Source organism: Arthrobacter pullicola (genome assembly GCF_014836875.1).
GTDB lineage: Bacteria > Actinomycetota > Actinomycetes > Actinomycetales > Micrococcaceae > Arthrobacter_B > Arthrobacter_B pullicola.
Genome location: NZ_JACSQC010000002.1, coordinates 1 through 115343, shown reverse-complemented (window position 1 = coordinate 115343; position 115343 = coordinate 1). Strand labels below are relative to the sequence as shown.

Here is a 115343-nt window from a genome sequence, read left to right as displayed (position 1 = left end):
CGGAGCCAGCCCTGGGAGTATGAGGGTGGCATTGCGCTGCGGCAGGTGACGACGCTCAGCCTGTCCTTCGACCACCGGCTGGTGGACGGGGCAGAAGCCTCACTGTTCCTGCGCGACATCGCAGACGTGCTGGCCGAACCGGCCATGGTGCTGGCGATGACCTAGCCGGACCCCGGAAAGCGGAAGGCCCGTTCCCACGCTAACCGTGGGAACGGGCCTTGTCCGCAGTGCTTCCGGCAGGCCTAGGCCAGCTCGAGTTCCAGTTCCCGGACCACGGCACCGCGGGCGTTGGCAAAGCTGCGCTCCTCGCCGATCATCTTGAAACCGTAGCGTTCCAGGATGCGGATGGAGCTGACGTTGTCTGCGACGGCGCGTGCCCGGACCGGACGCTCAGGGAATTCTTCGAGGAAGAGGCCCACGGCCGCCGTCGTAATGCCCTGTCCCCAGCGGGAGCGGTCGATCCAGTAGCTGATCTCCGGGACGTCGCCCTCGCGGTAGGCCAGGATGGATCCCACTACGTCGCCGTCGGCCACGATGGTGCGGACGGTAATCGAAGGATCGCTGAGGATTTGCTGCCAGTGGAGGTCGAAGACGCCCCGGTCTGACGGATTTTTGGCGGCGAAGGCGGCCATATGGTTGGCGCCCGGGTCCAGCTGATGGTTGAAGAATTCATCCAGATCGGCTGGAACAACGGCACGAAGCTCAATCACGGCAGGTCTTTCTGCTCGGGGTGTTTTGTCCAGCGTACTAGGCATTCAGTGCCGCCCACGCCATTCGTTCCAGCAGGGCACGGAGCCGCACTGTCTCCCTGGCGGTGGTTTTGCTGGTCAGGGTGTGGGATGTGGAGTTGATCAGGCCGAACACGGCCTGGGCGCGGTGGCGAAGCAGCGGCAGGCCGGAGTCGGGGTGCAGAGCGGAAATGGCGTCCACCCACACCTCGATGTACTGGCGCTGGAGCTGGCGGACCGTGCGCTCGTCCTCTTCCGGCAGGCTGGCCAGGTCCCGGTCCTGGACCCGGATCACGTTGGACTGGCGCAGAGCGAAGTCCACCTGGAATTCGATCAGTCCGGTCAGGGCGTCCTCGGCTGTGCCCGATTCGGCGACGACGGCGGTCCCGCCCTCCAGCAGATCCTTGCTCACGCCGATCAGCAGGGCGGCCAGCACCGCCGGCTTACCGCTGAAGTGGCGGTACACGGCCGGTCCGCTGACCCCGGCGGCCGCGCCGAGTTCTTCGATTGAGACACCGTTGTAGCCGCGCTCCGCGAACAGCGACGCAGCGGCGTCGAGCATGGCGGCACGGCGCGACGCCTTGGCCGCGCTGCGGCCGGTTGTGGTGCGCGGGGTGGTCTTGGTGACTTCCATGCCTGCCTTTCCGCGGTCCTGTATGGGCAACTCCTCCATTGTGGTGGACAGGTCAGTTAATAGCCACTAACCTAATTTGGGTTAGTGGTCATTAACCGGCGTCGGCACTGACGCAGGTTCCCACGCGGTGAAACCAAAGGAAGTCGATGGAGACCCTTGTTACCGGTGTGGATGCCGCCTCGGCGTCCTACGCAGCCAATGATTCGGCCCAGCGGATCCTCGCCGGGGAACTGCGCAAACTGCTCGCCGAAACCGCCCAGGGTGGTCCGGCCCGGTCGCGTGAACGTCACACCGGGCGGGGGAAACTGCTTCCCCGGGAACGGGTGGAAATGCTGCTCGACGACGGCAGCCCGTTCCTGGAGATCGCACCGCTGGCAGCCAACGGCATGTACGGGGACGAATGCCCGGGCGCAGGGCTGATCGCCGGAATCGGGCTGGTCCACGGCAGGCACGTGATGGTGCTGTCCAACGACGCCACGGTCAAAGGCGGAACCTACTACCCGCTGACGGTAAAAAAGCACCTTCGGGCGCAGGAAATTGCACTGGAGAACCGGCTGCCGTGTATTTACCTGGTGGATTCCGGCGGCGCCTTCCTGCCCCTGCAGGACGAGGTGTTCCCGGACCGGGAGCACTTCGGCCGGATCTTCTACAACCAGGCCCGCATGTCCGCCGCGAAAATCCCGCAGATCGCCGCCGTCCTGGGTTCCTGCACCGCAGGCGGTGCCTATGTCCCGGCCATGAGTGATGAAACCGTCATCGTCCGGAATCAGGGCACCATTTTCCTGGGCGGTCCGCCCCTGGTGAAGGCCGCGATCGGGGAAGTCGTCACCGCGGAGGAGCTCGGCGGCGGGGAACTGCACTCCCGGATTTCAGGGGTGACGGACCATCTGGCCGAAAACGACGCCCACGCCCTGGAAATCGTGCGCAACATCGCTGAGACCTTCCCGGCCCCGGAACGGGCCTGGAACCCGGAGCCCTCGGTGGAGCCCGCCGTCGATCCGGCAGGCCTCTACGGCGCCGTGCCCGCTGACCTGCAAACCCCCTACGACGTGCGGGAGATCATCGCCCGCCTCACGGACGGCAGCGAATTCCACGAGTTCAAAAAGGAATTCGGAACCACCCTGGTGACCGGCTTCGCCCGGCTGCACGGGCACCGGGTGGGAATCGTCGCGAACAACGGAGTCCTGTTCAGCGAATCCGCGCAGAAAGGCGCACACTTCATCGAACTCTGCGACCAGCGCGGCATCCCGCTGATCTTCCTGCAGAACATCTCCGGCTTTATGGTCGGCCGGGACTACGAGGCCGGGGGAATCGCCCGCCACGGCGCCAAGATGGTCACCGCCGTCGCTACCTGCCGGGTTCCGAAACTGACGGTGGTGGTCGGCGGGTCCTTCGGTGCGGGGAACTATTCGATGTGTGGACGGGCCTACTCGCCGCGGTTCCTGTGGATGTGGCCGGCCGCCCGGATCTCCGTGATGGGCGGAAACCAGGCCTCCGCCGTGCTGGCGACGGTGCGCCGGGACTCAGTGGAATCCCGGGGCGGGGAATGGAGCGCGGAGGAGGAGGAAGCCTTCCGCGAACCGATCCGGAAGGACTATGAGGCCCAGGGCAGCCCCTACTACTCCACGGCACGGCTCTGGGACGACGGGATCATCGACCCGCAGGACACCCGCACCGTCCTGGGCCTGGCCCTGGACGTCTGCGCCAATGCTCCGCTGCCCGCAACCTCCTTCGGCCTCTTCCGGATGTGACCCCGTGACTTTCGAAACCGTATTGGTGGCCAACCGCGGCGAAATCGCCTGCCGCATTCTCCGCACGCTGAAGCGGCTGGGGCTGCGGACCGTTGCCGTCTACAGCGACGACGACGCCGATGCCCGGCACGTGCGCGAAGCTGACACAGCCATCCGGCTGGGTCCGGCCGATCCGCGGCGGAGCTACCTTGACGCCGGCGCCGTGCTGGCCGCCTGCCGGCTCTCCGGCGCGCAGGCCGTGCACCCGGGCTACGGCTTCCTGAGCGAAAATTCCGCTTTTGCCCGCCTGCTGCAGGAGAACGGGATTACCTTCATCGGTCCCGGTGTGAAAGCGCTGGAGCTCATGGGGGACAAAATCCGGTCCAAGAACCATGTGGCCGGCTACGGCGTCCCGGTGATCCCCGGCGTCGCCGAACCCGGACTCACCGACGCGGACCTGACCGCGGCCGCCGGGCGGGTCGGCTATCCGCTGCTGATCAAACCTTCGGCCGGCGGCGGCGGGAAGGGCATGCAGGCGGTGAACACACCCGGCGGGCTCCCGGCTGCCCTGGCCTCCGCCCGCCGGATAGCAGCCTCGGCCTTCGGCGATGACACCCTCTTCCTGGAACGGCTGGTGCCCACCCCGCGCCACATCGAGGTGCAGGTCCTCGCGGACACCCACGGCAACGTGATCCATCTGGGCGAACGCGAGTGTTCGCTGCAGCGGCGGCACCAGAAGGTCATTGAGGAAGCACCGTCGGTCCTGCTCGATGAGGCCACCCGCGGCCGGATCGGAGCGGCCGCCTGCGAGGCTGCCCGCTCGGTGGAATACACCGGGGCTGGCACCGTGGAGTTCCTGGTCTCCGGAGAGACCCCGGATGAGTTCTTCTTTATGGAGATGAACACCCGGCTGCAGGTGGAACACCCGGTCACCGAAATGGTCACCGGTATCGACCTGGTCGAATGGCAGGTCCGCATCGCCGCCGGAGAGCAGCTCGGTTTGACCCAGGAGGATGTCCGGCTGACCGGCCACGCCGTGGAAGCCCGCGTGTATGCCGAAGACCCGGCCCAGGGATTCCTCCCCACCGCCGGGACGGTGCAGCTCCTGCACGAAGCTGCCGGGGACGGGGTGCGCACCGACTCCGGGCTGATCGAAGGCCAGCGGGTGTCCGCCAGCTACGACCCGATGCTGGCCAAGGTCATCGCCTGGGGGCCGGACCGGCGGCAGGCGCTGGCCCGGCTGGACGCGGCGCTCGCCGAAACGGTGATCCTGGGCATCGGCACCAACATCGAATACCTGCGGCTGCTGCTCGCCGATCCGGATGTCCAAGCGGGGAACCTGGACACCACGCTGATCGAGCGCCGGCTTCCGGACCTGCACTTCCAGGCACCGGACGACGTCGAACTGGCTGCCGCCGCCCTGTTCCGGCTCGCTGCGCTGCAGAACCACGGGCAGCCAGCCGGTTCTCCGTGGCAGCGGGCCGATGGCTGGCGCATCGGCGGAGCACGGCCGCTGACTGTCGCCGTGACCGCGGGCGGCACCCTGCACACGGTGGAGCTCACCGGCACCCCTGACGCAGCGGAAGTGCGCATCGACGGGACAGGGGCACGCGGCGCCGCCCTGCACGTGGACGGGAGCCGGGCACGGCTGGTGCTGGACGGCGTCGTCCATTCCCTCCGGTTCAGTGCCGCAGCGAACCCCGGCTCGGGCCCGCAGTCCGGGCCCGGTCAGGCGCTCTGGACCTCCAGGAACGGCTTTACCGCGGTCCTGGAGCTGCCGGACCGCAGGGAACGCCTGCGCGCGTCCCTGGCTTCGGCCGAACGGGCCGCAGGAGCCGCTGATCCCGTCCTGCGCTCGCCGATGCCCGGCACCGTTGTGAGCGTCGCCGTCGGGAACGGGGACACCGTTGAGGCAGGCCAGGCGCTGCTCAGCGTGGAAGCCATGAAGATGGAACATCAGCTCACCGCGCCTGTGGCCGGCACCGTGGCCATGACCCTGCGTCCCGGGGACCTGGTCAAAGCCGGGCAGGTACTGGCCACGGTTTCCCCCGCTGCTGCACCACCCCAGCCCCCAGCCCCGGTGGGCCTGGACCCGGCCGCGGAACCGCACACCTAACCGAAGGAGCAGGGCATGCCGGACTTTGAACTCAGTGAGGAACACCAGGCTCTATCGGACACGGTCCGGGAATTTGCCGACGAGGTGGTTGCCCCGGTTTCCGCCAGGCACGACGAGGAACACAGCTTCCCCTACAAGGTGGTGGCGCAGATGGGGGAGATGGGCCTGTTCGGCCTCCCGTTCCCCGAAGAATACGGCGGTATGGGCGGCGACTACTTTGCCCTGGCCCTGGCCCTGGAACAGCTGGCCCGGGTGGACCAGTCCGTGGCCATCACCCTGGAAGCCGGTGTCTCCCTCGGCGCCATGCCGATCTACCGCTTTGGCACCGAGGAGCAAAAGCAGCAGTGGCTGCCGGCGCTGGCTGAGGGCACCGCGCTCGCAGGCTTCGGACTCACCGAACGGGAGGCAGGCTCCGACGCCGGCGGCACCAAGACCACGGCCCGCCTCGAGGACGGGGAGTGGGTGATCAACGGCAGCAAGGAGTTCATCACCAACTCCGGCACGGACATCACCTCTCTGGTCACCGTCACCGCCGTCACCGGAACCTCCGAAGGGCCGGACGGAACCGTGCGCAAGCAGATCTCCACGATCATCGTCCCGTCCGGAACTCCCGGCTTCACGGTGGAGAAGGCGTACAACAAGGTGGGCTGGAACGCCTCGGACACGCATCCCCTCACCCTCGAGAATGTGCGGGTGCCGCAGGAGAACCTGCTGGGAGCCGAGGGCCGCGGATTCGCCAACTTCCTGCAGATCCTGGACGAGGGCCGGATCGCAATCGCGGCGCTGGCCACCGGTGCCGCACAGGGCTGCGTGGACGAGGCGCTGCGCTACGCGTCGGAACGCCACGCTTTCGGCGCACCCATCGGGAGCAATCAGTCGATCGCCTTCAAGATCGCGCGGATGCAGACCCGGGCCCACACTGCCCGGCTTGCCTACTACGACGCCGCGGCCCGGATGCTGGCCGGCAAACCGTTTAAGTCGCAGGCGGCCATGGCTAAGCTGGTCGCGGGAGAGGCCGCGATGGACAACGCACGGGATGCCACCCAGGTCTTTGGCGGCTACGGTTTCATCAACGAGTTCCCGGTGGCACGGCATTACCGCGACTCGAAGATCCTCGAAATCGGCGAAGGCACTTCCGAGGTTCAGTTGATGCTTATTGCCCGCGAGTTGGGGCTCTGAAGCGGAGAAGTTGGTCAACGGCGATTAACGAACGGACGGTTCCATGATTGACAAGACAGTGGCGACGCCGGCGGAGGCCGTAGCCGACATTCCCAGCGGCGTGTCCCTGGCCGTGGGGGGATTCGGGCTCTGCGGCATTCCCGCGGCCCTGATTGAGGCCCTGTACGACCAGGGCGCGGACCGGCTGGAAACGGTGTCCAACAACTGCGGCGTGGACGACTGGGGGCTCGGCCTGCTGCTGGCCGATCACCGGATCCGCCGCACGGTCAGCTCCTACGTGGGTGAGAACAAGGAATTCGCCCGGCAGTACCTGGCCGGCGAACTGGAGGTGGTCCTCACCCCGCAGGGGACCCTGGCCGAGAAACTGCGGGCCGGCGGTGCCGGGATTCCGGCGTTCTACACGAGCGCCGGCGTCGGGACCCAGGTCAGTGAAGGCGGACTGCCGCAGAAGTACGACGCCGAGGGCGGGGTAGCGCTGGCCTCGGAACCCAAGGAGGTCCGCGCCTTCCACGGCCGGGACTACGTGCTGGAAGAGTCCCTGACCCCGGATTTTGCCCTGGTTCATGCCTGGAAGGGTGACCGGCACGGAAACCTGGTGTTCCATGCCTCTGCCATGAACTTCAACCCGCTCTGTGCGATGGCCGGCAAAGTCACGATCGCCGAGGTGGAGGAACTGGTCGAAGCAGGCGAGCTGGATCCCGGAGAGATCCACGTGCCGGGCATCTTCGTCCAGCGCGTGGTCCACACGGGACCGGGGGAGAAACGGATCGAGAAGAAGACGGTTTCGGCACCCCGTACAGCAGACACTTCACGCGGCGCGGCCGGGAAAGGCCTGTAATGGCACTGACACGCAACGAACTCGCAGCCCGGGTGGCACAGGAACTTCGGAACGGGCAGTACGTGAACCTGGGCATCGGCATGCCCACGCTGATTCCCAACTACATCCCCGAGGGGGTGGAAGTGGTGCTGCATTCCGAAAACGGGATTCTTGGCGTCGGCCCGTATCCGGAGGAGTCCGCACTGGACCCGGACCTGATTAACGCCGGAAAGGAAACGGTGACCGTCAACCGGGGCGCGGCCTTCTTCGATTCCGCGGCGTCCTTCGGCATGATCCGCGGCGGGCACGTGGACGTCGCCGTGCTCGGCGCGATGGAGGTTGCTGCCAACGGGGACCTCGCCAACTGGATGGTCCCGGGAAAAATGGTCAAGGGGATGGGCGGGGCCATGGACCTGGTCTTTGGCGCCAAACGCGTGATCGTCATGATGGAGCACGTGGACCGCAGCGGCGCCCCGAAAATCGTCTCCGAATGCTCCCTGCCGCTGACCGGCCGGGGCTGCGTGGACCTGATCATCACCGACCTTGCCGTGATTGAAGTGGGACCGGAGTCGCTGGTGCTGCTGGAAACCGCACCCGGAGTCACCGTGGAGGACGTGGTGGCCGCCACCGGGGCGCCCCTGGAAGTGGCTCTCGGTGTCTGAGCCGGCGCGGCAGGCAGGGGATCCCGGTCCGGCAGCCCAGCCCGAAGGGGAGGAGCGCGTGGTTCTCCAGCGCGGCCTCTGGTACGAGGAACTCGAAACCGGAACGGTGTACGCGCACCGGCCCGGCCGGACCCTCACCGAAGCGGACAACGTCCTGTTCAGCACCCTGACCATGAATTCCCAGCCCCTGCACCTTGACGCGGCCTACAGTGCCGGGCAGCCCTTCGGCCAGCGCCTGGTGAACTCGATGCTCACTCTCGCCGTGATGGTCGGCCAATCCGTGGGGCAGCTCACCCAGGGCACCCTCGTGGCCCAGCTGGGACTGACGGACGTCGTCTTTCCCTACCCGCTCTTCCACGGGGACACCCTGTACTCGCAGACCCGGGTGGCCGCCAAACGGATGTCCGGCTCCCGCCCGGGACAGGGGATTGTGACCCTGGAGCACACCGGGCACAACCAGGATGGAACGGTGGTGGCCACCTTTACCCGGACAGCGCTGATGTGGACGGAATCCGGCGGCCAACAATCCCGGAACACACGCTGAACCGGATCCACCGCTAACTTCCCGGGTGCAGGCACCGGTAAGTTGGAGAAGCCTTGGAAGTCGAAGCCGCGTAAGGAGCACCCCGAAATGACCACCTTCCCCATGGGACCCGCCCTGCTGTTCTGCCCCGCGGACCGGCCGGACCGGTTTGCCAAGGCCGCCGAGCGGGCCGATGCCGTGATCCTGGACCTGGAAGACGCCGTCGCGCCGGAGGACAAGGAAAAGGCCCGCGAAAACCTGGCCGCGTCCGACCTTGATCCGGAGCGCACCATCGTCCGTGTCAACCCGGTGCACAGCACCTCCTTCCGGGCCGATCTGGAAGCGCTCGCAGTCACCGGATACCGCCACGTGATGGCGGCCAAAGCCGAGGACCCCGGGGAAATTGCCCACGCCCTGCGTCACTACCAGGTCATTGCACTGCTGGAAACCGCGCTCGGCGTGATCCGCGCCCCGGAAATCGCCCAGGCCAAGAACGTTGCGGCACTGATGTGGGGTGCCGAAGACCTGCTGGCTTCCCTGGGCGGTGAATCCAGCCGGACTACGCAGAGCAGTTACCGCGGGGTCGCCGTCCACGCCCGTTCCACGGTGCTGCTGGCAGCGGGAGCTTTCGGTAAGGGCGCGATCGACGCCATCTACGGGAACATTGCTGACACCGCCGGCCTGGAAGCGGAAGCGCGCGACGGCGCCGCGTCGGGTTTCGCGGCGAAGGCCTGCATTCATCCGGGACAGGTTGCCGCCGTACGGGCCGCCTACGCCCCCTCGGATGAGGAGAAGGCATATGCCCGCGACCTGCTTGCGGCGGCCCGGGGGCAGGGCGGGGTCTTCAGCTTCCGCGGCGAAATGATCGACGGCCCGCTCCTCCGGCAGGCAGAACAGACCCTGCGCCGGGCGGGCATCGTGAGCTAAGGTCCTGGCCTTCAGGCGGTGGATATCAGGGTTTCCGAAACCGGGAATCTTCAGTGTGTGACGTCCGTTACATACGTTATGCGCATAGTGATAGCTGGAGCCCACGGGCAGATTGCACGCGAACTCGGGCGCCTTCTGGTGGCCGCTGACAATGACGTAGCGGGCCTGATCCGCAATCCCGACCAGGTGCCGGACCTGGAGATGGACTCGGTGGCTCCGGTTGTCCTGGACCTGGAGAACAGCACCACGGAGGATGTCACGCAGGTCCTCACCGGGGCGGACCTCGCCGTTTTTGCGGCCGGAGCCGGTCCGGGAAGCAGCATTGCGCGCAAGGACAGCGTGGACCGCGGGGGAGCAGTCCTTTTCGCGGAGGCGGCGGAGCTTGCCGGGGTGGCGCGGCTGATCCAGATTTCCTCCATGGGGACGGACACGGTCCGCGGCGGACACCGCCCGGAAGGGCTCGCCGACGCCATGTATGCCTATCTCGTGGCCAAACTGGCAGCGGAAGAGGACCTGGAGGCGCGCGACGCCCTGGACTGGACCATTGTGCGGCCCGGGATGCTGACTAACGGTGAACCCGTTGGCCTGGTGGACCTGGCGGTCGATGTCCCGCAGAACACGATTCCCCGGCAGGATGTGGCTGCCGTGATCGCCGAGCTGGTCAGCAGCAGGCGCGGCGGCGGCCAGGTGCTGGAACTGGTGACGGGAACAGAGTCTATTCCCGATGCCGTCGCGGCGCTGCCCGTCGCTTTGTGAGCCGCAGCTCCAGGCGTAGAGCCGGACCGCGTGCGGGATACTTGGACCATGCAGAATCCTGATGCCTCCGATTCCCAGTTCCGTGCAGAAAACTCCGGCGCGCCAGCCCGCCTCGGGGGAGCCCCCGCAGCATCTCCGATCTGGGGTGCAGATGCCGGCGGCCCTGAATCCGTGCCCCGCCGTGTGGTGCTGCTTGGATCGACCGGTTCGATCGGAACCCAGGCCATCGACGTCGCCGACGGCGCACCCGACCGCTTCGACATCGTGGCTGTTGCCGCGGGAGGCGGCAACCTGGAGCTGCTGGCCCGGCAGGCAGTCCACACCCGGGCGGACGCCGTAGGCTGCGCCGCGGTGGACCTTCCCACCCTGAAGGCGGCGATTGAACAGGCCGCCGCGGAGGCATCGGTCACCGGCTATGATCCGGAACTTTTCGTGGGTGCCGGTGCCGCCACCGCCGTCGCCGCGTGGCCGGAAGCCGACGTCGTGCTCAACGGCATGACCGGATCGATCGGGCTGGAACCGACGCTCGCGGCGCTGGCCGCCGGGCACCTGCTGGCCCTGGCCAACAAGGAATCCCTGATCGTCGGCGGGGCCCTGGTCAAACAGGCCGCGCAGCCCGGCCAGCTGGTTCCGGTGGACTCCGAACACTCCGCCCTGGCCCAGGCGCTGCGCTCCGGTGCCCCGGAGGAAGTGGACCGTCTGGTGGTCACCGCCTCCGGCGGGCCCTTCCGCGGACGGAAGCGGGAGGAGCTGGCGGACGTCACGCCCGATCAGGCGCTGGCCCACCCCACCTGGAAAATGGGCCGGATGATCACCACCAACTCGGCAAGCATGGTCAACAAAGCCCTCGAGGTGATCGAAGCGCACCTGCTGTTCGACATTCCGCTGGAGCGGATCGACGTCGTGGTCCACCCCCAGTCAGTGGTGCACTCCATGGTGCAGTTCATTGATGGTTCCACCATTGCGCAGGCCTCGCCGCCGGACATGCGGCTGCCGATCGCCCTGGGGATGGGCTGGCCGCACCGGGTCGCGGGGGCCGCTGCGCCCTGCGACTGGACCAAGGCCGCGGAGTGGACCTTTGAACCCCTCGACGAGGATGCCTTCCCGGCAGTTCGCCTGGCAAAGGAAGCAGCTGCTTCCGGCGGAACCGGCATGGCCGTCTACAACGCAGCAAACGAGGAAGCCGTGGATGCCTTCCATGACGGACTCATTGGATTCACAGACATAGTTGATACGATCTCCGCCGTGCTGTCGGAGCACACCGACTCCGGCCCCCTGACCCTGGAATCGGTTCTGGCAGCTGAAAAATGGGCACGCTCCGCCGCCCGCGCCCGCTGCGGCAGGTAGCGAAGTCCGTTCTGATCCAAAGGAAGTCCGTTGAGCGTTTTACTCTTTATCCTGGGCGTGCTGTTCGTCGCAGCCGGCATTGCGGTGTCGATCGCGCTGCATGAGGTTGGCCACCTCGTGCCCGCCAAGGCTTTCAAGGTGCGTGTCACCCAGTACATGATCGGGTTTGGTCCCACGGTCTTCTCCCGGCGCCGCGGCGAGACGGAGTACGGCTTCAAGGCGCTGCCGCTGGGCGGATACGTGTCGATGGTGGGGATGTTCCCGCCCAATAAGGAAACGGAAGACGGCGGCGTCCGGCGCTCCAGCACCGGCATGTTCCAGCAGCTGGCCGTCGATGCCCGGCAGGCTGAATCCGACCGGCTGGAACCGGGGGATGAGGACCGCGTTTTCTACAAGCTGCCGGTGTGGAAACGGATCATCATCATGCTCGGCGGGCCGTTCATGAACCTGCTGATCGGCGTCGTCCTTTTTGCCGTCCTGCTGATGGGCTTCGGCACCGCCCAGAGCACCACCACCCTGGCCTCGGTCAGCGAGTGCGTGGTGACGGGCAGCCAGGCCGCAGCCGGACAGGCAGAGTGCACTGATGCCGACCCGGCGGCCCCGGCACACGAGGCGGGGCTGCTGCCCGGCGACACGATCACGGGCTTTGACGGTCAGCCGGTGGCAGGCTGGGCTGAGCTCTCGGAGCAGATCCGTGCGGCGGCCGGCCGCAGCGTCACCGTGACCTATGAGCGCGGCGGCGTGGAGGCTCAAGCCGTCATTACCCCGCTGCTCACCGAACGTCCCGTTACCAAAGATGACGGCACGGTGGTCCTGGATGAGAGCGGCAACCCGGTCACCCAGGAAGTCGGCTTCATCGGCGTCGGCTCGCAGACCGCCCTTGTGCGTCAGCCCGCCACCGAGGTGCTGCCCATGGTGGGGGAGAACCTGCAGGGAATTGCCGGCGTCGTTATCAATCTGCCCCAGCGGCTGGCCGACGTTGCGCAGGCCGCGTTCTCCTCGGAGGAGCGCGACCCCAACGGTCCCATGAGCGTTGTTGGTGTGGGCCGGATCGCGGGTGAGATCTCCTCAATGGAGGAAGCACCGGTCCAGAACCGGGTGGCTACCCTGATCGGGCTGGTGGGCAGCGTGAACCTGGCACTGTTCGTCTTCAACCTGATCCCGCTGCTCCCGCTCGACGGCGGTCATGTGGCCGGCGCGCTGTGGGAAGGGCTGCGGCGCCGGGTCGCCAAACTCTTCAAGCGCCCGGACCCCGGGCCCTTCGACATGGCGAAACTGCTGCCGGTGACCTACGCCGTTGCCGTGCTGCTGATGGGTATGGGTGCCCTGCTGATCTATGCCGACATCGTGAAGCCGGTCAGCCTCTTCTAACCCGCTGGTTTCAAATTAGATTGAAGCCCATTTAGGTTGTAATTCAATTTGCAAACGAATATGGTTTCACCATGTTCGTGATGACGATTGATCAGAAGGACAGCCGCAAAACCCCGGACCGGGTCCCCGGACTCCTTCGGCACCTCGCCGGCCTGGACCTTGAGCTGCCGTTCGAACGGACCGTGGGGGATGAAGTGCAGGCCGCGGCTTCCTCTGCGGCGGTGGTGGTTGATGCTGCCCTGCAGGTCCTCCGCCTCGGGGGGTGGTCGGTCGGGATCGGCGCGGGAGCCGTGGAACTTCCTTTCCCTGCGTCCTCCCGGGAGGCCGGGGGAGACGCGTTCATCGCGGCGCGCACCGCCGTCGAGCGGGCAAAGAAAACCGGAGACCGGCCCCCCCTCGCCGTCTCCGTGGTGGAGCCGGCGCCGGAACCCGGTGCCGCCGCTGCGGCCTCCGATGCCGAGGCCGTCCTGGTGCTGATCGCCCGGCTGGTCCGCGACCGCACGGAAGCGGAGTGGCGCATCCTGGAACACGTCGAACCCCTCAAATGGGGAGCGCAGACAGCGGCAGCACGTAAGCTCGGCATCAGCTCCCAGGCGGTCAGCAACGCCGTCCAGCGCGCCGGCTGGAATGAGGAATGGGCGGCCCGGCCCGCCGCGGCAGCCCTGTTGGAGCGGGTGGAACGGGTATTGGCCGGCGAAACGCCCTGAATTGTCTCCGGATCCGGTGAATCCGGGCCGGCCGGTGCCGGACGGTAGAGGAAAGCAGCTGCATGGAAGTCTTATGGATTGTGCTGGGGCTGGCAGTTGCTGCCTTCGGTGGATGGCCAGTGACGGCCGCCGTCCTTCGAGTCGCCCGGGCAGTTGAGGCGGCCCGTCCAGGCAGGGACCCCCGGTACGATCCGGCTGCCGATCAGGTGCACGAGCTGGCCGGGGGTGTGGCGCAGGAGCAGCATCAAGTGCTTCCGCCACTGCCGGCGCGGCCGCCGGCGCCGGCAGCGCCGGTGATCCTGCGCGGCGGGCTGGTCATCGGGTTCCTGGAGCGCCTGGCCGTCGCCACCGCCGTCCTGGCCGATGAACCCGTGGCGATCGCCTACGTGGTGGCCATCAAGGGGCTGGGCCGGTATGCCGAGCTTAAGGAAACCCCGGCAGCGGCCGAGCGCTTCATTATCGGCACCCTGACCTCCATGCTGTGGGCCGTGGGCGCTGCGGCAGCGGTCCGGGCGGCGCTGCTGCAGGGCTGAGATACCTTAGGGTGGAATCCATGAGTATCTTTGCCGTGGAATACGTGTACGACGCCGAATCAGCCCACCTGCGGGACCAGCACCGCCCCGCGCACCGTGAGTGGCTTGCCGCTCTGGTGGAGGAAGGCCGGGTCCTGGCCAGCGGACCGTTCAGCGATGGTGCCGGTGCCCTGCTGATCCTCACGGCCGAGGATGAAGAAGATCTCAACAGCCTGCTGAAGCAGGATCCCCTCGCTGTGGGCGGCGGAATTTCCGGCCTGAAGACCACCGAGTGGAAGCCTGTTACCGGAGCTTTCGCGCACCTGGCGTCCTAAGCCCAGAGTGATATTCCACCCTGCATCAGCGCGGGCAGCGCGGCCGGGTGGATAATAGGAACGGTGCGCTTACCCCGCACCGTTCACAGACCACATATTTGCCCCCGGGCACATGGAGGAAGTTTTGACCTCGGTCAACCTTGGAATGCCAGCAGCACCGCCGCCCGTCCTCGCTCCGAGGCGGAAGACCCGCCAAATCAAGGTGGGCTCCGTCGGCGTCGGGTCGGACTTCCCGATCAGTGTCCAGTCGATGACCACCACTCCGACCACCGACATCAACGCGACGCTGCAGCAGATCGCCGAACTGACGGCGTCGGGCTGTGACATTGTCCGCGTGGCGTGTCCCAGTGCCGACGACGCTGCGGCGCTGCCGATCATCGCCAAGAAGTCGCAGATCCCGGTGATTGCGGACATCCACTTCCAGCCGAAGTATGTGTATGCCGCGATCGAAGCCGGCTGCGCCGCCGTGCGCGTCAATCCCGGAAACATCCGCAAGTTCGATGACCAGGTCAAGCAGATCGCCAACGAGGCCAAGGCCGCCGGCGTTTCCATCCGCATCGGCGTCAACGCCGGTTCGCTGGACCCGCGCCTGATGGCGAAATACGGCAAGGCCACACCGGAAGCCCTGGTGGAATCTGCCGTCTGGGAAGCCTCCTTGTTCGAAGAGCATGACTTCCATGACTTCAAGATTTCCGTGAAGCACAATGACCCGGTTGTGATGGTCCGCGCTTACGAGCTGCTCGCCGAACGCGGCGACTGGCCCCTGCACCTGGGCGTCACCGAAGCCGGCCCCGCCTTCCAGGGGACGATCAAGTCCGCCACTGCCTTCGGGGCGCTGCTCTCCAAGGGGATCGGTGACACCATCCGCGTCTCGCTCTCGGCTCCGCCGGTGGAGGAAATCAAGGTTGGCAACCAGATCCTGCAGTCGCTGAACCTGCGCCCGCGGAAGCTGGAAATTGTCTCCTGCCCCTCCTGCGGCCGCGCCCAGGTGGATGTCTACACCCTGGCCGAGCAGGTCACCGCCGGACTGGAGGGTATGGAGGTTCCGCTGCGCGTTGCCGTCATGGGCTGCGTCGTCAATGGTCCCGGTGAAGCACGCGAGGCCGATCTGGGTGTAGCCTCCGGTAACGGCAAGGGCCAGATTTTTGTCAAGGGCGAAGTCATCAAGACCGTTCCCGAAGACCAGATTGTAGAGACCCTTATCGAAGAAGCGATGAGGATCGCGGAGGATATGGGGGAGGCCGATGGCGAAAATGCTGGCACGGGTGGCCCCATGGTTACAGTCGGCTAAAGCCGGCCCGGAGATCCGCAGTGGGCACCAATCGGGCACGCTGCGGATTCTGGCTGCCGCGGACACAGCGGCTTTAACGGAGCTCGCCGCCTCCGACCCGGTGGCGAACACCTTCCTGCTCTCCCACCTGGAAATCACCGGCACGGCCGCACCCACCTCGGCAGGTGCCCAGATTCTTGGCGTTTTCGACGGCGAGGATCTGGCGGCTGCCTGCTGGGCCGGCGTCAACGTGGTGCCTACGGGCGTGGATGCCGACACCGGCCCCGAGATAGGTGCCTACCTGGCCCGGACCGGGCGCCGATTCTCCTCCATCTTCGGTCCTGCCGAAGCAGTTCTCTCGCTGTGGTCCGAACTCCGGCATGCCTCGCCGCGTCCCTTCGACGTCCGCGGCGACCAGCCCCTGCTGGAGATTACCGGTCCGTCCGCGGTGCCTCCAGCTCCCGGCCTGCGCAAATCCCGCCCGGAGGACCTGGACCTCCTGCTGCCGGCCTGCACCGCCATGTTCGAGGAAGAAGTCGGTTACTCTCCGGTGTCCGGCGGGAGCCGGCATTACCGCCAGCGGGTGCTTTCGCTTATCAAGAACGGCCACTCGCTGGTGGAATTCGACGATTCCGGCCAGGTGATCTTCAAGGCCGAGCTGGGAACAGTTTCCAGCAATGCCGTCCAGGTGCAGGGCGTATGGATGAATCCTGCCTACCGCGGACGCGGCCTGAGCGCCGCCTACATGTCTGCCGTGGTGGACTTTGCCCAGGAACTGGCCCCCGTGACAAGCCTCTACGTGAACCATTACAACGCTCCGGCCCGGGCAGCCTACGAGAGCGTGGGGTTCACCCAAGTCGGAACGTTCGCCACGATCCTGTTCTGATTTCTTCATGACCCAGCCCACCTCCTAGGATGCCCAGTGTGCTTGCTTTTATGACAGGCGCCACATCAGCATCATCTGACCCCGGTAGTACCGGGGTGGAACACAATTGGGGGAAGAAATGAAGAAGTCCATGAAGACCGGTGCACTTTTAGTGGCCGGCGTTTTTGCGCTCTCGGGCTGCGGCAGCTCGAGTGAGGCCGCGGATTCCGGTTCGGCGGAGTCCTCGTCCTCGCCCACGCCTACCCTGGCGGTTGGTCAGGATCAATACACGGCCGATGAGCTCGAAGCGGCGCTCACCGCAGCCCAGAAAGCCATGGGATTCAGCGGGATTGTCGATAACGACGCCTCCGTGCGGTCCATGCTCGAAGCGGCTGGCTTTTTGTCGGTCACGGCCACACCCGCGCAGTGCGCCACTCTGGGCTCCTCCCTGTTTGATGAGACCATCACAACGGGAAATTCGGCGGCCATGGAAATGGAGGGCACGGACGCGTTGTTGCTGGTGAGCTACAAGGACGCCAGTGTCCCGGATGAGCGGGCCGAGATCGGTGAGCAGTTGGCCAGTGACTGTGCAGAGTTCGAGCTGGAAAACAAAGGAATGACCATTTCCGGTGCGGCGGAAGCCCTTGAAGTCTCCACAGAAGCGCCGAGCACGCAGGCATTCAGGACCACGATCACCCAACCCGGAGGGAAGGCCGAAATCGTACAGGTCCAGGCTCACTCCGGCACCGTGAGCTTGAGTGTCAGCATGTTCGATCCGGCAGATGCAGCGGCCGCCGTTGATGTGGCCGAGAAAACAATCAACGCCGCGCTGGCCGAACTCGCGAAAATGTAAGGCTTATCAGTCACGGGCGGGGCCGGACCTGCAGCGGCAGGCCCGGCCCCGGTTTGGTTGCCGGCCCGGCCTTGGCGACGCCGGGCGAAAAGCTGCTCTAGGTGCCTTGCAGCCGCTGTGGAACCGGATTGGCCTGCGGTCCCGGAACCGGACCCTCGATCGGCCCGGAGCGCCCCGCCATGTACCCCGCGAAAATCTGCACCAGCAGCTGTGCCGTCATAAAGCCGATCGAGGCCTGCCACCCTCCGGTGATTTCATGCAGGATGCCAACGATCAGAGGGCCGGGAATTGAGATCAGATATCCGACGCTTTGCGTAAATGCCGAAAGTTTGATGACGCCGACGCTGCTGCGCGATTTGATGCCGATCATGGTCAGGGCCAGGGAGAACGTGCAGGAAGAAATGCCCAGCAGCACCGCCCACACAAAAGACCCCGAGGCCGGGGAAATCCACAGTCCGATGTGGCCCAGCAAGCCACATACGCCCAGCACAATGACGATGGGACCTTGGTTCGGACGGCGCGCTGCCAGGTTAGGGATAACAAAGGCCAGCGGGATGGAAACCCCCATAACGATTGCCAGGAGCAAGCCGGCCGTGGCGTCACTGAGCCCATTGTCACTGAAGATTTTTGCCAGCCAGCCCATGCAGATGTAGGCAGCACTGGCCTGCAGGCCAAAGAATACGGCCAGCCACCACGACGTCGAACTCTGCCACGGATTGACCCGCGCTGACATGCGGACCGCCGTCGGCATCGGACCGGCCGGCTGAGTCGAGGGCCGCAATCTGCGCACGCCCATGTACGCGGCGGCCCAGACGCCGGCCGCCACCAGTGCGGGAAGAGCCCAGATGCCAAGTCCGAACCGCCAGTTGCCGCCGAACGCCTCATTGACCGGAACAGCCACCGCCGCAACAACCGCTGTCCCCAGGGACAACGTCGTCGTATAGAGTCCGGTGACCCTGCCGATGCGGTCAGGGAACCAGCGCTTGACCAGCACCGGCATCAGCACATTGCCCACGGCAATGCCGCTCAGGGCCACAGCGCTGAAGAACAGGAAGGCGGGGGTGCTCGGCGCAGCCGAGCGCAGGAGCAGTCCCAGGCCGATTGCCAGCATTGCACCGAGCACAATGACCTCGGGGCCGCGTTTCAGGGCGAGTTTCGGCGCAAGGGATCCGAACAGGGCAAAACAGGCGGCAGGGGCCGCAGTCAGCAGGCCCGCTGTCAAACCGCCCAGTTGCAGGTCCGCGATGACGCTGTCAAGCAAAGGCCCCAGCGAAGAAATGGCCGGCCTGAGGTTTACTGCAGCCAGCAGGATCCCCGTCAAAAGGACAGCTGGAAGCCATGGGGCAGGGTGAGGATTCTTGCGCATTCCACCGATCATATAATGATGGGATGAATCGCCCAGATCCCGCCGGCCTGCTGCCACAGCCCCGCCGTGAGTCCTTGGTTGAACAGGTCATTGAGCAGTTCCGCCACCGGATAACGCGCGGCGACTGGCCGGTGGGGCTTCGCATACCCACCGAACAAGCCCTTGTCGAACAGCTCGGCGTTGCCCGGAACACAGTGCGGGAAGCCGTGCGCGCGCTGGCGAACAACGGACTGCTGGATATTCGCCAGGGTTCCGGTACCTACGTCATCGCCACCAGTGAACTGGCGGGAGTAATGCAGCGGCGGTTTGCGCAGGATTCAACGGATGACGTCACCGAATTGCTGCGTGAGCTTGCCGCGAGCGGCGCCCGGCTCGCGGCGCAGCGCCGCACGGATGCCGATCTGGAGCGCCTCGACGTGCTGCTGGGCCAGCGCGATCAGGCCTGGGACTACGGTGACCTCGAAAACTATCTGGAAGCTGATGCGCAATTCCACCGGGCGATTGTTGCCGCCAGCCACAACGCCTCGCTCATCAGTTTGTACGCGGATCTCGACGAGGTTTGGCGCAGTATCCTGCGCCGGCGCATAGGCTCCATGCAGCCCGGAACCCGCCGGCCGCACGAGGACATTGTGCAGGCGATCCGCAGCCATGACGGAGCTGCTGCCGACTTCCACGCCCGCGCCGATCTCATGGGCGATTCCTAAGCCAGCCCAACTACACGGCACATATGGCGGCTTAACGGCCCTCACCCGTTGCCCGCTGTGCAGGTATGGCGGCCTTCCGCGGGAAAAAGCCGCCATACCTGCACAGCCACCGACCCTAACCACCGCCGAATCCGCCACACGCAGGCCGTGTCCGGGAACCCCGGGGCAAGCGGCTAGATTAGTAGGGAGAACTTCTTCCTTAGCGTGCAGCACGGCTGCAGAAACGGATTCCCAGCGTGGTCCTTCGACTTTCCACTCTTTTCCTGCGCACCCTGCGCGAAGACCCGGCGGACGCCGACGTCGCCAGCCACCGCCTCCTGGTCCGTGCCGGTTATATCCGCCGGGCTGCCCCGGGCATCTACTCGTGGCTCCCGCTGGGCCTGCGGGTGCTGGGCAAGGTTGAGACCATCATCCGCGAAGAAATGGCAGCGATCGGTGCCCAGGAAGTCCACTTCCCCGCGCTGCTTCCCCGCGAACCCTACGAAGCCAGCAACCGCTGGACTGAATATGGCGATAATCTCTTCCGCCTGCAGGACCGCAAGGGCGCGGACTACCTGCTGGCCCCGACCCATGAGGAAATGTTCACCCTCCTGGTCAAGGACCTGTACAGCTCCTACAAGGACCTGCCGGTCTCCCTGTTCCAGATCCAGAACAAGTACCGCGACGAAGCCCGTCCGCGGGCCGGGCTGCTCCGCGGCCGCGAGTTCATCATGAAGGACTCCTACTCCTTCGACATCGACGACGAAGGCCTGGAAGCGAGCTACCAGGCCCACCGCGGCGCCTACCTGCGCATCTTTGAGCGACTGGGGCTCGACGTCGTTGTGGTCTCCGCTGTTTCCGGTGCCATGGGCGGCTCCAAGAGCGAGGAATTCCTGCACCCGACCCCGGTCGGCGAGGACACCTTCGTGCGCTCCGCCGGCGGTTACGCGGCCAACGTCGAAGCGGTCACCACCGTGGCCCCGGCAGCCATCGACTACACGGACGCGCCTGCAGCCCAGGTCGTGGACACCCCCGACACCCCCACCATCGACACCCTGGTGGCCGACGTCAATGCACGCTTCCCGAAGGCCGCCGGCGAATGGACCGCCGCCGATACCCTCAAGAACGTGGTGCTCGCGGTTTCGCTGCCCACCGGCGAACGGCAGATCGTCGTCGTCGGCGTTCCCGGCGACCGGGCCGTGGACCTCAAGCGCATCGAAGCTAACATCGGCTCCCACCTGGAAATCTCCGGCGAACTGGGCGTCGAAGCCGCCACCGAGGATGACCTGAAGAAGCACACCGGCCTGGTCAAGGGCTACATTGGCCCGGGCCTGAGCCTGGACGACGCCGTGCTCGGCAGCGAAGCTGCTACCGGCCTGCTGTACCTGGTTGACCCGCGCGTGGTTTCCGGCACCAGCTGGATCACCGGCGCCAATGCGCCGGGCAAGCACGTGATCGGCCTGGTTGCCGGCCGCGACTTCACCTGGGACGGTGTCATCGAGGCCGTTGAGGTCCGCGAAGGCGACGAAGCCCCGGACGGCTCCGGCCCCCTGGAAGCCGCCCGCGGCATCGAAATGGGCCACATCTTCCAGCTCGGCCGCAAGTACGCCGAAGCCCTGGGCCTGAAGGTCCTGGATAAGAACGGCAAGCTCGCGACCGTGACCATGGGTTCCTACGGTGTGGGTGTCACCCGCGCGGTCGCAGCGCTGGCCGAATCCAACCGCGATGACAAGGGAATCATCTGGCCGCGCGCCGTCGCGCCGGCAGACGTCCACGTTGTAGCCACCGGCCGGGGCGAGGAAATCTTCGAAGCCGCAGCCACACTTTCCGAAGAACTTGAAGCCGCCGGACTGGAAGTCATCTATGACGACCGGCCCAAGGTCTCCCCGGGCGTGAAGTTCGGCGACGCCGAACTGATCGGCGTGCCCACCATTCTGGTGGTCGGCCGCGGACTCGCTGACGGCGTCGTCGAAATCAAGGACCGCGCCACGGGCGTTGCCGAGAATGTGCCCGTTGCCGAAGCCGTGGAGTACGTGCTCCGCGCTGCCCGGGCCTAAGCAGCCAGGTTGGTCTCCGGGCTCGAGGAGATAACGCTCGCCACCATCGCCTTGATTGTGGTGGCGGGCCTGGCAGCTGGCTGGGTCGACGCCGTTGTGGGCGGCGGCGGCCTGCTCCAGCTGCCGGCGCTTCTTCTCGTGCCCGGAATCGCCCCCGTCGAGGCCCTTGCCACCAACAAAATGGGCTCGATCTTCGGAACCACCACCAGCGCCGTCACCTACTACCGGCGCGCGCACCCGGACCTGAAGACCGCCCTGCCGATGGCCGGGGTGGCACTGGCCGCAAGCTTCGGGGGAGCGGTCCTCGCGGCGTCGCTGCCGGCATCGGTCTTCAAGCCCATCATTGTGGTGGCCTTGATCGTCGTCGCTGTCTTCACCGCCACCAAACCCACCGTCGGCGAACTGACCAAGCTGCGCCACACCGGCAACCGCCACTACTGGACAGCCGGAGCCATCGGCGGCGCCATCGGTTTCTACGACGGGCTGATCGGGCCCGGCACCGGGTCCTTCCTGATCATCGCGATGGTGACCCTGCTGGGCTACAACTTCCTGGCCGCCAGCGCCAAGGCCAAGATCGTGAACATGGCGACCAACATCGGCGCCCTGGCGTTCTTCCTGCCGCACGGCTCCCTGCTGTGGGGTATCGGCCTGATCCTGGGCATCGCCAATATGACCGGGGGCTACATCGGTGCACGCATGGCCGTGAAGCAGGGCAGCAAATTCATCCGGATCGTGTTCCTGGTGGTGGTCGGTGCGCTGATCATCAAGCTGGGCACAGACGTCTGGATGGAGAATTTCCAGGGCTAGTTTCCGCACCCCGGGTGCTGCCGCTAAAGCTGCCTACGCAGCCGGCAGGTCCTGCACGGACGGAAGCCCCGGATGGCTCCTCCCGGCCAGCGCGGCGGCAACCCACACGGACCGCTGGGCATCTCCTTGGAGACCGTCCCGAAGATAATCCAGGGCGTTCTCCACTTCACGCAGGATGCTCCATTCGCGTGCCGCCTGGGGATCCAGGCCGGCAGCGGTGCACAGCGCCGACAACCGGTCCTCCAGCGACCGGCGGGGCGCAGCCTCGTCCAGATCGTCCAGCCGGTTCCAGAGCATGGGCGCGACGGCGTACTCGGCCTCCCCGAACACCGCCTGCGGATCGATGGCGGCGAACTCTTCGGACCCATCAAGCCGGCGGAGGATATTGCCGTAGTGCAGGTCCGCGTGCACCAGCACATCCCGGCTGGACCGGCGGCCCACTGCGCCCCTCGTCTGGCACACCTCCAGTGCGGCCTCCAGCAGCCAGCGCTCGAAGGGGCGGCCCAACGCCTCCCAATCGGCCGGCAGCTCGTCGGAGAACTGCTCGGCCCGCTCCGCAACGGAGGGGATCGCAGCCCACTGCGGGTCATCGGTGCCCTGCAGGCTCAGGCGGCGGACCAGGCCGCCCCAGACCTCGACGGCGTCGTGCATCGGAACATCCATCAGCGTGCGCCCGGGGTCCAGGCGTTCGAGCAGCAAAGCTGTGCCGGACGCGTTCCGCTCGAGCAGCCGGACCGCCCCGTTGCCATCCCAAAGCTCCAGCGCCGCGGTTTCTGTCGCGGCCTCAGGGTGCGGGTACGGAAACTTCAACACCGCCGGAGTATCTCCGCCAGCGGCGATGACAGGCAGCACCAAAGCACCGTACCCGTGCCACGCGGTGGTCCCGGCAGCTGCATCCGGACGCATCCCGAAACCCTGAAGGCTCTCCTGGACCAGGGCCGGCAATCCATCCAGCCAGGCACGGCCTTCCCTCGTCCGCAGATAGCGCTGGCGCAGCGCTTCGGGTACGACGACGGCGGGAGCCATGAATTCCTCCTGGATTGGGATTTCCGGCCCTCAGGCCCAGTTGAGGGGCTTGGCGCTGATCCGCCGGAAGGCGGGGTCCAGCAAATGGTTTCGGCGGGTTCGGTCCGCCGGGCACCTGACCAGAGTAAAGGGGCCGGAAGGGGTCCAGCCAGCCCGGCAGGCTGGGTTTCGCATCAATGATCCCGGGAGCCTCGGGCTCGGGCTCGGCTCAGCCGTCCGCCCACGGCAGCGCCGCCGGTTCAGCGTCAAGGCCGGGTGACGCGGGGACCGTGTCTTCTCCGGTGTACAGCAGGCGGGAGGACTCCACGAGCCGGTCGATTGCCCACGAACGCACCGCACCGTCGCTGGATCCCACCAGATCGGCATACACGCCGGGGAACGCCGCTTCCATTCCAGCCAATGACCGGGCGGGAGATGCGAGGAATTCTGCCGACAGGGAATAGGCGGGAACCGGGCTTACTTCGGGAAGGCAGAGTGCAGGCAAGAGGCCGACGCCGCCGCGGCCGGCTTCAAGGTGTGCGGCACGGCGCTCGAGGAGCGCTTCACCCAGCACTGTTTCCCTCCCGCTGCTTTGCGCCTGGGCCACTTCATAGGCGTAGACGGCCCCATACTCGGCATCCAGTGCGGTCTGCAGGGCTTCGGCAGCACCGGGACGGTCGCGCAGCTCAGTGCGGGCAGAAGCATCGCCGCCGGTGGTGCAGCGGGCGGCGGCATCCTCGTCAAGAACCGGTGTCCACTGTGACTCTCCGGCAGCCTCCACCGGCACGCCCAGCACCTCACCGGCACGCTCAGCCAGCAGCAGCTGGGCGGTCCCCACGGAGGCCAGCAGCCGCGCAGTGCCATAGTCGGCCCGGCCGGCGGCTTCGAGGTTGGCCCGTGCCGCGGTCTCAACTGCCACGGGATAGGATCCTTCCCCGCCGCCGGGGGACTGCAGGGCCGCCTCGTGGGCCGCAGCCCCTCCGGGACTGGTTAGTAGCAGTGCCTGGTCTTTCAGGGTCTGCGCCTGAAGCCGCAGCTCACCGGCTGAAGCGCCGGTTCCGGCGGCAGCCAGGGCATCAGCCTCCGCCGCCAGGATCCGCACAGTGGCGAACGCCTCATTCAGGGCTTTCTCCGAGAACGTCCGCGGCCGGTCAGCCTCCGCACGGGTGCCCAGCGTGAGCCCAAAGCTGGCTATCACGCAGGCCAGGACGCCAAGCGCCAGCGCACGCCGCAGGGTGCCGGCCGCTGCAGCGGTCCGGGACGGCCGCGTGGCAGGAGACGTCGGAGAGGAGGGGGGCGTGTTCACAACATTCGATGATGTCACGAACCCGCTCCAGTTGCGGCCGTGACCCGGGCACCCTGGAAAGTCGGTAGGCTAGGAGATACAACATCATCTAGTGGGAGGCAACAATGGCGGTTCGGCCCAGCCCCAAAAAAGACACTTCGTCGGACTACCGCAAGAACGCTCAGCGCGCCGAGACCGCGGCAGAGACGCAGCGGCTGAAGGACTATCTTGCTCCCACCGTCACCGGGGAAGGCCTTTTCCTCGAGGACATCGAAATCAGGATTGCCGGCGTCCACCGCACGGTCCACGTCACCGTGGATCTCCCCGAAACTGAAACCGGCGGCGTCAGCCTGGACCGGATTGCGGACATTTCACGTGTCCTTTCGGATGCGATGGACCAGGACCCGCACGACGACGGCCGTCCCTACAGCCTTGAGGTTTCCTCGCCTGGAGTGTCGCGGCCGCTGACCGAGCCCCGGCACTGGCGGAGGAACATCGGCCGGATGGTATCGGTAACGCCGGTGAACGGCGACGCAGTCACCGGACGCCTGGTTGAGGCGGACGCGGAGGGAATCACGCTGGTTCCCGAACTGCCCGTCAAAAAAGGCATGAAGCCCAAACAGGGAGAGAAAACCCACCTGCCCTTTGGCGGTATCGCCAAGGGCCGGGTGGAAGTCGAATTCGCCCATCTTGAGGACGACCCGGCAGGCGAGGACGCCAACGGATTTGAAAGCACAGCCGAGGAGGCCTAAATGGATATTGATATGAGTGCGCTGCGGCTGCTTGAGGCGGAACGGGAAATCCCGTTGGACCTGCTGATCCCCACGATCGAACAGGCACTGCTGGTTGCCTACCACAAAACCACCGGTTCGCAGGATAAAGCCCGTGCCGAACTGGACCGCAAGAGCGGCCACGTCACGATCTGGGCCACCGAACTCGACGACGACGGCGAGGCCGTCGGAGAGTTCGATGACACTCCCGCCGGCTTCGGCCGGATTGCTGCCAGCACCGCCCGGCAGATCATCCTGCAGCGTCTGCGCGACGTGGAGGATGACAACATCCTGGGCGAGTTCAAGGGCCGCGAAGGCGAGCTGGTCTCCGGCCAGATCCAGCAGGGCAACAACCCGCACATGATTCAGGTGAACCTGGGCTCGGTTGAAGCACTGCTGCCGCCGACCGAGCAGGTCCCGGGGGAGAAGTACCTGCACGGTTCCCGCCTCCGCGCCTTCGTCGTCGACGTCCGCCGCGGATTCAAGGGCCCGTCGATCACACTGTCCCGCTCCCACCCCGGCCTGGTGCGCAAGCTCTTCGAACTGGAGGTCCCCGAGATCGCCGATGGTTCCGTGGAGATCGTCGCTCTGGCACGCGAAGCCGGCCACCGGACCAAGATCGCGGTCAAGGCGCATACCCCCGGCATCAATGCCAAGGGTGCCTGCATCGGTGAAATGGGCTCCCGTGTCCGCGCCGTGATGACGGAGCTGCATGACGAGAAAATCGATATCGTGGACTTCAGCGAGGATCCGGCGACATTCATCGCCAACGCCCTCTCGCCGTCGCGAGTCAACTCCGTCACCATCACCGATGAGGACGCACGCTCCGCCCGGGTAGTGGTGCCTGATTACCAGCTTTCCCTGGCGATCGGCAAGGAAGGGCAGAATGCCCGCCTCGCTGCGAAGCTGACCGGTTGGCGGATCGACATCGTTTCCGACGCCAAGTCTGCCTAAGTTCCCCCTCCGGAAGGCCGGATGAGGGCAAGAGAAAAGAAAAGCGGTAGAATGTTCATGGCCGGGTCACCGTCCGCCTTCCAGCAACCGCAGGAGCCCGTGGAATCGGTGCGGCCTGCGGCAGGATCCAGGCACGTTCCGCAACGCACGTGCATTGGCTGCAGGAAGAAGGATGACCAGGCTGCTCTGATGCGGCTGGCGCTGGATTCGAGGGACGGCATTCAAACCGTCCAGGTCGATGAAAGCCGCCGCATGTCTGGCCGGGGTGCCTGGTTGCATCCCGAGGCAGCATGCCTCGCAACCGCTGTGAAACGCCGGGCTTTCGGCCGAGCCTTCCGGGCTCAGGTTGATCCCTCGGGAGTGGAACGGTGGTTTGAGGCTCAAGAGGCGGGGCCCAACCCGGGGCCGCCTCGAAACCGTCCAACCTGAAAGCGGGTCTGAAATCTGATGGAAACCCGATGAGTACCCAGCGATGAGTACCCGACGATGAGTACTTTGTTGTGCTCTGTGATGGGCAACCCTGCACCTGCAGTGGAAGCCCGCAGTAAATAGACGGTTCGTGCCTGGCTCGGTGCGGACTGAGACAGGAGAAATGTGGCCAAGGTCCGCGTACACGAGCTCGCCAAAGAGCTCGGCATCACTTCGAAGGATGCAGTTGCAAAACTGCAGGAACTGGGCGAATTCGTCCGTTCGGCATCCTCGACAATCGAAGCACCCGTAGTCAAGAAACTTCGCGGGGCATTCCCCGACGCAGGCAAGCCTGCCGCCGGCAACTCCGGTGCCGAGAAATCCGCACCCCGTCCGGCAGCTCCGGCTCCGGCCGCGCCGGCAAAGCCCGCTGCGGAAGCTGCCCCGGCAGCTAACAAGCCCGCAGCACCGGCTCCAGCGGCGCCGGCTCCGGCAGCACCTGCTCCCGCAGCTCCGGCAGCGGCAGCACCTGCTCCGGCAGCCCCGGCGGCGGCAAAGCCCGCCGCGGAAGCTGCTCCGGCAGCCCCGGCACCCAAATCTGAGGAGAAGCCGGCAGCCCCGGCCGCTTCGGCTGATTCCTCCGCACCCCGTCCGGGTGCACCGCGGCCCGGAGCTTCCGGCCCGCGCCCCGGTAACAACCCCTTCGCAACCTCACAGGGCATGCCGCGTCCCCGCGGACGCGGCGAAGGTGAGCGCGGCCAGGGCGGTCCCCGTCCCGGCAATAATCCGTTCGCCCCGTCCCAGGGCATGCCCCGCCCCGGCCAGCGCCGTGATGAGACCGAGCGGACCGGTACGCCCGGTGCCGCAGGCCCGCGTCCGGCACCCGGTGCAGGCGGACCCCGTCCCGGCGCCCCGCGTCCCGGCGCACCGCGCCCCGGAGCTCCCCGTGCCGGTGCACCCCGCCCCGGCGGTACCTCCGGACCCCGGCCCACGCCGGGCATGATGCCCAACCGCACTGAGCGGCCCGCAGCCCCGGCACGTCCGGGTGCAGGCGGACCCCGCCGCGGACCCGGCGGTGCCCCCGGCACCGGCGGCGGCGCTCCCGTTGGCGGCGGCTTCGGCAAGGGCGGCCGCGGACGCGGCGGCACAGCCGGTGCTTTCGGCAAGGGCGGCGCAGGACGCGGCAAGCAGCGCAAGTCGAAGCGGGCAAAGCGGCAGGAACTGGAGCAGATGTCAGCTCCGTCGCTGGGCGGCGTTTCGGTGCCCCGCGGCGACGGCAACACCGTTGTCCGCCTGCGGCGCGGCGCGTCCATCACGGACTTCGCTGACAAGATTGAGGCAAACCCGGCAGCACTGGTCACCGTGCTGTTCCACCTCGGTGAAATGGCAACTGCCACCCAGTCGCTGGACGAAGAGACGTTCGGCGTTCTCGGTGAGGAACTGGGCTACAAGATCCAGGTCGTCTCGCCGGAAGACGAAGAGCGCGAGCTGCTTTCCAGCTTCGACATCGACTTCGAGGCCGAGCTGGAAGCCGAAGGCGATGACGAGCTGGAGGCACGTCCTCCGGTAGTCACCGTCATGGGCCACGTTGACCACGGTAAGACCCGCCTGCTCGACGCCATCCGCAACACCAAGGTTGTTGAAGGCGAAGCCGGCGGTATTACCCAGCACATCGGTGCCTACCAGATCGAATTTGAGCACGAGGGCACCGACCGTGCCATCACGTTCATCGATACCCCGGGCCACGAGGCGTTCACCGCCATGCGTGCCCGTGGTGCCAAGGTCACCGACATTGCGGTCCTGGTTGTCGCAGCGGACGACGGCGTTATGCCGCAGACCGTTGAAGCGCTCAACCACGCACAGGCAGCGAACGTGCCGATCGTGGTCGCCGTGAACAAGATCGATAAGGAAAGCGCCAACCCGGACAAGGTCCGCGGCCAGCTGACCGAATACGGCCTGGTTCCGGAAGAGTACGGCGGCGACACGATGTTCGTTGAGGTCTCTGCCCGCCAGCACCTGAACATCGATGCACTGCTTGAGGCTGTCCTGCTCACCGCGGACGCAGCCCTGGACATGCGCGCCAACCCGGACAAGGACGCTCGCGGCATCGCGATCGAAGCCAACCTGGACAAGGGCCGCGGCGCCGTCGCGACCGTCCTGGTGCAGTCCGGAACGCTGAAGGTCGGCGACACGATCGTGGCGGGAACGGCCCACGGCCGCGTCCGTGCCATGTTCGACGAGAACGGCGACAACCTCACCGAAGCCGGACCGTCGCGTCCGGTCCAGGTACTGGGTCTGTCGAACGTCCCGCGTGCCGGTGACACCTTCTTCGTGACCGACGACGAGCGCACCGCCCGCCAGATCGCTGAGAAGCGTGAAGCTGCGGACCGCAACGCCGCCCTGGCCAAGCGCCGCAAGCGCATCAGCCTGGAGGACTTCGACCAGGCTGTGGCCGATGGCAAGGTTGACACCCTCAACCTCATCCTCAAGGGCGACGTGTCCGGTGCCGTGGAAGCCCTGGAAGACTCCCTGCTCAAGATCGACGTCGGGGACGGCGTGCAGCTGCGCGTTATCCACCGCGGCGTTGGTGCCATCACGCAGAACGACGTCAACCTGGCGACCGTGGACAACGCGATCATCATCGGCTTCAACGTCAAGCCGGCCGAGCGTGTGGCCGACCTGGCCGAGCGCGAAGGCGTGGACATGCGCTTCTACTCCGTCATCTACGCAGCAATTGATGACATTGAGCTGGCCCTCAAGGGCATGCTCAAGCCGGAGTACGAGGAAGTTCAGCTCGGTACCGCCGAGGTCCGCGAAGTCTTCCGCTCCTCCAAGTTCGGCAACATTGCCGGCTCGATCGTGCGCTCCGGTGTTATCCGCCGAAACGCCAAGGCACGGGTTCTCCGCGACGGCAAGGTCATCGGTGACAACCTCACCGTTGACTCGCTCAAGCGGTTCAAGGACGACGCCACCGAGGTCCGCACGGACTTCGAGTGTGGTATCGGCCTGGGCTCGTTCAACGACGTCAAGGAAGGCGACATCATCGAGACTTTCGAGATGCGCGAGAAGCCGCGGGTCTAATTCCCGGCTGGGGCTGCCGGATTCCGGCAGCCCCGCTCCGGCTGCTTTTGGCAGCCCCCAACGCACGACGGCGCCGCCGGCCAGCCCGGCCGCCGTCGTAGCGGCACCCCAGACTTTATTGAAGGAGAGGCAATGGCAGATCCAGCACGCGCTGCGAAACTCGCTGACCGTATCAAGGTAGTGGTTGCCCAGGCACTCGAACGCCGGATCAAGGATCCGCGGCTGGGGTTTGTGACTATCACCGACGCCCGCGTCACGAATGACCTGCAGCATGCCACCGTTTACTACACCGTCTTCGGTGATGAGGCGCAGCAGGCCGACACCAAGGCAGCCCTGGATTCCGCACGCGGAATCCTGCGCTCGGAGGTCGGGAAGAACATCACCGTCCGGCTCACGCCCACCCTGGAGTTCGTTGCAGACGAAATCCCGGTCAACGCCAGCCACCTGGAAGAACTGATCCGGGAAGCCAAGAAGCGTGACGAGGAACTGGCGGCACTGAAGCAGGGTGCTGCCTACGCCGGCGAAGCTGACCCGTACCGCCGGGACGAAGAAGACGACGAAGAGGACCTGCAGGACGCTCCGGCTGAAGATTCGGACGCCCGCAGCTAATCCTGCCGCCGGCAGGCTCGACAGCCTGCCGGCATCGCGGACATGCAGCGCCGTAATCGCTGCGTTCGCGGCCGTTGCCCACCCAAACTTTTGGGTGGGCAACGGCCGTTTCGCGTTTAAGCACCGTGGTGCAATGAGCCCGGGAAGCCAAGCGGCTGGCGTGGGTACCCTGCACGGGTCCGGTTCCCGGGGTGTATCCCGCCCCCGGGGTTCGTCCCGTGGGTGCCACCTGGTGCCGGGTTTGCGGTCCCTGCGGGTGCCGTCCGGTGCCGGGCTGTTTGTTTGTGGGTTTTGCTCCGTTTTGGGACAAATCGACCGCCGGGGGACATTCCTGCCGTGGCGCCGCGCAGGAAAGTCCCCAACTGGCGGGGATGTCCCAGACCGGAGGAAAGTCAGGCGACGCGGTGTCCCTAACTGGCGGGGATGTCCCAGACCGGAGGAAAGTCAGGCGACGCGGTGTCCCAAACTGGCGGGGATGCTGAAACGCACCTGCGGGCAGCATGCCGGTGCCCACGCCAAACGCCCGGCTGGAAACTCCAACCGGGCGCAGGCCGTGACTTATGGTGCCGGTTCTGCTCCGGAATCCAAACCGCAGGTGCGGGAGGCTGGGGTGGCCCGGAGGGGTTCCGGTCAGTCGTTGTTTGGTTCGGCGGGTTCACCGTCCGGCTGCGCGAGCCCGTGCGGATCACCGCCTGCATTGAGCTGGATCCGGATGATCTTACCGTCGAAGACCGGTGGAGGGGCGTTCGGATCAACGGGGGCACCGGGTTCGGGGATGCCGCCCGGCGGAAGCGCGTCAACGCTGGCGTAGAGCGCGGAACCGCGAAGCTCCACGTCTGCCGGCCCGGTGACCTCGTACCACGGCTGCGGGGTGGACGTCCCGCGCGGAATTACCGAAATCCGGTTCGCGAACAGCTCGGCGACGAAGATGTCCCCGCGGCTGCTGACCGCAATGCCGGTGGGCGTGACGAGCCCGGTCGCCACCTGTTCCACGGATCCGCTGCGGGGGTTGATCCGGAAGACGGATCCAACTCCACCCGGAGCCCCGCCCGGAAGCGAGGTGACGTACAGCTGGCCGTCGCGTCCCATGGCCATGTCCGTGGGAACAGGCTCAGAGTAGTAGTCATGACCCACGGTGCAGGCGGGCAGCATGAGTTCCTGGGCGGATTCCGGGGTAATGGCGGTCGGCACCGGCGGCAGCACAGCAACCGTTGAGGTAGCGCCGGTGCGCTCCGATACCCGAAGGATGGCGTTCGCGCCGGCATCGGCAACCAGGATGCTGCCCCTGACCCGCATGGTGTCGTAGGGATGCGAGTCCATCATGCCGGTGTAGCTGGCAGGAATCTCCGGCGGGAGCTGGCTGAGGCACGCCGCATCCAGGTCCCGGAATCCGTAGGTGTTGACCTGGTCCGGATTTGCGCTCCGTTCATAGACGGCCAGATCGGTGATGGTGCGGATGTTGCCGTGCCGGTCCACTGACCGCAGCAGCGCGACGTTGTTCTCCGGAACCCCCAGACCCTCGCCGGTTGTCAGGGAGTAGTACGTGGTGCCGCCAACCCTGGACACAGCGTCGGAAATGTAGCCGGGAATCCCGGGGTCCAACGTGGTCAGGGCGCCGTCGTTGCCGATGCGGTTCACAGTGCCGGCAAACGTCTGAGCGACGTCGACGGACCGGTAGCTGCCAAGGGCAATCCGCAGCGGGGTGACCAGGCCGGTTGCCAGCGTGGTCACTTCACCTGCCACCGGCAGCGGTTCGGGCTGGTGCGGGTGGTGCCGGTTGTGCGCTGCCGCCGGCGGCGCGCCCGCAAGCCCTGCTATCAGGGCTCCGGCTGCTGCCAGCGGCAGCAGGGATGATGCTCGTTTCTTCAAGATGTCCTCCTCAGGGTGGGTGGAGCTGCGGGTCTGGTGGACCGGGGATGGTGCCGAAGGCGGGGGAGCTGGGACCGTGGGGAACAGTCCGCATCCCCCGCCTTCGGGGTTTGGGCTGCGGGATCAGCGGTGTGAGCGGATCCGCAGGTCAGCGGTCAGCGGAGTGTCTGCCGAATTGGGGCCGACATGGACCTGGACTGTGCCCGCAGGGGTGACCCAGCGGTCGGTGTTCACGTCCCAGTAGGAGAAGGCCTCGATATCCAGCGGAATCCGTACCCGGGTGCTTTCGCCTGGCTCGAGATCGACCTTGGTCCAGCCAGCGAGGGCCTTCGGAGCCATCTGGACGGGTGCGTTGGCATTGGCGCCGGCGTAGGCCTGGACTACCTCGCTGCCTGCCGCATCGCCGGTGTTGGTGATCCGCACCGAGGCCTGCAGCGGCTTGTTCCTGCAGGACTTACCCTTGTCCCAGCCGTGATGGTGCCCGTTGCCCTTGTCCCAGCCCCGCTTCCCTTGATGCAGCTGGGTTCCGATGGTGCCGTCTCCGGAAGCCGTGGCGTCAGCATCGGCCCCCGGTGTTTCGGCCTCACCTTCCAGCGCATCGAACTTCCCGCTCTGCCCGCCGGTGTTGTACACCTTGCAGGTGATGCGCAGGTCTGAGTAGTCGAAGCTGGTGTAGGAGAGTCCGTAGCCGAAGGGATAGGCCGGTTCGATGCCGAACTGCTGGTAGCCGCGGTAACCGACGAAGATGCCTTCGCTGTATTCGGCGTTGATTCCATCCACGCCCGGGTACTGCGCCGGGGTGCTGACCGGGGTCTGTTCCGCATTGACGGGCAGAGTAATCGGCAGCTTCCCGGAGGGATTAACGTCTCCAAACAAAACACTGGCGATGGCAGTTCCCTGGTTCTGGCCGGGGTACCAGCCGTGGATGACTCCGCCGACGGCGTCCTGCCAATCAACCAGCTCAACCACACCGCCCACCGTCATGACCACCACGGTGTTGGGGTTGGCTGCGCCGACCGCCCGGATCAGGTCCGCCTGCCAGTTCGGCAGTTCCAGGGTGCTGAGGTCTCCTCCTTCGGTGGAGTAGTCCCGGACCAGTACGACGGCGGCATCGGCATCCGCGGCCTGTGCGGCTGCGTTGGCGGCCTGCGGCAGAACGACGCCTTCCGGCGGGACCCACGCCAGCTTGAGCTGCGACTCGACCTGGTTCCAGGTGGAGCTGTTGTCGTAGATGTAGGTCAGTTCGATGGAATGGGTCGACCCGGCGGTGAACTCCAAGGGAACGGAGATGGTCTGGTTCTGCTGTGTTGCCGTCGGCGTGAAGAAGTCAGTCACATTGACTACCTCGGTTCCGTCGACGGTCAGCGTCGTCTTGCCGTTGGTGACGACCTGAAGTTCGTATGTCCCCGTGACCGGTGCGGTGAGCGTGGCGCTCCACCGTGCTGACATGTTGGTGTTCAGGTCCTGGGGAATGTCCGGGAAATGCGGTGAATTGGCGTTCAAAGAGGTGAAGGCGTAGAAGCCGGTGTTGAGGCCGACGTACGGTTCAACCCGGTCCAGGTACGGGCTGCCGGAGAAGTCCTGGTTCAGGAAGTACTCGGCAGACAGGCCGGTTCCCGCTGCGCCGCCGGCCGGCGTCATGAAGGAAGACGGAATGGGTGCTGCCCCGGGCAGCAGGGCGGCCGAGGTCACAGGATCGGTACCCGGCACATAGGTTACTTCCGTCCCAGTGTCCGCCAGCCTCTCCTGGATGCCGGCGAGCGGAGACGTTTCCGAGGTGGTGTTGGCGATGTGGGAGCTGCCGCCGCCCTGGACCACTTCGTCGGCGTCCGTGCCGATTACTGCAATGGAACCGAGGTCCTCGGACAGCGGCAGCACGTCGTCGTTCTTCAGCAGGACCATGCCCTGGGCTGCCGCTTCGGCCGACTGCGTGTTGTGCAGGGCTTCGTCAATGGGAAGCTGGTTGAGATCCCGGTCGAAGAGCCCCAGGCCGATCATTGGGCGAAGGATCCGCGTCACGGCGTCGTTGATCCGGTCAATGGACACTGTTCCCGCATTTACCGCATCAATCAGCGGCTGGCAGAACAGGCAGTCGCCCACCTGCCCCGGGGTGTAATTGCCCGGCTGGTCCTGGTCGAGGCCGGCATTGATTTCAAGGGTCTCGTGGGCAGCGTTGTAGTCACTCATCACGAAGCCCTGGAAACCGTACTGTTCCTTCAGGATCTGGTTGATCAGGAAATCGTTGCCGCAGGAGTACTCCCCGTTGACCTTGTTGAACCCGCACATCACGGATCCGGGATGCGTCCCGTTGATGATCTCGTCAAAGGGCCGGTTGTAGATTTCCTGCAGGGTGCGGTCATCCACCACCATGTTGGCGTCCTGGAGCCGGTTGTATTCCTGGGTGTAGACCGCCCAGTCCTGGATATTCCCAAGCAGGCCGCCGTACTCCTGGATGGTGCCGTTCCAGGCATTACCCATCGCGGACATCAGCAGCGGATCCTCGCCGAAGGACTCGAAGTTGCGGCCGTTCTGCGGTACCCGGGCAATGTTGACAGAGGGGGAGAGCACCGTGTTCATGCCCGTCCGGAAGGCCTCGTCGGCGGTGACCCCGGCGTGCAGATCTGCCACGTCCGCGTCCCAGGAGGCGGCAGCACTGATCGCCGAAGGCAGCAGGGTGGAGCGTCCGCCGTTGAACTCTGTTGAGCCCAGCCGGACGCCGTTGCGGCCGTCGGTCATGGTCAGGGCAGGAATACCGAGGCGTTCGATCGGCGCGTTGTAGAAGCCGTAATCGTTGTTGAGCTCGCCGTGGAGCATGTCCACTTTCTCGTCGAGCGTCATCTGGCCCAGGAGTGCGGCGGCACGTGCCGTTGCCGACTGATCGGTGTCCCAGTAGGAGACCTGGGGCTGGGCTTGATTGCCGCCGCGGTGGGCGTTGGCCGTAGCCGGTGCCACCAGCGTGAGCGCACAGACCACAGCCGCCAGGGTGCGGGCAGCATGCCGGCGCCGCTTGGGCGGAAGCGTACTTCGCGGGACAGGGGCACGGCCGCGCCGCATGCTGCCGTTCCGTAAGAGGCCGCGGTGGACCGTCTGAAATACTGCTGGCTTTATTCCCACGAGTGTCTCCTTCGCATTGGGTCTGCTCAATGCGAGACTCGTTCCGGCGCGGAACCCCAAACCGTTTCCCCAGCCGAAAAACAGTCCACAGACTAGGTACGCGGACGCCTCCTGTAAACGCGAAGTTGAGTGGAAGCTGTGCCGCTGCCGTGAAATACCTGAAAGCGGGCAGGTTGGAACGCCAAGGTGCGGTGAATGCAACGTGCCGCTATCGTGGCCCGCTAAGCGGCGGCAGGCAGCCGGCTGAGCCCTTCCACCAGCTCTTCCCTCCCGCCGCACAGGGCGATGCGGACCCAGCCTTCTCCAATGGACCCAAAGGCAGTCCCGGGCGCCAGGGCCACCTGGGACTCCGCGAGGAACCGCCGGGTCCACTCGCGGATGTTGCCGCCCGAAACTGAGGAGAGGTCCGCCCACAGATAGAAGGCGCCCTGTGCAGCCAGGAACGGAAGTCCTTTCTCCGCCAGCACTGCGCAAGCCGCATCCCGGTTGGCGCGGTAATGCGCAGCTGCCGTCTGCACGTAGTCCTGCGGCCCGGTAAGCGCCGCCAGCGCCGCATACTGCGACGGTGAAGCCACACAGGAGACAATCGACTCCATTACTGTGCTCATGCGCGCCTCCATCCCCGGCGGAGTGACCAGGGCGCCGATCCGCAGCCCGGTCAGGCCGTAGGTCTTGGACAGGGTATGGGAAACCACCACCAGCTCCCCGGTGCCGTCGAACTCCAGCGGACTCACATGCGGCACATCATAGGTAAACGCCTCATAGCACTCGTCGGAAAGGATCCACAGACCCCGGTGCCGGGCCAATTCGACGAGTCCGTGGGTGAGGTCGGCGCTCAAGACGGATCCGAGGGGATTGGAAGGTGAGTTCAGCAGCAGGACCCTGGTCCTGGGCGTGATCCTGGATTCGATCTCGGAAATCCTGGGCTGGAAACCGTCGGCCGGGTGGAGGGGATATTCCACCGGCACGGCGTGCAGCAGCCGGGCCGTCATTGCGAAGGTGGGATAGCCCGGGTTGGGCAGCAGGATTTCGTCACCGGCATCCAGCAGCAGGCTCATGGCCAGGTGCAGGCCCTGCTGGGCGCCGGCAGTAATAAACACCCGGGAAGGGTCGACTGTGCTGCCGGAGATCCGGGACACCCGGTCGGCAAACGCGGCGCGCAGGGGAGCGATGCCCGCGTTCGGTGTGTATCCCGTCTCGTCCCGGGACAGTGTTGCCTCCGCCGCTTCGAGAATATGGGCGGGCGTTGAAAACCCCGGCTCGCCGATGCTGAGGACCACCGCGTTGGGAACGGCCCAGGCGGCCTGGGTGATTTCGCGGATCTGATTAGGGTCAACGGTACGCACGTGAGCGGCAAGCTGTGGCATACCCGCATGCTACCGGCGGGGTGCCCGGTGCCGTCGGAGACACTGCGGGGAGTGATCCCCGCCGGGCCCGCGGCGCGAATGGCACCTGACCGGCGGATATACTGAAAGGCGTGAATTCCGGGCAGGTCCGTTCAGGACTGATAATTGTGGACAAACCGCAGGGCTGGACCAGCCACGATGTGGTCGGCCGTCTGCGCAGGCTGGCAGGAACCCGGAAAGTCGGCCACGCCGGCACCCTGGACCCCATGGCCACCGGCGTACTGGTGGTGGGCATCAATAAAGCCACCCGGCTGCTGACCTACATTGTGGGCACCTCCAAGACCTACGACGCCACCATCCGCCTGGGACAGTCCACCATCACTGACGACGCCGAGGGTGAAGTAACCTCGGAAACCATTGCCGCAGCGGTCACTGATGAAGAGATCATGGCCGCGGTCGCTGCCCTCACCGGCGATATCCTCCAGGTGCCAAGCAGCGTCAGCGCCATCAAGGTGGCAGGGGAACGCTCCTACGCCCGCGTCCGGGCCGGCGGCGAAGTGAACCTGCCAGCCAGGCCCGTCACAGTCTCCCGCTTCGAGGTCCATGACATCCGCCGGGAACACGGCGGCAAGCTGCGCGACGTCGACGTGACCGTTGAATGCTCATCCGGCACCTACATCCGGGCGCTGGCTCGCGACGTCGGGGCCGCCCTAGGTGTCGGCGGACACCTGACGGCACTGCGCCGCACTTCGGTGGGCCCCTACTCGGTGGAGCAGGCCTCCACGCTGGAGCAGCTGGCCGGGGACCTTGCCCTGCTGGAACTCAACGATGCGGCCCGGGCGCTCTTCCCGGTGCGTGAACTGAGCACTGAAGAGGCCGAGAACATTTCCCACGGCCGCCGGATCAGCGCCTCCGGCGTTCCGTCCGCGGACGGTGACCCGGTCCCGGTTGCTGCCTTCGCGCCCGACGGCGAGCTCATTGGGCTGCTGGCCGACAAAGCCGACACCGCCCGGGCGCTGCTGGTCTTCGCGCCCGGAAACGAAAGGGCCTAAGTGGTCGTCGATCCCCTGTACATCGTTGGCGCCATCGTGTGCCTGGTCTCCACCGTGCTCTGCGTCGGAGCAGCGGTCCGGAAACATGGACCCAATGACCTGACCATTCTTTCGGCGGCGGCCGTTGAACTGTTCCTCCTCGTCTATGCCGTGGCTGCCGTAATCCGCCAGTCCGGGGGAGAGACGCTCAACGGTCCGGCCTGGGAGTTCTGGGGTTACCTGCTGACCGCCGTCGTTATTCCCATCGGAGCTGTTTGGTGGTCCCTTATGGACCGCTCCCGGTGGAGCAACCTCGTTCTCGGTGCAGTCGGGATCACCGTATTTGTCATGTTGTTCCGGATGGAACAGATTTGGGACGGAGTGCCGCTGGCATGAAGAAACTGATCAAGCCGCAACCCGCCGGGGACGCCGCAGCTCCGGCAGCCCGCAACGCCGGTCCCGGCAGGCTGATCGTGGCCGTCTACGGTGTCTTTGCCCTCGCGGCATCGGCACGGGCTGCCTTCCAGATCGCGACCAAGTTCGGGGAAGCTCCGCTGGCCTACCTGCTCTCGGCCTTCGCCGCCGTCGTCTACATCGTGGCCACCGTCTCCCTGGCGCGTTCCGGGAGGACGTCCTATAGGGTTTCCGTAGCCGCTGTCAGCATCGAGCTGGCAGGCGTGCTCGCCGTCGGCCTCTTTGGCCTGCTGGACCCGGCCGCCCTGCCCGATGACACCGTCTGGTCGAACTTCGGCCAGGGTTACGGTTTTGTTCCGCTGCTGCTGCCGGTGATCGGACTGTGGTGGCTCTACCGGCACCGGAACCGCCCACCCGCCTAGCTGTACACCCAGCCGCGGCGGCGGGTTCTGGTCTCAATCCACACCGTGAGACGATGTGGAAAAGGTCCACGAATCCCATCAGGGGGCAGACACCATGACCATCCCATCGCCGGGACCGGCGGACAAAACACCTGAGGCTGAACAGCTTCCTCCCGCCGGGAACTCCGAAGCACGCGCAGGCAAGGCCGCCCGCCGCGCACGCGGCAGCAGCGCCGTGGCCGAACAGTCCCGCGGGAGCGGCGGGGCCAAGCCCTGGAAGAGCGCTGACGACTGGGGAGTGTTCCGGACGGTCGTCATCGCCGTCGGTGTCCTGATCGCCGGCATCGGCATCTATTACCTGGTGACGGGTACAGGGGGAGTGGCACAGACCAGCGGCGGAGCAGTCAACACCTCGCTGGAGAGCCAGTTCCGGTTCTTCTCCGCGATGATGGTGGGCGTCGGGGCCGCCTTCGTGGCCATTGCGGTCAAGTTCCAGTGGGCGAACATGCTCTGGCTGGTGTGCCTGATGGTGTTCCTGGGTGGAATTGGCCGGGTCCTGTCCTGGGCTTTTTCCGGAACGCCGCACTTCACCCTGATTATCCTGATGATCCTGGAACTGGCCTTCCCGCCGGCCCTGCTGGTCTGGCACCGCTTCATTTTGAAAACCAGTGAACTGCGGCGGGAAATCCACCACGCCAGCGGCAGCGGGGATACGTCCGCCGCGAACGGTGCGTAAAGACTTTTCGTTTCCGCCATAATGGATTAAGCCATCGCTCACAGCCGGTGCTGTGACGCGGGCACATTCATGGATGGACTTTTCCGCTGGTAAGGAGCTCGGGTGTATTACTGGAAAGACCTTGCGGAGGTGCCGTCCGACATTGGTCCGACAGTAGTCACAATCGGCAATTTCGACGGCGTGCACCTTGGCCATCAGCACGTGCTTTCCCGCCTGGTGAAAGCCGCCCGGGAGTACGACGCCGCAGCCGTGGCCGTGTCCTTCGACCCGCATCCGGCAGCTGTACACCGGCCGGAGAACGCCCCGGTGATGATTATGGGACCGGCGGACCGCACCGAAGCACTGGCCGCGACCGGCCTCGACGGGCTGCTGATGGTCCACTATGACCTGGAACTGGCTTCCCTGACGGCCGAGGAATTTGTCCGTAAGTTCCTCACCGACGGCCTGCATGCCGTGGCTGTGGTGCTGGGCCACGACGCCCGGTTTGGACGCGGCAACACCGGGGATCTCGACACAATGCGCGAACTCGGAGCGGAGCTGGGCTTCGAGGTCATCGCAGTGGACGACTTTGACGCCCTTCCGGAAGGACCTGAGGACAGCCGCGGGCGCCGCTGCTCATCCACCTGGATCCGTGAAGCACTGGCTGCGGGTGATGTGCGCACCGCCGCCAGGCTGCTCGGACGGACGCACCGCATGCGCGGCGTTGTGGTCCACGGTGCGGCACGCGGACGCGAACTGGGCTTCCCGACGGCGAATCTTGCGCCGGAGTCGACGGGCCTGATCCCGGCCGACGGAGTTTATGCCGGCTGGCTCGTCAGCGCTGATGGAACCCGCTGGCCCGCCGCCATCTCCGTGGGTTCCAACCCAACCTTCATCGGCGTGAGCCGGCAGGTTGAAGCCCATGTGATCGACCGCCCGGCTGAGGCCGTCGAAGACTTTGACCTCTACGGCCAGTGCGTGGGAGTGGAATTCGTGGAACGCCTCCGCGGCATGGTCGCGTACACCGGACCTGAGGCCCTGATCGAGCAGATGCGCCTGGACGTGGCCCGGACCAGGGATGTCCTTTCGACAGAAAGCCCTGCAGCCGGGTAAACTGGATGAAAATTCGGCTGCGGTCCGTGGCGGCTGAATTTCTTTGTGCCCGGCGTGGTTCACCGCGCGGGGTGCAGGGTTCCCGGCAGCGAAGTGCTGACTCGGGCCTCACGGCACAACTCTAGGAGTTACAGTGGCACTCGATCCCGCCGTCAAGCAGGCGATCATCAAGGAATTCGCACTCGCAGAAGGTGACACCGGATCCCCCGAGGTCCAGGTTGCCGTTCTGTCCCGTCGTATTTCCGACCTGACCGAGCACCTGAAGACCCACAAGCACGACCACCACACCCGCCGCGGCCTGATGGCCCTGGTTGGTCGTCGTCGCCGCATGCTGGGTTACCTGCGCGAGACCGACATCACCCGCTACCGCACGCTCATCGAGCGTCTCGGCCTGCGTCGATAGTTCTGTTTTGAGGGCGGTCTCTGCCCACGGGCAGGGCCGCCCTGCGCAGTTCAAAGCAGCACCGGCAGACATGGACACCGGGATTCTTCCGGAAGCGCACCTGCCAACCGCACTGCAGCAGCAAAACAGCAGAAACAGCAGTAAAACGCAGCACAGCAGTAAATAAGACAAATACAGGAGTCAGCCAGCATCGCAGCATTCGCGGTCCTCGGTAGTGGCCTACGGGAGAATCCGCCCGTGGACCTCGATCGAAGACCGGGTGTTGAACCCTCCGAACCGCCCCGCGGTTCGGGGGAATCATGGGACGATGCTGGGTGCCTCCGAACACTAAGAAACGGAGGTGGCTCTCTATGGAGGGTCCCGAAATTCAGTATTCAGAAGCCGTCATTGACAACGGTGTATTCGGTAAGCGCGTTATCCGCTTCGAAACCGGCCGCCTGGCCGCGCAGGCTGCAGGCGCAGCGATGGTCTACATCGATGAAGACACCGCGCTGCTCTCGGCAACCACTGCCGGCAAGTCCCCGCGCGAAGGTTTCGACTTCTTCCCGCTGACCGTGGACGTTGAAGAGCGTATGTACGCCGCCGGCCGCATCCCGGGCTCGTTCTTCCGACGCGAAGGCCGTCCGTCCACCGAAGCCATCCTGGCCTGCCGCCTGATGGACCGCCCGCTGCGCCCCGCCTTCGTCAAGGGCCTGCGCAACGAGGTCCAGATCGTGGTCACCGTGCTCGCGATCAACCCCGACGTGCTCTACGACGTGGTGGCCATCAACGCCTCCTCCATGTCCACGCAGCTCTCCGGCCTGCCGTTCTCCGGCCCGATCGGCGGCGTCCGCGTTGCCCTGGTGGACAACCAGTGGGTTGCCTTCCCGAAGCACTCCGAACTGGAGCGCGCAGTCTTCTCCATGGTGGTTGCCGGACGCATCGCCGGTGACGACGTCGCCATCATGATGGTCGAGGCTGAAGCCACCGACAACGCCTGGAACCTCATCAAGGAAGAGGGCGCCACCGCCCCGACCGAAGAGGTTGTAGCCGAGGGCCTGGAAGCCTCCAAGCCGTTCATCAAGGCCCTGTGCGACGCACAGGCAGACCTGGCCGCCCGCGCCGCCAAGCCGACCGTTGAGTTCCCGGTCTTCCTGGACTACCAGGACGATGCCTACGAGGCCGTTGAAGCCGCTGCCGCCGACAAGCTGGCACAGATCTTCTCCATCGCCGACAAGCAGGAGCGCGACGCAGCTTCCGACGCACTGAAGGACGAAGTCAAGGCTGAACTGGCCGGACGCTTCGAAGGCCGCGAGAATGAAATCTCCGCAGCTTTCCGTGCAGTTACCAAGCAGGTTGTGCGCCAGCGCATCCTCAAGGAGCAGGTCCGCATCGACGGCCGCGGCCTGACCGACATCCGCCAGCTCACCGCTGAGGTTGAGGTTCTGCCCCGCGTGCACGGTTCGGCTATCTTCGAGCGCGGCGAAACCCAGATCCTGGGTGTCACCACACTGAACATGCTCAAGATGGAACAGCAGATCGACTCGCTGTCGCCGGTAACGCGCAAGCGCTACATGCACAACTACAACTTCCCGCCGTACTCCACCGGTGAGACCGGCCGCGTGGGTTCGCCCAAGCGCCGCGAAATCGGCCACGGCGCCCTGGCAGAGCGTGCGCTCATGCCGGTGCTGCCGTCGCGTGAAGAATTCCCGTACGCCATCCGCCAGGTCTCCGAAGCCCTGAGCTCCAACGGCTCCACCTCGATGGGTTCGGTCTGCGCCTCGACGCTGTCCATGCTCAACGCCGGCGTGCCGCTGAAGGCTCCGGTTGCCGGTATCGCCATGGGCCTGGTCTCCGACCAGGTTGACGGCGAAACCCGCTACGCTGCCCTGACCGACATCCTCGGCGCCGAAGATGCCTTCGGCGACATGGACTTCAAGGTTGCCGGCACCTCCGAGTTCGTCACGGCTATCCAGCTGGACACCAAGCTCGACGGCATCCCCGCCTCGGTCCTGGCTGCCGCGTTGAAGCAGGCCCGCGAAGCCCGCCTGCACATCCTCGGTGTGATGGACGCTGCGATCGATACCCCGGACGAGCTCTCCGAGTTCGCCCCGCGGATCATCTCGGTGAAGATCCCCGTGGACAAGATCGGCGAGGTCATCGGCCCGAAGGGCAAGATGATCAACCAGATTCAGGAAGACACCGGCGCTGACATCTCCATCGAAGATGACGGTACCGTCCTGATCGGCGCCACGGACGGCACGTCCGCCGAGGCTGCCCGGGCTGCGGTCAACGCGATCGCCAACCCGATGGTTCCTGAACTGGGCGAGCGCTACCTGGGCACCGTTGTGAAGACCACCACCTTTGGTGCCTTCATCTCGCTGACCCCGGGCAAGGACGGCCTGCTGCACATCTCCGAGCTGCGCAAGCTCTCGGGCGGCAAGCGCGTCGACAATGTCGATGACGTTGTTTCCGTCGGCCAGAAGGTCCAGGTCGAAATCACCAAGATCGACGACCGCGGCAAGCTGTCGCTCTCGCCGGTGGTTGCTGATGACGACGCCGAAGGCGAAACGGCGACAGCAGAGTAGATGCCTGAAATCGTCAAGGACAACCGTTCCGAGGCCGGCTTTGCCGGCACCGGGACGGTTGTCCCGTTTCCCCTGACAACCAGGCCGGGCGATCCGGCCATCGAGATCGGCGACCCGGCGGGCGCCATTGTGCGCCGTTCCGTCCTGCCCGGCGGCGTCCGCGTGCTGACCGAGTCGATGCCCGGCCAGCGCAGTGCCACTATTGGCTTCTGGATCGGCGTGGGTTCCCGCGACGAAGCCGAAGGCCGCCACGGTTCCACCCATTTCCTTGAGCATCTGCTGTTCAAGGGAACGGAACGCCGCAGCGCCATGGACATCGCTTCCGCCTTTGACGAGGTGGGCGGCGAATCCAATGCGGCAACGGCAAAGGAAAGCACCTGCTACTACGCCCGTGTGCTGGACACCGATCTGCCGATGGCGATCGACGTCATCGCGGACATGGTGACCTCCGCCGTTCTCGATCCTGAGGAACTCGAGCAGGAACGCGACGTCATCCTTGAGGAAATCGCCATGGATGCCGACGACCCCGCGGACCTCTGCCACGAGAAATTCGCCGAGGCCGTGCTGGGCGACCATCCGCTGGGCCGGCCGATCGGGGGCACCCCGGAAGCCATCAAGGCCGTACCCCGGGAAGCTGTCCTGGAGCATTACCGGCGGCATTACCGTCCCGAGACGCTGGTGGTCACGGCTGCCGGCGGACTGGAGCACGAGATTGTGGTGTCGCTGGTGCTGGATGCGCTGAAGCGTGCCGGCTGGGAACTGGATGAGGGCGCACAGCCGGTTCAGCGCCGGGAGACCGTCCCGGCAACCATCACGGGAACCGGTGGCGTCCACGTCTACAACCGTCCCGTGGAGCAGGCCAACATTGTGATGGGCTGCCCGTCGCTGGTTGCCACGGACAGCCGCCGCTTCGCCATGAGTGTGCTCAACACGGTCCTGGGCGGGGGCATGTCCTCCCGGCTGTTCCAGGAGATCCGTGAAAAGCGCGGGCTGGTGTACTCCACATACTCGTTCTCGGCCTCCTACGCCGATGCCGGGTACTTCGGCATGTACGCCGGATGCTCACCGGCCAAGACGCGGCAGGTTATTGACCTGCTGGAGTCAGAGCTGGAGCGCCTGGCATCCGCCGGGCTGGAGTCCGGGGAGCTGGAGCGGGCCAAGGGCCAGATCTCCGGCGGCATGGTGCTGGGCATGGAGGACTCCGGTTCACGGATGTCCCGGCTCGGACGTGCCGAACTGGTCAGCGGTGAGTTCATCGACATTGAGGAATCCCTGGCCCGGATCCGGTCCGTAACCGCGGAGGAGGTCCAGGCCCTCGCCGTCGAACTGGCAGCAGCGCCGCGGACCATCACCGTCGTCGGTCCGTTTGAGTCGGCCGCTGAGCTCGGTTTCTAACCACGGTGCAAGCAGCAATGAGGTGGCTTTCCTCTTCGGGGAAGGCCACCTTTTGCTTTGCCCTGACCGGGCAGACGGCTTAGCCGCCGGCAAAGGGCGGCAGGATGTCAATGGTGTCGCCGGGTTCCAGCACCACCGACCGGTTGCGGGCCGCGACCTCATTGACCAGGAAAGTGCTCCGTCGGATGACGGTCTGGAGCACGGGCGTGCCCTCGGGAGCGTCCGGGTGCCTGGCAGCAAGTTTCTCCAGCAGCTCGCCAAGCTCCAGGCGGCCCAGATCGAGCGTTTCTTCTTCAAGTCCGGCGGCCGCTTTCGCGGCGCCGAAGTAGCGGATCAGCACTTAGCCACCTATCGCACTCATAGTTCTGTCGGGCTGCACATAGTCGGGTGCTCCGAGCCCGGCGTGGTCCATTCCATGGGCCTTGGGTTTGCCCCACATGGCTTCCTGCCAGCGGCGGGCGACGGCTGCGTCATCGGTGCCGCTGCGCAGCAGCTCCAGCAGGTCCGTCTCCTCATGTGAGAACAGACAGCTGCGCACCTTGCCTTCGGCGGTGATCCGGGTGCGGCGGCAATCGGCACAGAAAGGCTCCGTCACCGAAGCGATAATCCCGACCACGCCCGCTACGTCCTCCGGGGTGCTGCGGTGCCGAACCTGCCAGCGTTCGGCCGGAGCGCCGTCACGGTTCCGGGGATCGGGAGTCAGGACGAACTGCTCCTCCAGCAGCGTGCGGATCTCCGCAGCGGTGATCATGCCGTCCCTGGTCCAGCCGTGGTCGGCGTCGAGGGGCATCTGCTCAATAAAACGCAGTTCGAAGCCGTGATCCACGGCCCACCCCAGAAGGCGGGGAGCCTCGGCGTCGTTGATCCCGCGCATCAGTACGGCGTTGATCTTGATGAGCCCGAGCCCAACGCGGGCGGCTTCCTCCACACCGGCCAGGACCCGGTCCAGGAAAGGCCTGCGGGTGAGCTGCGCAAAAGTTCCGGGGTGCAGGGAGTCGAGTGAAACGTTGATCCGGGTCAGCCCGGCGTCCTTGAGCGGTTGGGCCTTCTTATCCAGGCCCAGTCCGTTGGTGGTCAGCGACACCGGCAGGTCCGGGTGGTTGGCGCGGATTCCGGCCACAATCTCCACCAGGTCGGCACGGACCAGCGGCTCGCCGCCGGTGAGGCGGAGTTCGCGGACTCCCAGGCCGTCAACGCCGATCCCCACGAGGCGGATAATCTCGGCGGCCGAAAGAACCTTGTCCTTGGGCAGCCAGTCCAGTCCGGCCGCCGGCATGCAGTAGGTGCAGCGCAGGTTGCATTTGTCGGTCAGCGACAGCCGCATGTCCGTGGCCCGGCGGCCGAAGCGGTCAACCAGCCCGTCAAGCTTCTCCGGGACTGCGTGCTCCGGCGGGGCTGCCTCCGGGGCTGATGCATCCGGGGTGCCCGGGAGCGGCCGCGGCGGCACAACGGCGGGCATACCCAGCGAAATTCCCATGCCTCGAGTGTAGGCCGTTTCACAGTCAGGCTCTAGGAAAGGGCACGCCGCCTCCGGCCACAGTCCCGGCTGTCATACTCAAATGAGTCCATAACCCGCGGAACGGCACGGAACCGTGCACAAACCCGAGAACCTGAAGGGAACAACAGTCATGCCGAGAACCTGGCCGTGGGCCGCGGCCGCGGGACTGGTGGCCGCGGGTATTGCCGTAGCTGCCGGAGAGCTGGCCGCCGCCGTGCTCAGCCCCTCCCTTTCACCGTTGACCGCCGTGGGCGCCGTGGTGGTCGACGCCGTTCCCGCGCCCGTGAAGGAATGGGCCATCGCCGTGTTCGGAACCGGGGACAAGCTCGCACTGCTCGCGGGGATGATCCTGGTCATTGCCGTTATTGGTGCTGCGTGCGGCCTGCTGGAAACGAAATCTTCGCCGTGGGGGTCGGCAGTCATCGCTGCGTTCGGCGCCGCGGGCGTGGCCGCAGCCCTTTCACGGGCGCAGTTTTCACCCCTGGCGCTGCTGCCGCCGGTCATCGCCGGGGCCGCGGGGGTGCTTATCCTGCGGGCGCTGGCCGCACGGATCCGCGGCTACCAGACGGCTCCGGCCGCCGAATCGGGGGCACGGCGGCGCGAGGTGCTGGTGGGTGTCGGCGGAGGCGCTGCCGTGGCTGCGGTGGCCGGAGGTCTGGCCGGGATCTCGCGAAGCTCCCAGGTGGCGGTCGAGGACCTGAGGGCGGGCGTGCAGCTGCCCGCGGCTGTACAGCCGGCCCTGGAAGTCCCGGCCGGCGCGGATCTTGGTGTCCCCGGGGTTGACCCCCTCATAACCCCGAATACGGACTTCTACCGGATCGACACGGCCCTGCGGGTTCCGCTGGTGGACCCGCGGACGTGGCGGCTGCGGGTGACGGGCATGGTGGAGAAGGAAATCGAGATCAGCTACGCCGATCTGCTGGCTAAGCCGCTCCAGGAAAGCTGGGTAACTCTTGCCTGTGTCTCCAATGAGGTGGGCGGATCCCTGATCGGCAATGCGCGGTGGCTTGGCTGGCCAGTCCGCAACCTCCTGGCCGCCGCAGGAGTCAGGGAGGGCGCCGATACGGTCCTGTCCACCAGCGAGGACGGGTGGACGGCAACCACCCCGCTGGAAGCCCTCACCGACGCCCGCGATGCTCTGCTGGCGGTCGGTATGAACGGTGAGCCGCTGCCGCCTGAACACGGTTTCCCGGTCCGGCTGGTTGTCCCCGGGCTCTACGGTTACGTCTCCGCGACCAAGTGGGTGACCGAACTGAAGGTCTCACGGTTCGCCGACGAAGCAGCATACTGGACCGACCGCGGCTGGTCCGAACGCGGTCCCATCAAGCTGTCCTCCCGGATTGATACCCCGGCGCGGAATGCGGCGGTCCCCGCCGGCACGCTCACGGTCGCCGGTGTGGCCTGGGCGCAGCACACCGGTATCAGCGGGGTCCAGGTGAAGGTCGACGACGGCGGCTGGCAGGACGCCAGTCTGGCGGCGGGCATCTCGGCGGACACCTGGCGGCAGTATTCCGCCCAGGTGGAGCTGACACCCGGGGAGCACACGATCAATGTGCGCGCCGCTGACGCCAACGGCAGCCTCCAGGATGAAACGATGCGGCCGGTCGTTCCCGACGGAGCAACCGGGCTGCACTCGATTAAGGTCACCGCGCGTTGAGCGCTCCGGCCCGGCCCGTCTGTGTCCGCCTGGTCTGTGCCGGCCTTGTCTGATCCCGGAGCAGGCTCGCCGGATGGGCTAAGGTCGGCCTGTGAAGAGTCTTGAAGGCACTGTTAACTTCCGTGATGTCGGCGGACTGCCGCTGGAGGGTGGAGGGAGTATTGCCTCCCGTGTCCTGTACCGCTCCGATGCGCTCAGTTCCCTGACACCCCATGGATTGGAAACCCTCGCCGGCTCCGGCATCGATGTCCTTGTTGACTTCCGCACTCCGGCCGAACGGCAGATGGCTCCGGACCGGCTCCCGGCCGGAACGCAGTTGCGCACCCTTGAGCTGCCATTGTTCGAGGGCGCGTTCACCGGCGCCGCGCAGGAGGAAATGCAGCGCGCGAACCTGGCCGGTGATCCGGCGGCGGCGGGCCGCGCGGTGCAGGCAGCGATCGCCCAGCTGCCAACCCTGGGACAGTTGTATACCGGCATGCTGCAGGACGGTGTGTCGGTGTTCGCTGCGGTGGCCCGGGTCGTAGCCGCTGGCAACGGTTCTGCGGCACTGCTGCACTGCACGGCGGGCAAGGACCGCACCGGGGTTGCCGCCGCGCTCCTGCTTGAAGCTGCCGGCGCGGAAAGGGACGGCATAGTGGCCGACTATCAGCTCAGCGAACGCAACCTGGCGGGGGAGTGGTCGGATCGGATGCTGGGCATGATCGCCGGTATGGGAGTGCCACTGAATGAGGAGATCATCACGCTGGTCACCCGTTCGCCCGCCGACGCCATCAGTGCCGCCCTCGACTGGGTCGGGGCAAACCACGGCGGAGCTGCGGGGTACCTCCGGGCCGGAGGCCTGTCCGAAGCGGAACTGGTGCAGCTGCGGCAACGGCTGCGCCGGCCGGCGGAACGGCCCTAAGCCTGCAGGAGTGCGGGAACGGGCCCGCAGACGGAAAAATGCATAGAATTCGTCTCAGCGTGCCCGCGGAAGGTGCACCCGGCCGAGGAGGAACGTGAGCAGCACAGGTACCCGCACCCGGACCGTGGGCGAGCATCGCCAACAGGTCCAGGACCTCCTGGCCGGCTGGCTGGCCGAGGTCCCGGTCCGCACTGAGACCCTCGGGCTGGAGCAGGCCGCCGGACGCGTCCTCGCCGGAAACGTCCGGGCCCCGCGCAGCCTCCCGCCTTTCGACAACTCGCAGATGGACGGCTATGCCGTCCGCGCGTCCGATCTCACCGCAGTCCCCTCGCCGGCCTCAGTTCAGGCAGACACAGTCCAGGCAGACACAGTTCAGCTGCTGGTTGCTGAGCCGATTCCTGCCGGTACAGCCGCTCCCGCACTGGCACCTGGAACCGCCGCCCCGATCATGACCGGCGCCATGCTGCCTGCCGGGGCGGACGCCGTCATCCCCATCGAGCGGGCGGTGCCCGATTCCTTCTATCCGGCCACGGAACACAGCGGAGCCACTGTGGCCCTCCCGGCCGGAATCGCGGCCGGGCAGTTCGTCCGCCCGGCGGGCAGTGACATTGCCGAAGGAAGGGTGGCACTGGCCGCGGGGACCCGGCTCGGAGCTGCCCACCTGGGGCTGTTGGCCGGCCTGGGGCTGGACTCCGTTACGGTCCGGGGCCGCTTCCGGGTGCTGCTGCTGAGCACGGGAGATGAGGTGGTGGAACCAGGAAAGCCGCTCGCCCCCGGGCAGATCCACGACGCCAACACCACGCTGCTGTCCGTAAGCCTGCGTGAGGCCGGCGCCGAAGTGACTCATTCCCGCATCGTCGCGGACCGCCCGGGACTTTTCCTGGAGCAGCTTCGGGACGATCTCCGGGGCCATCCCGCCGATCTGGTCCTGACCTCCGGCGGCATCAGCAAGGGCGCCTACGAAGTGGTCCGGCAGGCCCTGAGCGCCGGCGGTGCCGAGTTCCTCTCAGTGGCGATGCAGCCGGGAGGACCCCAGGGTATCGGCACCGTGGACGGGATTCCGTTCCTCGGTTTTCCGGGGAACCCGGTGAGCTGCCTCGTGTCCTTCGAAATGTTCCTCCGCCCCGCACTCAGCGCGCTGACCGGGATGCCCGCCCCGCGCCGGGAAATCCAGGCCAAGCTCGCCGATGCCGCAGCCAGTCCGGCCGGCAAGCTGCAGATCCGGAGGGGACGGTATATGGACGGCGCCGTGGAACTGGTTGGCGGGCCCGGGTCCCACCTGATCCACGCCCTGGCCTCGTCCAATGCCCTGGTCCAGCTTCCTGAAGACACCGAACACGCGGCGGCCGGGTCGGAAGTGACAGTATGGCTGTTGGACTAACCCCGCGTGCAGCACAGCACCACCGAAAGGATTCGCCCATGGCCGCAGAAGAGCCCGGAGCAGGCAACACCGGAGAAGAACGGGCCGCACCGGCGCTGACCCACGTCCGCGCCGACGGTACTGCCCACATGGTCGACGTATCCGCTAAAACCGAGACGTCCCGCGAAGCCACTGCCCAAGCTGTCCTGAGGACCACCGCGGACGTCGTCCGGCTGCTCTCGGAAGGCGGACTGCCGAAGGGCGATGCATTCGCCGTTTCCCGCGTAGCCGGGATTATGGCTGCCAAGCAGACCTCCAACCTCATCCCGCTGTGCCATCCGCTGCCGCTGACCAAGGTCACCATCGACTTCGAGCCACGGCAGGACGCCGTCGTGATGCGGGCCACCGTGAAGACCAAGGCCCTGACCGGCGTCGAAATGGAAGCGCTGACGGCCGTTTCCGTGACCGCGCTGACCCTCTACGACATGATCAAGGCGGTGGACAAGCACGCCGTGATTTCGGACATCATGGTGCTGGCCAAGTCCGGCGGCAAGAGCGGAGACTGGACACTGTGAGCACCGGCCCAACGGCACCGGCCCGCCGCACGGCGGCGATCCTGGTTGCCTCCACCCGGGCGGCCGCCGGCGTTTACCAGGACGAAGCCGGACCGCTGCTGCAGGACTGGTTCTACGCCCTGGGCTACGACGTTGTCCTCGCCGAAACCGTGCCCGACGGTGATCAGGTGGGGGAGGCCCTGGCACGCATGCTCGCACTGGAACCCTCCGTGCTGATAACCAGCGGCGGCACCGGGATCAGCCCCACCGACGTCACCCCGGAGCAGACCCTGCCGCTGCTTCAGCGCCAGGTCCCCGGCATCATGGAAGCCCTCCGCGCCGACGGGCTGGCCAAAACGCCCATGGCCGCGCTGAGCCGCGGTTACGCCGGAACCACGGGGCGGACCTTCGTCCTCAACCTGCCCGGCTCCCCGTCCGCGGTGGCGGACGGACTCGCGGTCCTGGAACCGATCCTTGGACACATCTGCGGCCTGCTGGAGGGTAAAAATGAGCACTAGCGAAGTTGTTGCTGCCACAGTCGGCACCACCGTTCTGGACCCCGAATCCGCCGCCAGTGCTGTCTGGACCCCGCAGGCCGGAGCCGTGGTGAGCTTCAGCGGCATCGTCCGGAACCACGACGGCGGCAAGGACGTGGCCTCGCTGGGTTACAGCGCGCACCCCACCGCTGCGGCGGTCATAGCGGACGTCGCCGCCGGCATCGCGGCGAAGTACGACGGCGTCCGCATCTGCGTCGCCCACCGCACCGGGCCGCTTCAGATCGGGGAAGCCGCCCTGGTGGCCGCTGTGGCCTCGGCCCACCGCGGCACCGCGTTCGCTGCGTGCTCAGAGCTCGTGGACACGGTGAAGGCACAGGTGCCGATCTGGAAGGAGCAGGTTTTCGGCGACGGATCGGTGGAGTGGGTGGGCGTCAGCGACGCCCCGGCCTGACCGGTAACCTGAAACCATGAGGAATAAACTGCCTGTCGCGGTGCTCGGAGCCACCGGACGCATGGGATCCGAAGCCGTCAAAGCCGTCGAAGCGGCTCCGGACATGGAACTGGTGGCCGCGCTCGGCCGCAATGACCCACTGGAAACCCTGGTGTCCGCGGGTGCCCGGCACGTGGTGGACCTGACCGTCCCGGACAGCACCGAAGCCAACGTCCGCTTCGCCGTCGACCATGGCATGCATGCCGTCGTCGGAACCACCGGCTGGGACGCCGGGCGCCTGGAGCGCCTGACGGCGCTGCTCGCGGAGCATCCCGAGACGGGTGTCCTCATCGCCCCCAACTTTGCCCTTGGTTCCGTGCTGGCCACCGCTTTCGCGGCCAAGGCCGCACCGTACTTCGAATCCGTGGAAGTGGTGGAACTGCATCACCCGGACAAGGTGGACGCACCCTCAGGCACCGCCGCCCGCACCGCTGAACTGATGGCCCGCTCCCGTGCCGAAGCGGGGACCGCGCCTTCACCGGACGCCACAGTAAAGGAACTTCCAGGCGCCCGCGGAGCCGACGTAGACGGTATCCGTGTGCATTCCGTCCGCCTCCGCGGACTGGTAGCCCACCAGGAAGTCCTGCTGGGCGGGGAAGGCGAGCAGCTCACCATCCGCCACGATTCCTACGACCGGGCCTCCTTTATGCCCGGAGTGCTGCTCGGGCTGCGGCAGGTCGCGGAGCACCCGGGCCTGACCGTCGGACTCGACGGCTACCTCAACCTGAACGCCTAAGGAAACCCTGCGTTGTCCACATTCTTTTCCGGCCTGTTCCATAACCGGGCGAAAATCGGTGTCCTCCTGGTCACCCTGCTCCTGGCTTTCTACCTGGTGGTTGTCGCCCAGCGCGGCTGGCTCCTGCTGACCTCCGACGGGTTGACCGCCAAAGCCATGGGCCTGGCGTACTTTGTGCTGCCACTGGTTGGTGTGTGGGCGCTGGTGCGCGAGCTGCTGTTCGGTGTGCAGACCGAGAAAATGGCCAACATCCTTGCCGACGAGGGCGGGCTGCCGGTCGATGACCTGCCGCGCACCCCGGGCGGCAGGATTGTGCGGGAGGCCGCCGATGCCCAGTTCCCGGCCTATCAGGCCGAGGTCGAAGCCGCCCCGGACAGCTGGCGTGCCTGGTTCCGGTTGTCCTGCGCCTACGACGCCGCCGGTGACCGCAAGCGAGCCCGCTCGGCAATGCGGAAGGCCGGGAAGCTGTTCGAGCCCGCACGCCAGTCCTAACCCGCCTGAGCCTGCCCGCCCTGCCGGTGCGTCCCGGCCGGCCACCGGTACTCAGCCAGGGTGCCGTCCGGAAACACTGTTTTTTCCAGCCAACCTAGGATTCCCTTGACTAAAACGGCCGCAGGCCACGATTCTTCGTCCGCTTCAGCACAGTCCCCGGCTGCGCCTGCTGATCTGCATGCCGGCCGCAACCGGCTCGTCATCGGCATCCTGATCGTCTCGGCGTTCGTCGTCATCCTGAATGAAACGATCATGAGCGTGGCGCTGCCTACGCTGATGGCAGACCTGGACATCAGCGCGGCCAGTGCCCAGTGGCTGACCACAGGCTTCCTGCTCACCATGGCGGTCATCATCCCCGTCACGGGTTTCCTGCTGCAGCGTTTCCATACCCGGCAGATCTTCCTTCTGGCCATGATCCTGTTCAGCGCTGGCACCCTCCTGGGGGCGGCAGCACCGGGCTTTGCGGTGCTGCTGATCGCCCGCGTGGTGCAGGCCAGCGGCACGGCCATCATGCTGCCGCTGCTGATGACCACGGCGATGACGCTGGTGGCACCGGCCGCCCGCGGACGCACCATGGGCAACATCTCAATCGTGATCTCCGTGGCGCCGGCGATTGGCCCCACGATCTCCGGAATCATCCTCAGCGCGCTCAGCTGGCGGTTTATGTTCATCATCGTGCTGCCGATCGCCGTCGCCGCGCTGGTGCTTGGCGCCGTGAAGATCCAGAACGTGACCGAGCCCCGCAAGGTTCCCCTGGATGTGCTTTCCGTGATCCTTTCGGCGTTCGCCTTCGGTGGGCTGCTCTACGGGCTTTCCGCGATCGGGGAAAGCGCCTCGCATGCTCCGGCTCCGGTCCCGCCGCTGCTGCCCTTCGCCGTCGGCGTGGCTGCACTGGTCCTGTTCATCTTCCGGCAGGTGCGGCTCGCCCGAGTCTCCGCACCGCTGCTGGACCTCCGCACCTTCCGGAGCCGGAACTTCTCCATCTCGATCGCCATGATCGCGGTCTCCAGCATCGCGCTTTTCGGCAGCCTTATTGTCCTGCCGATTTACATGCAGTCAGTGCTCGGCCTGGATACCCTAACCACCGGGCTGATGCTGCTTCCCGGCGGGCTCATCATGGGCGTCCTGTCACCGGTCGTTGGCCGCATTTATGACAAAGCCGGACCCACAGCGCTGCTGGTTGCGGGCTCCGTCCTGGTCAGCGCTTCACTGTGGATCATGGCGACCGCGCTGAACGCGGACACGCCCGCGCTGATGATCCCCGCCGTCCACGTTGTCCTGAGCATTGGGCTGGCGATGACGTTCACCCCGCTGTTCACCTCAGCACTTGGATCCCTGAAACCCAGCCTCTATTCCCACGGCAGCGCCATCCTGAACACCGTGCAGCAGGTCATGGGTGGTGCCGGCACAGCTCTGTTCGTGACCCTGCTGTCCACCGGGACCGCGGACCGGCTGGCCCAGGGCGCCGGGGAGCTCGAAGCGACGGCCGCAGGGGTTCAGACGGCCTTCCTCGCCGGGGCCTGCATCAGCCTGCTCGCCGTCGCCGCGGGCTTTTTCGTCCGGAATCCCGCAGCCCAGGGAGAAGCCCCGCTTCCTGCGGCCCACTGACGCGCTCCCCGCTTCCCGGGGCAGGCGAGTAGGAGGAATGCTTGACCTTGACGCTGCGTAAACCTTTAGGGTGAACCGCATGATCACTGTCCTAGACACTGCAGAAGGTATGGCCGCCGTACTGGCGGCCCCGGAGCAACACCGTCCTGATGTGCTGCGCAGGATGCTGGCACCCGTGGCGGGAATGTACCGGTATGTCCCGGGCGAGCCCGACCCGGTGGCGATGCATACGATGGGTTTCGGATTTCCCCTGGACAGACGCATCGATGAGAGCCGGGAGGCACTGGCCCAGCTGGTGGTTCGCTGACGCTCTGGCCCACCCGGGAGAATCTGGAACGGCTGGAAGCAGCGGCCGTTCACGAACTGAACCACAACCTGCGTTATGCCCCGGGCGGCATCGTCTGGGACCCGGCCACGGTTGTGGTGGGGGAGCACGTTGTATCCGAAGGGCTTGCCGATGCCTTCGCCCGTCAGCTTTACGGGACAGCTGGATACACGCCCATGGGCACGCCGCACCTGGACGATGACGCCGTCTTCGGCAAGGTGCTCACCGGACTGAACATTGGAGGTATGCAGAACTTCACCGCATGGGTGCATGGGGACGACGCCGCGGAACGCTTCGGAGCCGAGCCGGTGGGTCTGCCGGCAGGAGCCGGATACGCTGCGGGGAACCGGTTGGTTGACGCCTATCTCGCTGCCACGGACTGCACTGCGGCCCAGGCGCTGCACGCACAGAGCCGGGACATCATCGACACGGCGCTCCGCTCGCTCCGCTGAAACCGGCAAAGACCCGCGTGCCCCTACCGCCGGTTCTCCGCCAGGGTCCCGTCCCGGGCCAGCCGCGAGGCGCCGGACGCGATGGTCTCCAGCGGGCCGCGGGAACCGAGCCGGATGAACGCCATGCCAATCAGCACGGCGGCTGCCGCCTGGAGCCAGAAGACCCAGCCAGGATCCAGTGCCGGTTCCTGGGCATCCACCAGGGCCATGACCCAGATATGCATGCTGTAGAGCGTCAGCGTGATGGCTCCGGCGGCGGAGAGCGGCAGCAGCAGATTAGGCCGTGCCCGGGTGAGCAGCAGGCAGATCCCAACAACGGCGGCAGCCGTCCCGGCGGTGTGCAGCAGGTCGAACGTGGTTCCGGAATGCGGTGCACTGACCGTGAGCCACCACCAGGAGCCGGACTGGTCGACGCCGGTGAGGTTCACTTCCAGCATCCGTCCGATCGGCCACGTCTGCCCCGATTCGGTCTTCAGGAGTTCTGCGAAACCACCGCCATCAATGAGCAGGTACCAGCTGAGATACTTTGAGCCTACGGCCGCAAAGATCCCGGCGAAGACCAGTCCCACCTGCACCGCCAGGTTCGAGAGCCGCAGCCGGCCAACCACCATGCCGATCAGAAGGTAGCTCATCCATTGGACAGTGGGGTATACCCCCGTGAACAGGACATCGGCCAGCAGGGCAGCCGGTTCCAGGAAATGCTCCCAGGTGATATTCCCGTCGACACCGGGTGGAACCAGGTTCGCATTGATCCAGGGCCGCACCAAGTAGGCCAGTACGGGGGAGAGGCATACCCAGACACCCGCCCAGACCGCAAGCCGCGGCAGCCGCATGTTCGTGAACGGCAGGACCATCAGGAACAGGACAGCGTAATGGAACAAGATGATGGCAATCGAGGTCTCCAGCCCGCCGAGCAGCAGGCCGATCAGCGCGATGACCCCTGCGCGCGCGGCGATGCCACGCCGGTTCCGGGCGGGGGAACGCGCGGAACCCGGATCGGCGCCGCCGGTCAGTAAGGCGATTCCTATGCCCGCCACCACGGCGAAAAGCGCCGACGCGCGTCCGGAAAAGAGCAAGGCCGCCAGGGAAGGTGCTCCCGTTTCAGGGTTATACAGCGGGAAGATGTGAGTCGACATCATTCCAAGCAGCGCCACTCCCCGGGCAGCGTCGATGCCCGTCAGCCGTGTTCTGCTCATTCCTGAATCGTCTCACAACGGCCTTGACATCCCTGTGCGGCACCCACCGGACCCAAAACCCTGCGGCGCACCAGGCGTCTCCGTTGTCCCAATCGCAGGTCCAACAGGTAACGTTTTACCCATGGCAGACTCTGATATTCGTTCCCGTCCGTTTGGAACCCTGGTGACGGCGATGGTCACCCCGTTTACAGCCGACGGTGAGGTGGATTTTGAGGCCACCGCGTTCCTGGCCAACAAGCTGGTCGAAGACGGCTGCGACGGTCTTGTCATCTCCGGAACCACCGGCGAAACCTCCACGCTGGAGGACAGCGAAAAGGAAGACCTCTTCCGCGTCGTAGCGGAGACTGTCGGAGGCCGGGCCAAGGTCATTGCCGGGACCGGAACCAACCACACCTCCCACTCGGTGGAAATGGCGAAGCGGGCCGAACGTGCCGGTGCCGACGGCCAGCTGGTTGTCACCCCGTACTACAACAAGCCCACCCAGGCCGGTGTGCTGGCACACTTCGACGCCGTTTCCCAGGCGAGCGAACTGCCCATCATGATCTATGACATCCCGGGCCGCGCCGGGATCCCGATCACCACCGAGACGATGTTCCGTCTCGCTGAAAACCCCAAGGTCCTGGCCCTCAAGGATGCCAAGGCCGACTTTGCTGCCGTCACCCGGGTCATGGCCAACACCACCCTGGACGTCTATGCCGGCGACGACGGACTGACGCTGCCGTGGATGGTGGCCGGCGCCGCCGGCGTCGTGAGCGTCAGTGCCCACGTGGCCGCCCGGGAGTTCCGGGCCCTGGTCGACGCAGCCGCGGCAGGAGATTTCGACAAGGCGCGCAGGATCCACTTCGACCTGGATCCCGTAGTGCGCGCAGTAATGACACACATACCAGGTGCCATTTCCGCCAAGCAGATCCTCAAGATGCAGGGAGTGATCCCCAACGCCGCTGTACGGCTGCCGCTGGTGGCTCCCGACGCCATTGAAATGGAAGCTGTCCTGGCGGACCTGGCCGAAGCAGGATGGGACTTTTCCCAGGACAAGGCGTAATACAACATGATTGAAACTGCGGATACCGCACTGAAGACCCCTCCCCGCCTCAAGCCGGGGACGCTGCGCATCGTGGCCCTGGGCGGGCTCGGCGAAATCGGCCGCAACATGGCCGTTTTCGAAATCGACGGCAAGCTGCTCATCGTGGACTGCGGTGTGCTCTTCCCGGAGGAGACGCAGCCCGGCGTTGACCTGATCCTGCCGGACTTCTCCTACATCGAGGACCGGCTGGACGACGTTGTGGGCGTGGTGCTCACCCACGGACACGAGGACCACATCGGCGCGGTTCCTTACCTGCTGCGCCTGAAAAAGGACATCCCGCTGATCGGTTCCCAGCTGACGCTGGCGCTGATCGAGGCGAAACTGCAGGAACACCGGATCAAGCCCTTCACCCTCACGGTCAAAGAAGGCCAGGTTGAGCAGTTCGGCCCCTTCGAGTGCGAGTTCGTGGCCGTCAACCACTCCATCCCGGACGCCCTGGCGGTGTTCATCCGCACCCGCGCGGGCACTGTCCTGCACACCGGTGACTTCAAGATGGACCAGCTGCCGCTGGACGGCCGCATCACCGACCTGCGTGCCTTCGCCCGGCTGGGCGAGGAGGGCGTGGACCTCTACATGGCGGACTCCACAAACGCCGATGTCCCCGGCTTCACCTCACCGGAACGAAACATCGGCCCGGTGCTCGAAGAGCTTTTCGGCAAGGTCAAAAAGCGGATCATCGTCGCTTCCTTCTCCTCCCACATCCACCGCGTCCAGCAGGTGCTCGACGCCGCTGCCGCGCACGGCCGCAAGGTCTGCTTCGTGGGACGCTCCATGGTCCGGAACATGGCCATCGCGGAGAAGCTGGGCTACCTGAACGTTCCCGACGGCATCCTCGTGGACCTGAAGAACGTGGACAACATGCCCGACCACAAGCTGGTGCTGATGTCCACCGGTTCGCAGGGTGAGCCCATGGCCGCGCTCTCGCGCATGGCCAACGGCGACCACCGGATCAGTGTCGGCCGCGGTGACACCGTCATCCTGGCCTCCTCCCTGATCCCCGGTAATGAGAACGCCGTTTACCGCGTGATCAACGGGCTGATGAAGCTTGGCGCCGACGTCGTCCACAAGGGCACGGCCAAGATCCACGTTTCCGGGCACGCCTCGGCCGGGGAGCTGCTCTACACGTACAACATCCTGAAGCCGAAGAACGCCATGCCCGTGCACGGTGAAACCCGCCACCTGATCGCTAACGGCAAGCTGGCGGCCCAGACCGGCGTCCCGGAAGAGAACATCATCCTGGCCGACGACGGCACCGTGGTGGACCTGGTCAACGGCAAGGCCCGCGTTGTCGGCAGCGTTGAATGCGGCCTGGTCTACGTGGATGGTTCGAGCGTTGGCGAAATCACCGACACTGACCTCAAGGACCGCCGCATCCTGGGCGAAGAAGGCTTCATCTCCGTCATCACCGTGGTGAACCGCAACACCGGAACCATCGTGTCCGGGCCGGAAATCCACGCCCGCGGATTCGCCGAAGACGACACCGTGTTTGACGAGATCAAACCCAAGATCAGCAAGGCACTGGAAGAAGCGGTGATGTCCAACCGGGATCACACCGCCTACCAGCTGCAGCAGGTTGTCCGCCGCGTCGTCGGCACCTGGGTCAACCGCCGCCTGCGCCGCCGTCCCATGATCGTTCCGGTGGTCCTGGAAGCTTAGCCCGGCCTGTTCGCAGGCCCCTGATTCCTCCCCGGCCGGGGTTCCCGGCGGGGGAGGAACAGTGCCTGGATTGGCGCGTATATTCGGGGTTTTGCCGCCCTGATCCGGTAGCGTGGCAGGTATGGCGACTCGTACTTCCCCTGCCGCGCGCGGCAGTTCCTCCAGTCGGACACCTGCCCGCAACGCCGGCGGGAGTTCCGGGGGAAAAGCTGCGCCACGGGGGAAAGCCACCGGCAGGCAGGCCAAGGCCCAGCCTGAAGAGACGCTCCCGCTGCCCCTGCGGGCCATTCAGGGGGCTTGGATGGGAGTCGCCCGGATCGTGGGCGCCGGGGTGCGCAAACTGGGCACCGACGTCGTTCCGGACCGTGAGATCCGCCGCGACGGCACCGGCTTCTTCCTGATCCTCACCGCACTGCTGGTCGCCACCGTTGAATGGTGGGCGCTCCGCGGGCCGGTGGCCGACGTCATTCACGCCGGCGCCGCCGGCACCTTCGGCTGGATGGCCGTCGTCCTGCCCTTTATGCTCCTGACCGCCTCGGTCCGCCTGTTCCGCTACCCGGAACGTCACCGCGCCAACGGCCGGATCAGCATCGGCCTGACCTTGATGCTCTGCTCGGGCGCTGGAATCACGCACCTTATCGGCGGTGCTCCTGCCTTGTCCGACGGGTTCGACCAGCTGTGGATCTCCGGTGGAATTGTCGGTTTCCTTGTGGCCGGGCCGCTGTCGGCCGCGATCACCAAATGGCCCGTCATCATCCTGCTGTCGCTGCTGGTCTTCATCTCCATCCTGATCGTCACGGCCACGCCGTTCCGGCACATTCCGCTGCGCCTGCGCGCCCTCTACGAACACCTCATGGGCCAGGACCTGGCTCAGGATGATCCCGAGGCCCATGACCAGAGCTACCTCTACGCAACCGACCGCCAGGCGAAGCCGAAGAAACCCAAAAAGCCCAGCCGCTTCGGACGTGCACGCAAGGATGATGAGCTGGAGCACAGCGAGGGTTTCGCCGGCGATGAGGCATTCGAAGCCGCACTGCTGCGTGATGAAGAGGAGCGGCAGGAAGCGGCCCTGGCCGAACCTGCGGTTCCCCCGGGCGTCCGCCGCCCCACCAAGGCCGAACTCGCCACGCAGAAGCTGCGCCGGCAGCAGGGCCTCGAGGAGGACACCGAACCGCCGACAGAAGCGATTTCCCTGGTCCCCGAGGCCGCTGCCTCCCTTGCCGCGGTTCCGCCGGTGCCTCCGGTGCCCTCGCGCCCCGTGGCCAATGTGCCGCCGTCGGCTCCGATCCCGCAGCGCACCGAACAGCTGCAGCTCTCCGGCGACGTCACCTATACGCTGCCGCCGTCGGACTTCCTGCCCTCCGGCCCGCCCGCCAAGGAACGCTCCGAGGCCAACGACGCCGTGGTTGCCGCCCTGACCCACACCCTCGAGCAGTTCAACGTGGACGCCAAGGTCACCGGCTTCTCCCGCGGCCCGACAGTGACGCGCTACGAGATCGAACTCGGTGAAGGCACCAAGGTGGAGCGCGTGACCGCGCTGTCCAAGAACATCTCCTACGCCGTAGCCAGTTCCGACGTGCGCATCCTCTCGCCGATCCCGGGCAAATCAGCCATCGGCATCGAAATTCCGAACGCGGACAAGGAAGTCGTGGCGCTGGGCGACGTGCTGCGCTCCAACGCTGCCCGCAAGACCGAACACCCGATGGTCATGGGCGTGGGCAAGGATGTTGAAGGCGGTTTCGTCGTGGCCAACCTTGCGAAGATGCCGCACCTCCTGGTGGCCGGCGCCACCGGTGCCGGTAAGTCATCCTTCGTGAACTCCATGATCACCTCGATCCTGATGCGCTCAACACCGGATGAGGTCCGGATGGTCATGGTGGACCCCAAGCGCGTGGAACTCACCGCCTATGAAGGTGTGCCGCACCTGATTACCCCGATCATCACCAACCCGAAGAAGGCCGCCGAGGCGCTGCAGTGGGTGGTCCGGGAAATGGACACCCGCTACGACGACCTGGCCAACTTCGGTTTCAAGCACATCGACGACTTCAACAAAGCCGTGCGTAACGGCAAGGTGGTGCCCCCGGCGGGCTCCAAACGGGTCATCCGCGCCTACCCGTACCTGCTGGTGATCGTGGACGAGCTCGCTGACCTGATGATGGTTGCCCCGCGCGACGTCGAAGACTCGATCGTGCGCATCACCCAGCTGGCCCGTGCCGCCGGTATCCACCTGGTGCTCGCCACCCAGCGCCCCTCCGTCGACGTCGTCACCGGCCTGATCAAGGCCAACGTTCCCTCCCGCATGGCGTTCGCCACCTCATCAGTCACCGACTCCCGTGTGGTCCTGGACCAGCCGGGCGCCGAGAAGCTCCTGGGCCAGGGCGACGCCCTGTTCCTGCCGATGGGCTCCAACAAGCCGATCCGTGTCCAGGGCGCCTGGGTGACCGAGTCGGAGATCCACCGCGTGGTGGAGCACGTCAAGACGCAGCTGCAGGCCGTCTACCGTGAGGACGTGGCCGTTACTGCGCCCAAGAAACAGATCGACGATGACATCGGAGACGATCTCAACGTCCTGCTGCAGGCCACCGAACTTGTGGTCACCACCCAGTTCGGCTCCACCTCCATGCTCCAGCGCAAGCTCCGGGTCGGTTTCGCCAAGGCTGGACGCCTGATGGACCTGCTCGAATCCCGGGGAGTGGTCGGTCCGTCCGAAGGCTCCAAGGCCCGCGACGTGCTGGTCAAACCGGATGACCTGGCAGCCACGCTGGCCGCCATCCAGGGCGGTGAACCGCTCTCCGGTCCCGACGCGGCCACCACAGCCGCACTGGCGGACAACGCGAACGTGAACCAGGGGTTTGACGCCGACGGTCCGGTGGACCTCGTGTCCCAGGATCTGGACTCCCGGCCGCAGGCAGCGGAGTATTACGACGGCGCCGACGGCTCCGGAAGCGACGAGGACGGATCAGAGGACGCATGGAATCTCACCGGACGCTGAATCCGGTTAGTCTGGAACTGTGAGCAACTCCCCAGCCGAGCGGGTTCCGACGCTGAACATCGCCAACGTCCTGACCGTCATCCGCATCGTCATGGTGCCGCTGTTCATCTGGTTCCTTGTGGCGGACGACGGACGCGACGGCCTGTTCCGGTGGTTGGCGGTGGCGACCTTCGCCGTCGCTATCTACACGGACAAGCTCGACGGCGACCTGGCCCGCAGCCGTGGACTGATCACCGACTTCGGCAAGATCGCCGATCCCATTGCCGACAAGCTGCTGATCGGCTCCGCCCTGGTCATGCTCTCGATCCTCGGCGAGCTGTGGTGGTGGGTCACGATCGTCATCCTGGTCCGCGAAATCGGAATCACCATCATGCGGTTCGTGGTGATCCGCTATGGCGTGATGGCTGCTTCCCGCGGCGGCAAGCTCAAGACCGTTATCCAGACTCTGGCAATCTTCCTGTTCCTGCTGCCCCTGACCTCCTGGCTGGGGGACTGGGCCTGGTGGATCAGCGCCACCGTGATGGCAGCCGCCGTCGTCGTCACCGTGGTGACCGGCATCGACTATGTCCTGCAGGCCATCCGCCTGCGCGCCGGTGCGCGCGGCGGAACCGGCCGCACCTCATGACCAGCCCTGCTCCCGCTATTGTGGCTGCTGCGGTCAGCCGCGGAATGCGCGTCGCAGCTGCTGAGTCGCTGACCGCCGGGATGCTCGCTGCGGAGCTGGGCACTGTTCCCGGGGCCTCGGCGGTACTTCAGGGCGGCGTCGTGGCGTACCAGAATTCGGTCAAGGTACAGGTTTTGGGTGTGTCGGAGGATTTGCTGCAGGAGGCTGGCTCCGTCGATTCAGCGGTGGCGGAGCAGATGGCTGAAGGGGTCCGGCGGCTGCTGTACGCGGATATTGGAGTCTCCACCACCGGTGTGGCGGGTCCGGAGCCGCATGATGGCAAGCCGGTGGGTACTGTGTTTATTGGGATCGCCACGGTCGCCGGAGCCAGGTCCCAGGGTTTCCGGTTCCAGGGAGACCGCGCCGCCATCCGGCGGCAGGCCTGCGCTGCGGCTTTGGAACTGCTCGCCGGCGAGCTGGCGCAGGAACACTAGCGCAGGAAGTGCTTCACTGCGCAGGCAGCTGACGTGGCCGGGAACAAATCCGAAACCACGTCAGTTGTTAGTATCAGGAACCGCTAAGGTTTCCGGTTTACGATCTAGAGAATCCGCGGCATCCGCCGCGGAGAGACCGATAAGGGAGCAGGACGATACACATGGTGAAGCAACCCGTATCCGTGAACGGCGTTATTCGCTGGCGGGATGTAGGGTTGGCGGAAGATGCACACAGGGAGCCTAAGGAGCGCAAGATGGTAGTTCTACGCCATGAAATTGGTGATGTACTCCGCGATGTACGCCAGCGCCAGGGCCGTACCCTGCGTGAAGTCTCACACAGTGCCCGGGTTTCCCTTGGATACCTGAGCGAAGTCGAACGCGGACAGAAGGAAGCTTCTTCTGAACTCCTGTCTTCAATCTGCAGTGCCCTCGATGTGCCTTTGTCCCTGATGCTTCGTGAGGTCAGTGACCGTGTGGCCAGCGCCGAAGGCGTAACCATTCCCGATACTGTTCCAACGGAATTCTCCCGGGAGTTTGCCCGTGAGTTCCCGGAGGACCTGGCCCGGGACCTGGCCCGCACTCCGTAACAACCCCCGGGCAGCTGACGCTTCCCGCCCAAGATCTATTGAAGGACCCCGCTGCGCAAAGCCGGCGGGGTCTTTCGTCTGCCCTGATTGGGTTTGGCTGGTCAGGCCCGCGCTAGGCGTGGCCCGGAACCTCGGACACGTTGAGCTTGTGCAGCAGCGTACTCAGGGCCAGGACTTCCGCCTCGTCCCAGGAGGACAGCAGCAGCCGGAAATGTTCCTCCCGCGCCCGCTGGGTCCGAAGGAGCTGTTCCTGTCCCAGTGGAGTAAGGCTGATGGCCTGTGCCCGCCCGTCTTCGGGATCGGCATGCTTTTCCACCAGGCCCAAGGTCTCCAGAATCACGATCTGCCGGCTCACCGAGGGCTTTCCGACGCCGATGGCGGCAGCCAGATCGGTGAGACGCAGCGGACCCCGGCGCTGCAGCAGGACCAAAAGCCCGTAGGCCGCCGGTTCCAGATTGGGGTGGACGGCTTTGGCCACCCGCTGGGAAGCAGCGCGTGCGCGCCGCCACAGGACGCTCAGCTCCTGTTCGAGGCTTTCGATGGCCGTAGTGGTCGAAGCCGGAGCCGGGGCCGGGGCTGGGGCCGTTGCCGGCGGATGATCCGTCATGAACCTATTCTAGGCCGGGGGCCGGGTGCCCTGGCGGCCGGCAAGCCCCGGGATGCTGTCTGCTGGAGCGGGCGTGAGAGGATAAATTGATGCGTATCAGCGACTTCTGGCGGCTCATGGACGATGAGTTTGGGCCGGCGTATTCCCGGATTCTGGCCTCCGACCTGGTTCTAACCGGTCTAGGGGGACAAACTGCCAGCCAGGCGCTGGAAAAAGGCGTAGACCCCAAACGGGTGTGGCTCGCCGTCTGCGAGATGCAGGAGGTCCCGCCGGAACGCCGGCTGGGACGGGACATCCAGCCGAAACGGGACTAGACACGCGGCGGTATTCGTTCGAATATTTGTTCGGATGCCGATATGCTCCTACACAGGGGCAGCAACTGGCCCGCCCCGCTCCGGCTGTCCACATCCGGCATGCGTTCGCTGGCAATGTCAGTGCCGTCGCATACGGTTTCAGCAAGGAACCGACAGCAGGCCCACGGGCCAGGAACATCAGCAACAGCCACAACAACAGAGGTGAAGAATGGCCGCTCCAGACCGCGCCAAAGCACTCGAAGCAGCACTGGCCCAGATCGATAAGCAGTTCGGCAAGGGCTCGATCATGCGGCTGGGAGACGACACCCGCGCACCGATCGAGACCATTTCAACGGGCTCCATCGCCCTGGATATTGCGCTCGGCATAGGCGGACTGCCCCGCGGCCGCGTCGTGGAAATCTACGGCCCGGAATCCTCGGGTAAAACCACCGTGGCCCTGCACGCCGTCGCCAATGCACAGAAGAACGGCGGAATCGCAGCGTTCATCGATGCCGAGCACGCCCTGGACCCGGAATATGCCAAGAAGCTCGGCGTCGATACCGACGCGCTGCTGGTCTCGCAGCCGGATACCGGCGAACAAGCCTTGGAAATCATGGACATGCTGGTTGGCTCCGGCTCGCTGGACATCGTCGTCATTGACTCCGTAGCCGCCCTGGTGCCGCGCGCGGAAATCGAAGGCGACATGGGCGACAGTCACGTTGGCCTCCAGGCCCGGCTCATGAGCCAGGCCCTGCGAAAGATCACGGGACGCCTGAGCCAGACCAAAACCACCGCCATCTTCATCAACCAGCTCCGCGAGAAGATCGGTGTGTTCTTCGGCAGCCCCGAAACAACCACCGGCGGCAAGGCCTTGAAGTTCTACGCCTCGGTCCGCATCGACGTCCGCCGCATCGAAACGCTGAAGGAAGGCACCAACGCGGTCGGTAACCGCACCCGTGCCAAGATCGTCAAGAACAAGATGGCCCCGCCCTTCAAGCAGGCGGAGTTCGACATCATCTACGGGCAGGGCATTTCCCGCGAAGGCAGCCTGATCGACATGGGCGTGGAGCACGGAATCGTCAAGAAGTCCGGTGCCTGGTTCACCTACGACGGAGACCAGCTGGGGCAGGGCAAGGAAAACTCACGCCGCTTCATGCGGGACAACCCGGAACTCGCGGACGAGATTGAACGGCGTCTGCGCGTCAAGCTGGGCGTCGATCCGGAACCTGAAGAGCAGGCACCGAAGGGCAAGAAGGCGGCTCCGGCAGCTGACAACACGGCAGCAGCCGAAGTCTAGCCCCAAGGATGCAGCAGCGCCGTGGCCGGAAACCGGGCGGGGGAGACCAGAACGGCCCCACGCCCGGTTCGCCGGCTGATTCCGTTCCAGAGGCGGATCCGTACTCGGTTGCCCGGGCGATAGTCCTGCGGCAGCTGACAAGTTCCGCCAAAAGCCGCCGCCAGCTGGCAGACAAGCTGGCCGAAAGGGACGTCCCGGCGGAAGTCGCGGCGGCTGTCCTGGACCGTTTCGAAGAGGTCCGGCTGATCGACGACGCCGAATTCGCCCGGATGTGGGTACAGAGCCGATCCCAGACTCGGTCCCTGGCCCGTTCAGCCCTCCGCAGGGAGCTGGCGGAGAAAGGGATCGCCCCGGAACTGGCGGAGGAAGCCCTCGAGCAGCTGAGCAGCGACGATGAACGGGCAGCAGCGCAGGAACTGGTGCGCCGGAAGCTGCGCAACGCTGCAGTGTCTTCAGACCGGCAGGAACGGGACAAACAGGTCCGGCGGCTGGTCTCTATGCTGGCGCGGAAGGGCTACTCGCCCTCCCTCGGTTTCGCCGTGGTGAACGAGGCACTGGAAAACCAGGGAGCCGAAGCCGACGACACCGCCTGGTGACGGTGACGGTACCCCTCCGGGCGGTGCAGGCCAGGCGGGCGGGGCCCCCGGATCCGTGGAAGGGGCCGCAAATCCGGCCGCAGGCGCCAGTAGGGGATACCACCGGCGTATCGTATGCTGATCCTCATTATGTTTACAGTGAGGTTTCTGGGACAGAAGTTGTCTATCCCGTCTTTGACAGCGGCAGCAGCGGCCGGGGTTCTTGCCGCTGCGCTGCTGTCGGCCGCGCCCGCCTCCGCGGATGACTACCCGAGCTGGGACCAGATAGCAGCCGCCAAGTCCGATGTTTCTGCCCGGGAAGCGCAGATCAGCCAGCTCGAAGAACATCTCACCAAACTGCAGGATGAGGCCGGAGCCCTTGGCAACGCCGCCGTGGATGCATCCAGCCGCTACGATTCGCTGCGCGATGACCTCCTTGCCAGTGATGCGCGCGTGGCCGAACTGGCCGGCCAACGGCAGACAGCGGCAGCCGAAGCCGCGGAACTGCGAAACCAGGTGGGCGCACTCGCCGCCCAGACCTATAAAACCGGCGGCATGGACAGCACAGTGCTCTTCCTCCTGGATTCCGAGGAGGGTGTGGCACACCTGGACCGCATGAGGACCCTGCAGCTGGTCACTGAGCGGACATCCCGCCTCTTCGACCGGGCGGCAGCTGCGGAAAAATCCGCCGCGGCGCTGGAAGACGCCGAAGACGCCGAGCGCGAGGCACGAAGGGTGCTGGCTGAGGAAGCCGACGCCCTCTACAAGGACGCGGAAGCGGCCACCTCAGCGGCGGAGAAGGCCGTGCAGGCGCAGGAGGACCGCACTGGAGTGCTGATCGCCCAGCTGGCAGATCTGCGGGACAGCACGGCCGAAGCCGAACTGGCCAGGATGCAGGCTGCCCGCGCCGAGGAATCGGTCCGCCAGCAAGCGGAGGCCGCCGAAAAAGCAGCCGCGGAGACCGCCCGGCCGGACGCCGAACCGGTGATTAATCCCACAAGACCCAGCAGCCCCCAGGTTCCGGCAGCGCCCCAGCCATCCGTACCTCCAGCCGCACCAGCACCTCCAGTCACGACACCTGCACCACCCGTGCAGGAGACGGTTCCGCCGCCGCCCGCGGCCCCGGTGGATGATCCGGCCGGTGCCCAGGGCTATGCGCTTGCCAGCATGCCCGGCCACGGATGGGACAGTGGCCAGTTCCGCTGCCTCGTGGACCTCTGGAACCGTGAGTCCAACTGGCGGACCAGCGCAGCTAACCCTTACAGCGGCGCCTACGGCATCCCGCAGTCCCTCCCCGGCAACAAGATGGCCGCCTTCGGGGAAGACTGGCGCACCAACTACCGCACCCAGATCAACTGGGGACTTTTCTACATCCAGCAGCGGTACGGCACACCCTGTGCTGCCTGGGCACATTCCGAGAAAAATAACTGGTATTAAAGCGGGTCCGTTACCGAAGCGCAACCTGAGCGTTATCAATCCGCGATCTAACTCAGGAACGGTGTGTACAGTCCCGGTCTTATGAGTAAAGCAGATCAGGGACGGCGTGAAGAGAGGCGGCAGCGTGCGATCCAGCGCCGCCGCCACCGGATGAAGGTTGGGGCCGCTGCTGCCCTCGGCGGAGCCGTGATCCTCGGCAGCGCCGGCGCAGCAGCCAGCAGCGACAAGGATCTGCGGGCCACCGCTGGAATCCAGCTCGCCAGCCTGACCCTGCCCATCTTCAACGAAACCGATGCCGCGGCCGAGCAACCGGCAGAAGCAGCGCCGTCGGACTCCGCGTCCCCGTCAGCAACCGGGGATGCACCCGCCGGCGAAGCAGCCGTGCCGGCGCCGGAGCCGGCGGAGAGCACCCCCGATGCCGCCGCCGTGGCGGCCGCTGAGGCGGCAGCAGCAGCGGCGGAACAGGCTGCCGCGCAGCTCGCCGCCGAGCAGGCAGCTGCAGCAGCGGCCGAAGAGGCCGCAGCTGCCGAAGCCGCCAGGATTGCGGCGGCATCAGTCCCGGTCGACGACCCTGCCGGCGCGAAGGCCTACGCGGCAACTGCGCTGGGCGGACATGGCTGGGGCGCCTCGGAGATGGCCTGCCTGGATACCCTGTGGACCAAGGAATCCGAGTGGCTGACCAGTGCCACGAACGCCAGCAGCGGTGCCTACGGCATTCCGCAGGCACTTCCCGGCACCAAGCTGGCCACCGCCGGCGGCGACTGGCAGACCAACTACAAGACGCAGGTCAACTGGGGCCTGACCTACATCGAGTCCCGGTACGGAAGCCCCTGCTCGGCCTTGAACTTCCACTACGCCAACAACTGGTACTAGGGAACGGACTTCCGCCCCCGGTCCCCGAAGCCGGGAGCGGGGCAGCGGGGAACCGAAGCCGGACAGCCGGTGCCAGCCAGTAAAAGCCGGGAGATTGGGGCACCGCCACCCGTGCGACGTACCCTAGTACGGTGAGCCTGTCTGTATCCCGCCCCGCCCCCGCTGAGACCTTCGACGCACCTCCGCAGCCACCCCTGCGCACCTATCAGGTCCGTACTTTCGGCTGCCAGATGAACGTGCACGACTCCGAGCGGATTTCCGGCCTTCTTGAAGGCGCCGGCTACGTACCCGCCGACGGCGCGGAAGCCGACGTCGTGGTCTTCAATACCTGCGCCGTGCGGGAGAATGCGGACAACAAGCTCTACGGCAACCTGGGCCAGCTGGCTCATGTGAAGGAAACCCGTCCGGGCATGCAGATCGCCGTCGGCGGTTGCCTGGCGCAGAAGGACCGGGACACCATCCTGGCCAAGGCCCCGTTCGTGGACGCTGTCTTCGGAACCCACAATATCGGCGCGCTGCCGGCCCTGCTGGAACGCGCCCGGCACAACGACGCCGCCCAGCTGGAGATCCTGGAATCCCTCGAGGTCTTCCCCTCCACCCTGCCCACCAAGCGCGACTCGGTGTACTCCGGCTGGGTCTCCATCTCAGTCGGCTGCAACAACACCTGCACCTTCTGCATCGTCCCCGCCCTGCGCGGCAAGGAACGCGACCGGCGGCCGGGAGAGATCCTCGCCGAGGTGCAGGCCCTGGTCGACGACGGCGCGATCGAGGTCACGCTGCTGGGCCAGAACGTGAACTCCTACGGCGTGGAATTCGGCGACCGCGGGGCGTTCGCGAAGCTGCTGCGCGCCTGCGGGTCCATCGAGGGGCTGGAACGTGTCCGCTTCACCAGCCCGCATCCGGCAGCCTTCACCGACGACGTCATCGACGCCATGGCCGAAACCCCGAACGTGATGCCGCAGCTGCACATGCCGCTGCAGTCCGGCTCGGACAAGGTCCTCAAGGATATGCGCCGTTCCTACCGGTCCAAGAAATTCCTGGGCATCCTGGACCGGGTGCGGCAGCAGATGCCCCACGCAGCCATTTCAACGGACATCATTGTCGGATTCCCGGGGGAGACCGAGGAAGATTTCCAGGCCACGCTCGACGTTGTGGAGCAGGCCCGGTTCGCCACCGCCTTTACCTTCCAGTATTCCAAGCGCCCCGGCACTCCGGCCGCCGACCTTCCCGACCAGCTGCCCAAGGCCGTTGTGCAGGAACGCTTTGAACGGCTGACCGCGCTGCAGGACAGGATCGCGGCCGAGGAGAACGCCAAGCAGGTCGGCACCACCGTCGAAGTGATGGTCACCGCCGCGTCGGGACGCAAGTCGGAGGAGACCGGCCGGCTGTCCGGCCGCTCCCGCGATCAGCGGCTGGTGCACTTCTCCGTTCCCGAAGGTGCTCCGGTTCCCCGCCCGGGGGACCTGGTGACCGTTCCGATTACCTCCGCTGCCGCGTTCCACCTGGTATCCGACCCGGCCTCGGCGGCTGATTACTCGCTGCGGCGTTCCCGGGCCGGGGATGCCTGGGACCGGGCGCAGGCCGAATCCTGCGGCGTTCCCGCCCCCGCAGCTGAGGGCGCCCGCGCCGGCGTTTCCCTGGGTATGCCCGTCCTGCCGCCGCGCCGGTGACCCGCGGCGAACTGCCCGTTGTCGCCGTCGTCGGTCCCACCGGTTCCGGAAAGTCCGACCTGGGCGTGGCGCTGGCGCAGCGCCTCGGCGGGGAGATTATTAACGCGGATTCCATGCAGTTTTACCGGGGCATGGACATCGGGACCGCGAAGCTTCCGCTGGCGGAGCGCGGCGGTGTGCCGCATCACCTGCTCGACATCATGGACGTGACCGAGGAAGCCAGCGTCTCCGCCTTTCAAGCCCAGGCCCGGGCGCTGATCGCCCAGATCCAGTCCCGCGGCCGGTATCCCATCCTCGTCGGCGGCTCCGGACTCTACGTCCGCGCGGCCCTGGACGTGCTGGAGTTTCCGGGAACGGACCCCGTACTGCGCCGCCGGCTGGAAGCGGAACTGGACACGGACGGTCTCGAGGTTCTGCGTTCCCGCCTGCAGGAGCTTGATCCGGTGTCTGCGGCACGCCTGGGCGATGCCCGGCGCGTCGTCCGTGCCCTGGAGGTCCACGAACTCACCGGCCGGCCGTTCAGTTCCTTCATGCCGGACCGCACCTACTTCCAGCCGGCAGTGCAGATAGGCCTGACGGTGGAACGCAGCCTCCTGCATGAGCGGCTGGCCCGCCGCGTTGAGCTCATGGTCGAACAGGGACTGGAGGCTGAAGTCCGGCGGCTGGACGCGGCCGGCCTGCGGACCGGTAAGACCGCCGGCCGGGCCCTGGGCTACGCCCAGTTCCTGAAAGTGCTCGACGGCGAATGGACCAGCGGGCAGGCCGTGGAGGACACCGTGGTTGCCACCCGGCAGTTCGCCCGGCGCCAGCTCACCTGGTTCCGTGCGGACCCCCGCATCACCTGGCTGGACTTCGACGATCCTGAACTGGTGAACAAGGCCGCCGCCGCTATTCTTGAAGGGTGAGCACAACTTCCCCCATTGCCTTGTCCGCTTCCGGCCTGCCGTCCAGCCTTGCCGGCCTGACCTTTGCCAAGGGCCACGGCACCGGTAACGACTTCATCCTGACAGCAGACCCCGATGGGCTTCGGGACCTGAGCGCCGCTGACGTTGCGGCTATCTGCGACCGGCACAGCGGGATCGGGGCCGACGGCTTCATCCGCGCGGTCCGGTCCGAGCACCTGCCCGAAGGCCAGGCTGTCCTGCAGACCAACCCGGACGCACTGTGGTTCATGGACTACCGCAACGGTGACGGAAGCATCTCGGAAATGTGCGGCAACGGCGTGCGGGTCTTTGTGCACTTCCTGCTCGAAGAAGGACTGGTGCAGCTTGCCCCGGGCGACGTGCTGCCGATCGGCACGCGGGCCGGACTGAAAACGGTCACCCGGACGGACACCGGCTACGCGGTGGACATGGGTCCGTGGGAGTTCATTTTCCCCGACCACGCCGCGGCCAAGGCCATGGACACGGTTGTCAACGCAGGGGGACTCGAGGTGCCGCGCCCGGGACTGTCCGTGAGCATGGGCAACCCGCATACCGTCGTCGCTCTGGCCGAACTGTCGGAACTGGCCGCGACCGATCTGGCAAAGGCCCCCTCCGTTGAACCTGTGCCGGCGAACGGCACCAACGTGGAGTTTGTGGTGCCCGCCGAACCGCTGGTGCTCGACGGCGTGGGGCAGCTGACCATGCGGGTCCACGAACGAGGTGTGGGCGAGACCCGTTCCTGCGGCACCGGTGCCTGCGCAGCCGCTGTGGCGACCCGGTTCTGGGCCGGAGCAGGCGCCCCGGACGCCTGGCACGTTCGGGTGCCCGGCGGCGAGCTCGGCGTCCGTTTCCTCGCCGGACCGGACGGCCGCGAACACGTGGAACTCAGCGGACCCGCTGTCCTTGTGGCCCGCGGAACGCTGCTCTAGGCAGGTTCGCCGCTGCGCTTGATGAGAAGGATCCGGAAGGACTTGGCGGTGCTGTAACGGCTGACCGCAAAATCGGCGTCGAGGTTTTCACCGAGCCAGCGCTGCAGGGAATCGGACCCCAGGTTTTTCTGGACCACCAGCCAGGCGGTTCCGCCCGGTGCCAGCCGCGGCAGCCACTGCAGCAGCAGTGCATGCAGTTCCTCCTTGCCGACGCGGATCGGCGGGTTGGACCAGATGGTCGCAAAGCGCAGCTGGGGATCGACGGCGTCCGGGAGCAGGGCGTGGACGTTGGCCAGGCCCAGGGATGCCGCGTTGTCTCGGGTCAGCCCCAGCGACCGTTCGTTGACGTCCACGGCATAGACCTGCGCGCCCGGGGACTTCAGCGCCATGGTCAGGGCTATGGGGCCCCAGCCGGAGCCGATATCCAGCAGGTTCCCCGCAGGTGCCGGGTCGGGAATATTCGACAGCAGAACGTGCGTTCCCTTATCAAGCCCATCGGGACTGAAGATGCCGCCGGAAGTGGCAAGCGTCCGCTCCTGGCCGGCCAAGGTGACGCGCAGCGGCCTGCGGACCTCCGGTGAGGACGGCTGTGAACTGAAGTAGTGCTCTGAACCCATAACTATCCAGATTAGTGGTTCCGGGACCGGGTGCGGGACCGGGCGGCCGTGTGCCGCCCCCGCCGGCTGCCGGCACCCGCGCACGTATTGCACAACCCCCACGGCAGCCGACACAATGTGGGTCCTCTGGCCTACCATGGTTAGTACCGCTTCTAAGGAGATTATGACCATCAACAATTCCCGTCCCGCTGCCGGCTCCACGCCCACGGACCTCAAACCCGAGGAAATCCAGGGCGTCATCGATCGGATCCTGGCCAAGGAAGACGCTGCAGTTGCCAAGCGCAGTGTGTCGCCGGGAACTGCGTCCGGAATCCGGGGGCAGGCCCAGGCACTTTCGGTGCAGGCAGCCGAGCACTCAGATGCCGACGGGGATCAGCAGGACCTGCAGGACCGCCGGGCCCTCCGGCGTGTTGCCGGCCTGTCGACGGAACTCGAAGACGTCACCGAGGTTGAATACCGGCAGCTTCGGCTGGAACGGGTGGTCCTGGCCGGCCTGTGGACCGAGGGTACGGCCGCAGACGCGGAAAATTCACTCAAGGAACTGGCCGCCCTGGCTGAGACAGCAGGGTCGGAGGTTCTGGACGGCATAGTACAGCGCCGCATGAAGCCGGACCCCGGAACCTTCCTCGGCTCCGGCAAGGCGCAGGAGCTCAAGGACATCGTGACGGCCACCGGCGCGGACACCGTGATCGTGGACAGCGAGCTCTCGCCATCCCAGCGCCGCGGCCTTGAGGACATCGTCAAGGTCAAGGTCATTGACCGGACCGCCCTGATCCTGGACATCTTCGCCCAGCACGCAAAGTCCCGCGAAGGCAAGGCCCAGGTGGAACTGGCTCAGCTGGAATACCTGCTTCCGCGCCTGCGCGGCTGGGGTGAATCCATGTCCCGCCAGGCCGGTGGCCAGGTGGGCAGTGCCGGAGCCGGCATGGGGTCCCGTGGCCCAGGTGAGACAAAGATCGAACTCGACCGGCGGAAGATCCGCACCCGCATGGCAAAACTGCGCCGTGAAATCGCGGGCATGAAGCCGGCCCGGGAAACCAAGCGGGCCAACCGCCAGCGTAACCAGGTGCCTTCAGTCGCGATTGCCGGCTATACCAACGCCGGCAAGTCCTCGCTGCTGAACCGGTTGACCGACGCCGGTGTCCTGGTGGAAAACGCGCTGTTCGCAACACTGGACCCGACCATCCGCCGGGCCGAAACCCCGGACGGTATCGGCTACACACTTGCCGATACCGTCGGATTTGTCCGCTCCCTGCCGACCCAGCTGGTGGAAGCCTTCCGCTCCACTCTGGAAGAGGTAGCGGACGCTGACCTGATCCTGCACGTTGTGGATGCCTCCCATCCGGATCCCGAAGGACAGATTGCAGCGGTGCGTTCCGTCCTTGCCGATGTCGACGCCCGCCGGATCCCGGAGATTATCGTGCTGAACAAGGCCGATGCCGCCGACCCGTTCGTGATCGAACGGCTGCGCCAGCGCGAACCGAGGACCGTTGTGGTCTCGGCGCGCACCGGCGAGGGCATCGACGAACTGCTCCAGGCCATCTCCGAGGGAATTCCCCGGCCCGGGGTGGAACTGGACCTGCTTGTCCCGTACCAGCGCGGCGACGTCGTCTCCCGCCTGCACAGCCAGGACGCGGAAATCCTGGCACTGGAGCACGAGGAAGACGGAACCCACATGCGGGTGCTGGTCCGAGATGCCCTCGCCCCGGAGTTGGAGCAGTTCGTCAACCATGCCTAGGCAGGATGCAGGCGCGGAGGTCCTGGATCTTCTGGACACCGCCGTCGCCGCCATGGGCGGGCAGAACCGTCCCGGGCAGCACGAGATGGCCCGCCAGGTCGCTGAATCGATTGAAACCGGCCGGCACCTGCTGGTGCAGGCCGGCACCGGCACCGGCAAGTCCCTGGCCTATCTGGTGCCGCTGATCCATCATGCGCTGGAGAGCCCCAAGCCCGCCCTGGTTTCCACTGCCACTTTGGCACTGCAGGCCCAGATCGTCGGACGCGACCTGCCGCGGCTGCTCACGGCCCTGAAACCGAAGCTGCCCCGCGAAGTGGATGTCGCCCTGCTCAAGGGCCGGAGCAACTATGTCTGCGTCCACAAGACCGGCGGGGGCTTTCCCGAGGAAGATGATCCCGGCGCCTTGTTCACACTCGGCGACGACCGCGTCGTCCCGCATCCGGCACCCGCTTCCGGCCCGACGTCGGCCCTCGGCCGTGAGGTTGTCCGGCTGCACGAGTGGGCCGAGGAAACCGAAACGGGGGACCGGGACGAGCTGGTGCCCGGCGTTTCGGACCGCGCCTGGCGGCAGGTGTCCGTCACCTCCATGGAATGCCTCGGTGCGCAGCGCTGCCCGGTTGCCGAATACTGTTTCAGCGAACGTGCCCGAGCCAAGGCCGCCGTCGCCGACCTCGTCATCACCAACCACGCCATGCTGGCCATCAGCGCTTTCGAAGGACTCGCCGTCCTTCCTGACTACGACGTCGTTGTCATCGATGAAGCGCACGAGCTGCAGGACCGCGTCACCGGTGCCGTAACCGGGCAGCTTTCCGGGACCGTCATCAGCGCCGCCGTCACCGCCGCGCGCAAACATACATCTGCGTCAGTCGAGGAACTGGCAGCAGCCGGCCGCGCCTTCGACGCATCGGTGGAGGCAATCCCTGCGGGTCTGCTTCCGTCCGGCCTGAACGAGGAGCAGGAACTGGCCGTGGCCCGGGTCCGGGAGGCCTGCCGGGCAGCGCTCTCCGATTCGAAGCCTGAGGGGGGTGACACCGCGGACGGCGGGCGCCAAATGGCCCGCTCACGGCTGATGGCCGTACTGGAACTCTGCGAACGCCTGGTCAGCGCGCCCGACGCCGGTGAAGTGGTCTGGGCGTCAAGGCCCAGCACTTTTGCCCCAGGGGAGGGCTACTCGCCCCCGGATGAGTCCTCACCGGCTACCCTGAACGTCGCTCCGCTGTCGGTGGCCGGACGCCTGCGTGACGGGCTTTTTGACGGCCACACAGTTGTCCTGACCTCGGCCACTCTGGCAATCGGGTCAGAATTTGGTCCTGTGGCGGGCGGTCTTGGTTTGGTGGGCGCGGCCGCACCGGCCTGGACCGGTACCGACGTCGGCAGTCCCTTCGACTATCCGCGGCAGGGAGTGCTCTACGTAGCCCGCGACCTGCCTAAGCCGGAGCGGGGGACGTCCACGGCGCAGCTCGATGAACTGGAAGCACTGCTCAAGGCTTCCGGGGGTGGCGCGCTGGGACTGTTCTCTTCCCGCCGGGCAGCAGAGGACGCAGCCGCGGCCATGCGGCTCAGGGTCGATTTCCCCATCCTGTGCCAGGGCGAGTCCTCCATGTCCGCCCTGGTGAAGCAGTTTGCCGAGGAAGACGCCACCTGCCTGTTCGGAACCATGTCCCTGTGGCAGGGGGTCGATGTTCCGGGCGAGGCCTGCCGGCTGGTGGTGATCGACCGCATTCCGTTCCCGCGTCCCGATGACCCGCTGATGACGGCGCGGACCAGGGCCGTGGCGAAGGCCGGCGGCAACGGTTTTATGACCGTATCAGCGACCCATGCCGCTGTGCGGCTCGCACAGGGTGCCGGTCGGCTGATCCGGGCAGCCGGCGACCGCGGCATGGTGGCCGTTCTCGATTCCAGGCTGGCGAATGCCCGATACGGCGGGTTCCTGCGTGCTGCCCTGCCACCGTTCTGGTCCACGACAGACCGCAGCGTGGCCCTGGGGATTCTTGAACGGCTCAGTGCCTCCCAGAAGGCAGCGTCCTAGCAGGTCTCCTGCCAGAAGGTGACCTCCCCGGCGGCTGGCTGGTGGGACTAGAGCGAACGCATCACGGAGACAACCTTGCCCATGATGGTGGCGTGGTCGCCCATAATCGGCTCGTACCGGGTGTTCTGGGGCAGGAGCCAGGTGTGGCCGTTGCGCTGGCGGAAGGTCTTGACCGTAGCCTCGTCGTCCAGGAGAGCGGCCACAATGTCACCGTTTTCGGCCGTTGGCTGGCGGCGGACGACAACCCAGTCGCCGTCACAGATCGCGGCATCAACCATTGAATCGCCGGAGACCCGCAGCATGAACAATTCTCCGTGGCCCACCAGCTGCCGCGGCAGGGGGATCATTTCCTCAACAACCTGATCGGCCAGGATCGGCCCGCCGGCTGCGATCCGGCCGACGAGGGGAACCATTGCTGTGTCCACTGCCGTCGTCAGCTCCGTGACATTTGACTGCGCAGCGGAGTGCGCCTCCTGTTCCTTGGCGGTGCCGGCGGCCGTGCCCGGTCCCGTGCGCTCGGTGTGCATAAGCAGGGGCACCAGGATCTCCATTGCCCGCGGACGCTTGGGGTCGCGGCGGATGTAGCCCATCTTTTCCAGCTGGCTCAGCTGGTGCGTCACGCTGGACAGGCTGGCCAGCCCCACCGTGTCACCGATCTCCCGCATAGAGGGCGGGTAGCCGTTGGCGGTGACGGAAGCCTGGATGGTCTCGAGGATCTTCTTTTGCCGGGGTGTCAGTGACTTGGGGCGGGCGGAACCGGCTTGGGCGGATGCAGCCGGACGGCCATCGGAGTTGGTCCTACGGGGCACTTCGGCTTCCCTTCGAGCATTCCGGCCGGGCCGGGGCGGTTGGTGCTGGTCACTGCAATGTCAGTGGCGGATGGTTCCCTGTATTCGAACGGTCACCGCTTGTCTCAACGCTAGGTGAGCGAAGAGTCATTTTCAAACATTTGTTCGAGTGAGTCTCGACATCGTTCGTAGATAGATGCTAGAAAAGGAACAGCAGGAATCGAATACATGTTCGATTCAAGGTTGCCAACTATTCGAATCCAGTTTCGAAGCCGTGAAGCCATGGCTGTCCCCGGACCTGATTCGAACCGGAAAGGTTTTGCCATGACAGTTCAGCTTGCGGCACCCCGCACATCACTGAGCTTTGCCCGCCCTGCCCGCACCGCCAAGACTTACAGCACCACCCAGGCCTCCCGCGCCGCCCAGCCTTCGCGTGCTGCGGCCTCGAGGCAGGTATCGTCCGCTGCCCCGCTCCGCCTCACCCGCCGCGGGCGGCTCCTGCTCGTTGGCGCTCCGATTATGCTCGGCGGCGCGGCACTCCTGACCTTTGTCGGCTTCTTCACTGCACCGGCCCTGGCTGCAGGGGGTGCCGGCGAACAGACCCGGACCCAGCAGATCAGCGTCAGCACCGGCGACTCGCTCTGGGGGCTGGCGGCCGAATACGCACCGGACCGGGACCCGCGCGAAGTGATTGCGGACATCATGGAGCTGAACAACCTCAGCGACGCCGTGGTTCCCGCCGGTGCCCAGCTTTACATTCCGGTTTCCGGATAGCTGTACCGGACCAGGACAAGCCGTCCCGGCCCAGGACAGACCGGCGGTGAAGCGCCGCGGTGTCCCCTTCCGGGTCTTTACGCAGCGTCACCTAAAGCCGCGGATTCTGCGCGGGGGAGGGGGCGGCTTAAGCTGGAGAGGTGACTGAACAGCTGGAAAAACTCAACCGACTTCCCCTGCGTGACGATCTCCGGGGGCTCACCCCGTACGGTGCGCCGCAGCTGGAAGTGCCCATCCTGCTGAACGTCAACGAAAACACCCACGGCCTGCCGCGCGAGGTGCAGGACGCAATCACCGCCTCAGTCCAGCAGGCAGTTTCCGGGCTCAACCGGTACCCGGACCGCGAATTCACCGAACTGCGCGAGAGGCTCTCTGCCTACCTGGGACACGGGCTGGGGATCGAGAACATCTGGGCCGGCAACGGCTCCAACGAGGTCCTGCAGCAGGTGCTCCAGGCCTTTGGTGGTCCCAGCCGTACCGCCATGAGCTTCCCGCCCACCTACTCCATGTACCCGCTGCTTTCCAGCGGAACGGGCACCCGTTACATCACCGGCGAACGCGCGGCGGACTTCACCCTGTCAGCGGACTCCGCGGCGGAGCAGGTACGGGCCGCAGCTCCGAACATCGTGTTCCTCTGCACCCCGAACAACCCCACCGGAACCGCCCTCGGGCTCGACGTCGTTGACGCTGTCTATGAAGCAGGAGCGGCCTCGAACGCGATCGTCATCGTGGACGAGGCCTATGCCGAGTTCTCCCACGCCGGAACCCCGAGCGCCCTGGAACTGCTGCCTGGCCGTGAACGGCTCATCGTCTCCCGCACCATGAGCAAGGCATTCGCGCTGGCGGGCGCCCGCCTCGGCTACCTGGCCGCCGCGCCCGAGATCGCAGATGCCCTGCGCCTCGTCCGGCTGCCGTACCACCTTTCCGCGGTCACCCAGGCCACGGCCAACGCTGCCCTGGCGCACTCCGACGCCCTTCTGGCGAACGTGGAGGACATCAAGGCCCAACGCGACCGCATCGTCACCGAACTGACAGCGATGGGTCTGCAGCCTGCCCCTTCGGATGCCAACTTCGTCTTCTTCGGCGGCGTTGCAGATCCTGCCCGCATCTGGCAGGGACTGCTCGAAGCGGGCGTTCTCATCCGCGACGTCGGCATTCCCGGGCATCTGCGGGTAACGGCGGGGACCGAGGCTGAGACCACGGCCTTCCTCGCCAGCCTCCGGGCGCTGCTCGCATCCTAGTGCCGGAGCCGGCTCCGGCCTCGAACCGAAGCCAACTTCAAACACTAGACTGGTACCAGAGACCCCCTTCTTTCAAAGGAACCTTCAATGACCGTGGAAACCGTCATCGGACGCACCGCCCGCCTCGAGCGGACCACCAGCGAATCGTCCGTGCTCGTGGAACTGGACCTGGACGGCACCGGCCGTTCAGACATCAGCACTTCGGTGCCGTTCTACGACCACATGCTTACCGCGCTGGCCAAGCACTCCCTGATTGACCTCACGGTCAAGGCCACCGGCGATACCCACATCGATGCGCACCACACCGTGGAAGATGTCGCCATCAGTATCGGGGAAGCGCTGAAGACCGCGCTGGGCAATAAGGCGGGCATCCGCCGCTTCGGCGAAGCCACCGTGCCGCTGGACGAAGCCCTGGCCAACGCCGTCGTCGACATCTCCGGCCGGCCTTACCTGGTGCACTCGGGCGAACCGGCAGGCCAGGAATACCACCTGATCGGCGGCCACTTCACGGGCTCGCTGACCCGCCATGTCTTTGAAGCGATCACCCTGCATGCCCAGATCTGCCTGCACATGACAGTGCTCGGCGGCAGGGATCCGCACCACATTGTGGAGGCGCAGTTCAAGGCCTTTGCCCGCGCACTGCGCGCCGCCGTCGAACCGGATCCCCGCGTCGAGGGAATCCCGTCCACCAAGGGTGCACTTTGAGTAATCGCCGCGTCACTGTCCTGGACTACGGTTCCGGCAACATCCACTCAGCTGTCCGCGCGCTGGAGCGGGTGGGCGCCGATGTGACCCTGAGCTCCAAGTCAGCGGACGTGCTCAACGCCGACGGGCTCCTGGTGCCGGGCGTCGGAGCCTTTGCCGCCGTGATGCAGGGACTCAAAGATGTCGACGCTCTGCGGATGATCGGCCGCCGGGTCGCCGGTGGACGGCCGGTCCTGGGGATCTGCGTAGGCCTGCAGGTCCTCTTCGAAGAAGGTGTCGAGCACGGCGTGCGGACCGAGGGTATGGGTGAGTGGCCCGGCGTTGTGGAGCGCCTGGCCGCCGAGGTGGTACCCCACATGGGCTGGAACACCGTCGAGGCTCCGGCCGGTTCCAACCTGTTCAAGGGCATCGAGGACGAGCGGTTCTACTTCGTGCACAGCTACGGCGTGCAGAAATGGGACTTCGACGTCACCCAGCCGGCCATGAATCCGCCCCAGGTGACCTGGGCCAACCACGGCGGTCCCTTCGTCGCGGCCGTGGAGAACGGCCCGCTGAGCGCCACTCAGTTCCACCCCGAAAAGTCGGGGGACGCAGGCGCTGCCCTGCTCGAAAACTGGCTCAAGGGACTGGGGTAGGCCATGTGGAGCGTAGTCCTCATGGGAGTAGCCGGCCTGCTCGCCGGCGGAGCCATCTCCTTCCGCAGGCAGGGCCTGCCCAGGTTTATCAGCATCAGTTTCTGGGTCCTGGCGGGCATGTCCCTGCTGGGCGCCTACCTACTCACCTACGGCCTCTGAGCCGGATCATCACTGAAAGCAGAACATGACGCTCACAGACACTCCCATCCTTGAACTCCTGCCCGCCGTGGATGTGGCCGACGGTCAGGCCGTCCGCCTGGTCCAGGGTGAAGCCGGCAGCGAGACCAGCTACGGTGACCCGCTGGACGCGGCCATGGCCTGGCAGAACGACGGCGCCGAATGGGTGCACCTGGTGGACCTGGACGCTGCCTTCGGCCGCGGCAGCAACCTTCCGCTGCTCAAGCGCGTGGTCAAGGCACTGGACATCAAGGTGGAGCTTTCCGGCGGTATCCGCGACGACGCATCCCTGGAAAAGGCCCTGGAACTTGGTGCCCGGCGCGTGAACCTTGGTACTGCTGCCCTGGAGAACCCGGAATGGACGGCCAGCGCGATCGCCCGCTACGGCGACGCCATCGCCGTCGGGCTGGACGTCCGCGGCACCACGCTCGCCGCGCGTGGCTGGACCAAGGAAGGCGGAGACCTCTGGGAGGTCCTCGCCCGCCTCGAGGAGGCCGGCTGCCCCCGCTATGTCGTCACCGACGTCACCAAGGACGGCACACTCCGCGGACCGAACATCGAGCTGCTCCGCGAGGTGCTCTCCCGCACCGACCGCCCCGTTGTTGCCTCCGGCGGCATCTCCAGCCTCGATGACCTCGCCGCGCTGCGCGAACTGGTCCCGCTTGGCCTGGAAGGCACCATTGTTGGCAAGGCGCTGTATGCCGGAGCCTTCACGCTGCCCCAGGCTCTCGACGTCGCAGGCCACCCGGAGCGTTAACAGCCATGGCTAAACGCGAACTGCCCGGGCACATTGCCGCCGCCCTGGCTGGTGCCGGGGGAGCCACCGACTCCGCCGGCCAGCCTTGGGCCGGACGCAGCCTGGAGGGGGACGGCAATCCGCTCCACCAGTTCGATAAGGACGACGGAAAGCCCGATGCCGGGTACACGGCCGCCCTCGAAGCCCTTGTTGCGGGCAAGGGAACCGAGGCTGAAGTTGTAGCCTCCCTGGCCACAGCACGGGTCTACGTTGCCATCATCGCGACGCTCGGCGAGGAAGCTGAATCAGAGCACGGCCTGACCGCTGACAAGGAAGCGGATCTGGCCCTGGTCACTCTCACTGCCCCGGACGGGCGGAAGGCACTTCCGGTGTTTTCCTCCGTGGACTCCCTTGCGCGCTGGCATCCACAGGCGCGCCCGGTGGCGGTCTACGCTCCGCGTGCCGCCCTCTCTGCGGTAGCCGAAGAGGCACAGCTGCTCGTTATCGATCCTGGCAGCGAGATGACTTTCGTGGTTCGCCGGCCCGCCACCTGGGCCCTGGCCCAGCAAAGGGCGTGGGTCCCGTCCTATGCCGACGATTCCCTCACCGCAATCGTGTCCGATGCAGCCGCCGCGCAGCCGGTGGTCCGGCAGGTCCAGCTCTCCGCCGCGGGTGGCGTCGCATCACGGACGGCAGGCGGTACGCTGGTTTCCGGCGGAGGCGCCGGGCCGGAGCTGCGGATAACGCTTCAACTGGTCCCAGGCCTCGAACCGGAGGAAGTGCAGACCGTCGCGGCGGCCCTGCAGCGCAGTCTGGCCGCCCACCCCGAATTTGTTGAGCGCGTGGATTCACTGGAACTGAAGATCACGCGCTGAGAGGCCCGCGGGCCAGAAGAGAAGTGCAGTGAACTTTCGTCTCTACCGGGACCTGCTGACGATCGTCCCCGTCCGCCGGGTGCTCCTGGTTGGAATGCTGGCCCGTTTTCCGCATGCAGCAGCCGGTGTGCTGCTGACTCTGCACGTGGTGCTCACCCTGGACAAGGGCTACGCGGCAGCCGGGGCAGTGGCCGCCCTGGTGACGATCGGCATCGCGGTCGGAGCACCGTGGCGTGGCCGCCGGGTAGACAATGTGGGGCTGCGCAAGGCGCTGATCCCGTCAGTGATTTCCGAGGCCGTCATCTGGTCCGTTGCCCCGCACGTCAGCTACGAGTGGCTTCTGGTGCTCGCTTTGATCGGCGGTCTCTTCACCCTGCCGGTCTTCAGTGTGGTCCGCCAGTCGCTGGGCGTACTGGCCACGGGGGAGAAGCGGCGCACGGCGTTCACCCTGGACTCCATCGCCACGGAAATCGTGTTTATGGGCGGCCCCGCGGTGGGTGCTGTGCTTGCCACTTCCATCTCCAGTGCCGTGGGGCTGACTCTTGTGGGAGTTTCGACGGCGGCCGCCGGCCTGTTCCTGATGTGGTTCAACCCGCCCACCCGTTCCGTTTCGGACGGCACCGTCCCGCCGCATGATGTGGAGGCGGCGGCGGCAGCCGTTGTCACCTCGGCCCCGGCGCATCTGCGCGAGCCGGCCGCCGAACTGACCCAGGCTGCCGCGGCGGCGGACGGCGGGGGCCCTGCGAACTCCGGGGGGCTCCTGCGCCGTGCTGCGGCCGCCTTTTCCTGGATGAGCGTCAGCGTCGCCGTGGTCTTCGTGGTTGCTGCCGGCGCCGGTCTGCTGCTGGCCAGCACCGACGTCGGGATCGTTGCCCTGTCTGAATCTTCCGGGGACCCGGGCAAACTGGGCATCGTCTTCGCCGCCTGGTGCGCCGCCTCCCTGGTGGGCGGCCTGCTCTACGGTGCCATGACCCGGCGGATCTCGCCGATGCTGCTGCTGCTGGCCATGGCAGTACTGACACTGCCCATGTCCCTTGCCACCGACACGCTCAGCCTGGCGCTGCTGTCGATCCCGGGCGGCCTGCTCTGCGCACCGGTGCTTTCAGCAGCCTCGGAGCGCGTCGCTGACCTGGTCTCTGAGGAACGGCGCGGAGAAGCCATGGGCTGGTACGGTTCCGCGCTCACCACCGGAACAGCGATTGGCGCCCCGCTTGCCGGGGCAGCAATCGACACCATCGGCCCCTGGTCCGGCTTCGTCTTCGCGGGAGCAGCAGCCGCGGCGATGGCGCTCCTCACCCTGGGTACCCGTGCCGTGGTTCTCCGCCGGCGGATAGCGGTCTAGCGGAACAACGCTGCCGCCGCGGTGCACTGCCCGCAGCGCCACAACAGACCCCTGCAGCGCAGCAAAAAGCCCGAAGAGTCCAGGTGGACTCTTCGGGCTTCCTGCAGTTGGAAACTAGTTGACCGGGCCGGTGAACTTCTCGCCCGGGCCCTGGCCCGGTGCGTCCGGAACCATGGAGGCTTCGCGGAACGCGAGCTGCAGGGAGCGCAGGCCGTCGCGCAACGGGCCGGCATGCTGGCTGCCGATTTCAGGTGCGGCGGCGGTGACAAACCCGGCAAGCGCAGTGATCAGCTTGCGGGCCTCGTCCAGGTCCTTCAGCTCTTCGGCGTCGGAGCCTTCAGCCAGGCCGCATTTGACGGCGGCGGCGCTCATCAGGTGAACGGCAGCTGTAGTGATGACCTCGACGGCGGCAACTTCTGCGATGTCGCGGACCTGCGCCGATACCTGGGGTGCTTCAGTGTGGGAATGGCCTTCTTCGGGGGTGCCGGGGAAGGAGTGGCGGGCAGAATCGCCAGCCGGATTGCTCTGTGGGGTACTCATACTGGTAAGCTTGTCACAGACCGACCGGTTGGCGTTACTTACGGCAGCTCACCGCAAAGCTGAAACATCAGTGGAAACACTGCAGTGAGCTGCTTTCCTGAGTGCACAACCGGTATGCAAGCGGAGACTCTCCCACCCGCGTCAACCTGATTAATCCAGCCTAGTGCCGGATCAGAGTTGCCGGGTTCAGGTCGGCCCTTCCCGGGCACCATCCATGGATGGCGCCCAGCGGAAAGTGCGCTGTTCAACGGCGCCGGCTGACCCCTCGAGGCCTTCGATTGCGCTTGCAATTGGAGGCCTTCTTCATTTGCAGGCGGTAGCCGTTTTGAATCAAACAGGAGCTGCAACATTAGCGAGCCAAGAATCAATGATCGGATCCGTGTCCCTGAGGTGCGGTTGGTAGGACCGGCTGGGGAACAGGTAGGTGTGGTCCGGATCGAGGACGCCCTGCGACTGGCAGCGGAGTCCGACCTGGATCTTGTTGAGGTAGCACCGCAGGCCAAGCCGCCGGTGTGCAAACTAATGGACTTCGGCAAGTACAAGTACGAAGCCGCAGTCAAGGCCCGCGAGGCACGCAAGAACCAGACCAATACGGTCCTGAAGGAAATCCGTTTCCGTCTCAAGATCGACACCCACGACTACGAGACCAAGCGCGGGCATGCCCTCCGCTTCCTCGGCGCGGGTGACAAGGTCAAGGCCATGATCCAGTTCCGCGGACGTGAACAGCAGCGCCCCGAAATGGGTATCCGCCTGCTGCAGAAGTTCGCGGAGGATGTCTCCGAGGTGGGTGTTGTTGAATCCAGCCCCCGCATCGACGGACGAAACATGGTTATGGTCATCGGCCCGGTCAAGAACAAGGCTGAAGCGAAGGCTGAAGCCCGCCGCGCTTCCCAGCGCGCCGAGTCCAAGGCGGCCAATGAAGCTGCCAGGAACGGTGACGCGCCGGAGCGGGTCGACACCAGCCCCGACAAAGCCCCCATGACGCAGAGCCTGGCAGACCTCCTGCCGGACGGACTGCGCCTTGGTTCCTCCGCTGCAGAGGCCGACAAGGCCCGCGCAGAGCAGGAAAAGGCTGAGAAGGAGCATGCAGCCCAGGCTGCGAAGGCCGCCGCCGACAAGGCAGCAGCCGACGCCCGCCGTGCTGAGGAAGCCGCCAAGGCTGCTGCAGCAAAGCCGGCCCAGGCCGCAAAGCCTGCGGCCCGCACGGCTCCTGCCGAAGCAAAGCCAGCGGAGGCGCCGAAGCCGATGGCAGTGCCGAAGCCGACGGCCAAGCCGGCCGCGCCGAAGCCTGCTGCCCGGCCCAAGCCGGCCGCAGCACCCAAGCCTGCTGGCAAGGCACCCGCTCCGGGCGCCGGCCAGAAAAAGCCTGGCACTGCGGAGTAGGCCAAGCGCAGCACCGCTTAGAACGCCCAGGCGTCCCTAGGAAACCCTGACACCTGTTACAGGTGCCCATATCCCCACGGGCTTGTCCCGCGGAAACCAAAAGGAGATCGGTAGTCATGCCGAAGATGAAGACCCACAGTGGCGCCAAGAAGCGCTTCAAGCTGACCGGTACCGGCAAGCTCAAGCGCCAGCAGGCCAACCGCCGCCACTACCTGGAGCACAAGTCCTCCCGCCTGACCCGCCGTCTCGCCGGTGACAAGATTGTCACCCCGGGCGAGGCCAAGGTCATCAAGAAGATGCTCGGCAAGTAGCCGATCCTTCCAACGGGCGGTCCGCCAGAGGACTGTTCCACCAACCATCTAGTTTTCCCGTGGCCTCCTGCAGGCCGCCGCACAGAGAAGAAGTGCGCGGGACATATTTCTAAGGAGTACGCACGTGGCACGTGTGAAGCGGGCGATTAACGCCCATAAGAAGCGTCGGGTAATCCTCGAGCGCGCCAAGGGCTACCGCGGACAGCGTTCGCGCCTGGTCCGCAAGGCCAAAGAGCAGCTGCTGCACTCGTACGTGTACAGCTACGGTGACCGCCGCAAGCGCAAGGGTGACTTCCGCCGCCTCTGGATCCAGCGCATCAACGCTGCATCCCGCGCCAACGGCCTCACCTACAACCGTCTGATCCAGGGCCTGAAGGCTGCTGAGATCGAGGTTGACCGCCGTATGCTCGCCGAGCTGGCCGTGAACGACGCCAACGCGTTCGCCACCCTGGTCCAGGTTGCCAAGGATGCCCTGCCGTCCGACACCTCCGCTCCGGCCGCTGCCGCAGCTCCGGTTGCCAAGAAGGCTCCGGCCAAGGCCGCTAAGGCTGCTCCGGCTGCGAAGGCTGCTCCGGCCGCCACCGCCACCGTTGCCGACGGCGGTTTCAAGGCTTCCGAAGGCGAAGCTCCCGAGGGCTTCGTCATCAAGGGTGCAGCTACCGGTAAGTACCACGTTCCGGGTTCGACCTGGTACGAGCAGACTGAGGCTGAGTACTGGTTCAACTCCGTGGAAGCAGCCAAGGCTGCCGGCCTGGAGCCTGCTGGCGGAGAAGCCCGCCAGAAGTTCCAGGGCTAAGTTCGGTATCTGCTGAACATGTTTGACGCCGGACGCTCCCCAGCGCCGCTGATGTCCAATCCCCGAGCTGATCGGGTGAAGGAAGCAGCGAAGCTGGCGGGGCGTTCGGCGCGTTTAAAGACCGGACGGTTCCTCGCTGAAGGTCCGCAGGCGGTGCGGGAAGCCCTTGTGGCGCACCGCAACGCTGCCGGCTTAGGCCGTCCCGGCGTCGTACTCGAAGTCTTTGCGACTGCTGCCTGCCTGGAACGCCTGCCCGAACTGGCCGAACTCAGCCAGGGACTGCCGCTGCGGCTCGCCACGGACGAAGTCCTGGCCGCCATGGCGGACACCGTGTCACCGCAGGGAATCATTGCTGTCTGCCGGATCGAGTCTCCGGCACTCAGCGACGTCCTGGCGCTGCGCCCCAAGCTCCTGGCCGTTCTGTGCGAGGTGCGCGACCCGGGGAACGCTGGCACTATCCTGCGCGCCGCGGACTCGGCCGGTGCTGACGCCGTGATCCTGACGGCCTCCAGCGTTGACATCCATAACCCGAAGGCCGTCCGCTCCACCGCCGGTTCGCTCTTCCATCTCCCGGTTGTCTCGGGTGTGGACTTCGCCGAGCTGGCCGGTGCACTGCAGGACGCCGGCATCACCATCCTCGCCGCTGACGGGTACGGTGACCAGAATCTGGACGAACTCCAGGATGCCTCGGCCCTCCGCCGGCTGGCTCCCGGCCCCGCTGCCGGGAACGCTTCCGGCCCCCGCCTGGAGAATCCGACTGCCTGGCTCTTCGGCAACGAAGCCCAGGGACTTTCCCAGGCCGAACTCGACGCCTCCGACAACAGGGTTGCCGTCCCGGTGTATGGACAGGCTGAAAGCCTGAACGTCGGTACGGCCGCCACCGTGTGCCTCTACGCCTCAGCACGCGCGCAAAACCGCTAAGGGAAACTGGCACGCCGCCAGGTGAGCCCCGAGCATCCGTCCGCACCGGAACGGCCCATGAGCCTGCGGGAGGATCTCGGTCCTACAGCGACGGCGATTTATCTGGAACCGGACCTGCGTCGCCCGCAGGTTGCCCCGGACCTTCCAGGCTCTGCCTCGCCCGGCGGCGGTCCAGCCCTCCGCTAAGCAGCGCGACGCCCAGGCCCAGGAGGGCCAGGACGGCACCCACCACGGCGGGCGACCGGAACCCCCAGCCCCAGGCGATGACCAGTCCGCCCACCATGGCACCCAGCGCGTTGGCGACGTTCAGGGCAGCATGGTTCAAGGACGAAGCCAATGACGGTGCGCCCGGGGAGACGTCCAGAAGGCGGGTCTGCAGGGCCGGGGTCAGCGCGGAGCCGACGGCACCAACCAGGAATACCAGGATGATAGCGCCGGCCTTGAACTGCACGGCCCACGCATAAACCGCCAGGATGACGGCAGTACCGGCCAGTACGGCGTAGATGCTGCCCATGACGGAACGGTCCGCGATCCTTCCGCCGACCACGTTCCCCACCACCTGGCCCACACCGTAGAGGCCAACGATCAGTGGCAGTACCGAGAGGGGGAGTCCTGCCACTTCGGTCATGGTCGGCGAGATGTAGGTGTAGACGGCGAAGAACCCGCCAAATCCAACGGTGCCGACCAGCAGGGCCAGCCAGACCTGGATCCGGCGCAGGGCGCTCAGCTCACGCCGGATGCTGGCGTCCGGATGGGCCGCTTGGAAGGGGACGAACCGCGCCACCAGGGCAACGCTGACCAGGGCTATCGCCCCGACAAGCACAAACATCCAGCGCCAGCCTGCCTGCTGGCCCAGCCAGGTAGCGAAGGGAACTCCGATCACGTTCGCGACGCTCAGGCCAAGCATCACCATGGAAATAGCCCAGCCGCGCCGGGTGGGCGCCACCAGGGAGGCAGCAATCACGGCGGCCACGCCAAAGAATGCTCCGTGCGGAAGGCCGGAGAGGAACCGGGTGACCAGCAGCCAGCCGTAGTCCGGGGCAATGAAGGAGGAGAGGTTGGCAACGGCGAAGAAGGCCATCAGTCCCAGTGCCAGGCGTTTGCGGGGCATTCTGGCTCCGAGCGCCGCCAGCAGCGGCGCGCCGACCACAACGCCCAGGGCGTAGGCAGAGATCACGTGCCCGCCTGCGGGAACGGAGATGCCAAGGTCGGAGACCATCTCCTGGAGCAGGCCCATGATGGCGAACTCGGTGGTGCCAATGGCAAAGCCGCCGGCGGCTAAAGCGGTGATGGCCAGGGAGACATAGCGTGAAGGCATGGGGTTGTGATGCTTTCGGATCAGCGGTGGGCCGCGGAGCCGTGGAGACACGGACGCGCATGGTTGGCCAGGCTGGCAGGGGGAGGGGGCTGCCGGTTCTTCTCGCCGGAAAACCGGCGGAGAAACCCGCAGCGACAACTCTGCTGCGAGAAACCGGGCCGGGGACGGCGGTGAACCGTCGCCGTCAAGTGTAGTGCAGCGGGGACCGTAGACTCGAGCTGTGTTGAATCCAGAGTTGAAGCAGGTAGTCGGCGCCGCGATCGTTGATGACCTCCGCAGCCCGCGCAGCCTTCTGGCTGCCCGCCGGTCCGCACCCGAGCAGTATGCCGGTATGTGGGAGTTCCCCGGTGGAAAGGTGGAGCCGGGGGAAACGTGCGAAGCCGCACTGCACCGTGAACTAGCCGAGGAGCTGGGAGTGGAGGTGGCCTTGGGTACCGAGGTTGCCGGACCCCTGGCGCAGGGCTGGCCACTGAACCAGTCCGCTGCGATGCGCGTCTGGCTGGTCCAGCTCACCGACGGTGAGCCGCAGCCGCTGGAGGATCACGACGAACTGCGCTGGGTCCGGCTCGACTCCCCGGACCTCGCACAGCTGCCCTGGATTCCCGCTGACCTGCCGATAGTCACCGCCATGCTGCAGGCCGCCGGCGTGCAGAATCCGTCCCTCAACGGCTGAACCTGGTCAACCGGCCAGAACGGCGTCCATCTGGGACATTGCCTCGGCCGCTCCCTCGATGGCACCCATGCTGATCTGTTCGTCCATCTCTGCGCGGTTGAGGAAGGACGTCACCATTTCCATGCGGGTCCCGCCGGCAGTTCCAGTGAACCGGACGACGGCGGTGGAGACAGGCAGATCATCCCGGTGCCTGCCGTCGTGCTCAGCGAAGCCATCCCGGAACTCCAGGCGTTTGGGCGGATCCACCGCCAGGACTTCCCACCATCCGTGATAGGTCTCGCCGTCAGGTCCGGTCATAAAGTAGGTGACGGACCCGCCGGGCACCAGCTCATGCTGTTCCACCGTGGCTGGATACGTGGGCGGCCCCCACCAGCGCTCCAGCTTCCGCGGGTCTGCCCACAGCTGCCAGACCTGCTCCGGTGCGGCATCAAATTCGGCGAGCGCGGTGATGGTCAGGGCGTCATAATCCTTGTCGATGCTGGTCAAGCTCATGGTTCTGGTCCCTTCGCTGCTTTTGTGGTGCCGGTTTGTTTTCAACTTTCAATAGATCCGACATCCGCTCCATCCGGCCGCGCCAGGCAACCTCCAGGGCATCAAGTGACTGGTGTGCCCTCCTGACGGCGTCCGGTGTGGTGCACACGAGCTGCTCCCTCCCGCGGCGTTCCTTGGTGACCAGGCCTGCAAGTTCAAGCACCGCGACGTGTTTCTGAACCGCCGCGAAGCTCATGGGGTAGGCCTCGGCCAGCCGTGAGACCGACAAATCCCCGGCTGCCGCACGGCGCAGGATGTCGCGCCGGGTACTGTCCGCCAGGGCATGGAACAAACGGTCCACGGATTCTTCGAATACTTCATCTACAACCATTTGGTTGTAGATTACGCGCGGGTGGACTGCGGGTCAATGCCCTGCGGGGCCGAAATCAGAACAACGTTCCGGCTGCAGCCGGAAGCCGCAGCTGCCCGGACGGGGTGTCAGGCGCCGTCGGGACTGCGGGTGGACTGCCAGGCGCCTGCCCGGCGCTGCGGGTGGCGAGGAACTGGTTGGCGCCGTCGAAGCCATGACGGGCCTTGAAGAACCGGATGCGCGAGGCGAGCCAGGTTCGGTATTCCTTGGAGGCATAGGATCCGCCAGTGTAGAGCGCATCGTACTTTGCGGCCAGCTGCGGATAGTCCCGGCCCAGCCATTGCCGGTACCACTCGCGGGCGCCGGGGCGAAGGTGCAGCGCGCCGGCCGTGACGGAGGATGCCCCCGCGGCTGCCAGGGCAGCGAAGAGCGCATCCAATGACTCGTCGCCGTCGGTCAGCCACGGGAGAATGGGCATGGCCATCACATTGCACTCCATGCCGGCGTCCCGGATCCGGCTGATCAAATCCAGCCGCGCCCTGGGGGACGGGGTACCCGGTTCCACGCGCTGGGCGAGGTCCGGGTCCAGCAGGGCCAGGGAGATACCCATGCTGATCGGAGTCTGCTGAGCGGCCTCGGCCAGGAGGGGAAGGTCCCGCGCCAGCAGGGTGCCCTTGGTGAGGATGGAGAACGGTGTGCCACTGTCCGCCAGGGCGCGGATGATCTCCGGCATCAGCTTGTAGCGGCCTTCGGCGCGCTGGTAGGGGTCGGTGTTGGTTCCCATCGCCACGTGCTCGCGGTTCCAGGATGGCCGGGCCAGCTCCCGGCGGAGTACCTCACCCGTGTTGGTCTTCACGACCAGCTGACTGTCGAAATCGGCACCGGAGTCCAGGTCCAGGTAGCTGTGCGTCTTGCGCGCAAAGCAGTAGACGCAGGCATGGCTGCAGCCGCGGTACGGATTCACGGTCCAGCCAAAGGGCATGGAGGAGGACCTGGGTACCTTGTTCAGCACAGATTTCGCCAGAACTTCGTGGAACGTCACGCCGGCAAAGGCCGGCGTCTGAACCGACCTGACCAGGCCCTGCAGCGGAAGCAAAGCATCCGCTGCGGGTGCGGCCTTGGGTTCCTGCTGCTGCCACCTCATCCAACCATTAGAACATATGTTCGAATGACTGTTTTCACGTGCGACCCGTGTGAAAGGCCCTCAGCCGGCAGGGGGAAGGGCCGTGCCGCGGTGCCGGTAGCCGCCGTCGTCGAGCCCGGCCAGGATTTCAAAGATGTTCGACGACGCCGGATTGCCGGAGCGCAGCTGGGAAATGCCCGCGGCGGCGAAGTACAGCGGCAGGAAGGCCAGACCCAGCAGGGCGTACTGGGTGCTGTGCCTGGCCTCGTGCCGCAGCAGGGGGGAGACAAGCCCCGTCTTGGACGGTACGAAGGCAGCCGAAACCCGCGGCCGGTAGATGACCACGTTGCCTAAAGTGAAAGCGGCGGCATACGGGAGCCGGTGTTTCCAGCCCCCGGCGAGCAGGATACCTTCCGGGCCGCGACGCAGGCGCAAGCCGCCGGTCCGCGCCACCAGGATCCCCGCCGCCGTCGTGCCGTTGATCAGATTCACCGCGCGGCGCAGCCGGTGGCGGCCGGCGGCTGTGCGTGTGCCGGTGCTGGAGGCCTGTGCCGGAGTCATGGGGCAATGGTAGGGGAGCGGACCGCCTTCACACTGCCCGGCGGCCAGGTGTTCGTTGGTTAGACTGGTAGCCGCAGGCTTTTTCACTTCCCGCCTGCGGACCAGCGTTCCTTGAACAGCCACTGAACATCCACTGAACAGCCATCGAACAGCCATCAACACGGCCGGAAACAGGTAAGAACGGTACATGTCGAATTCCATACCGGGGATGGACTCCCCAGACACCGCGGCACCCAACCCGCTGGACGAGGCAGCGGTCGCGGCCGCCGTCGACGCAGCGCTCGCAGCCATCAGCTCCGCGGCCGACCTGGATGCCCTCAAGGACGTCCGCATCGCCGTTACCGGCGAGAAGTCGCCGCTGGCCCTGGCCAACCGGCAGATCGGCGGACTCCCCAAGGAGCAGAAGGCCGCGGCCGGCAAGGTTGTTGGCCCGGCCCGCGGACGGATCAACCAGGCGCTCGCCGCCCGCACCGTCGAACTGGAGGCCGAGCGGGATGCCCGGATCCTCGTCGAGGAAGCCGTTGACGTCACGGCTGCCCCGCGCCGCCGCCGCATCGGCGGCCGCCACCCGCTTTCCACGCTGCAGGACCGCGTCAGCGACATTTTCGTGGGCATGGGCTGGGAAATCGCCGAGGGCCCCGAGGTGGAATCCGAGTGGTTCAACTTCGACGCGCTGAACTTCAAGCCGGACCACCCGGCCCGCGAAATGCAGGACACCTTCTTCGTGGAGCCACCGGAAGCGCACCTGCTTATGCGCACGCACACCTCACCGGTGCAGGTCCGTTCCATGCTGGAACGCGACCTGCCGATCTACGTGCTCTGCCCGGGCAAGGTGTTCCGCACCGATGAGCTCGACGCGACCCACACCCCGGTCTTCCACCAGTTCGAGGGCCTGGCCATCGACAAGGGCCTGACCATGGCAGACCTGGTCGGCACCCTGGAGCATTTCACCCGCGTGCTCTTCGGCGACGAGGCGAAGGTCCGGCTGCGTCCGAACTTCTTCCCCTTCACGGAGCCCAGCGCTGAGCTGGACATCTGGCACCCCGGTGCCAAGGGCGGCCCGCGCTGGATCGAGTGGGGCGGCTGCGGCATGGTCAACCCCAACGTGCTGCGCGCAGCGGGCATTGACCCCGAGGTCTATTCAGGTTTTGCCTTTGGCATGGGCATCGAGCGTGCCCTGATGTTCCGCAACGAGGTCACGGATATGCGGGACATGATCGAAGGCGACGTACGTTTCAGCGAACATTTCGGGATGGAGATCTAAGTGAGAATCCCACTTTCCTGGCTGCGCGAGTATGCCCAGGTTCCGGCGGACGCAACCGCCGAAGACGTCATGGCAGAACTGGTGAAGGTCGGCCTCGAGGAGGAGGACGTCCACCGTCCCACCGACGAGCTGCAGGGTCCGATCGTCGTCGGCCAGGTGCTCTCCAAGGAGCCCGAGCCGCAGAAGAACGGCAAGACCATCAACTGGTGCACCGTGCGTGTGGTGCCCGAAGGCACCGAGCAGACGCTGACCGGTGAGGGGATCGATCCGTCCGGCGTGCAGGGCATCGTCTGCGGTGCGCACAACTTCGAGGTCGGGGACAAGGTGGTTGTCACCCTGCCCGGTGCCGTGCTGCCCGGTGACTTCCGGATCAGCCCGCGCAAGACCTACGGCCACGTGTCGTCAGGCATGATCGCCTCCGTGCGTGAACTGGGCATTGGCGAGGACCACGACGGCATCCTGGTGCTCTCCACCCTGGGACTCGATCCCGAGGTGGGCACCGACGCGATGGAACTGCTCGGTCTCTACGACCAGGCAGCCGAAATCAACGTGACGCCGGACCGCGGCTACGTCTTCTCCATCCGGGGCGCTGCGCGGGAGTATGCGCACGCCACGGGCACCAAGTTCACCGACCCCGCCGCCACGGTGGAGGTTCCGGAAGCCGACGGCGCCGGGTACCCGGTGCGCCTGGCCGACGAAGCTCCGATCTACGGCAAGCCCGGCTGCGACCGGTTCGTTGCCCGCACGGTCCGCGGCGTCGACCCGACCCGTCCGACGCCGACGTGGATGTCCTCGCGCCTGCGCTTGGCCGGCATGCGCTCCATCTCGCTCGTGGTCGACATCTCCAACTACGTGATGCTCGAGCTCGGCCAGCCGCTGCACTTCTACGACCTGGACAAGCTCACCGGCGAGATCGTGGTCCGCCGTGCCGCTCCGGGTGAGACCATCAAGACCCTGGATGACAAGGTGCGCACCCTCGATTCCGAGGACCTGCTGATCACCGACGAATCCGGTCCCATCGGCATCGCCGGCGTGATGGGCGGAGCCACCACCGAGGCCTCCGATACCACCCGCAACGTCCTGATCGAGGCAGCGCACTTCGACGATGTCAGCATCGGCCGTTCCCGCCGCCGTCATAAGCTGCCTTCCGAAGCGTCCAAGCGCTTCGAGCGGGGCGTGGACTGGTACGTGGCGGACATCGCGGCGCAGCGTGCAGCCGACCTGCTGGTGGAGCTGGCCGGCGGCACCGCTGATCCGTCCATCACCGACGCCGGCACCGCGCCGGAAACCCGGAGCATCTTCCTGCCCGCGGACTTCCCGGCCAAGCTGATCGGCTACAACTTCACCGAGGAGCAGATCACCGGCACGCTGGCCGATCTGGGCGCTGACGTGGAAAAGGCCGACGGCGGCTACCGGGTGTCGCCTCCGAGCTGGCGGCCGGATCTGGAGACGCGTGAGGACCTCACCGAGGAAATCATCCGGCTGGTGGGCTACGACCAGATTCCTTCCACGCTGCCGACCGCGCCTCCCGGGCGCGGCCTGACCCGTGTCCAGCAGCAGCGCCGCCGCCTGCTGCAGTCCCTGGCGGCGTCAGGTCTCACCGAAGTGCTCTCCTACCCGTTTGTGACGGAAGAGGACAACAACACCTTCGGCACGCCGGTTGCCGGCGAACAGCTCCGGGCGCTGAAGCTGGCCAATCCGCTCAGCGCCGAGTTCGGCTACCTACGCACCTCGGTGCTGCCGGGCCTGTTCGACGTCGCCAAGCGGAACCTGTCCCGGGGGTTCCGGGACCTGGCGCTGTTTGAGTCCGCGGCGGTCTTCCTGCCCGGCGAACAGACCGGCACCGAGTCCATTCCGCCGCTGGGTGTCAGGCCCTCGGAAGAGGTTCTGGACGCGCTGTACAACGGCATTCCGGATCAGCCGCTGCACATTGGTGCGCTGTTCACCGGCCACGAGTCTCCCGCCGGCGCCGGTCACACCCCTCGCGCCTGGGACTGGGCCGACGCCGTCGACACGGCCCGGCTCATGGGCGACGTGCTCGGCGTCGAACTGGTGATCAGCCAGGGCGAACACCAGGCTTTCCACCCGGGACGCACCGCGAAGATCTCGCTGCGCAGCGGCGAAACCGTGGGCTACGCCGGTGAGCTGCACCCGAAGCTGCTCGCGGCCCGGGACATGCCGGCCCGCACGGTGGCGCTGGAAATCAACGCCGATGCCCTGTTCGAGGCTGCACCGGACGTGATCGTTGCCCGGGAAATCTCGGCGTACCCGGCAACCACGCAGGACGTTGCCCTGGTGGTGGCCGAGGAGATCCCGGCCGAAGCAGTGCTGGAAACCCTGCGCGAAGGCGCCGGGGAACTGCTGGAAGACATCGCCCTGTTTGATGTCTACGCCGGCAAGGGCATCGACGAGGGGCACAAGTCTCTCGCCTTCGCCCTGCGCTTCCGGGCTGCCGACCGCACGCTGACCGCGGACGAGGCCTCCGAGTCCCGTGCCGCCGCCGTCGCGCTGGCTGCCGAGCGGTTTGGTGCCGTGCAGCGGTAGTTTGGTTGTTTCGCATCAGGCCCCGCCGGGTTTTCCGGAGGGGCCTGCAGTGTTTCTTGGGGCCTGCTGTGTTTCGCGGGGGCGCCGGCCTCTACGGCTTGCGGCACGTGATGAGGAACTGGAGCGCCGAGCCGAGGCCGGTGAGGGAGAAGCCCCATCCAATCCCGGCGTACCCGGTCCGGGATGCCGTGTATGTGCCAAGGGCCGCGGCCAGGAAGGTTGCCAGGCCGCTGCCGGCCAGCAGTTTGGGATTCGGGTTGAACCAGCGGACTGCCTCACCCCGTCGGGTCCGGTGGCGGTCCCGCCCAGCCCGACGCCGCCCAGTCGACCCCCACCACCGGCCCCCGACACGCGTTCCCAATCTATGTAGCCTCCTGGGGCAGATGGGGTCACATCAGTCACTCCGCACAACGAACAGTGGGAACGCGTGTCGGCCGGCGCCCGGTATGCCTGTCCATCCTTGCCCGGCTGCAAACTGGATGACCTGAGAGGCATGGCCCGCACAAAGCGGAGGGCCGGGGATTGTCTCCGCGCCAGGAAACCCTGCCATTTGGGACATTCCTCCCAGTTTGGGACTTTCCTGTCGTGGCGCCGCGCAGGATTGTCCCGTGGTGGCAGGGAAGTCCCATAGCCCAGGGAAACCCTGCGCGAAGCGGTAGTTTGGTGGTTTCGAAGCAGACCCCGCCGGGTTTTCCGGCGGGGTCTGCTGCATTTTGCTAGCTTGTGTCCGGTGAGAACTCTTTCCCGCCCTGGCACCTGGTACCTCTTCGACTACGGCATGGTGATCTCGACGGCGCCGGTTCAAGAAGACTGGGACGACCTGTGCCGCGCCACCGGGATCGACCTGCAGCCGCCGTCGAGCCCCTATTGGGCGGGACGTCATGGGTTCGACGCCGGTGATCTGAGTCCCGAGGCGTACTGGGTCCTGGCCGATTTGCATGTAGCCCCCGAAGACGTGGTGTTCATCGACGACAGTCCGGCGAATAACCAAGTGGCAGAGGCACTCGGTATACGCGTAGTCCTGCACACGGAGGACACCGACCTAGGGCAGGAGCTGGCGCTGCTGGCCGATCCGGCTTAGACGCTCCGCGAGGTGCGGCCGACGGCGATCCACCAGTTCAGGGTTTCGGCGTCCGCGATGATGTCCAAGGGGACGTGCATCCATCCTTCGCCCATCGGCCTGCCCGCACTCAGGAAGGCGGGCTGTCCTCCGGCGGTGAGCAAGTCCCGGTAATCTGACGGATCCACCCGAACCAGCAGGTCTCCGTGCCGGCCCGCCGAGACAGCCAGTTGGCCGTCCACCATAAAGGCCACGCCCCCGAACATGTTTTTCTCCTGGACGTCTGGGAGGGACGCAAGGCTCTGCCGGATGCGCTGTGCCAGGGCGTCTCGCGCCGGGTCCGTCTGCATGTCCTGCTGCCTTCCGCTAAGGATCGTTGTCGACAGGATCCTCTTGATCTGTTTTCCGGCTCTCCACCAGCGACGAAGTGCCTAGGCCCAGGCCTACGAACAGATAACCGAGGGCTAACCAACCATGCCCCGGAACCGCGCTGAAGTGAAGTACCGGAACGATGACAGCTCCCAGCCATGCCGCGGATCCCAGGCGCTTGCCTTTGGGTTTGACGGTTCGCACGGTTTCCTGCCGGGCGGCGGCCTGGCGGTCCACGATCACTCGGACGGTGTGGGCGAATCCGAAGAGGAGCGGTGTGGCCTGGGCCAGCTGGGATCTTGGCGGCAGGCTAAACAGGGTGGCGCACAGAGCGCCGGCGACGACGAGGACGATGCTCCCGGCGTCGAGCATCGTGACGCTGTCCCGGTCCTCAGCGCTCATCGCGGCCGGCGGGCGCTGGGTTGCTCGAGGGCATCCGGTACGACGGTTCGGCACGCTGCAGCGTTGGACGGGTACGTTTCATGGCAGATGTCTACCATGGAGCCGGGAGCCCCGCAGCAGGAAAGCCTTTGGACCTGGAAACCAAGAAGCCGGGCGCGCAGGGACGCTGAGGAGGCCCAAGAACCAGGGCCGGGAAACGCTACGGAACCAGCAGCACCTTGCCGGTGGTCTTACGCCCCTCCAGATCCTCCTGCGCCTGCGCGGCCTCGGCCAGGGGATAGGTCGCACCGATCCGCACATCCAGGGTCCCGGCCTCCACCATTTCGAACAGCTCGCGGGCACGCCACTGGCGTTCCTCGGCGCTGCGCAGGTAATCCCGGATGGTCGGCCGGGTCAGGTAGAGCGAGCCCAGGGCGTTCAGCCGCTGGATGTCGAACGGGGGTACCTGGCCGGACGCGCCGCCGAACAGCACCATCATGCCGCGCGGATGGAGGCTGGCCAGGGAACCGTCAAAGGTTGCCTTGCCCACGCCGTCGAACACCACATCCACGCCGCGGCCGTCGGTCAGCTCCCGCACCCGGTCCGCGAATCCGTCATAGCGCAGCACGTGGTCCGCGCCCGCTCCGGCCGCCAACTCGGCCTTCTCATCGCTGGAGACCGTGGTGATCACCGTGGCGCCCTTCGCTTTGAGCAGCTGGATCAGCAGCAGGCCGACGCCGCCGGCCCCGGCATGGGTGAGCACCGTTTCCCCGGACTGCACCGGGTACGTCGAATTGCACAGGTAGTGCGCCGTAATCCCCTGCAGCGGAAGCGCGGCCGCCACCTTGATATCCACACCCGGCGGCACCGGCAGGGCCTTGTCCGCGTCCAGCAGCATGTACTCGGAGTAGGCGCCGCCTCCTTCAGCGGTGGCCACGTGGTCGCCTTCCCGGAAGGCGGCGACCTCCAGGCCCGCGGACACCACCGTTCCGGCCGCCTCCGAACCGGGAATGAACGGGTAGTCCATCTTGTAGACACCGCTGCGCTGGTAGGTGTCGATAAAGTTCACGCCGGCGGCCGCCACTTTCACGAGCAGCTCGTTCGGCCCGGGAACCGGCAGGTCCACATCTTCATAGCGCAGGACGCCGGGTCCGCCGGCCTGGGGGACGACAATGGCTTTGTGCATGGGTTGCCTCAATCAGCTCGGGGTGTGTTTACCTGGCAGCATGTGGACACCATCGTAGGCCCGTCACCGCCGGCGGACCTGCCCGCAGTCACAATGCATAAATATGAAGGGTCTTGCATAAAGTTGTTGTAGTGTGGTGCACATGACGATTTCCGTTGCCGTATCAGGAGCCAGTGGCTACGCCGGGGGAGAGGTCCTGCGCCTGCTCGCCGGACACCCCGACGCCGAAATTGGCGCCATCACCGCCCACAGCAATGCCGGTTCCCGGCTGGGAGAACTGCAGCCGCACCTGCACGCGCTCGCCGACCGCATCCTGGTGGACACCACGGTGGAGAACCTGGCCGGGCACGACGTCGTCTTCCTGGCGCTCCCGCACGGCGCCAGCGCGGAAATCGCCGCGCAGCTGAGTGCTGACACCCTGGTGATCGACGCCGGTGCCGACCACCGGCTCACCGATCCCGCCGCCTGGGAAAAGTTCTACGGCTCCCCGCACGCCGGGTCCTGGCCCTACGGCCTGCCGGAGCTGCCCGGCCACCGCGAAAAACTCCGCGGCGCTAAACGGATCGCGGTCCCCGGCTGCTACCCGACGTCGTCCCTGCTCGCCCTGACCCCCGGCTTCGCCGCAGGGCTGCTGGAGCCCGACGACGTCGTCATCGTGGCCGCGTCCGGCACCTCCGGAGCGGGCAAGGCCGCCAAGCCGCACCTGCTCGGCTCCGAAGTGATGGGCGGGATGAGTCCCTACGGCGTGGGCGGCGGACACCGGCACACCCCCGAAATCGAGCAGGGCCTCTCCGCCGCGGCGGGGGAGCAGGTCTCCATTTCCTTCACCCCGACGCTCGCGCCGATGGCCCGCGGCATCCTCACCACCGCGACGGCGAAGGTACGCCCCGGCGTCGACGCCGCCGCCCTGCGCGCGGCCTGGGAAACCGCCTACGCCGATGAACCATTCGTCCGGGTGCTGCCCGAGGGCCAGTGGCCGGCCACCAAGATGGTTGTCGGCTCCAACTACGCCGCACTGCAGCTCGCCTACGATCCGCACGCCGGCCGCGTGATTGTCTCCGCCGTGATCGACAACCTCACCAAGGGCACCGCCGGCGGCGCCGTCCAGTCCATGAACATCGCCCTCGGCCTCGATGAGGGCGCCGGCCTCACCCTGCAGGGAGTTGCACCGTAATGAGCACCGAAATCCATACCGGCTCCCAGACCGCCGGCATCACCGCACCCGCCGGCTTCCGCGCAGCAGGCGTCACCGCCGGGCTGAAGGCCTCCGGCGGACGCGACGTCGCCCTGGTGGTCAATGACGGCCCCGTGAAAGCCGCAGCCGCGGTCTTCACCAGCAACCGGGTGGCAGCCGCCCCGGTGCACTGGTCCCGCCAGGTCATCTCCGACGGGCGGGCCGACGCCGTGTTCCTGAACTCCGGCGGCGCCAACGCGTGCACCGGCCCGCAGGGCTTCCAGAACACCCACGCCACGGCGGAAAAGGTAGCCGAGCTGCTGGGCGTTTCCGCCGGCGACGTCCTGGTCTGCTCCACCGGCCTGATCGGTGAGCAGCTGCCGATGGACAAGCTCCTGCCCGGCGCGGAAACTGCCGTGCAGGCCCTGACCAACGACGGCGGCGCGCTGGCTGCCGAGGCCATCATGACCACGGACTCCGTCTCCAAGCAGGCCGGCTTCGCCGGCACCGGTTACCGGATCGGCGGGATGGCCAAGGGCGCCGGCATGCTGGCACCCGGACTGGCCACCATGCTGGTGGTCCTCACCACCGACGCTCTCCTCGATGCACCGACGCTCGACGCCGCACTGCGCTCGGCGACCGCGGTCACCTTTGACCGCACCGACTCCGACGGCTGCATGTCCACCAACGACACGGTGGTCCTGCTGGCCTCCGGTGCCTCCGGCACCACCCCGGACACCGAAGAGTTCACCCGCGGCCTGACCGACGTGTGCCATTCCCTGGCCCAGCAGCTGATTACCGACGCCGAGGGCGCCAGCCACGACATCGCCATCACGACCGTCAACGCGGCAACCGTGGCTGACGCCGAAACGGCGTCCCGCGCCGTCGCCCGCTCCAACCTCTTCAAGACCGCGATCTTCGGCAACGACCCGAACTGGGGCCGGGTCCTCTCTGCCGTCGGCACCACCGACGCCGCCTTCGAACCGGACCAGCTCAACGTCTCGATCAATGGTGTCCAGGTCTGCCGGGGCGGTGGCATCGGTGATCCGCGCGAAAACGTGGACCTCAGCGGCCGGGCGGTGAGCGTCGAAATCGACCTGGCAGCCGGAACCGAATCCGCGACCATTTGGACCAATGACCTGACCACGGACTACGTCCACGAAAACTCCGCCTACAGCAGCTGATCGAGGATCCTATGAGCACCCCCACCGAAGCCCGCGAACAGCTGGCCGCGCAGGACAAGGCGGCCACGCTGATCGAGGCGCTGCCCTGGATCCAGCGGTTCGCCGGCAGCACCATGGTGATCAAATACGGCGGCAACGCCATGGTCAATGATGAGCTGCGGCAGGCGTTCGCCGAAGACATCGTCTTTCTCCACCACGTGGGTGTGCACCCCGTGGTGGTGCACGGCGGCGGCCCGCAGATCAGCGCGCTGCTGGCCCGGCTGGGCATCGAATCCGAGTTCAAGGGCGGCCTGCGCGTCACCACCCCCGAAGCCATGGATGCCGTTCGTATGGTGCTCACCGGCCAGGTTGGCCGCGAGCTGGTCGGCATGATCAACTCCCACGGCCCTTACGCCGTCGGCCTCTCCGGGGAAGACGGCGGGCTGCTGCAGGCCGTCCGCACCGGAACCGTTGTGGACGGCGAAGAAGTGGACCTGGGCCTTGTCGGCGAAGTCGTCGGCGTCAACCCCGGAGCGATCCTGGACCTCATCGAGGCCGGCCGGATCCCGGTCATCTCCACCGTGGCCCCGGAAATCGACGGCGCCGGCTCACCCACCGGACAGGTATTGAACGTGAATGCCGATACGGCCGCCGCCTCCCTGGCTGTGGCCCTGGGTGCCTCCCGCCTGGTGGTCCTGACCGACGTCGAAGGCCTTTACGCCAACTGGCCGGACAAGTCCTCGCTGATCTCCTCCCTGACCGCCGGTGAACTGCGGAGCATGCTCCCCAGCCTGGAATCCGGCATGATTCCCAAGATGGAAGCCTGCCTGGCAGCGGTCGACGGCGGTGTGGACCGCGCCGCCGTCGTGGATGGCCGCATGGCCCATTCCATGCTGCTGGAAGTCTTCACCACTGCCGGCATCGGCACCCAGATCGTCCCGGATGGAGAAAAGGCATGAGCACCCCCCAGGCGCCGGGCGCGGAAATTGTTCCCGGCGCACCCGAACTCTCCCAGCTGACCGAGCTGACCGGCACCGGCAGCGACTGGCTGGCCCGCTACAGCAAGTCCCTGATGGGTGTCTTCGGCACGCCCCAGCGGGTGCTGGTCCGCGGGCACGGCTGCTACGTCTGGGACGCCGATGGGAAGGCCTACCTTGACCTGCTCGGCGGAATCGCCGTCAACGCGCTGGGCCACGCCCACCCGTTCGTCACCTCGGTCATCGCCAGCCAGCTGAATACTCTGGGCCACGTCTCGAACTTCTTCACCAGCCCTCCCCAGATTGCCCTGGCCGAGAAGCTGCTGCAGCTGGCCCAGGCGCCGGAGGGCTCCAAAGTCTTCTTCTCCAACTCGGGCACCGAGGCCATCGAGGCAGCGTTCAAGCTGGCCCGCCGCAACTCCACCCCCGAGCGGAGCCGGATCATCGCCATGGACCACGCCTTCCACGGCCGGACCATGGGTGCGCTGGCACTGACCGCCAAGCCCGCTTACCGGGAACCGTTTGAACCGCTGCCCGCCGGCGTCGAGCACATCCCCTACGGCGACGTCGAAGCCCTGCGCGCAGCCGTCGACGAGACCGTCGCCGCCGTGTTTATGGAACCGATCCAGGGCGAGGCCGGAGTGCACCTGCCGCCCGAGGGCTACCTGCAGGCCGCCCGGGAAATCACCGAGGCAGCCGGCGCGCTGCTCATCTTCGACGAAGTGCAGACCGGCATCGGCCGCACCGGCACCTGGTTTGCCTCCGAGGGTGTGCTGCCGGATGCCATGACCCTGGCCAAGGGACTGGGCGCCGGTTTCCCGATCGGGGGACTCATCACCTTCGGCGACAGCGTCTCCTCCCTGCTCACCGCGGGCCAGCACGGCACGACATTTGGCGGCAATCCGGTGGCGACGGCGGCGGCCCTGGCCACACTGGCCGCCATCGAGTCCCAGGGTGTGCTCGCCAACGTGAACACCACGGGGGAACAGCTGTGTGCGGCTCTGGAAAAGGTTGACGGCGTCAGTTCGGTCCGCGGCCGCGGGCTGCTGATCGGCATCGACCTGGAGCCGGATCTGGAGGGAGCAGCTCCGGCCGCTGTCACCGCCGCCCTCGAGGCCGGCTTCATCATCAACGCCACCGGTCCCCGGACCCTGCGCCTGGCACCGCCGCTGATCCTCGGCGTCGAGCAGGCCATGAGCTTCACCGACGAACTACCCGCCATCCTGCAGGCCGCCGCGGCCACGACGATTGGACAGTCATGACCCGCCATTTCCTGGTTGACACCGACCTGACCCAGGCCGAACAGGCCGAAGTCCTGGACCTGGCCGACGCCCTGAAGAAGGACCGCTACAAATACCAGCCGTATGCCGGGGACTCCACCGGACGCAAGACCGTGGCGGTCATCTTCGACAAGACCTCCACCCGCACCCGGATTTCCTTCGCTGCCGGGATCGCGGACCTGGGCGGTGTGCCGCTGATCATCGGCGCCGGGGAATCCCAGCTGGGGCACAAGGAATCCGTGGCGGACACCGCAAAGGTGCTCGAGCGGATGGTGTCCACCATCGTCTGGCGCACCTACGCGCAGTCCGGGCTGGAAGAAATGGCTGCGAACTCCTCGGTCCCGGTGATCAACGCGCTCTCCGATGATTACCACCCCTGCCAGCTCCTCGCGGACCTGATGACCATCCGTGAGCACAAAGGCACGCTGGCCGGTCTGACCTTGACCTACCTGGGCGACTGCGCCAACAACATGGCCAACTCCTACCTGCTCGCCGGCGTCACCGCGGGGATGCACGTCCGCGTCGCCGGGCCGATGGGCTACCTGCCGGATCCGCTGGTGGTCGACGCCGCCGCGGCCCGCGCCGAGGAAACCGGGGGATCGGTGCTCATCACCACCGACGCCTCCGAGGCCCTGGCCGGCGCCGATGTGGTCGCCACCGACACCTGGGTGTCCATGGGCCAGGAGGATGAAAAGGCCGCCCGCCAGGAATTGTTCCGCGAGTACGCCGTGGACGGCGACGCCATGGCACAGGCCGCGGACGACGCCGTCGTGCTCCACTGCCTGCCCGCCTACCGCGGCTACGAGATCTCCGCCGACGTGATCGACGGACCACAGTCCCTGGTCTGGGACGAGGCAGAGAACCGGCTGCACGCCCAAAAAGCCCTCATGCTCTGGCTGATGGCCAAGTCCGGACTCACCGGAGTGCCGGAGGGCCCGGCATGACCATGCCCACCACCAAGACGGCCCGGCAGGCACGCATCCGTGCGCTGCTGACCGGTCTGTCGGTGCGGTCCCAGGCGGAGCTGGCCGCGCTGCTCGCCGACGACGGCGTGCAGGTCAACCAGGCCACGCTCTCCCGTGACCTGGTGGAACTGGGTGCCGTCCGGATGCGGGGCAAGGACGGTGTGCTGGTCTACGCCGTTCCGTCCGAGGGCGGGGAGCGCACGCCGCAGTCGGGCGTCAGCCCGGAGGTGCTCGATGCGCGTCTGGCGCGGCTCTGTGGGGAACTGCTGGTCACCGCCGAAGCCTCCGGGAACATCGTGGTGCTGCGGACTCCGCCGGGAGCGGCGAATTTCCTGGCGCTGGCGATCGACCACTCCATCATGCCGTCCATCCTGGGCACGCTCGCAGGCGACGACACCGTCCTGCTGGTCACCCGGGACCCGGACGGCGGCGCCGAACTGGCGGCCCGCTTCCTGAGCATCGCCGATGAGGCGACCGCCAGCGGGCAGGCCCCGGACAATCGCATACTGTAGAAGCTGACCCCGCGGCGTGAGTCCGGCCACAGGCTTCCCAAACTTTTCCTACCCAACGCAGCACCAACGCTGCACCAATCGCAAGAGGAGCACATTCGTGAGCGAACGTATTGTTCTGGCCTACTCAGGTGGCCTGGATACGTCAGTAGCCATTGGCTGGATCGCCGAGGCCACCGGCGCCGAAGTCATCGCCGTGGCGGTCGACGTCGGACAGGGCGGCGAGTCCCTGGAGACCATTCGCCAGCGCGCGCTCGACTGCGGCGCCGTGGAAGCCTACGTGGCTGACGCCCGCGACGAGTTCGCCGCCGAGTACTGCATGCCGGCCCTGCAGGCCAACGCCCTGTACATGGATTCCTACCCGCTGGTCTCCGCGCTGTCCCGCCCGGTGATCGTCAAGCACCTGGTGGCCGCGGCCCGCGAATTCGGTGCTACCACCGTCTCGCACGGCTGCACCGGCAAGGGCAACGACCAGGTCCGCTTCGAGGTCGGCATCCAGACCCTGGGCCCGGACCTGAAGTGCATCGCCCCGGTCCGCGACCTGGCCCTGACCCGCGACAAGGCCATTGCCTTCGCCGAGGAAAAGAACCTGCCGATCGTCACCACCAAGAAGAACCCGTTCTCCATCGACGCCAACGTCTGGGGACGCGCCGTGGAAACCGGCTTCCTGGAAGACATCTGGAACGCGCCCACCCCGGACGTGTACGAATACACCGCCGATCCCGACTCCGGGATCGCCGCCGATGAAGTGGTCATCACCTTCAAGGCAGGCGTTCCCGTGGCCATCGACGGCAAGCCCGTCACGCCGCTGCAGGCCATCGAGGAGATGAACCGCCGCGCCGGCGCCCAGGGCATCGGCCGGATCGACATCGTCGAAGACCGCCTGGTCGGCATCAAGAGCCGCGAAATCTACGAAGCACCCGGCGCCATGGCCCTGATGGCCGCGCACCGCGAACTCGAAAACGTCACCGTTGAGCGCGAGCAGGCCCGCTTCAAGAAGACGGTCGGCCAGCGCTGGACCGAACTGGTCTACGACGGCCAGTGGTTCTCCCCGCTGAAGAACTCCCTGGACGCCTTCATTGCCGACACCCAGCAGTATGTCTCCGGCGACATCCGCATGAACCTGCACGCCGGCCGCGCCACCGTCACCGGCCGCCGCTCCGAGTCCTCGCTGTACGACTTCAACCTGGCCACCTACGACACCGGCGACACCTTCGACCAGTCCATGGCCCGTGGGTTCATCGAGCTGTTCGGAATGTCCTCCAAGGTCGCCTCGGCCCGCGACCTGCGTATCGCCGAAGGAAAGTAAGCACATGCATAACGGCAAGCCGTCAATCGATACACCTGCCGGGCCGCCGGATACCTCCGGCGGTTCCACGGTCCAGGGTGCCTTGTGGGGCGGGCGTTTCGCCGGCGGTCCGGCCGACGCACTGGCCGCCCTGAGCAAGTCCACCCACTTCGACTGGCGGCTTGCCGGCTATGACATCGCCGGTTCCCGGGCACACGCCCGGGTGCTGCACAAAGCCGGACTGCTCGACGACGCCGAGCTGGCCGGCATGCTGGGCGCCCTGGATGCGCTCGACGCCGATGTGCGTTCCGGCGCGTACCTGCCGGCCGAGTCCGATGAGGACGTGCACGGTTCGCTGGAGCGCGGCCTGATCGAACGCGCCGGAGCCCAGCTGGGCGGCAAGCTCCGCGCCGGCCGGTCCCGCAACGACCAGATCGCCACGCTGGGCCGGATGTACCTGCGCGACCACGCACGGATCGTCGCCGCCGGCGTATTGGCTACGGTCGATTCACTGGTGGAGCAGGCCGAGAAGCACCTTGGGGTGGCCATGCCCGGACGCACCCACCTGCAGCATGCCCAGCCGGTGCTGCTGAGCCACCACCTGCTGGCGCACGCCTGGGCCCTGCTGCGCGATGTGCAGCGCCTGGCCGACTGGGACAAGCGCGCCGCGGTGTCCCCGTACGGCTCCGGAGCCCTGGCCGGTTCCTCGCTGGGACTGGATCCCAACGCCGTCGCCGCGGACCTGGGCTTCGACTCCGCCGCCTGGAACTCGATCGACGGCACCGCTTCGCGTGACGTCTACGCCGAGTATGCCTGGGTCGCCGCGATGATCGGCGTCGACCTGTCCCGGATCAGCGAAGAAATCATTCTCTGGGCCACCAAGGAATTCTCCTTCGTCACGCTCGACGACGCGTTCTCCACCGGCTCCTCGATCATGCCGCAGAAGAAGAATCCGGACGTGGCCGAGCTGGCCCGCGGCAAGGCCGGCCGCCTGATCGGCGACCTGACCGGGCTGCTGGCCACCCTGAAGGGCCTGCCGCTGGCGTACAACCGGGACCTGCAGGAAGATAAGGAACCGGTCTTTGACGCCACGGACACTCTGGAGCTGCTGCTCCCGGCTGTGTCCGGCATGATCGCCACCCTGGTTTTCAACACCGAACGTATGGAGTCCCTGGCTCCGCAGGGCTTTGCGCTGGCCACCGACATTGCCGAATGGCTGGTCCGCCAGGGGGTTCCGTTCCGCGAGGCGCACGAACTTTCCGGTGCCGCCGTGAAGCTCGCGGAATCCCGCGGCGTCGAACTCTGGGACCTGACCGACGAGGACTACGCGGGGATCTCGGCGCACCTGACCCCGGAGGTCCGGTCGGTGCTGTCCACCGAAGGGTCGCTGGACAGCCGCAGCGCGCAGGGTGGCACCGCCCGCTCCGCCGTCGAGGCGCAGCTGGCCGAGCTGAAGAAGCAGCTGGCCGCGGCCCGCGCCTTCGCGCAGTAGCATCCCTGACCCCGCAGGGGTGGAAACGGTTGCCCGGTCACTCACCGGCAGCCGTTTCTGCCCTTCCGGGGACCTGGGCGATACCGTGGTGAGCGTGCCCAACCCCGAGTTCCGGCGCCTGCTGCGCGCCCTGCCCGACTTCCCGGCCACCCTCCCGGACTTTGATCCGGACACCGCACCGGATGACCCCGCTGTGCTGTTCCGGCTCTGGCTCGGGGAAGCGCTGGCCGCCGGCATTCCGCAGCCCCATGCCTTCTCGCTGGCCACGGCCGATCCCGCCGGCCGTCCCTCGGCCCGCATGCTGATCCTGAAGGACATCGACGACGACGGCTGGCAGTTCGCCACCTCCCGCACGTCCCGCAAAGGCCGGGAGCTGGAGGCCAACCCGCGTGCGGCCATGAACTTCTTCTGGCAGCCCCTGGGCCGCCAGGTCCGCATCGCCGGCAGCGTGGTGCCGCTGTCAGAAGAAGCATCGGCCGCGGACTGGGAGGAGCGCCCCGGGGCAGACGGCAGCCCCAACCCGGTGTGGCAGCTCTACGCGCTGCAGCCGCTGGAAACCGAATTCTGGCAGGCCCGGGCGGACCGGAACCACATCCGCTACCGGCTGCCGCCCGGATACGGGCGCTGAGCTTTGGCCGCGCTTCGACTTGGCGCGCCTTCCAGAGCGGACCCACCCACCCTAAGGTAGGTAGTGCAGCAGATGGCATCTACGGAAGGGCCGCCATGTCTGAAGCATCATCGTCCAGCCGTTCCGGGTGGGAGGACCCCTCGGTTCCCGCAGGCCGCATCGAAAAGCTGAGCGACGGCTGGGCGCTGGCCTTCGACAAACAGTTCGACTACCCCGCCGCGCATATCTGGGATGTCCTGACGAATCCGCGCAAAGTCGAGCAGTGGCTGGGATCCGTCACCCCGGACTGGGAACTGGGCAAGGAATACACTGTGGAGATGGGCGGAGGCAGCATATCCGGCACCGTTCTGCAGCTCACGCCCCGCAGCAGTCTGCAAATCACCTGGGATGATGAACTCGGCGAGGAATCAGTGCTGGAGTGGCAGGTGCTGGAGTCCGACGGCGGTGCGCTGCTGCAGTTCCGGTCCCGCACCGACACCGCGGATTTCCTTGCCGAGGGCAGCGCCGGCTGGCAGGGCATCCTGCTGGCGTTCGCTGCGGTGGCTGCTGGGACTCCACCGCCGGGCATGGAGCAGCCAGCCGAGTGGCGGGCGCTGCGGGATGCCTATTCCAAGGAATTCGACGTCTCGCCGACCATGGGTTTCCTGGAAGAAACCCCCGGGGACACCACACTGGTCTTTGAACGCTGGTACGACGCTCCGGCTGAGGACATTACCGCCGCCGTCGAAAGTTCCGGCGGAAACCTCCGCCTCGGCGAGGGTGCAGACTTTTCGGTGGAAGAGGCGGATGGGGTGGGCAAACTGCGGATCCGCCAGCGGATCGACGGCGGCAACCCGCAGGACACGGCCGCTCTGATGGCTGCCTGGCACCTGGCGCTGGACTCGGCCGCAGTCCGGCTGCTGGGGGAGACCCCGCATCCGAACTCCCACCGCCTCCGGGCGCTCGAAGCGCTCTACAGTGCCTCTGCTTAGCCTCTTCCGCAGCACGCCGGCACACACCCCGCGGCCGCTCAAACCGGTTTTTTACGCAGCCGCCGCTCTTGCTACGGTCGAAGGATGGAGCAGATACGCCTGGATCCCGCAGAACAACGCAGCCGGCTGACCATCCCTGCCACCGAGGCCGCGCCCTGGCTGCTGGGTGCCGTCCTCCGCAGGGAATCCGAGGAGGGCGACGTCGCGGTCCGGATCACGGAGGTGGAAGCGTACCTCGGAGCAGCGGACCCCGGGTCCCATGCCTTCCGCGGAAAGTCGGCCCGGAACTCCACCATGTTTGGCCCGGCCGGACACCTTTACGTCTACTTCACCTACGGGATGCACTACTGCGCCAACGTCGTCTGCGGCGAACCGGGCCAGGCCACCGGGCTGCTGCTGCGGGCCGGGGAAATCGTTGAGGGCCACGCCGTCGCCGGAGTGCGCCGCAAGCAGCCCAAATCACCCCTGGACCTGGCCCGCGGGCCGGCCCGGCTGACCCAGGCACTGGGCATAGACCGCAGCCTGGACGGCGCGGATGTTTTCACGTCCCCGCTGCGGCTGGAACTGCCGCCGGAACCGGCCGCAGCGGAGGCGATTTCCTGCGGTCCCCGGGTTGGCGTCAGCGGGGAAGGCGGTGGAGAAGCCTACCCCTGGCGGTTTTGGCTGACCGGCGAACCGAGCGTCTCCAAATACCGGCCGGCGGTACAGCGGGCTCGGGTACGCGCTTCGGGGGCGACGGCGAAGCGCGCGTAGGCTGACCGGCCACCAACGGGCCGGGGCCGGGTTGCCTCCGGATGCCTGTGCGGTCTGCCGCACGGCTGGGCGGCGGCCGGCTGTGAGGAGCAGCGCAGCCGCAGGACAGGGCTTCGGGTGCGGCAGACCGGTAAGGTAGATGGGTGAAACACACAGCTTCGAACCCGCTCAACACTTCCGCAACCCCGGCCCCTCAGGCCGCCGAAACGATTGCCGAAACCATCGACCGCCTCGGCGCCGTCGTCCAGGATTACCCCAAGCCGGGCATCACGTTCCGCGACCTGACTCCCGTCTTCGCAGATGGACCGGCGCTGCGTGGCATGGTGGACGCACTGCTGGCCGGATACGAGGGACAGTTCGACTTCGTGGCCGGCGTGGAAGCCCGCGGATTCCTGCTCGCCGCCGCAGCGGCCTACGCCTCCGAACGCGGTGTGATCACTATCCGCAAGCCCGGAAAACTGCCGCGGGAGACCTACACCGAGACCTATGACATGGAGTACGGCCAGAACAGCCTCGAGCTGCATGTCGAGGACATCCCCGCCGGATCCCGTGTCCTGATCCTGGACGACGTCCTGGCCACCGGCGGAACGCTCGCTGCCGCCGCCCGCCTGATCGAGAGTGCGGGCTCCAGCGTCGCGGGCTTCGGGGTCGTGCTGGAACTTGGTGAACTGGGCGGCCGTGCAGCCCTCGCCGGCCACAACGTCCGGTCGCTGATCACCTACTGAATCCGCCATCCGGCAACGGAATACGGTTCGCGGAACGCAACGTCCACACGCACTATGGACAGGGCATGGAAATTGTGCCGATGCACGGTAAGATAGACGGTCTGCCTTTGCGAGAGGGAACGCGAACATGCCTGAAACGTCTTCGGTCCAAACGGAGCTCGACCACGAGCGCCGTTACGTGGCCGGCCTGTACCACCGGCTCGATGAGCTGCGGGAGGAAAAAAGCGAGCAGCTGGCCCAGGTCCGCCGCTCCCATTCCGCCGGTTCCCACCAGAACCGGTCCGAACGCGACGCCTTCGCCACCATGTACGAGGACCGGCTTGCGCAGCTGAACGCCGTCGATGACCGGCTGGTCTTTGGCCGGCTGGACCTCGACGACGGCGAGACCCGCTACATTGGCCGGATCGGCCTCTCCACCGCAGATCTGCAGCGGTTGATGGTGGACTGGCGCGCACCGGAAGCGGGCACCTTTTACCAGGCCACGGCATTTGAGCGGCAGGGCGTGCGCCGCCGCCGGCACCTGATCCTCAAGGGCCGGGACGTCCAGGGCCTCGAAGACGACGTGCTCGATTACTCGATGCTGGAAGACGGCGACAACCTACAGGGCGAGGGTGCCCTGCTGGCTGCCCTGAATTCCAAGCGCACCGGCCAGATGTCGGACATCGTCGGCACCATCCAGGCCGAGCAGGACCGGATTATCCGCGCACCGCTGCCCGGCACCCTGGTGGTTCAGGGCGGCCCGGGCACCGGCAAAACCGCCGTCGCCCTGCACCGTGCCGCGTACCTGCTGTACACCCACCGGGAGCGCCTGAAATCAGCCGGCGTCCTGCTCGTGGGACCCTCGAACGCCTTCATCCACTACATCGAACGGGTGCTGCCCTCCCTGGGCGAAACCGGCGTCGTAATGTCCAGCCTTGGCCAGCTCATGCCGGGCATCAAGGCCACAGGCGAGGATTCAGCTGCCGCTGCGGAGATCAAGGGCAGGCTGTCCATGGCCGACGTCGTCAACCGCGCCGTCGCCAACCGCGAGCGGATCCTGGCGGAACCGCGCCGGTTGAACGTCGACGGCACCATGATCACGCTGACCCCGAAGCAGGTCCAGCGTGCCCGGGACCGGGCACGCGCCACCGGCAAGCCCCACAACGAAGCCCGCGTGACGTTCGTGAAGATCCTGCTGCGCGAACTCACTGACCAGCTGACCGAGGTGCTCGAAGAGTCGGCCGGTGCCGGAAACAGCACCGACCGTGCGTATCTCGCCGAGGACGTGCGGAGCGCCCGGGATGTACGCATTGCATTGAACCTGTGCTGGATGCCGATGACGCCGGAAAAGCTCATCAGCGAACTGTTCAGCAAGCCCGGACACCTGGAAGCCGCCGCGCCGGACTTCACCGATGCCGAGCGTGCCCTGCTGATGCGCACCCCGGACGCGCCCTGGACCGAAGCGGATATTCCGCTGCTCGATGAGGCCGCTGAACTGCTGGGGGACCTCGATCCCTCCGCCGGCCGGGACAGTGCCGCGCTGGAGGAAGCCCGCAAGCGGGACCTGGCCAACGCTGAGCGCGCGATTGAAAACACCGAAGGCTTCCTTGAGGATTCGGGCGCCCACGGCATCCTCTCCGCCGAGGACCTGGCCAACCACAATATGGAGTCCGAGCAGCGGCTGACCGCCGCGGACCGTGCCGCCGTCGACCGCACCTGGGCTTTCGGGCACGTGGTGGTGGACGAGGCGCAGGAACTCTCCGCCATGCAGTGGCGCCTGCTGATGCGCCGGTGCCCGCTGAAGTCCTTCACCGTGGTGGGAGACATCGCCCAGACCAGTTCCGCCGCCGGTGCCACCTCGTGGCAGCAGGCGCTCGACCCGTTCGTGGGGGAGCGCTGGACGCTGGAGGAACTCACCGTCAACTACCGCACCCCCGCGCAGATTGCGGAGGCAGCTGTCCGGATGGCCAACGCTGCAGGACTGGTGGTTTCCGCGCCGAAGGCCGTCCGCGAAGGACAGTGGCCGCCGTTCCTGGACACGGTTGAGGAAGGCGGGCTGATCGCCCGGCTGCTCGAGACGCTGCCCGGGGACCTGGCTGCCCTGGAAGGCGGCCTGCTCGCCGTCATCACCGAGGATCACCGCCTGGCGGAAGTCCGCCAGGCCTTGAAGGGGGTCTACGGGAACCGGGTGGGTACCGGTGCCGGCGGACTGGGCCAGGACATCGTGGTGATCTCTCCGCGGGAAGCCAAGGGACTGGAGTTCGACGGCGTCGTGATCCTTGAGCCCTCGGAACTGCTCACCGCAGCTGCCGGCAAGGTAGGGGATCTCTACGTCGCGATGACGCGGCCGACCCAGCGCCTGCGTCTTATTGCGGAGCGCGGCATCCCGGCGGGGATAGCCGACGGCGAATCCTGATAATTTAGAGGCGTGCCACAGAATACCCAGACCTCCGAGGGCCTTGCTGCCCAGCAGAACGATCCGACCTTTGCCAACATCTGGCAGGAACTGAAGTGGAGAGGGCTGATTAAGCTCTCCACCGATGAGGCGGAGCTTGAAAAGCTACTCAGCGGAGACCCCGTCACGTATTACTGCGGCTTCGACCCCACAGCGCCGAGCCTGCACCTGGGCAACCTGGTGCAGCTGCTGACCATGCGCCGGCTGCAGCTGGCCGGGCACAAGCCTCTGGCCCTGGTCGGCGGGTCCACCGGTTTGGTGGGGGACCCGCGCCCGACGGCGGAACGCACCATGAACACCAAGGAAACGGTGGCGGAGTGGGTCGGCTACCTGCAGGGCCAGGTCCAGCGGTTCCTGAGCTTCGAGGGTGAAAACGCTGCCCGCATGGTGAACAACCTGGACTGGACGGCGCCCATGAGCGCCCTGGACTTCCTGCGGGAAATCGGTAAGCACTTCCGGGTCGGAACCATGGTGAAGAAGGAGATCGTGGCTTCGCGCCTGAACTCCGACGAAGGCATCAGCTACGCGGAATTCAGCTACCAGGTCCTGCAGGGTATGGACTACCTGCAGCTCTTCCGCGACTACGACTGTGTCCTGGAAACCGGCGGATCGGACCAGTGGGGCAACCTCACCTCCGGCACCGAACTGGTGCGCAAGGTCGAAGGCGCCACCGTGCACGCCCTGGGTACGCCGCTGATCACCAACTCGGACGGCACCAAGTTCGGCAAGAGCGAAGGCAACGCCGTCTGGCTGGATCCCACGATGACCAGCCCGTACGCCATGTTCCAGTTCTGGCTCAATACGGCCGACGCCGATGTGATTGACCGGCTCAAGGTCTTCACCTTCCGCACCAAGTCCGAAATCGAGGAACTGGAACGGGCAGTGACGGAGGCGCCGCACAAGCGTGAAGCACAGCGCGCACTGGCCTACGACGTCACCTCGCTGGTGCACGGTACTGATGCCACCGACAAGGTCATCGCCGCGTCGGCCGCCCTGTTCGGCCAGGGCTCCCTGGAGGAGCTGGACGAAGCGACCCTCACCGCAGCCACCTCCGAGCTGCCGCGGGCTGAGGTGGATGCTGCGGGACTTGGCATCGTCGACCTGCTGGTTGCTACCGGCCTGTCCAAGACCAACTCGGATGCCCGGCGGACTATCACCGAAGGCGGTGCCTACGTGAACAACCGCAAGGTCACGGAGATCGACGCCGTAATCGGAACCGAGGAGCTGCTGCACGGCAAGTACCTGCTGCTGCGCCGCGGCAAGCGCACCCTGGCAACCGCGGTTGTCTCGGGACTCTGATTCATCCGAACCTCTTGAGGGCAGGCCATTCACGGCCTGCCCTCAAGTGTTTCCGCCGGCGGCAGCGCAGCGTGCAGGAGGTCACATCAATTCCGGCTTGCACCCCCGGCTGGGTGTGTGTACAGTTATGTGAGTCGCCGCGGCCGGGACGCTCCGCTGAGAAGCAGGAAGCGCCCGAAGCATGGCGGCCAAACCCCAACAAACATTTGATGGTGGATCCACTGCGCGCCTGGTGCGCCGGCGGA

Annotated in this window: 113 protein-coding genes (1 of these 113 running past the window's edge); 90 read left to right on the top strand and 23 right to left on the bottom strand. The window is 66.4% G+C overall.

Going from position 1 to position 115343, the window contains the following annotated elements:
- Positions 1-165, top strand: the final stretch of a protein-coding gene (locus H9638_RS03930) for a dihydrolipoamide acetyltransferase family protein (protein ID WP_191745916.1). It extends 1167 nt beyond the left edge of the window; only the last 165 of its 1332 coding nucleotides appear in the window; its start codon lies beyond the left edge, outside the window; the stop codon is at positions 163-165.
- 77 nt (positions 166-242) lie between these two features.
- Here H9638_RS03930 and H9638_RS03925 read toward each other — a convergent pair whose 3' ends face one another.
- Together H9638_RS03925 and H9638_RS03920 are read right to left on the bottom strand one after the other, a co-directional pair.
- On the bottom strand, positions 243-710 hold the full coding sequence (locus H9638_RS03925) for a GNAT family N-acetyltransferase (protein WP_151724061.1): 468 nt from the start codon (positions 708-710) through the stop codon (positions 243-245).
- A 37-nt stretch (positions 711-747) separates the two neighbouring features.
- Complete coding sequence (locus tag H9638_RS03920) at positions 748-1362, bottom strand: TetR/AcrR family transcriptional regulator (protein WP_191746326.1); 615 nt, start codon at positions 1360-1362, stop codon at positions 748-750.
- Positions 1363-1508: 146 nt separating this feature from the next.
- Between H9638_RS03920 and H9638_RS03915 the strand changes: the two genes are divergently transcribed.
- From H9638_RS03915 to H9638_RS03840, 16 genes are all read left to right on the top strand, one after another.
- Positions 1509-3113: a carboxyl transferase domain-containing protein gene (locus H9638_RS03915; RefSeq protein ID WP_191745915.1), complete on the top strand. Its 1605-nt coding sequence runs from the start codon at positions 1509-1511 to the stop codon at positions 3111-3113.
- Positions 3070-5208 carry an acetyl/propionyl/methylcrotonyl-CoA carboxylase subunit alpha gene (locus H9638_RS03910; RefSeq protein ID WP_191745914.1) on the top strand — a complete coding sequence of 713 codons (2139 nt, stop codon included), beginning with the start codon at positions 3070-3072 and terminating at the stop codon, positions 5206-5208. Before H9638_RS03915 ends, H9638_RS03910 begins: the two co-directional genes overlap by 44 nt.
- Before the next feature lie 15 nt (positions 5209-5223).
- The gene (locus H9638_RS03905) at positions 5224-6387 is read left to right on the top strand and encodes an acyl-CoA dehydrogenase family protein (RefSeq protein WP_191745913.1); all 1164 of its coding nucleotides are present in this window, start codon (positions 5224-5226) and stop codon (positions 6385-6387) included.
- Between the two features lie 43 nt (positions 6388-6430).
- Positions 6431-7225 (top strand): CoA transferase subunit A, encoded by a 795-nt coding sequence (locus tag H9638_RS03900; protein ID WP_191745912.1) that lies wholly within the window; start codon positions 6431-6433, stop codon positions 7223-7225.
- Positions 7225-7866, top strand: a complete 642-nt coding sequence (locus tag H9638_RS03895) for a CoA transferase subunit B (RefSeq protein ID WP_191745911.1) — start codon at positions 7225-7227, stop codon at positions 7864-7866. Before H9638_RS03900 ends, H9638_RS03895 begins: the two co-directional genes overlap by 1 nt.
- Positions 7859-8410, top strand: a complete 552-nt coding sequence (locus tag H9638_RS03890) for a MaoC family dehydratase (RefSeq protein WP_191745910.1) — start codon at positions 7859-7861, stop codon at positions 8408-8410. Before H9638_RS03895 ends, H9638_RS03890 begins: the two co-directional genes overlap by 8 nt.
- Before the next feature lie 87 nt (positions 8411-8497).
- Positions 8498-9316, top strand: a complete 819-nt coding sequence (locus tag H9638_RS03885) for an HpcH/HpaI aldolase/citrate lyase family protein (RefSeq protein WP_191745909.1) — start codon at positions 8498-8500, stop codon at positions 9314-9316.
- Positions 9317-9394: 78 nt separating this feature from the next.
- The gene (locus H9638_RS03880; protein WP_191745908.1) at positions 9395-10072 is read left to right on the top strand and encodes an NAD(P)-binding oxidoreductase; all 678 of its coding nucleotides are present in this window, start codon (positions 9395-9397) and stop codon (positions 10070-10072) included.
- A 48-nt stretch (positions 10073-10120) separates the two neighbouring features.
- Positions 10121-11419 carry a 1-deoxy-D-xylulose-5-phosphate reductoisomerase gene (gene dxr / locus H9638_RS03875; RefSeq protein ID WP_191745907.1) on the top strand — a complete coding sequence of 433 codons (1299 nt, stop codon included), beginning with the start codon at positions 10121-10123 and terminating at the stop codon, positions 11417-11419.
- 30 nt (positions 11420-11449) lie between these two features.
- Positions 11450-12790 carry a M50 family metallopeptidase gene (locus H9638_RS03870; protein WP_191745906.1) on the top strand — a complete coding sequence of 447 codons (1341 nt, stop codon included), beginning with the start codon at positions 11450-11452 and terminating at the stop codon, positions 12788-12790.
- 80 nt (positions 12791-12870) lie between these two features.
- On the top strand, positions 12871-13497 hold the full coding sequence (locus tag H9638_RS03865; protein ID WP_318241773.1) for a MarR family transcriptional regulator: 627 nt from the start codon (positions 12871-12873) through the stop codon (positions 13495-13497).
- A 62-nt stretch (positions 13498-13559) separates the two neighbouring features.
- Positions 13560-14030, top strand: a complete 471-nt coding sequence (locus H9638_RS03860) for a hypothetical protein (RefSeq protein ID WP_191745904.1) — start codon at positions 13560-13562, stop codon at positions 14028-14030.
- Positions 14031-14050: 20 nt separating this feature from the next.
- On the top strand, positions 14051-14344 hold the full coding sequence (locus tag H9638_RS03855; RefSeq protein WP_191745903.1) for a YciI family protein: 294 nt from the start codon (positions 14051-14053) through the stop codon (positions 14342-14344).
- Between the two features lie 124 nt (positions 14345-14468).
- Complete coding sequence (gene ispG, locus H9638_RS03850; RefSeq protein WP_191745902.1) at positions 14469-15635, top strand: flavodoxin-dependent (E)-4-hydroxy-3-methylbut-2-enyl-diphosphate synthase; 1167 nt, start codon at positions 14469-14471, stop codon at positions 15633-15635.
- Positions 15610-16500, top strand: a complete 891-nt coding sequence (locus tag H9638_RS03845; RefSeq protein WP_318241772.1) for a GNAT family N-acetyltransferase — start codon at positions 15610-15612, stop codon at positions 16498-16500. Before ispG ends, H9638_RS03845 begins: the two co-directional genes overlap by 26 nt.
- A gap of 118 nt (positions 16501-16618) precedes the next feature.
- On the top strand, positions 16619-17332 hold the full coding sequence (locus H9638_RS03840; protein WP_191745901.1) for a hypothetical protein: 714 nt from the start codon (positions 16619-16621) through the stop codon (positions 17330-17332).
- A 97-nt stretch (positions 17333-17429) separates the two neighbouring features.
- Here H9638_RS03840 and H9638_RS03835 read toward each other — a convergent pair whose 3' ends face one another.
- Entirely contained in the window at positions 17430-18698 is a 1269-nt protein-coding gene (locus tag H9638_RS03835; RefSeq protein ID WP_225216989.1) for a CynX/NimT family MFS transporter, read from the bottom strand.
- Positions 18699-18721: 23 nt separating this feature from the next.
- Between H9638_RS03835 and H9638_RS03830 the strand changes: the two genes are divergently transcribed.
- The 3 genes from H9638_RS03830 to H9638_RS03820 all read left to right on the top strand — a co-directional run bounded on the left by H9638_RS03830 (position 18722) and on the right by H9638_RS03820 (position 22245).
- Positions 18722-19402, top strand: coding sequence for a FadR/GntR family transcriptional regulator (locus tag H9638_RS03830; RefSeq protein WP_191745899.1), 681 nt, complete (start codon positions 18722-18724; stop codon positions 19400-19402).
- 236 nt (positions 19403-19638) lie between these two features.
- Complete coding sequence (locus H9638_RS03825) at positions 19639-21438, top strand: proline--tRNA ligase (protein ID WP_191745898.1); 1800 nt, start codon at positions 19639-19641, stop codon at positions 21436-21438.
- A gap of 9 nt (positions 21439-21447) precedes the next feature.
- Positions 21448-22245, top strand: a complete 798-nt coding sequence (locus H9638_RS03820) for a sulfite exporter TauE/SafE family protein (RefSeq protein WP_191745897.1) — start codon at positions 21448-21450, stop codon at positions 22243-22245.
- Between the two features lie 33 nt (positions 22246-22278).
- Here the strand turns inward: H9638_RS03820 and H9638_RS03815 are convergent, their stop codons facing one another.
- Both H9638_RS03815 and H9638_RS17045 read right to left on the bottom strand, forming a co-directional pair.
- Positions 22279-23271, bottom strand: coding sequence for an aminoglycoside phosphotransferase family protein (locus H9638_RS03815; RefSeq protein WP_191745896.1), 993 nt, complete (start codon positions 23269-23271; stop codon positions 22279-22281).
- Between the two features lie 208 nt (positions 23272-23479).
- Complete coding sequence (locus tag H9638_RS17045; protein ID WP_191745895.1) at positions 23480-24556, bottom strand: DUF4439 domain-containing protein; 1077 nt, start codon at positions 24554-24556, stop codon at positions 23480-23482.
- A 104-nt stretch (positions 24557-24660) separates the two neighbouring features.
- Here H9638_RS17045 and H9638_RS03805 point away from each other — a divergent pair, with 104 nt between their 5' ends.
- The 5 genes from H9638_RS03805 (at position 24661) to rbfA (ending at position 30357) form a co-directional block, all read left to right on the top strand.
- Positions 24661-25287 carry a ribosome maturation factor RimP gene (locus H9638_RS03805; RefSeq protein WP_191745894.1) on the top strand — a complete coding sequence of 209 codons (627 nt, stop codon included), beginning with the start codon at positions 24661-24663 and terminating at the stop codon, positions 25285-25287.
- Positions 25288-26259: a transcription termination factor NusA gene (gene nusA / locus H9638_RS03800; protein ID WP_191745893.1), complete on the top strand. Its 972-nt coding sequence runs from the start codon at positions 25288-25290 to the stop codon at positions 26257-26259.
- Between the two features lie 21 nt (positions 26260-26280).
- Positions 26281-26688 carry a YlxR family protein gene (locus tag H9638_RS03795; RefSeq protein WP_318241771.1) on the top strand — a complete coding sequence of 136 codons (408 nt, stop codon included), beginning with the start codon at positions 26281-26283 and terminating at the stop codon, positions 26686-26688.
- Between the two features lie 165 nt (positions 26689-26853).
- Positions 26854-29748 carry a translation initiation factor IF-2 gene (gene infB, locus H9638_RS03790; RefSeq protein WP_191745892.1) on the top strand — a complete coding sequence of 965 codons (2895 nt, stop codon included), beginning with the start codon at positions 26854-26856 and terminating at the stop codon, positions 29746-29748.
- Positions 29749-29880: 132 nt separating this feature from the next.
- Positions 29881-30357, top strand: coding sequence for a 30S ribosome-binding factor RbfA (gene rbfA / locus H9638_RS03785; RefSeq protein ID WP_191745891.1), 477 nt, complete (start codon positions 29881-29883; stop codon positions 30355-30357).
- Positions 30358-30987: 630 nt separating this feature from the next.
- Here the strand turns inward: rbfA and H9638_RS03780 are convergent.
- The 3 genes from H9638_RS03780 to H9638_RS03770 all read right to left on the bottom strand — a co-directional run bounded on the left by H9638_RS03780 (position 30988) and on the right by H9638_RS03770 (position 36707).
- Positions 30988-32226, bottom strand: a complete 1239-nt coding sequence (locus H9638_RS03780) for a ScyD/ScyE family protein (RefSeq protein ID WP_191745890.1) — start codon at positions 32224-32226, stop codon at positions 30988-30990.
- A gap of 123 nt (positions 32227-32349) precedes the next feature.
- On the bottom strand, positions 32350-35280 hold the full coding sequence (locus tag H9638_RS03775; RefSeq protein ID WP_191745889.1) for a glycoside hydrolase family 3 protein: 2931 nt from the start codon (positions 35278-35280) through the stop codon (positions 32350-32352).
- Between the two features lie 281 nt (positions 35281-35561).
- Positions 35562-36707 carry a pyridoxal phosphate-dependent aminotransferase gene (locus tag H9638_RS03770; protein WP_191745888.1) on the bottom strand — a complete coding sequence of 382 codons (1146 nt, stop codon included), beginning with the start codon at positions 36705-36707 and terminating at the stop codon, positions 35562-35564.
- Positions 36708-36817: 110 nt separating this feature from the next.
- On the opposite strand from H9638_RS03770, the gene truB reads away from it, so the two are divergent.
- From truB to H9638_RS03730, 8 genes are all read left to right on the top strand, one after another.
- Positions 36818-37738 carry a tRNA pseudouridine(55) synthase TruB gene (gene truB / locus H9638_RS03765; protein WP_318241770.1) on the top strand — a complete coding sequence of 307 codons (921 nt, stop codon included), beginning with the start codon at positions 36818-36820 and terminating at the stop codon, positions 37736-37738.
- Positions 37739-38113, top strand: a complete 375-nt coding sequence (locus H9638_RS03760) for a hypothetical protein (RefSeq protein WP_191745887.1) — start codon at positions 37739-37741, stop codon at positions 38111-38113. It abuts the gene before it with no gap.
- The gene (locus H9638_RS03755; RefSeq protein ID WP_191745886.1) at positions 38110-38553 is read left to right on the top strand and encodes a hypothetical protein; all 444 of its coding nucleotides are present in this window, start codon (positions 38110-38112) and stop codon (positions 38551-38553) included. The genes H9638_RS03760 and H9638_RS03755 overlap by 4 nt, the downstream gene beginning before the upstream one ends.
- Positions 38554-38647: 94 nt before the next feature.
- Positions 38648-39268 carry a DUF4345 domain-containing protein gene (locus H9638_RS03750; RefSeq protein WP_191745885.1) on the top strand — a complete coding sequence of 207 codons (621 nt, stop codon included), beginning with the start codon at positions 38648-38650 and terminating at the stop codon, positions 39266-39268.
- Between the two features lie 102 nt (positions 39269-39370).
- The gene (locus tag H9638_RS03745; protein WP_191745884.1) at positions 39371-40360 is read left to right on the top strand and encodes a bifunctional riboflavin kinase/FAD synthetase; all 990 of its coding nucleotides are present in this window, start codon (positions 39371-39373) and stop codon (positions 40358-40360) included.
- A gap of 133 nt (positions 40361-40493) precedes the next feature.
- Positions 40494-40763 carry a 30S ribosomal protein S15 gene (rpsO, locus tag H9638_RS03740; protein ID WP_191745883.1) on the top strand — a complete coding sequence of 90 codons (270 nt, stop codon included), beginning with the start codon at positions 40494-40496 and terminating at the stop codon, positions 40761-40763.
- A 350-nt stretch (positions 40764-41113) separates the two neighbouring features.
- Positions 41114-43330 (top strand): polyribonucleotide nucleotidyltransferase, encoded by a 2217-nt coding sequence (locus H9638_RS03735; RefSeq protein ID WP_191745882.1) that lies wholly within the window; start codon positions 41114-41116, stop codon positions 43328-43330.
- Positions 43331-44725: a M16 family metallopeptidase gene (locus H9638_RS03730; protein ID WP_191745881.1), complete on the top strand. Its 1395-nt coding sequence runs from the start codon at positions 43331-43333 to the stop codon at positions 44723-44725. It begins immediately after the preceding gene.
- Positions 44726-44804: 79 nt separating this feature from the next.
- On the opposite strand, the gene H9638_RS03725 is transcribed toward H9638_RS03730, so the two are convergent.
- A complete protein-coding gene (locus tag H9638_RS03725) occupies positions 44805-45065 on the bottom strand; it encodes a MoaD/ThiS family protein (RefSeq protein WP_191745880.1) in 261 nt (86 codons plus the stop codon).
- Positions 45066-46202: a GTP 3',8-cyclase MoaA gene (gene moaA / locus H9638_RS03720; protein WP_191745879.1), complete on the bottom strand. Its 1137-nt coding sequence runs from the start codon at positions 46200-46202 to the stop codon at positions 45066-45068.
- Positions 46203-46353: 151 nt separating this feature from the next.
- Between moaA and H9638_RS03715 the strand changes: the two genes are divergently transcribed.
- The 11 genes from H9638_RS03715 to H9638_RS03670 all read left to right on the top strand — a co-directional run bounded on the left by H9638_RS03715 (position 46354) and on the right by H9638_RS03670 (position 55295).
- Positions 46354-47880: a molybdopterin-dependent oxidoreductase gene (locus H9638_RS03715; protein ID WP_191745878.1), complete on the top strand. Its 1527-nt coding sequence runs from the start codon at positions 46354-46356 to the stop codon at positions 47878-47880.
- Positions 47881-47971: 91 nt separating this feature from the next.
- The gene (locus H9638_RS03710) at positions 47972-48781 is read left to right on the top strand and encodes a tyrosine-protein phosphatase (protein ID WP_191745877.1); all 810 of its coding nucleotides are present in this window, start codon (positions 47972-47974) and stop codon (positions 48779-48781) included.
- Positions 48782-48875: 94 nt separating this feature from the next.
- Positions 48876-50162 carry a molybdopterin molybdotransferase MoeA gene (locus H9638_RS03705; protein WP_191745876.1) on the top strand — a complete coding sequence of 429 codons (1287 nt, stop codon included), beginning with the start codon at positions 48876-48878 and terminating at the stop codon, positions 50160-50162.
- A 38-nt stretch (positions 50163-50200) separates the two neighbouring features.
- Positions 50201-50716 (top strand): cyclic pyranopterin monophosphate synthase MoaC, encoded by a 516-nt coding sequence (moaC, locus tag H9638_RS03700; RefSeq protein WP_191745875.1) that lies wholly within the window; start codon positions 50201-50203, stop codon positions 50714-50716.
- Positions 50713-51213, top strand: coding sequence for a MogA/MoaB family molybdenum cofactor biosynthesis protein (locus H9638_RS03695; RefSeq protein ID WP_191745874.1), 501 nt, complete (start codon positions 50713-50715; stop codon positions 51211-51213). The genes moaC and H9638_RS03695 overlap by 4 nt, the downstream gene beginning before the upstream one ends.
- On the top strand, positions 51203-51643 hold the full coding sequence (locus H9638_RS03690) for a molybdenum cofactor biosynthesis protein MoaE (protein WP_191745873.1): 441 nt from the start codon (positions 51203-51205) through the stop codon (positions 51641-51643). Before H9638_RS03695 ends, H9638_RS03690 begins: the two co-directional genes overlap by 11 nt.
- Positions 51644-51659: 16 nt before the next feature.
- Entirely contained in the window at positions 51660-52418 is a 759-nt protein-coding gene (gene dapB / locus H9638_RS03685) for a 4-hydroxy-tetrahydrodipicolinate reductase (RefSeq protein ID WP_191745872.1), read from the top strand.
- A 12-nt stretch (positions 52419-52430) separates the two neighbouring features.
- The gene (locus tag H9638_RS03680; protein WP_191745871.1) at positions 52431-52910 is read left to right on the top strand and encodes a hypothetical protein; all 480 of its coding nucleotides are present in this window, start codon (positions 52431-52433) and stop codon (positions 52908-52910) included.
- Between the two features lie 105 nt (positions 52911-53015).
- The gene (locus H9638_RS03675; RefSeq protein WP_404799623.1) at positions 53016-54518 is read left to right on the top strand and encodes an MDR family MFS transporter; all 1503 of its coding nucleotides are present in this window, start codon (positions 53016-53018) and stop codon (positions 54516-54518) included.
- Positions 54519-54597: 79 nt separating this feature from the next.
- Positions 54598-54825, top strand: a complete 228-nt coding sequence (locus H9638_RS16735) for a hypothetical protein (RefSeq protein ID WP_225216988.1) — start codon at positions 54598-54600, stop codon at positions 54823-54825.
- A complete protein-coding gene (locus H9638_RS03670; protein ID WP_225217031.1) occupies positions 54822-55295 on the top strand; it encodes a DUF2268 domain-containing putative Zn-dependent protease in 474 nt (157 codons plus the stop codon). Before H9638_RS16735 ends, H9638_RS03670 begins: the two co-directional genes overlap by 4 nt.
- Before the next feature lie 23 nt (positions 55296-55318).
- On the opposite strand, the gene H9638_RS03665 is transcribed toward H9638_RS03670, so the two are convergent.
- Positions 55319-56491, bottom strand: coding sequence for a heparan-alpha-glucosaminide N-acetyltransferase domain-containing protein (locus H9638_RS03665; RefSeq protein ID WP_191745870.1), 1173 nt, complete (start codon positions 56489-56491; stop codon positions 55319-55321).
- A gap of 121 nt (positions 56492-56612) precedes the next feature.
- On the opposite strand from H9638_RS03665, the gene dapA reads away from it, so the two are divergent.
- The 6 genes from dapA to H9638_RS03635 all read left to right on the top strand — a co-directional run bounded on the left by dapA (position 56613) and on the right by H9638_RS03635 (position 63908).
- On the top strand, positions 56613-57533 hold the full coding sequence (gene dapA / locus H9638_RS03660; RefSeq protein WP_191745869.1) for a 4-hydroxy-tetrahydrodipicolinate synthase: 921 nt from the start codon (positions 56613-56615) through the stop codon (positions 57531-57533).
- A gap of 6 nt (positions 57534-57539) precedes the next feature.
- Positions 57540-59231 (top strand): ribonuclease J, encoded by a 1692-nt coding sequence (locus tag H9638_RS03655; protein WP_191745868.1) that lies wholly within the window; start codon positions 57540-57542, stop codon positions 59229-59231.
- 121 nt (positions 59232-59352) lie between these two features.
- Positions 59353-62223, top strand: a complete 2871-nt coding sequence (locus tag H9638_RS03650; protein ID WP_191745867.1) for an FtsK/SpoIIIE family DNA translocase — start codon at positions 59353-59355, stop codon at positions 62221-62223.
- Between the two features lie 19 nt (positions 62224-62242).
- Positions 62243-62848: a CDP-diacylglycerol--glycerol-3-phosphate 3-phosphatidyltransferase gene (pgsA, locus tag H9638_RS03645; RefSeq protein ID WP_191745866.1), complete on the top strand. Its 606-nt coding sequence runs from the start codon at positions 62243-62245 to the stop codon at positions 62846-62848.
- Entirely contained in the window at positions 62845-63321 is a 477-nt protein-coding gene (locus tag H9638_RS03640) for a CinA family protein (protein WP_191745865.1), read from the top strand. Before pgsA ends, H9638_RS03640 begins: the two co-directional genes overlap by 4 nt.
- Before the next feature lie 161 nt (positions 63322-63482).
- Complete coding sequence (locus H9638_RS03635; protein ID WP_066302864.1) at positions 63483-63908, top strand: helix-turn-helix domain-containing protein; 426 nt, start codon at positions 63483-63485, stop codon at positions 63906-63908.
- Between the two features lie 112 nt (positions 63909-64020).
- On the opposite strand, the gene H9638_RS03630 is transcribed toward H9638_RS03635, so the two are convergent.
- Positions 64021-64515, bottom strand: coding sequence for a MarR family winged helix-turn-helix transcriptional regulator (locus tag H9638_RS03630; RefSeq protein WP_191745864.1), 495 nt, complete (start codon positions 64513-64515; stop codon positions 64021-64023).
- 89 nt (positions 64516-64604) lie between these two features.
- Here H9638_RS03630 and H9638_RS03625 point away from each other — a divergent pair, with 89 nt between their 5' ends.
- From H9638_RS03625 to dapF, 8 genes are all read left to right on the top strand, one after another.
- A complete protein-coding gene (locus tag H9638_RS03625; protein WP_191745863.1) occupies positions 64605-64829 on the top strand; it encodes a DUF3046 domain-containing protein in 225 nt (74 codons plus the stop codon).
- A gap of 208 nt (positions 64830-65037) precedes the next feature.
- The gene (gene recA, locus H9638_RS03620; protein ID WP_191745862.1) at positions 65038-66105 is read left to right on the top strand and encodes a recombinase RecA; all 1068 of its coding nucleotides are present in this window, start codon (positions 65038-65040) and stop codon (positions 66103-66105) included.
- A gap of 8 nt (positions 66106-66113) precedes the next feature.
- Positions 66114-66701: a regulatory protein RecX gene (locus H9638_RS03615; protein WP_191745861.1), complete on the top strand. Its 588-nt coding sequence runs from the start codon at positions 66114-66116 to the stop codon at positions 66699-66701.
- Positions 66702-66860: 159 nt separating this feature from the next.
- The gene (locus H9638_RS03610; RefSeq protein WP_191745860.1) at positions 66861-68117 is read left to right on the top strand and encodes a coiled-coil domain-containing protein; all 1257 of its coding nucleotides are present in this window, start codon (positions 66861-66863) and stop codon (positions 68115-68117) included.
- Between the two features lie 81 nt (positions 68118-68198).
- Positions 68199-68990: an aggregation-promoting factor C-terminal-like domain-containing protein gene (locus H9638_RS03605; protein ID WP_191745859.1), complete on the top strand. Its 792-nt coding sequence runs from the start codon at positions 68199-68201 to the stop codon at positions 68988-68990.
- Between the two features lie 137 nt (positions 68991-69127).
- On the top strand, positions 69128-70660 hold the full coding sequence (miaB, locus tag H9638_RS03600; protein ID WP_191746321.1) for a tRNA (N6-isopentenyl adenosine(37)-C2)-methylthiotransferase MiaB: 1533 nt from the start codon (positions 69128-69130) through the stop codon (positions 70658-70660).
- Entirely contained in the window at positions 70657-71565 is a 909-nt protein-coding gene (miaA, locus tag H9638_RS03595; protein ID WP_191745858.1) for a tRNA (adenosine(37)-N6)-dimethylallyltransferase MiaA, read from the top strand. The genes miaB and miaA overlap by 4 nt, the downstream gene beginning before the upstream one ends.
- Positions 71562-72512: a diaminopimelate epimerase gene (gene dapF / locus H9638_RS03590; RefSeq protein ID WP_318241769.1), complete on the top strand. Its 951-nt coding sequence runs from the start codon at positions 71562-71564 to the stop codon at positions 72510-72512. The genes miaA and dapF overlap by 4 nt, the downstream gene beginning before the upstream one ends.
- Here dapF and H9638_RS03585 read toward each other — a convergent pair.
- The gene (locus H9638_RS03585; RefSeq protein ID WP_191745857.1) at positions 72509-73129 is read right to left on the bottom strand and encodes a class I SAM-dependent methyltransferase; all 621 of its coding nucleotides are present in this window, start codon (positions 73127-73129) and stop codon (positions 72509-72511) included. The two genes, dapF and H9638_RS03585, sit on opposite strands and share 4 nt — an antisense overlap.
- A 163-nt stretch (positions 73130-73292) precedes the next feature.
- Here H9638_RS03585 and hflX point away from each other — a divergent pair, with 163 nt between their 5' ends.
- Both hflX and H9638_RS03575 read left to right on the top strand, forming a co-directional pair.
- On the top strand, positions 73293-74867 hold the full coding sequence (hflX, locus tag H9638_RS03580; RefSeq protein ID WP_191745856.1) for a GTPase HflX: 1575 nt from the start codon (positions 73293-73295) through the stop codon (positions 74865-74867).
- Positions 74860-76896, top strand: a complete 2037-nt coding sequence (locus H9638_RS03575; protein WP_225216986.1) for an ATP-dependent DNA helicase — start codon at positions 74860-74862, stop codon at positions 76894-76896. The genes hflX and H9638_RS03575 overlap by 8 nt, the downstream gene beginning before the upstream one ends.
- Before the next feature lie 47 nt (positions 76897-76943).
- On the opposite strand, the gene lexA is transcribed toward H9638_RS03575, so the two are convergent.
- Positions 76944-77633: a transcriptional repressor LexA gene (gene lexA / locus H9638_RS03570; protein WP_225217027.1), complete on the bottom strand. Its 690-nt coding sequence runs from the start codon at positions 77631-77633 to the stop codon at positions 76944-76946.
- Positions 77634-78008: 375 nt separating this feature from the next.
- Here lexA and H9638_RS03565 point away from each other — a divergent pair, with 375 nt between their 5' ends.
- The 8 genes from H9638_RS03565 to H9638_RS03530 all read left to right on the top strand — a co-directional run bounded on the left by H9638_RS03565 (position 78009) and on the right by H9638_RS03530 (position 84169).
- Positions 78009-78458, top strand: coding sequence for a LysM peptidoglycan-binding domain-containing protein (locus H9638_RS03565; RefSeq protein ID WP_191745853.1), 450 nt, complete (start codon positions 78009-78011; stop codon positions 78456-78458).
- Positions 78459-78598: 140 nt separating this feature from the next.
- On the top strand, positions 78599-79699 hold the full coding sequence (locus H9638_RS03560) for a histidinol-phosphate transaminase (protein ID WP_191745852.1): 1101 nt from the start codon (positions 78599-78601) through the stop codon (positions 79697-79699).
- Between the two features lie 87 nt (positions 79700-79786).
- Positions 79787-80404: an imidazoleglycerol-phosphate dehydratase HisB gene (gene hisB / locus H9638_RS03555; protein WP_191745851.1), complete on the top strand. Its 618-nt coding sequence runs from the start codon at positions 79787-79789 to the stop codon at positions 80402-80404.
- Positions 80401-81039: an imidazole glycerol phosphate synthase subunit HisH gene (gene hisH / locus H9638_RS03550; RefSeq protein ID WP_191745850.1), complete on the top strand. Its 639-nt coding sequence runs from the start codon at positions 80401-80403 to the stop codon at positions 81037-81039. Before hisB ends, hisH begins: the two co-directional genes overlap by 4 nt.
- 21 nt (positions 81040-81060) lie before the next feature.
- Positions 81061-81198 (top strand): hypothetical protein, encoded by a 138-nt coding sequence (locus tag H9638_RS03545; protein WP_191746379.1) that lies wholly within the window; start codon positions 81061-81063, stop codon positions 81196-81198.
- 25 nt (positions 81199-81223) lie between these two features.
- The gene (gene priA / locus H9638_RS03540) at positions 81224-81973 is read left to right on the top strand and encodes a bifunctional 1-(5-phosphoribosyl)-5-((5-phosphoribosylamino)methylideneamino)imidazole-4-carboxamide isomerase/phosphoribosylanthranilate isomerase PriA (RefSeq protein WP_191745849.1); all 750 of its coding nucleotides are present in this window, start codon (positions 81224-81226) and stop codon (positions 81971-81973) included.
- 5 nt (positions 81974-81978) lie between these two features.
- Positions 81979-82827 (top strand): SseB family protein, encoded by an 849-nt coding sequence (locus tag H9638_RS03535; protein ID WP_191745848.1) that lies wholly within the window; start codon positions 81979-81981, stop codon positions 82825-82827.
- A gap of 28 nt (positions 82828-82855) precedes the next feature.
- The gene (locus H9638_RS03530; protein WP_191745847.1) at positions 82856-84169 is read left to right on the top strand and encodes an MFS transporter; all 1314 of its coding nucleotides are present in this window, start codon (positions 82856-82858) and stop codon (positions 84167-84169) included.
- Positions 84170-84283: 114 nt separating this feature from the next.
- Here the strand turns inward: H9638_RS03530 and H9638_RS03525 are convergent, their stop codons facing one another.
- Entirely contained in the window at positions 84284-84709 is a 426-nt protein-coding gene (locus H9638_RS03525; protein WP_191745846.1) for a DUF1844 domain-containing protein, read from the bottom strand.
- Between the two features lie 390 nt (positions 84710-85099).
- On the opposite strand from H9638_RS03525, the gene infC reads away from it, so the two are divergent.
- The 4 genes from infC (at position 85100) to H9638_RS03505 (ending at position 88120) form a co-directional block, all read left to right on the top strand.
- Positions 85100-86092, top strand: coding sequence for a translation initiation factor IF-3 (gene infC, locus H9638_RS03520; protein WP_404799622.1), 993 nt, complete (start codon positions 85100-85102; stop codon positions 86090-86092).
- A gap of 116 nt (positions 86093-86208) precedes the next feature.
- A complete protein-coding gene (gene rpmI / locus H9638_RS03515; protein WP_055240480.1) occupies positions 86209-86403 on the top strand; it encodes a 50S ribosomal protein L35 in 195 nt (64 codons plus the stop codon).
- A 124-nt stretch (positions 86404-86527) separates the two neighbouring features.
- A complete protein-coding gene (gene rplT, locus H9638_RS03510; protein WP_066302904.1) occupies positions 86528-87199 on the top strand; it encodes a 50S ribosomal protein L20, sunset domain variant in 672 nt (223 codons plus the stop codon).
- 18 nt (positions 87200-87217) lie between these two features.
- Positions 87218-88120 (top strand): TrmH family RNA methyltransferase, encoded by a 903-nt coding sequence (locus H9638_RS03505; RefSeq protein WP_191745845.1) that lies wholly within the window; start codon positions 87218-87220, stop codon positions 88118-88120.
- Positions 88121-88202: 82 nt separating this feature from the next.
- Here the strand turns inward: H9638_RS03505 and H9638_RS03500 are convergent, their stop codons facing one another.
- Positions 88203-89438, bottom strand: coding sequence for an MFS transporter (locus H9638_RS03500; protein ID WP_191745844.1), 1236 nt, complete (start codon positions 89436-89438; stop codon positions 88203-88205).
- Between the two features lie 223 nt (positions 89439-89661).
- Between H9638_RS03500 and H9638_RS03495 the strand changes: the two genes are divergently transcribed.
- A complete protein-coding gene (locus H9638_RS03495; RefSeq protein ID WP_191746318.1) occupies positions 89662-90111 on the top strand; it encodes a (deoxy)nucleoside triphosphate pyrophosphohydrolase in 450 nt (149 codons plus the stop codon).
- 6 nt (positions 90112-90117) lie between these two features.
- On the opposite strand, the gene H9638_RS03490 is transcribed toward H9638_RS03495, so the two are convergent.
- The 4 genes from H9638_RS03490 to H9638_RS03475 are packed head-to-tail and all read right to left on the bottom strand — an operon-like array spanning position 90118 to position 92636.
- Positions 90118-90603, bottom strand: coding sequence for an SRPBCC family protein (locus H9638_RS03490; protein WP_191745843.1), 486 nt, complete (start codon positions 90601-90603; stop codon positions 90118-90120).
- Positions 90572-90973: an ArsR/SmtB family transcription factor gene (locus tag H9638_RS03485; RefSeq protein ID WP_191745842.1), complete on the bottom strand. Its 402-nt coding sequence runs from the start codon at positions 90971-90973 to the stop codon at positions 90572-90574. The genes H9638_RS03490 and H9638_RS03485 overlap by 32 nt, the downstream gene beginning before the upstream one ends.
- Positions 90974-91028: 55 nt before the next feature.
- Positions 91029-92096 (bottom strand): Rv2578c family radical SAM protein, encoded by a 1068-nt coding sequence (locus tag H9638_RS03480; protein WP_191745841.1) that lies wholly within the window; start codon positions 92094-92096, stop codon positions 91029-91031.
- A 60-nt stretch (positions 92097-92156) separates the two neighbouring features.
- Entirely contained in the window at positions 92157-92636 is a 480-nt protein-coding gene (locus H9638_RS03475; RefSeq protein WP_191745840.1) for a hypothetical protein, read from the bottom strand.
- Positions 92637-92823: 187 nt separating this feature from the next.
- On the opposite strand from H9638_RS03475, the gene pheS reads away from it, so the two are divergent.
- The 3 genes from pheS to H9638_RS03460 all read left to right on the top strand — a co-directional run bounded on the left by pheS (position 92824) and on the right by H9638_RS03460 (position 97525).
- Positions 92824-93900, top strand: a complete 1077-nt coding sequence (gene pheS, locus H9638_RS03470; RefSeq protein WP_191745839.1) for a phenylalanine--tRNA ligase subunit alpha — start codon at positions 92824-92826, stop codon at positions 93898-93900.
- On the top strand, positions 93901-96444 hold the full coding sequence (gene pheT, locus H9638_RS03465; protein WP_191745838.1) for a phenylalanine--tRNA ligase subunit beta: 2544 nt from the start codon (positions 93901-93903) through the stop codon (positions 96442-96444).
- Positions 96445-97174: 730 nt separating this feature from the next.
- The gene (locus H9638_RS03460; protein ID WP_318241768.1) at positions 97175-97525 is read left to right on the top strand and encodes an HAD family hydrolase; all 351 of its coding nucleotides are present in this window, start codon (positions 97175-97177) and stop codon (positions 97523-97525) included.
- On the opposite strand, the gene H9638_RS03455 is transcribed toward H9638_RS03460, so the two are convergent.
- From H9638_RS03455 to H9638_RS03445, 3 genes are all read right to left on the bottom strand, one after another.
- Entirely contained in the window at positions 97522-97854 is a 333-nt protein-coding gene (locus tag H9638_RS03455) for a TfoX/Sxy family protein (protein WP_191745837.1), read from the bottom strand. The two genes, H9638_RS03460 and H9638_RS03455, sit on opposite strands and share 4 nt — an antisense overlap.
- Before the next feature lie 16 nt (positions 97855-97870).
- Complete coding sequence (locus H9638_RS03450; protein WP_191745836.1) at positions 97871-98275, bottom strand: hypothetical protein; 405 nt, start codon at positions 98273-98275, stop codon at positions 97871-97873.
- A gap of 199 nt (positions 98276-98474) precedes the next feature.
- Positions 98475-99440 (bottom strand): quinone oxidoreductase family protein, encoded by a 966-nt coding sequence (locus H9638_RS03445; protein WP_191745835.1) that lies wholly within the window; start codon positions 99438-99440, stop codon positions 98475-98477.
- A 142-nt stretch (positions 99441-99582) separates the two neighbouring features.
- Here H9638_RS03445 and argC point away from each other — a divergent pair, with 142 nt between their 5' ends.
- The 14 genes from argC to tyrS all read left to right on the top strand — a co-directional run bounded on the left by argC (position 99583) and on the right by tyrS (position 115098).
- Positions 99583-100614 carry an N-acetyl-gamma-glutamyl-phosphate reductase gene (gene argC / locus H9638_RS03440; RefSeq protein ID WP_191745834.1) on the top strand — a complete coding sequence of 344 codons (1032 nt, stop codon included), beginning with the start codon at positions 99583-99585 and terminating at the stop codon, positions 100612-100614.
- On the top strand, positions 100614-101798 hold the full coding sequence (argJ, locus tag H9638_RS03435) for a bifunctional glutamate N-acetyltransferase/amino-acid acetyltransferase ArgJ (RefSeq protein ID WP_191745833.1): 1185 nt from the start codon (positions 100614-100616) through the stop codon (positions 101796-101798). Before argC ends, argJ begins: the two co-directional genes overlap by 1 nt.
- An 11-nt stretch (positions 101799-101809) precedes the next feature.
- Complete coding sequence (argB, locus tag H9638_RS03430) at positions 101810-102736, top strand: acetylglutamate kinase (protein WP_191745832.1); 927 nt, start codon at positions 101810-101812, stop codon at positions 102734-102736.
- The gene (locus H9638_RS03425) at positions 102733-104016 is read left to right on the top strand and encodes an acetylornithine transaminase (protein ID WP_191745831.1); all 1284 of its coding nucleotides are present in this window, start codon (positions 102733-102735) and stop codon (positions 104014-104016) included. The genes argB and H9638_RS03425 overlap by 4 nt, the downstream gene beginning before the upstream one ends.
- Positions 104013-104978: an ornithine carbamoyltransferase gene (gene argF, locus H9638_RS03420; RefSeq protein WP_191745830.1), complete on the top strand. Its 966-nt coding sequence runs from the start codon at positions 104013-104015 to the stop codon at positions 104976-104978. Before H9638_RS03425 ends, argF begins: the two co-directional genes overlap by 4 nt.
- Positions 104975-105511 (top strand): arginine repressor, encoded by a 537-nt coding sequence (locus H9638_RS03415; RefSeq protein WP_191745829.1) that lies wholly within the window; start codon positions 104975-104977, stop codon positions 105509-105511. The genes argF and H9638_RS03415 overlap by 4 nt, the downstream gene beginning before the upstream one ends.
- Positions 105512-105608: 97 nt before the next feature.
- Positions 105609-106817, top strand: a complete 1209-nt coding sequence (locus H9638_RS03410) for an argininosuccinate synthase (protein ID WP_191745828.1) — start codon at positions 105609-105611, stop codon at positions 106815-106817.
- 4 nt (positions 106818-106821) lie between these two features.
- On the top strand, positions 106822-108288 hold the full coding sequence (argH, locus tag H9638_RS03405; protein WP_191745827.1) for an argininosuccinate lyase: 1467 nt from the start codon (positions 106822-106824) through the stop codon (positions 108286-108288).
- Positions 108289-108382: 94 nt separating this feature from the next.
- Positions 108383-108916 (top strand): pyridoxine/pyridoxamine 5'-phosphate oxidase, encoded by a 534-nt coding sequence (locus H9638_RS03400; RefSeq protein WP_191746316.1) that lies wholly within the window; start codon positions 108383-108385, stop codon positions 108914-108916.
- A gap of 95 nt (positions 108917-109011) precedes the next feature.
- A complete protein-coding gene (locus tag H9638_RS03395) occupies positions 109012-109887 on the top strand; it encodes an SRPBCC domain-containing protein (protein ID WP_191745826.1) in 876 nt (291 codons plus the stop codon).
- An 84-nt stretch (positions 109888-109971) separates the two neighbouring features.
- Positions 109972-110640 (top strand): DNA-3-methyladenine glycosylase, encoded by a 669-nt coding sequence (locus tag H9638_RS03390; RefSeq protein WP_191745825.1) that lies wholly within the window; start codon positions 109972-109974, stop codon positions 110638-110640.
- Positions 110641-110849: 209 nt separating this feature from the next.
- Positions 110850-111365, top strand: a complete 516-nt coding sequence (locus H9638_RS03385; RefSeq protein ID WP_191746315.1) for an adenine phosphoribosyltransferase — start codon at positions 110850-110852, stop codon at positions 111363-111365.
- A gap of 127 nt (positions 111366-111492) precedes the next feature.
- Positions 111493-113760 carry a HelD family protein gene (locus tag H9638_RS03380; protein WP_191745824.1) on the top strand — a complete coding sequence of 756 codons (2268 nt, stop codon included), beginning with the start codon at positions 111493-111495 and terminating at the stop codon, positions 113758-113760.
- Positions 113761-113772: 12 nt separating this feature from the next.
- Positions 113773-115098 (top strand): tyrosine--tRNA ligase, encoded by a 1326-nt coding sequence (tyrS, locus tag H9638_RS03375; protein WP_191745823.1) that lies wholly within the window; start codon positions 113773-113775, stop codon positions 115096-115098.
- Positions 115099-115343 lie beyond the last annotated feature (245 nt).

Bases quoted from the DNA above. Each gene is read 5' to 3' on its own strand.
- H9638_RS03770 (WP_191745888.1), bottom strand. From the start codon at position 36,707: ATGCCACAGCTTGCCGCTCACGTGCGTACCGTTGACCCTAATCAGATC.
- rpmI (WP_055240480.1), top strand. From the start codon at position 86,209: ATGCCGAAGATGAAGACCCACAGTGGCGCCAAGAAGCGCTTCAAGCTG.
- H9638_RS03735 (WP_191745882.1), top strand. From the start codon at position 41,114: ATGGAGGGTCCCGAAATTCAGTATTCAGAAGCCGTCATTGACAACGGT.
- argF (WP_191745830.1), top strand. From the start codon at position 104,013: ATGACCCGCCATTTCCTGGTTGACACCGACCTGACCCAGGCCGAACAG.
- H9638_RS03425 (WP_191745831.1), top strand. From the start codon at position 102,733: ATGAGCACCCCCCAGGCGCCGGGCGCGGAAATTGTTCCCGGCGCACCC.
- moaC (WP_191745875.1), top strand. From the start codon at position 50,201: ATGGCCGCAGAAGAGCCCGGAGCAGGCAACACCGGAGAAGAACGGGCC.
- H9638_RS03605 (WP_191745859.1), top strand. From the start codon at position 68,199: ATGAGTAAAGCAGATCAGGGACGGCGTGAAGAGAGGCGGCAGCGTGCG.
- moaA (WP_191745879.1), bottom strand. From the start codon at position 46,202: ATGGGAATTTCGCTGGGTATGCCCGCCGTTGTGCCGCCGCGGCCGCTC.
- H9638_RS03865 (WP_318241773.1), top strand. From the start codon at position 12,871: ATGACGATTGATCAGAAGGACAGCCGCAAAACCCCGGACCGGGTCCCC.
- H9638_RS03615 (WP_191745861.1), top strand. From the start codon at position 66,114: ATGCAGCAGCGCCGTGGCCGGAAACCGGGCGGGGGAGACCAGAACGGC.
- H9638_RS03775 (WP_191745889.1), bottom strand. From the start codon at position 35,280: ATGCGGCGCGGCCGTGCCCCTGTCCCGCGAAGTACGCTTCCGCCCAAG.
- H9638_RS03895 (WP_191745911.1), top strand. From the start codon at position 7,225: ATGGCACTGACACGCAACGAACTCGCAGCCCGGGTGGCACAGGAACTT.
- H9638_RS16735 (WP_225216988.1), top strand. From the start codon at position 54,598: ATGATCACTGTCCTAGACACTGCAGAAGGTATGGCCGCCGTACTGGCG.
- H9638_RS03535 (WP_191745848.1), top strand. From the start codon at position 81,979: ATGGCTAAACGCGAACTGCCCGGGCACATTGCCGCCGCCCTGGCTGGT.
- dapA (WP_191745869.1), top strand. From the start codon at position 56,613: ATGGCAGACTCTGATATTCGTTCCCGTCCGTTTGGAACCCTGGTGACG.
- H9638_RS03880 (WP_191745908.1), top strand. From the start codon at position 9,395: ATGCGCATAGTGATAGCTGGAGCCCACGGGCAGATTGCACGCGAACTC.
- H9638_RS03805 (WP_191745894.1), top strand. From the start codon at position 24,661: ATGGCGGTTCGGCCCAGCCCCAAAAAAGACACTTCGTCGGACTACCGC.
- argC (WP_191745834.1), top strand. From the start codon at position 99,583: ATGACGATTTCCGTTGCCGTATCAGGAGCCAGTGGCTACGCCGGGGGA.
- H9638_RS03655 (WP_191745868.1), top strand. From the start codon at position 57,540: ATGATTGAAACTGCGGATACCGCACTGAAGACCCCTCCCCGCCTCAAG.
- H9638_RS03885 (WP_191745909.1), top strand. From the start codon at position 8,498: ATGACCACCTTCCCCATGGGACCCGCCCTGCTGTTCTGCCCCGCGGAC.
- H9638_RS03815 (WP_191745896.1), bottom strand. From the start codon at position 23,271: ATGGCTCCCGCCGTCGTCGTACCCGAAGCGCTGCGCCAGCGCTATCTG.
- H9638_RS03665 (WP_191745870.1), bottom strand. From the start codon at position 56,491: ATGAGCAGAACACGGCTGACGGGCATCGACGCTGCCCGGGGAGTGGCG.
- H9638_RS03525 (WP_191745846.1), bottom strand. From the start codon at position 84,709: ATGAGTACCCCACAGAGCAATCCGGCTGGCGATTCTGCCCGCCACTCC.
- H9638_RS03480 (WP_191745841.1), bottom strand. From the start codon at position 92,096: ATGAGGTGGCAGCAGCAGGAACCCAAGGCCGCACCCGCAGCGGATGCT.
- H9638_RS03380 (WP_191745824.1), top strand. From the start codon at position 111,493: ATGCCTGAAACGTCTTCGGTCCAAACGGAGCTCGACCACGAGCGCCGT.
- hflX (WP_191745856.1), top strand. From the start codon at position 73,293: ATGACCATCAACAATTCCCGTCCCGCTGCCGGCTCCACGCCCACGGAC.
- H9638_RS03715 (WP_191745878.1), top strand. From the start codon at position 46,354: ATGCCGAGAACCTGGCCGTGGGCCGCGGCCGCGGGACTGGTGGCCGCG.
- H9638_RS03755 (WP_191745886.1), top strand. From the start codon at position 38,110: ATGAAGAAACTGATCAAGCCGCAACCCGCCGGGGACGCCGCAGCTCCG.
- H9638_RS03455 (WP_191745837.1), bottom strand. From the start codon at position 97,854: ATGCAGACGGACCCGGCGCGAGACGCCCTGGCACAGCGCATCCGGCAG.
- H9638_RS03625 (WP_191745863.1), top strand. From the start codon at position 64,605: ATGCGTATCAGCGACTTCTGGCGGCTCATGGACGATGAGTTTGGGCCG.
- H9638_RS03395 (WP_191745826.1), top strand. From the start codon at position 109,012: ATGTCTGAAGCATCATCGTCCAGCCGTTCCGGGTGGGAGGACCCCTCG.
- priA (WP_191745849.1), top strand. From the start codon at position 81,224: ATGACGCTCACAGACACTCCCATCCTTGAACTCCTGCCCGCCGTGGAT.
- H9638_RS03445 (WP_191745835.1), bottom strand. From the start codon at position 99,440: ATGCACAAAGCCATTGTCGTCCCCCAGGCCGGCGGACCCGGCGTCCTG.
- H9638_RS03830 (WP_191745899.1), top strand. From the start codon at position 18,722: ATGAATCGCCCAGATCCCGCCGGCCTGCTGCCACAGCCCCGCCGTGAG.
- dxr (WP_191745907.1), top strand. From the start codon at position 10,121: ATGCAGAATCCTGATGCCTCCGATTCCCAGTTCCGTGCAGAAAACTCC.
- H9638_RS03910 (WP_191745914.1), top strand. From the start codon at position 3,070: ATGCTCCGCTGCCCGCAACCTCCTTCGGCCTCTTCCGGATGTGACCCC.
- hisB (WP_191745851.1), top strand. From the start codon at position 79,787: ATGACCGTGGAAACCGTCATCGGACGCACCGCCCGCCTCGAGCGGACC.
- dapB (WP_191745872.1), top strand. From the start codon at position 51,660: ATGAGGAATAAACTGCCTGTCGCGGTGCTCGGAGCCACCGGACGCATG.
- H9638_RS03730 (WP_191745881.1), top strand. From the start codon at position 43,331: ATGCCTGAAATCGTCAAGGACAACCGTTCCGAGGCCGGCTTTGCCGGC.
- argB (WP_191745832.1), top strand. From the start codon at position 101,810: ATGAGCACCCCCACCGAAGCCCGCGAACAGCTGGCCGCGCAGGACAAG.
- H9638_RS03500 (WP_191745844.1), bottom strand. From the start codon at position 89,438: ATGCCTTCACGCTATGTCTCCCTGGCCATCACCGCTTTAGCCGCCGGC.
- argH (WP_191745827.1), top strand. From the start codon at position 106,822: ATGCATAACGGCAAGCCGTCAATCGATACACCTGCCGGGCCGCCGGAT.
- rbfA (WP_191745891.1), top strand. From the start codon at position 29,881: ATGGCAGATCCAGCACGCGCTGCGAAACTCGCTGACCGTATCAAGGTA.
- H9638_RS03860 (WP_191745904.1), top strand. From the start codon at position 13,560: ATGGAAGTCTTATGGATTGTGCTGGGGCTGGCAGTTGCTGCCTTCGGT.
- H9638_RS03915 (WP_191745915.1), top strand. From the start codon at position 1,509: ATGGAGACCCTTGTTACCGGTGTGGATGCCGCCTCGGCGTCCTACGCA.
- H9638_RS03750 (WP_191745885.1), top strand. From the start codon at position 38,648: ATGACCATCCCATCGCCGGGACCGGCGGACAAAACACCTGAGGCTGAA.
- H9638_RS03450 (WP_191745836.1), bottom strand. From the start codon at position 98,275: ATGAGCGCTGAGGACCGGGACAGCGTCACGATGCTCGACGCCGGGAGC.
- H9638_RS03840 (WP_191745901.1), top strand. From the start codon at position 16,619: ATGAAGAAGTCCATGAAGACCGGTGCACTTTTAGTGGCCGGCGTTTTT.
- H9638_RS03575 (WP_225216986.1), top strand. From the start codon at position 74,860: ATGCCTAGGCAGGATGCAGGCGCGGAGGTCCTGGATCTTCTGGACACC.
- pheS (WP_191745839.1), top strand. From the start codon at position 92,824: ATGTCGAATTCCATACCGGGGATGGACTCCCCAGACACCGCGGCACCC.
- H9638_RS03585 (WP_191745857.1), bottom strand. From the start codon at position 73,129: ATGGGTTCAGAGCACTACTTCAGTTCACAGCCGTCCTCACCGGAGGTC.
- H9638_RS03415 (WP_191745829.1), top strand. From the start codon at position 104,975: ATGACCATGCCCACCACCAAGACGGCCCGGCAGGCACGCATCCGTGCG.
- H9638_RS03545 (WP_191746379.1), top strand. From the start codon at position 81,061: ATGGGAGTAGCCGGCCTGCTCGCCGGCGGAGCCATCTCCTTCCGCAGG.
- H9638_RS03690 (WP_191745873.1), top strand. From the start codon at position 51,203: ATGAGCACTAGCGAAGTTGTTGCTGCCACAGTCGGCACCACCGTTCTG.
- H9638_RS03905 (WP_191745913.1), top strand. From the start codon at position 5,224: ATGCCGGACTTTGAACTCAGTGAGGAACACCAGGCTCTATCGGACACG.
- H9638_RS03855 (WP_191745903.1), top strand. From the start codon at position 14,051: ATGAGTATCTTTGCCGTGGAATACGTGTACGACGCCGAATCAGCCCAC.
- H9638_RS03565 (WP_191745853.1), top strand. From the start codon at position 78,009: ATGACAGTTCAGCTTGCGGCACCCCGCACATCACTGAGCTTTGCCCGC.
- H9638_RS03835 (WP_225216989.1), bottom strand. From the start codon at position 18,698: ATGCGCAAGAATCCTCACCCTGCCCCATGGCTTCCAGCTGTCCTTTTG.
- recA (WP_191745862.1), top strand. From the start codon at position 65,038: ATGGCCGCTCCAGACCGCGCCAAAGCACTCGAAGCAGCACTGGCCCAG.
- H9638_RS03490 (WP_191745843.1), bottom strand. From the start codon at position 90,603: ATGAGCTTGACCAGCATCGACAAGGATTATGACGCCCTGACCATCACC.
- H9638_RS03475 (WP_191745840.1), bottom strand. From the start codon at position 92,636: ATGACTCCGGCACAGGCCTCCAGCACCGGCACACGCACAGCCGCCGGC.
- nusA (WP_191745893.1), top strand. From the start codon at position 25,288: ATGGATATTGATATGAGTGCGCTGCGGCTGCTTGAGGCGGAACGGGAA.
- H9638_RS03650 (WP_191745867.1), top strand. From the start codon at position 59,353: ATGGCGACTCGTACTTCCCCTGCCGCGCGCGGCAGTTCCTCCAGTCGG.
- H9638_RS03485 (WP_191745842.1), bottom strand. From the start codon at position 90,973: ATGGTTGTAGATGAAGTATTCGAAGAATCCGTGGACCGTTTGTTCCAT.
- H9638_RS03920 (WP_191746326.1), bottom strand. From the start codon at position 1,362: ATGGAAGTCACCAAGACCACCCCGCGCACCACAACCGGCCGCAGCGCG.
- H9638_RS03505 (WP_191745845.1), top strand. From the start codon at position 87,218: ATGTTTGACGCCGGACGCTCCCCAGCGCCGCTGATGTCCAATCCCCGA.
- H9638_RS03900 (WP_191745912.1), top strand. From the start codon at position 6,431: ATGATTGACAAGACAGTGGCGACGCCGGCGGAGGCCGTAGCCGACATT.
- H9638_RS03630 (WP_191745864.1), bottom strand. From the start codon at position 64,515: ATGACGGATCATCCGCCGGCAACGGCCCCAGCCCCGGCCCCGGCTCCG.
- H9638_RS03640 (WP_191745865.1), top strand. From the start codon at position 62,845: ATGACCAGCCCTGCTCCCGCTATTGTGGCTGCTGCGGTCAGCCGCGGA.
- H9638_RS03795 (WP_318241771.1), top strand. From the start codon at position 26,281: ATGAGGGCAAGAGAAAAGAAAAGCGGTAGAATGTTCATGGCCGGGTCA.
- H9638_RS03390 (WP_191745825.1), top strand. From the start codon at position 109,972: ATGGAGCAGATACGCCTGGATCCCGCAGAACAACGCAGCCGGCTGACC.
- H9638_RS03635 (WP_066302864.1), top strand. From the start codon at position 63,483: ATGGTGAAGCAACCCGTATCCGTGAACGGCGTTATTCGCTGGCGGGAT.
- argJ (WP_191745833.1), top strand. From the start codon at position 100,614: ATGAGCACCGAAATCCATACCGGCTCCCAGACCGCCGGCATCACCGCA.